The 115,343-nt window shown below is 33.2% G+C and carries 83 protein-coding genes, 6 tRNA genes, 6 rRNA genes, 1 pseudogene, 2 riboswitches and 1 other annotated feature (2 of these 99 cut by a window edge); of the genes and pseudogenes, 78 read left to right on the forward strand and 18 right to left on the reverse strand.

The genetic code is table 11. The features are described from left to right. The 5 genes from CLMAG_RS22640 to CLMAG_RS22660 form a co-directional block, all read left to right on the forward strand. A protein-coding gene (locus CLMAG_RS22640) for a glycosyltransferase family 4 protein (RefSeq protein WP_066627964.1) crosses the window boundary here: on the forward strand, positions 1–1,022 show its 3' portion. The gene continues 160 nt to the left of window position 1, outside the view; only the last 1,022 of its 1,182 coding nucleotides appear in the window; its start codon lies off the left edge, out of view; its stop codon occupies positions 1,020–1,022. A 40-nt stretch (positions 1,023–1,062) separates the two neighbouring features. Next, positions 1,063–2,292 (forward strand): hypothetical protein, encoded by a 1,230-nt coding sequence (locus CLMAG_RS22645; protein WP_066627966.1) that lies wholly within the window; start codon positions 1,063–1,065, stop codon positions 2,290–2,292. Positions 2,293–2,499: 207 nt separating this feature from the next. Next, a complete protein-coding gene (locus CLMAG_RS22650; protein WP_242873112.1) occupies positions 2,500–3,945 on the forward strand; it encodes a lipopolysaccharide biosynthesis protein in 1,446 nt (481 codons plus the stop codon). Between the two features lie 226 nt (positions 3,946–4,171). After that, complete coding sequence (locus CLMAG_RS22655) at positions 4,172–5,323, forward strand: ABC transporter permease (protein WP_066627967.1); 1,152 nt, start codon at positions 4,172–4,174, stop codon at positions 5,321–5,323. Next, entirely contained in the window at positions 5,316–5,990 is a 675-nt protein-coding gene (locus CLMAG_RS22660) for an ABC transporter ATP-binding protein (protein WP_066627969.1), read from the forward strand. The genes CLMAG_RS22655 and CLMAG_RS22660 overlap by 8 nt, the downstream gene beginning before the upstream one ends. 37 nt (positions 5,991–6,027) lie before the next feature. Here CLMAG_RS22660 and CLMAG_RS34475 read toward each other — a convergent pair whose 3' ends face one another. Beyond that, positions 6,028–6,150 (reverse strand): hypothetical protein, encoded by a 123-nt coding sequence (locus CLMAG_RS34475; protein WP_278331414.1) that lies wholly within the window; start codon positions 6,148–6,150, stop codon positions 6,028–6,030. Between the two features lie 439 nt (positions 6,151–6,589). On the opposite strand from CLMAG_RS34475, the gene CLMAG_RS22665 reads away from it, so the two are divergent. From CLMAG_RS22665 to CLMAG_RS22710, 10 genes are all read left to right on the forward strand, one after another. Beyond that, the gene (locus CLMAG_RS22665) at positions 6,590–7,129 is read left to right on the forward strand and encodes a VanZ family protein (RefSeq protein WP_066627973.1); all 540 of its coding nucleotides are present in this window, start codon (positions 6,590–6,592) and stop codon (positions 7,127–7,129) included. A gap of 120 nt (positions 7,130–7,249) precedes the next feature. Beyond that, positions 7,250–7,636: a hypothetical protein gene (locus tag CLMAG_RS22670; protein WP_066627976.1), complete on the forward strand. Its 387-nt coding sequence runs from the start codon at positions 7,250–7,252 to the stop codon at positions 7,634–7,636. 219 nt (positions 7,637–7,855) lie between these two features. Next, positions 7,856–10,759, forward strand: coding sequence for a YhgE/Pip domain-containing protein (locus CLMAG_RS22675; RefSeq protein ID WP_066627978.1), 2,904 nt, complete (start codon positions 7,856–7,858; stop codon positions 10,757–10,759). A gap of 88 nt (positions 10,760–10,847) precedes the next feature. After that, positions 10,848–12,926: a leucine-rich repeat domain-containing protein gene (locus CLMAG_RS22680; protein ID WP_066627980.1), complete on the forward strand. Its 2,079-nt coding sequence runs from the start codon at positions 10,848–10,850 to the stop codon at positions 12,924–12,926. 60 nt (positions 12,927–12,986) lie between these two features. Then, on the forward strand, positions 12,987–15,068 hold the full coding sequence (locus CLMAG_RS22685; RefSeq protein WP_066627982.1) for a leucine-rich repeat domain-containing protein: 2,082 nt from the start codon (positions 12,987–12,989) through the stop codon (positions 15,066–15,068). Positions 15,069–15,409: 341 nt separating this feature from the next. After that, positions 15,410–16,309 (forward strand): SLAP domain-containing protein, encoded by a 900-nt coding sequence (locus tag CLMAG_RS22690; protein ID WP_066627984.1) that lies wholly within the window; start codon positions 15,410–15,412, stop codon positions 16,307–16,309. Between the two features lie 250 nt (positions 16,310–16,559). Next, positions 16,560–18,206 carry a S41 family peptidase gene (locus CLMAG_RS22695; protein ID WP_066627986.1) on the forward strand — a complete coding sequence of 549 codons (1,647 nt, stop codon included), beginning with the start codon at positions 16,560–16,562 and terminating at the stop codon, positions 18,204–18,206. A 412-nt stretch (positions 18,207–18,618) separates the two neighbouring features. Beyond that, entirely contained in the window at positions 18,619–19,416 is a 798-nt protein-coding gene (locus tag CLMAG_RS22700) for a M48 family metallopeptidase (protein ID WP_139264114.1), read from the forward strand. Between the two features lie 85 nt (positions 19,417–19,501). Then, positions 19,502–20,053: a manganese efflux pump MntP gene (locus CLMAG_RS22705; protein ID WP_066627992.1), complete on the forward strand. Its 552-nt coding sequence runs from the start codon at positions 19,502–19,504 to the stop codon at positions 20,051–20,053. 21 nt (positions 20,054–20,074) lie between these two features. Beyond that, positions 20,075–20,494, forward strand: coding sequence for a Fur family transcriptional regulator (locus CLMAG_RS22710; protein ID WP_066627995.1), 420 nt, complete (start codon positions 20,075–20,077; stop codon positions 20,492–20,494). Between the two features lie 71 nt (positions 20,495–20,565). Here the strand turns inward: CLMAG_RS22710 and CLMAG_RS22715 are convergent, their stop codons facing one another. Next, positions 20,566–20,901 carry a hypothetical protein gene (locus tag CLMAG_RS22715; protein ID WP_066627998.1) on the reverse strand — a complete coding sequence of 112 codons (336 nt, stop codon included), beginning with the start codon at positions 20,899–20,901 and terminating at the stop codon, positions 20,566–20,568. A 126-nt stretch (positions 20,902–21,027) separates the two neighbouring features. On the opposite strand from CLMAG_RS22715, the gene CLMAG_RS22720 reads away from it, so the two are divergent. The 4 genes from CLMAG_RS22720 (at position 21,028) to CLMAG_RS22730 (ending at position 24,391) form a co-directional block, all read left to right on the forward strand. Beyond that, positions 21,028–21,426 carry a DUF6762 family protein gene (locus tag CLMAG_RS22720; protein WP_066628001.1) on the forward strand — a complete coding sequence of 133 codons (399 nt, stop codon included), beginning with the start codon at positions 21,028–21,030 and terminating at the stop codon, positions 21,424–21,426. Between the two features lie 229 nt (positions 21,427–21,655). Beyond that, positions 21,656–22,714: an HD-GYP domain-containing protein gene (locus CLMAG_RS22725; protein WP_066628003.1), complete on the forward strand. Its 1,059-nt coding sequence runs from the start codon at positions 21,656–21,658 to the stop codon at positions 22,712–22,714. A 382-nt stretch (positions 22,715–23,096) separates the two neighbouring features. Then, positions 23,097–23,228, forward strand: a complete 132-nt coding sequence (locus CLMAG_RS34480; RefSeq protein ID WP_278331421.1) for a hypothetical protein — start codon at positions 23,097–23,099, stop codon at positions 23,226–23,228. A 146-nt stretch (positions 23,229–23,374) separates the two neighbouring features. Beyond that, complete coding sequence (locus CLMAG_RS22730; protein ID WP_066628005.1) at positions 23,375–24,391, forward strand: rhomboid family intramembrane serine protease; 1,017 nt, start codon at positions 23,375–23,377, stop codon at positions 24,389–24,391. A gap of 480 nt (positions 24,392–24,871) precedes the next feature. Here the strand turns inward: CLMAG_RS22730 and CLMAG_RS22735 are convergent, their stop codons facing one another. Further along, a complete protein-coding gene (locus CLMAG_RS22735) occupies positions 24,872–26,623 on the reverse strand; it encodes an ATP-dependent metallopeptidase FtsH/Yme1/Tma family protein (protein ID WP_066628008.1) in 1,752 nt (583 codons plus the stop codon). A gap of 549 nt (positions 26,624–27,172) precedes the next feature. Between CLMAG_RS22735 and CLMAG_RS22740 the strand changes: the two genes are divergently transcribed. From CLMAG_RS22740 to galE, 8 genes are all read left to right on the forward strand, one after another. Then, positions 27,173–28,165, forward strand: coding sequence for a YkvA family protein (locus tag CLMAG_RS22740; RefSeq protein ID WP_066628010.1), 993 nt, complete (start codon positions 27,173–27,175; stop codon positions 28,163–28,165). 41 nt (positions 28,166–28,206) lie between these two features. Then, a complete protein-coding gene (locus CLMAG_RS22745) occupies positions 28,207–29,124 on the forward strand; it encodes a ribonuclease H1 domain-containing protein (RefSeq protein ID WP_066628013.1) in 918 nt (305 codons plus the stop codon). Between the two features lie 176 nt (positions 29,125–29,300). Beyond that, on the forward strand, positions 29,301–29,465 hold the full coding sequence (locus CLMAG_RS31110) for a YtxH domain-containing protein (protein WP_073393005.1): 165 nt from the start codon (positions 29,301–29,303) through the stop codon (positions 29,463–29,465). A 359-nt stretch (positions 29,466–29,824) separates the two neighbouring features. Beyond that, complete coding sequence (locus tag CLMAG_RS22750) at positions 29,825–31,129, forward strand: helix-turn-helix domain-containing protein (RefSeq protein WP_066628016.1); 1,305 nt, start codon at positions 29,825–29,827, stop codon at positions 31,127–31,129. Positions 31,130–31,147: 18 nt separating this feature from the next. Then, entirely contained in the window at positions 31,148–31,618 is a 471-nt protein-coding gene (locus CLMAG_RS33950; RefSeq protein ID WP_242873113.1) for a helix-turn-helix domain-containing protein, read from the forward strand. Positions 31,619–31,744: 126 nt separating this feature from the next. Then, entirely contained in the window at positions 31,745–32,401 is a 657-nt protein-coding gene (locus CLMAG_RS33955; protein ID WP_242873114.1) for a tetratricopeptide repeat protein, read from the forward strand. A gap of 694 nt (positions 32,402–33,095) precedes the next feature. Then, complete coding sequence (gene clpB, locus CLMAG_RS22760) at positions 33,096–35,696, forward strand: ATP-dependent chaperone ClpB (protein ID WP_066628019.1); 2,601 nt, start codon at positions 33,096–33,098, stop codon at positions 35,694–35,696. 205 nt (positions 35,697–35,901) lie between these two features. Next, the gene (gene galE, locus CLMAG_RS22765) at positions 35,902–36,891 is read left to right on the forward strand and encodes a UDP-glucose 4-epimerase GalE (protein WP_066628022.1); all 990 of its coding nucleotides are present in this window, start codon (positions 35,902–35,904) and stop codon (positions 36,889–36,891) included. 472 nt (positions 36,892–37,363) lie between these two features. Here the strand turns inward: galE and CLMAG_RS22770 are convergent, their stop codons facing one another. Beyond that, positions 37,364–37,948 carry a LysE family transporter gene (locus tag CLMAG_RS22770; RefSeq protein WP_066628025.1) on the reverse strand — a complete coding sequence of 195 codons (585 nt, stop codon included), beginning with the start codon at positions 37,946–37,948 and terminating at the stop codon, positions 37,364–37,366. A 117-nt stretch (positions 37,949–38,065) separates the two neighbouring features. On the opposite strand from CLMAG_RS22770, the gene CLMAG_RS22775 reads away from it, so the two are divergent. Continuing rightward, complete coding sequence (locus CLMAG_RS22775) at positions 38,066–38,620, forward strand: helix-turn-helix domain-containing protein (RefSeq protein ID WP_066628028.1); 555 nt, start codon at positions 38,066–38,068, stop codon at positions 38,618–38,620. Positions 38,621–38,797: 177 nt separating this feature from the next. Here the strand turns inward: CLMAG_RS22775 and CLMAG_RS22780 are convergent, their stop codons facing one another. Both CLMAG_RS22780 and CLMAG_RS22785 read right to left on the reverse strand, forming a co-directional pair. After that, a complete protein-coding gene (locus tag CLMAG_RS22780) occupies positions 38,798–39,529 on the reverse strand; it encodes a type 1 glutamine amidotransferase (RefSeq protein WP_066628031.1) in 732 nt (243 codons plus the stop codon). 16 nt (positions 39,530–39,545) lie between these two features. After that, complete coding sequence (locus CLMAG_RS22785) at positions 39,546–40,904, reverse strand: Mur ligase family protein (protein ID WP_066628034.1); 1,359 nt, start codon at positions 40,902–40,904, stop codon at positions 39,546–39,548. A 116-nt stretch (positions 40,905–41,020) separates the two neighbouring features. Here CLMAG_RS22785 and CLMAG_RS22790 point away from each other — a divergent pair, with 116 nt between their 5' ends. The 18 genes from CLMAG_RS22790 (at position 41,021) to CLMAG_RS22875 (ending at position 59,610) form a co-directional block, all read left to right on the forward strand. Next, positions 41,021–41,908, forward strand: a complete 888-nt coding sequence (locus CLMAG_RS22790; protein WP_073393010.1) for a DMT family transporter — start codon at positions 41,021–41,023, stop codon at positions 41,906–41,908. Positions 41,909–42,262: 354 nt separating this feature from the next. After that, the gene (gene pckA / locus CLMAG_RS22795) at positions 42,263–43,849 is read left to right on the forward strand and encodes a phosphoenolpyruvate carboxykinase (ATP) (protein ID WP_066628044.1); all 1,587 of its coding nucleotides are present in this window, start codon (positions 42,263–42,265) and stop codon (positions 43,847–43,849) included. 417 nt (positions 43,850–44,266) lie between these two features. Beyond that, a complete protein-coding gene (locus tag CLMAG_RS22800) occupies positions 44,267–45,100 on the forward strand; it encodes an undecaprenyl-diphosphate phosphatase (RefSeq protein ID WP_066628045.1) in 834 nt (277 codons plus the stop codon). 207 nt (positions 45,101–45,307) lie between these two features. After that, positions 45,308–45,396, forward strand: a tRNA-Leu gene (locus CLMAG_RS22805). A gap of 837 nt (positions 45,397–46,233) precedes the next feature. Then, positions 46,234–47,745 (forward strand): 16S ribosomal RNA (locus CLMAG_RS22810). A 94-nt stretch (positions 47,746–47,839) separates the two neighbouring features. Next, positions 47,840–47,915, forward strand: a tRNA-Ala gene (locus CLMAG_RS22815). 3 nt (positions 47,916–47,918) lie between these two features. After that, positions 47,919–47,995 (forward strand) — tRNA-Ile (locus CLMAG_RS22820). A gap of 260 nt (positions 47,996–48,255) precedes the next feature. Further along, positions 48,256–51,157 (forward strand): 23S ribosomal RNA (locus CLMAG_RS22825). 40 nt (positions 51,158–51,197) lie between these two features. Next, positions 51,198–51,314, forward strand: a 5S ribosomal RNA gene (gene rrf, locus CLMAG_RS22830). The 16S, 23S and 5S rRNA genes sit together here with 3 tRNA genes alongside, the layout of an rRNA operon. 6 nt (positions 51,315–51,320) lie before the next feature. Next, positions 51,321–51,396: transfer RNA gene (locus CLMAG_RS22835), tRNA-Phe, on the forward strand. 480 nt (positions 51,397–51,876) lie between these two features. Then, positions 51,877–52,431, forward strand: coding sequence for a GTP cyclohydrolase I FolE (folE, locus tag CLMAG_RS22840; protein WP_175562244.1), 555 nt, complete (start codon positions 51,877–51,879; stop codon positions 52,429–52,431). 18 nt (positions 52,432–52,449) lie between these two features. Then, positions 52,450–52,929, forward strand: coding sequence for an HD domain-containing protein (locus tag CLMAG_RS22845; RefSeq protein WP_066628049.1), 480 nt, complete (start codon positions 52,450–52,452; stop codon positions 52,927–52,929). Between the two features lie 35 nt (positions 52,930–52,964). Further along, positions 52,965–53,792, forward strand: coding sequence for a 2-amino-4-hydroxy-6-hydroxymethyldihydropteridine diphosphokinase (folK, locus tag CLMAG_RS22850; RefSeq protein ID WP_066628052.1), 828 nt, complete (start codon positions 52,965–52,967; stop codon positions 53,790–53,792). Positions 53,793–54,505: 713 nt separating this feature from the next. After that, positions 54,506–56,017, forward strand: a 16S ribosomal RNA gene (locus tag CLMAG_RS22855). Between the two features lie 115 nt (positions 56,018–56,132). After that, positions 56,133–56,208: transfer RNA gene (locus tag CLMAG_RS22860), tRNA-Ala, on the forward strand. Positions 56,209–56,470: 262 nt separating this feature from the next. Further along, a 23S ribosomal RNA gene (locus CLMAG_RS22865) occupies positions 56,471–59,372 on the forward strand. Between the two features lie 40 nt (positions 59,373–59,412). Continuing rightward, positions 59,413–59,529 (forward strand): 5S ribosomal RNA (gene rrf, locus CLMAG_RS22870). 6 nt (positions 59,530–59,535) lie between these two features. After that, positions 59,536–59,610 (forward strand) — tRNA-Asn (locus CLMAG_RS22875). Positions 59,611–60,019: 409 nt separating this feature from the next. Here CLMAG_RS22875 and CLMAG_RS22880 read toward each other — a convergent pair. Continuing rightward, positions 60,020–60,886, reverse strand: a complete 867-nt coding sequence (locus CLMAG_RS22880) for a ComEC/Rec2 family competence protein (RefSeq protein WP_066628055.1) — start codon at positions 60,884–60,886, stop codon at positions 60,020–60,022. Between the two features lie 105 nt (positions 60,887–60,991). On the opposite strand from CLMAG_RS22880, the gene CLMAG_RS22885 reads away from it, so the two are divergent. The 5 genes from CLMAG_RS22885 to CLMAG_RS22905 all read left to right on the forward strand — a co-directional run bounded on the left by CLMAG_RS22885 (position 60,992) and on the right by CLMAG_RS22905 (position 69,926). Further along, entirely contained in the window at positions 60,992–61,711 is a 720-nt protein-coding gene (locus tag CLMAG_RS22885) for a lysophospholipid acyltransferase family protein (RefSeq protein WP_139264266.1), read from the forward strand. Between the two features lie 1,023 nt (positions 61,712–62,734). Continuing rightward, positions 62,735–64,108 (forward strand): beta/alpha barrel domain-containing protein, encoded by a 1,374-nt coding sequence (locus CLMAG_RS22890; RefSeq protein ID WP_066628060.1) that lies wholly within the window; start codon positions 62,735–62,737, stop codon positions 64,106–64,108. A gap of 130 nt (positions 64,109–64,238) precedes the next feature. Then, complete coding sequence (locus tag CLMAG_RS22895) at positions 64,239–66,158, forward strand: aconitate hydratase (RefSeq protein WP_066628063.1); 1,920 nt, start codon at positions 64,239–64,241, stop codon at positions 66,156–66,158. A gap of 68 nt (positions 66,159–66,226) precedes the next feature. After that, positions 66,227–67,234, forward strand: a complete 1,008-nt coding sequence (locus tag CLMAG_RS22900; protein ID WP_066628065.1) for an isocitrate dehydrogenase (NAD(+)) — start codon at positions 66,227–66,229, stop codon at positions 67,232–67,234. 178 nt (positions 67,235–67,412) lie between these two features. Continuing rightward, positions 67,413–69,926, forward strand: a complete 2,514-nt coding sequence (locus tag CLMAG_RS22905; protein ID WP_082832053.1) for an HD domain-containing phosphohydrolase — start codon at positions 67,413–67,415, stop codon at positions 69,924–69,926. A 283-nt stretch (positions 69,927–70,209) separates the two neighbouring features. Here CLMAG_RS22905 and CLMAG_RS22910 read toward each other — a convergent pair whose 3' ends face one another. From CLMAG_RS22910 to CLMAG_RS22915, 3 genes and pseudogenes are all read right to left on the reverse strand, one after another. Next, the gene (locus CLMAG_RS22910) at positions 70,210–71,142 is read right to left on the reverse strand and encodes a homoserine dehydrogenase (protein ID WP_423231094.1); all 933 of its coding nucleotides are present in this window, start codon (positions 71,140–71,142) and stop codon (positions 70,210–70,212) included. Continuing rightward, positions 71,137–71,450 (reverse strand): annotated as a pseudogene (locus tag CLMAG_RS33960) (homoserine dehydrogenase); the annotation flags it as partial. The pseudogene CLMAG_RS33960 and the gene CLMAG_RS22910, both read right to left, overlap by 6 nt. 123 nt (positions 71,451–71,573) lie before the next feature. Further along, a complete protein-coding gene (locus CLMAG_RS22915; RefSeq protein ID WP_066628069.1) occupies positions 71,574–72,854 on the reverse strand; it encodes an O-acetylhomoserine aminocarboxypropyltransferase/cysteine synthase family protein in 1,281 nt (426 codons plus the stop codon). A gap of 167 nt (positions 72,855–73,021) precedes the next feature. Then, a riboswitch (SAM riboswitch) is annotated at positions 73,022–73,134 on the reverse strand. 286 nt (positions 73,135–73,420) lie between these two features. Continuing rightward, positions 73,421–73,534: riboswitch (SAM riboswitch) on the forward strand. Between the two features lie 95 nt (positions 73,535–73,629). On the opposite strand from CLMAG_RS22915, the gene metF reads away from it, so the two are divergent. The 5 genes from metF to argH all read left to right on the forward strand — a co-directional run bounded on the left by metF (position 73,630) and on the right by argH (position 81,104). Next, positions 73,630–74,508, forward strand: a complete 879-nt coding sequence (metF, locus tag CLMAG_RS22920; RefSeq protein ID WP_066628071.1) for a methylenetetrahydrofolate reductase [NAD(P)H] — start codon at positions 73,630–73,632, stop codon at positions 74,506–74,508. 368 nt (positions 74,509–74,876) lie between these two features. Then, positions 74,877–77,276, forward strand: a complete 2,400-nt coding sequence (locus CLMAG_RS22925) for a homocysteine S-methyltransferase family protein (RefSeq protein WP_066628073.1) — start codon at positions 74,877–74,879, stop codon at positions 77,274–77,276. Positions 77,277–77,370: 94 nt separating this feature from the next. Next, complete coding sequence (locus CLMAG_RS22930) at positions 77,371–78,078, forward strand: beta/alpha barrel domain-containing protein (RefSeq protein ID WP_066628075.1); 708 nt, start codon at positions 77,371–77,373, stop codon at positions 78,076–78,078. Between the two features lie 504 nt (positions 78,079–78,582). Continuing rightward, complete coding sequence (locus CLMAG_RS22935) at positions 78,583–79,785, forward strand: argininosuccinate synthase (RefSeq protein ID WP_066628077.1); 1,203 nt, start codon at positions 78,583–78,585, stop codon at positions 79,783–79,785. Between the two features lie 2 nt (positions 79,786–79,787). Beyond that, complete coding sequence (argH, locus tag CLMAG_RS22940; RefSeq protein WP_066628079.1) at positions 79,788–81,104, forward strand: argininosuccinate lyase; 1,317 nt, start codon at positions 79,788–79,790, stop codon at positions 81,102–81,104. A gap of 74 nt (positions 81,105–81,178) precedes the next feature. Here argH and CLMAG_RS22945 read toward each other — a convergent pair whose 3' ends face one another. Continuing rightward, complete coding sequence (locus CLMAG_RS22945) at positions 81,179–81,400, reverse strand: DUF378 domain-containing protein (protein WP_066628080.1); 222 nt, start codon at positions 81,398–81,400, stop codon at positions 81,179–81,181. A 158-nt stretch (positions 81,401–81,558) separates the two neighbouring features. Continuing rightward, the gene (locus tag CLMAG_RS22950; RefSeq protein ID WP_066628082.1) at positions 81,559–82,050 is read right to left on the reverse strand and encodes an Lrp/AsnC ligand binding domain-containing protein; all 492 of its coding nucleotides are present in this window, start codon (positions 82,048–82,050) and stop codon (positions 81,559–81,561) included. A gap of 231 nt (positions 82,051–82,281) precedes the next feature. Here CLMAG_RS22950 and CLMAG_RS22955 point away from each other — a divergent pair, with 231 nt between their 5' ends. Next, positions 82,282–82,653 carry a hypothetical protein gene (locus CLMAG_RS22955; RefSeq protein ID WP_066628084.1) on the forward strand — a complete coding sequence of 124 codons (372 nt, stop codon included), beginning with the start codon at positions 82,282–82,284 and terminating at the stop codon, positions 82,651–82,653. 819 nt (positions 82,654–83,472) lie between these two features. Then, on the forward strand, positions 83,473–84,651 hold the full coding sequence (locus tag CLMAG_RS22960) for an NAD(P)-dependent malic enzyme (RefSeq protein WP_073393349.1): 1,179 nt from the start codon (positions 83,473–83,475) through the stop codon (positions 84,649–84,651). Positions 84,652–84,705: 54 nt separating this feature from the next. On the opposite strand, the gene CLMAG_RS22965 is transcribed toward CLMAG_RS22960, so the two are convergent. Beyond that, positions 84,706–84,942 carry a LysR family transcriptional regulator gene (locus tag CLMAG_RS22965; RefSeq protein WP_066628086.1) on the reverse strand — a complete coding sequence of 79 codons (237 nt, stop codon included), beginning with the start codon at positions 84,940–84,942 and terminating at the stop codon, positions 84,706–84,708. Positions 84,943–85,149: 207 nt separating this feature from the next. Between CLMAG_RS22965 and CLMAG_RS22970 the strand changes: the two genes are divergently transcribed. Further along, the gene (locus tag CLMAG_RS22970; RefSeq protein WP_066628089.1) at positions 85,150–85,554 is read left to right on the forward strand and encodes a DUF6282 family protein; all 405 of its coding nucleotides are present in this window, start codon (positions 85,150–85,152) and stop codon (positions 85,552–85,554) included. An 85-nt stretch (positions 85,555–85,639) separates the two neighbouring features. On the opposite strand, the gene CLMAG_RS22975 is transcribed toward CLMAG_RS22970, so the two are convergent. Then, on the reverse strand, positions 85,640–88,678 hold the full coding sequence (locus CLMAG_RS22975) for a vitamin B12-dependent ribonucleotide reductase (protein ID WP_066628092.1): 3,039 nt from the start codon (positions 88,676–88,678) through the stop codon (positions 85,640–85,642). 535 nt (positions 88,679–89,213) lie between these two features. Here CLMAG_RS22975 and CLMAG_RS31960 point away from each other — a divergent pair. From CLMAG_RS31960 to CLMAG_RS23010, 7 genes are all read left to right on the forward strand, one after another. Next, positions 89,214–89,873 (forward strand): family 1 glycosylhydrolase, encoded by a 660-nt coding sequence (locus tag CLMAG_RS31960; RefSeq protein WP_423231095.1) that lies wholly within the window; start codon positions 89,214–89,216, stop codon positions 89,871–89,873. Between the two features lie 108 nt (positions 89,874–89,981). Beyond that, complete coding sequence (locus tag CLMAG_RS22985) at positions 89,982–90,932, forward strand: ROK family protein (protein ID WP_066628097.1); 951 nt, start codon at positions 89,982–89,984, stop codon at positions 90,930–90,932. Positions 90,933–91,226: 294 nt separating this feature from the next. Beyond that, entirely contained in the window at positions 91,227–92,207 is a 981-nt protein-coding gene (locus CLMAG_RS22990) for a type I phosphomannose isomerase catalytic subunit (protein WP_066628100.1), read from the forward strand. Positions 92,208–92,318: 111 nt separating this feature from the next. After that, positions 92,319–93,188 (forward strand): CvfB family protein, encoded by an 870-nt coding sequence (locus tag CLMAG_RS22995; protein ID WP_066628102.1) that lies wholly within the window; start codon positions 92,319–92,321, stop codon positions 93,186–93,188. A 231-nt stretch (positions 93,189–93,419) separates the two neighbouring features. Beyond that, a complete protein-coding gene (locus CLMAG_RS23000; protein ID WP_066628105.1) occupies positions 93,420–94,247 on the forward strand; it encodes a ComEC/Rec2 family competence protein in 828 nt (275 codons plus the stop codon). A 246-nt stretch (positions 94,248–94,493) separates the two neighbouring features. Then, positions 94,494–94,691: an alpha/beta-type small acid-soluble spore protein gene (locus CLMAG_RS23005; protein WP_066628108.1), complete on the forward strand. Its 198-nt coding sequence runs from the start codon at positions 94,494–94,496 to the stop codon at positions 94,689–94,691. A gap of 202 nt (positions 94,692–94,893) precedes the next feature. Continuing rightward, the gene (locus CLMAG_RS23010) at positions 94,894–95,316 is read left to right on the forward strand and encodes a YaaR family protein (protein WP_066628111.1); all 423 of its coding nucleotides are present in this window, start codon (positions 94,894–94,896) and stop codon (positions 95,314–95,316) included. A gap of 147 nt (positions 95,317–95,463) precedes the next feature. Here CLMAG_RS23010 and CLMAG_RS23015 read toward each other — a convergent pair whose 3' ends face one another. Both CLMAG_RS23015 and CLMAG_RS23020 read right to left on the reverse strand, forming a co-directional pair. Further along, entirely contained in the window at positions 95,464–96,573 is a 1,110-nt protein-coding gene (locus tag CLMAG_RS23015; RefSeq protein WP_066628113.1) for a Ger(x)C family spore germination protein, read from the reverse strand. Continuing rightward, positions 96,570–97,970, reverse strand: a complete 1,401-nt coding sequence (locus tag CLMAG_RS23020; protein ID WP_066628115.1) for a spore germination protein — start codon at positions 97,968–97,970, stop codon at positions 96,570–96,572. The genes CLMAG_RS23015 and CLMAG_RS23020 overlap by 4 nt, the downstream gene beginning before the upstream one ends. A gap of 152 nt (positions 97,971–98,122) precedes the next feature. Here CLMAG_RS23020 and CLMAG_RS23025 point away from each other — a divergent pair, with 152 nt between their 5' ends. Together CLMAG_RS23025 and lepB are read left to right on the forward strand one after the other, a co-directional pair. Next, the gene (locus CLMAG_RS23025; protein WP_066628118.1) at positions 98,123–99,214 is read left to right on the forward strand and encodes an endospore germination permease; all 1,092 of its coding nucleotides are present in this window, start codon (positions 98,123–98,125) and stop codon (positions 99,212–99,214) included. Positions 99,215–99,657: 443 nt separating this feature from the next. After that, positions 99,658–100,209, forward strand: a complete 552-nt coding sequence (gene lepB, locus CLMAG_RS23030) for a signal peptidase I (RefSeq protein WP_066628405.1) — start codon at positions 99,658–99,660, stop codon at positions 100,207–100,209. Between the two features lie 237 nt (positions 100,210–100,446). Here the strand turns inward: lepB and CLMAG_RS23035 are convergent, their stop codons facing one another. Continuing rightward, positions 100,447–102,360 (reverse strand): NAD(+) synthase, encoded by a 1,914-nt coding sequence (locus CLMAG_RS23035; RefSeq protein WP_066628121.1) that lies wholly within the window; start codon positions 102,358–102,360, stop codon positions 100,447–100,449. A 344-nt stretch (positions 102,361–102,704) separates the two neighbouring features. Here CLMAG_RS23035 and CLMAG_RS23040 point away from each other — a divergent pair, with 344 nt between their 5' ends. Further along, a complete protein-coding gene (locus CLMAG_RS23040; RefSeq protein WP_066628124.1) occupies positions 102,705–103,130 on the forward strand; it encodes an NfeD family protein in 426 nt (141 codons plus the stop codon). Between the two features lie 17 nt (positions 103,131–103,147). Next, a complete protein-coding gene (locus tag CLMAG_RS23045) occupies positions 103,148–104,086 on the forward strand; it encodes an SPFH domain-containing protein (RefSeq protein WP_066628133.1) in 939 nt (312 codons plus the stop codon). Positions 104,087–104,477: 391 nt separating this feature from the next. On the opposite strand, the gene CLMAG_RS23050 is transcribed toward CLMAG_RS23045, so the two are convergent. Continuing rightward, positions 104,478–105,758 carry an ArsB/NhaD family transporter gene (locus CLMAG_RS23050; protein WP_066628135.1) on the reverse strand — a complete coding sequence of 427 codons (1,281 nt, stop codon included), beginning with the start codon at positions 105,756–105,758 and terminating at the stop codon, positions 104,478–104,480. 772 nt (positions 105,759–106,530) lie between these two features. Here CLMAG_RS23050 and CLMAG_RS23055 point away from each other — a divergent pair. From CLMAG_RS23055 to nhaA, 8 genes are all read left to right on the forward strand, one after another. Further along, positions 106,531–107,601 carry an NAD/NADP-dependent octopine/nopaline dehydrogenase family protein gene (locus tag CLMAG_RS23055; RefSeq protein ID WP_066628137.1) on the forward strand — a complete coding sequence of 357 codons (1,071 nt, stop codon included), beginning with the start codon at positions 106,531–106,533 and terminating at the stop codon, positions 107,599–107,601. A gap of 45 nt (positions 107,602–107,646) precedes the next feature. Next, positions 107,647–108,675 (forward strand): TRAP transporter substrate-binding protein DctP, encoded by a 1,029-nt coding sequence (gene dctP / locus CLMAG_RS23060; protein ID WP_175562213.1) that lies wholly within the window; start codon positions 107,647–107,649, stop codon positions 108,673–108,675. A 48-nt stretch (positions 108,676–108,723) separates the two neighbouring features. Beyond that, positions 108,724–109,029, forward strand: a complete 306-nt coding sequence (locus CLMAG_RS23065) for a UxaA family hydrolase (protein ID WP_066628141.1) — start codon at positions 108,724–108,726, stop codon at positions 109,027–109,029. A 2-nt stretch (positions 109,030–109,031) separates the two neighbouring features. Continuing rightward, positions 109,032–110,201, forward strand: a complete 1,170-nt coding sequence (locus CLMAG_RS23070) for a UxaA family hydrolase (protein WP_066628143.1) — start codon at positions 109,032–109,034, stop codon at positions 110,199–110,201. A 167-nt stretch (positions 110,202–110,368) separates the two neighbouring features. Continuing rightward, a complete protein-coding gene (locus tag CLMAG_RS23075) occupies positions 110,369–110,893 on the forward strand; it encodes a TRAP transporter small permease (RefSeq protein ID WP_066628146.1) in 525 nt (174 codons plus the stop codon). Then, entirely contained in the window at positions 110,890–112,224 is a 1,335-nt protein-coding gene (locus tag CLMAG_RS23080) for a TRAP transporter large permease (protein WP_066628148.1), read from the forward strand. The genes CLMAG_RS23075 and CLMAG_RS23080 overlap by 4 nt, the downstream gene beginning before the upstream one ends. Before the next feature lie 535 nt (positions 112,225–112,759). Then, the gene (locus CLMAG_RS23085) at positions 112,760–113,467 is read left to right on the forward strand and encodes a FadR/GntR family transcriptional regulator (RefSeq protein WP_066628151.1); all 708 of its coding nucleotides are present in this window, start codon (positions 112,760–112,762) and stop codon (positions 113,465–113,467) included. 516 nt (positions 113,468–113,983) lie between these two features. Then, positions 113,984–114,044 (forward strand) — a sequence feature (sodium ion sensor (DUF1646 type); this cis-regulatory element may regulate processes involved in with the transportation of sodium ions). A 154-nt stretch (positions 114,045–114,198) separates the two neighbouring features. Next, positions 114,199–115,343 carry the 5' portion of a Na+/H+ antiporter NhaA gene (gene nhaA / locus CLMAG_RS23090; protein WP_066628154.1) on the forward strand. It continues 55 nt past the right edge of the window, so only the first 1,145 of its 1,200 coding nucleotides appear in the window; the start codon lies at positions 114,199–114,201; the stop codon falls past the right edge of the window.

The raw sequence follows: 115,343 nt of genomic DNA on the forward strand, positions 1-115,343 counted from the left end.
AGGTAAAGGTAGCAATAAGAGAAGATCTAGTCTACAAGGGTTTGATAAAAAAAGTATTTCTAAAATCAATAAAGGTTTTAAATAGTAAGGTAGGATTTTTAAATAAAGATAATTATACTGATTTTTTAACTAAGGTATATTATCCTAAAGAAATACAAGAAAGATTTATTCAATATCTAAATAATAAAGACTATGATGTAGTTATAGGGGTTGCTGGGTATTATAGTTTGCTTGCGGCAATCATCTCAGATAAAATAGGCGCAAAAACAATAGGATGGCAGCATAATTCTTATAAAGCCTATTTTAGAACTCCTAATAAATATCAATGGGGAGAGGATAGTCTGTTCAGAGAACACATAGGTAAGTTAGATAAGTATATTGTGTTAACGGATGCAGATAAGAAGGATATGGAGGAAAACTTTAAGATAAAGTGTAGTAGAATATACAACCCTCTTAGTTTTACTTCTAATGAAAAGTCAAGCTGTGAAGAAAAGAAAGTTATATTTGTAGGAAGATTAATAGAAGGACAAAAAGGACTTGATTTGCTTATAAAAGCCTTTAATAAGGTTTGTCTGAAGCATAAAGACTGGACTTTGCATATTGTGGGAGATGGACCGGATAAAGAAAAAATTAATAAGTTGATTAATCAGCTAAAACTAAGTAAACAAGTAAAAATAGAACCTTTTACTAATGATGTTAAGCGGTATTATTTAAATTCATCTATATTTGTATCTTCTTCAAGGTGGGAAGGTTTTGGATTAGTAATAACAGAGGCTATGGAGTGCGGATTGCCAGTTATAGCATTCGCCAATTCAGGTCCAAAGGAAATAATAAATAGAGACAACGTAAATGGAATCCTAGTAAAGTGTGGAGATATTGATAAACTATCAGAAGCAATTATTAGTTTAATGGAAAATGAAGAGAAAAGAAAATCAATAGCTAAAGAGTCAGTAAAAAGAGCTGGAGATTTTAGCATGGACAATATTATAAAACAATGGAATGAAGTTATAGGTAATGTATAATTTAGAAAATAAATATTTTAAAAAATATATTAAATAAGGAATGAAGATAATGCATATAAGTACTATAAAAACACAAGAGAGTAATAAGAAGATATTCATTGTACTACTTATATCACTTTTTATCTTTCCGCAGGAATTAAGAAGTGTCTTTGGTGAAAAAATATATACTATTAATATATTAGGAATGGTTAGCTTACTTTTATTAGTATTAAATAATTTTAGAGAAATTGATAAAAAGAAGCTTATCCTTTTATATACCACTGTATTAATTTATATGTGCTCAGCTATTTTTTATGAGAATAAAATCACCACTGTAATTACTACAATGACATTGTTTATTATTCCACTATCATTAACAATTATAAAGGTTGATAAGCATACGTTAAGAGATATACTAAAGTGGATTATATGGATTTTAAATTCAATAATTATTGTTATAACTGCTATCGGAATATTAGAAATGACATTTCATCTTAATATAAATATCGCTATTAGTAAGTTTATGAGTCAGAGAACCCAAGAACTAATGCTTTTAAATAGTTTTATGGGAGATAATAAAAGACTATATTCCTTCATGGGACATCCGTTATTTAATACACAGTTATATTTAATGTTCTTTACCTTGAATACTGTGTATAGTAAGTATTTTAAAGGGGAAAGTTTACCTACATGGGTATTAATAGTATCTGTTATCGGTATAGCCTTTACTGGAAGTAAAGCAGGGTTTGTAATTTTATGCTTAGCTATTGCTGCATTATTTAAAAGTAATAGCAGAATGAAAAAAATCCTTGTAGTTGCATGTGGAATGATTATTGCCTTTAAACTAGGACTTTTTGATAACTTAATTTCTAGATTTACTGCAGGAAGTTTAACTACTGGAAGAAACGAGAAATGGCTTGAGATTCAGTCTATGGATTTATTCCCTATAAAGTTTTTTACGGGATATGGAAGAGGATTCACATTCCAATTTAATTCATATGTAGATTGGGCATCAGCAGCATTTGAATACCCTGCAAGAATGTTTTCATTAGAATTTGGAGTTATGGTTACTGCTTTAATCTATACCTTTATTATGGTTATACCTACTATAATATTGTTAGCCAGAAGGCATTATTATCTGTTCATCAGCTATTTAATTGTTTTTTTAGATGTTAATACTTTTAATGGTTTATCTACAACGGGAGATAAGATGTTGATATTCTGCTTATTTGTATTTTTAATATTAAATTTGTCTAACTCAATGCAGGAGAGAGAATTAGTCTCAGATTAGATATTTATCCGATGACTAACCACTCTAATACTCCCATGCTTTATATGAAACTCCTCTTCCTACGTCAGAGGAGTAAGCGATTCGCACCAAATCATAGATTTGGGCTCTCTGCTTAACTGTACGTTGCGAGCGGCTACGTCCATGGATTCGTTCAACTAAGAATCAGATGGAGTTGAACTCCATCTGATTTATTAAAATATAAAAAGATTGAGAGGAATAAAGCCTTTGGACAGCAATTTAAAACTAAAGAGTGGAATAATAATAACCTTTATAGCTAAGTACAGTAATATAATTGCTCAATTAATAATAAATTCAGTGTTAGCTAGATTATTGATGCCAGAGGAGTTTGGAGTAATTGCAATAATAACAGTTTTCATATCCTTTTTTAATATTTTAGGGGATATGGGCCTTGGGCCAGCAATAATACAAAATAAATCCTTGGAGGATAAAGAAGTATCTGATATATTTAAGTTTTCAATAATTGCGGCAGTTTTAGCAGCAGTTTTATTTTATTTCTTTTCATATTTTATCGCATTTTTTTATGACAATAGCATCTACATAAAATTAGGAAAACTATTATCCTTTTCTGTATTTTTTTCAATATGTAATATAGTTCCTAGCGCATTGATATACAAAAAACATAACTTTAAACTAATAGGAATAATTAATATTAGTATTAATATAATTGTTGGCATAGTTACTATAATACTTGCATTAAAGGGATGGTCCTATTACTCTTTGATAGTTGATTCAATTTTGAAAAGTATATTTATTTTTATCTTATCATTTATTTTTTGTGGAATTAGAATAAAAAAAGGATATAGCTATAGTTCAATCAAAAAGATAAGAACTTATTCTAGTTATCAATTCTCCTTTAACTTTATAAATTATTTTACCAGAAACTTAGATAATATAATGATAGGAAAATTTTTAGGTTCAGCTACATTAGGATATTATGATAAAGCCTATAAGCTTATGTTATATCCAGTGCAGAATTTAACCAATGTAATAACTCCAGTGCTGCACCCTGTATTATCAGAATATCAAGATAAGAGAGAAATGATTTATAATACATATATGAAGGTTATTAGGATTCTTGCTTATATGGGGATTTTTGTGACAGTTTATTGCTTCTTTACATCAACTGAAATTATATATATTATGTACGGTAAAAATTGGGAGCAGGCTATACCAATTTTTAGAGTATTGTCCTTGTCCATAGTAATACAAATGGTTTTATCTAGTATTGGAGCTATATTTCAGTCAACAGGATATGTAAATAAACTATTTTCTACAGGTGTTGTATCAGCAGGTTTTACTATTACCGCAATAATAATTGGAATTTTAAGTGAGAGAATAATTATATTAGCAGCAGGAATAGTAATCTCTTTTGCTTTAAATTTTATCCAATGCTTCTATGTGTTAGTAACTGAAGTATTTAATAAAAGCTTTAGTAAGTTCCTAATGGAGCTAAAAAATGTAGTAGTAGTGGGCTTTATTATGGTAGTTGGTTATTTACTAATATGGAACATAAGCATATCAAATATATTTATTAGTGCATTAGTAAAATTAATAGTAGGGGTTATAAGTTATTTAATTGGACTAATTATTACTAAGGAGTATAAAGCATTAAAAAGTTTAATTTTAAAATAATATAACTTAAATGCAGTTATAAATATTAAAGACATATTAATAGTTACAGCTGCATTAAATAAATATAGTGAATGAACTGAATAGTTTTTTTTAGAGGTTAAGGGTTTTAAAATAATGATGCCTTCGAACTAAAAATTGCCAAAACATGATAAGTTTTGTAGTTAAATAAAACTATGATATACTTAGGTTATTGTTATGAGTTCTATAACCTACGGAGGAGTAAAACATGTTCACATCTTTCAGAATAGCTTCCCGATTTTTGAGAAGCAGTAAAATTCAAACCCTTATTATAATTATAGGCATAGCTATAGGAGTATCTGTTCAAGTATTCATAGGTCTCTTAAGCAAAGGACTTGAAGGAACCCTTTTGAATAAAATGGCAGGTAATGCTGCTAATATTACTGTATATTCCCATAATGGTGGAATAGAAAATTGGGGAGATAGGATTAATAAAATTAAAGGAACTAGTGGAATAACATCAGTATTTCCAGTAGTAGATCATCAAGCCTTTGTAAAACTTAATGATATGACAGAGCCAGCACTTGTAAGAGGCTTTGGCCTTAAAGAAGGAAACTCCTTTTATAATATTAAAAATAGAATTTACAATGGGAAAATGCCTGAAGGTGAAAATGAAGTGATTATAGGGAAAGATCTAGTGGAGAGACTTGGGCTAAAAGTTGGAGATACCATAAATATAATTACCATATCACGAAAACAGGTGGATTTTAAGGTTGTAGGTTTTTATGACTTTGAGGTTGCTAAAATAAATAAAACCTGGCTTATTACAAATTTAAAAACTGCTCAGGATTTAATTGGCTTTGGAGACAAAGTTACATCTATAGAGGTTGGCGTAAGTGATCCCTATAATGCAGATACTATAGGAAAAAAAGTAGAAGACACATTAGGAGATAAGAACCTAAAGGTAGAAAATTGGAAAAGCCAGAATAAGCTACTAGTCAGTGGAATAGTAGGGCAAAGAATATGTACTGTTATAATACAGTTTTTTGTACTATTAGCGGCAGTTTTAAGTACTGTGAGTATATTGAGCATTAGTGTAGTTCAAAAATATAGACAAATAGGAATTCTAAAAGCAATGGGTATAAGAGATTCTTCTGCAGGATTGGTATTTTTGTTTCAGGCTTTAATACTTGGTGTTTTAGGTACAAGCCTTGGATTAGGACTATCATTGTTTTTTGTACAAGAATTTAACAGATACATAATTACACCTCAGGGTGAGCCAGTGGTAAATATAGTTATTAGTAAAAGGTTCTTAATTATGTCAGCTTTAATTGATATAACAGCATCTACCTTTGCAGCACTTTTACCTGCTTTAAAATCCTTTAGATTAAGTCCTGTGGAGGTAATAAAGAATGGCTAGTATTATAGAGCTTAAAGATATAAATAAAATATATGGAAGAAGAGTAAAAACACAAGTATTGCATAATGTGAATTTAGCTATTGAAGAAGGGTCCTTTAATTCTATTATAGGAGCTTCTGGCAGCGGCAAAACTACATTATTAAATATAATAGGTATACTTGATAAGCCTAGTAATGGACAAGTATTTATAGAAGGTAATAGAACAGACAAAATGAGCAGGAGAGCTTTAGCTTCTATAAGAAATAAAAAAATAGGTTTTGTATTTCAATTTCATTATCTGCTGCCTGAATTTAATGCACTTGAAAATGTACTTATGCCCTATACTATAAAAAGATTTTTTCATGGCAGAAAAACTAGGCAAAAGGCAGAGGATCTTCTGGATTTAGTTGGACTATCTAAGGTTAAGAAGAATAAAATCTATGATCTTTCCGGAGGACAGCAGCAGAGAGTTGCCATTGCTAGAGCACTTATGAACAATCCTAAAATCATATTGGCGGATGAACCTACAGGCAATTTGGATTCTAATTCTTCTGAGGAAATATATAAGATATTTAGAGATATAAATAAAGAATTTAGAACTACATTTGTGGTTATTACTCATGACGAAAGAATAGCAAATAAGACAGATAGGATAATAGAAATAAAAGATGGTGTGGTTAGTGGCTAAAAAGCTATCAGTAAAAGGTTTACTGATAGCTCTATTTTTACATTGAAGACATTGCAAAAACTACTGCAGATACTAAAGCGACTATAGCTATAGAACAAGTCCAAATTGTTATTTTTGTGTTTCTCTTACGTGCCTCAATAGGTGTTAGTTGATTTTTCATTGCCGTAAACTCCTTATTGATTAAATTTGATTTTAAATTGAATTTTGAATTAAATTTTAATTTTTGTTTTACTACATGTAAAATTATACAATATGCTGAAATATATTTCAATATGGTTTTTAGTATATAATTAGTCTAAATGATTTTGTAATAGAATTAGTCATATTGCATAGGAATTAAACTAATGAAATGTTATAATTTAACCTGACTAACTTGGTGTAAGTCTCCCACTTTACATGAAACTCCTCTTCCTAACGTCAGAGGAGTAAGCGATTCACACAAAATCATAGATTTTGGTTCTCTGCTTAACTGGGAGTTCAACGCCAAGTAAGCCATGCATTCGCAGCTCTAAAATTCAGATGGGGTAGAAAAATACCCATCTGAATTAAGAGCTTGCTTCAGTTTTATGTGATATTAGGTTAAATAGAAGGTGAATAAATTGAAAAAAGTACTAAGTATAGTTTTATGTGTATTGTGGATGGGATTTATATTTTATAACTCATCTAATAATGGAGAAATATCTGAAGACAGAAGTCATGCACTTTTAAATAGTATAAAAAACCAATATCATAAATTAAAAAGTTTTCAGCCAGCGGCAGAAAAGCCTCAGAATAATGATATGAGTTTAAAAGAAAGCAGTAAAGGAACTAAAGCAAAGACATCTAAAGCTGTAAACTCAAAGAAAGAGGAAGAATTTAATAAGATTCTGAGAAAGAATGCCCATGCATTTGAGTATTTTATTTTAGCTATAGTAGTAGGTGCTTTATTATTTTCTTTTAATATGAAGGGAAAATCCGCTTTAATCTATATAATGTTTATATGCTTATTTTATGCAGTTATGGACGAATTCCATCAGATTTTTGTATCCGGCAGAAGCTCTTTAGTCAGTGATGTTCTTATAGATTTTTTAGGCAGTGTTATAGGGATATTTGTTTTTTATCTTTTCTATTACAAGGTATATAGGATGAAGTTTAAATGAAGCGGGGGCTAGTATGAATTCTTAAAGTTTACTATAGGATGTAGCAAATTTTGAGCTTTGACCTTATAATTTCATTGTGTTAAAATAACTTACAGTAAAAGCAAAAGGAGATGGTGGAATATGAAAAAACATTGTAAAAAGTTGATTGTGTTTTCATTATTTATGACTATATTTTTATCATTAACAGGTTGCTCATGGTTTTCAAAGAATAATACTGCAAACCAGAACACGAAAAGTGTAAAGACAGAGGAACCAAAGGTTAATCAGGATGTTAAGAAGACTGAGCAGCTTAGGAAGGAAAAAGAAATATCTAACGGACAAGTATATATAGAAAAAGATGTGGTAGTTGCAACAATGCTTATAAAGGATGATATAAGTGAAGCAGATGGAAAGGCATTAGCAGAAAAGTATGCTAAACAATTAAAAGAAGAACATAAGGATATGAAAATAAATGTTCAGGCTGTTCAAAAGGGAAAAAACATAGCTAATATAACTATAGAAAAATAGAATTAAAGAAGGATTCATAATATCCATGGTAGAAATATATGGTAACCATATTTCTATCATGGATATTTTTTTCATCATGTTCACTAGATTGTTGACATAAGCATGAAAAAGTTGTTTAATATAACTGACTGGTCAGTTTAATGTTTAGATATAACCGACTGGTCAGTTGAAAAAATAATAATTTAGCAACATATAATATTAACGAAGAAGGGAGATACCATGAATTTTTTAAAAGTATTATGGAGCGATATATCCAATATATTTCGAAACAGATTTATTAGGATTTCTGTTGCAGCTGTTATAATGATACCTCTTATATATGGAGGACTTTATCTTGCAGCCTTTTGGGACCCTTATGGAAAAACGGAAAATCTTCCTGTGGCAGTTGTCAACTTAGATAATGGAGCTATGGATGAAGATAAAAAGGTTAACTATGGTAATGACATGGTGGACAATCTTAAAAATAATGATGACTTAGCTTGGAAATTTGTAAAGACCCAAAAAGAAGCAGAGGATGGTTTAAAGGGTGACAAATATTATGCAATGGTAGTTGTACCAAAGGATTTTTCTCAAAAGCTTATGAATGTAGATAAGGGTAAATTGGAAAAACCTCAACTTCTATTTGTAGCTAATAAAAAGAAAAACTATGTGGTAGGTTTAATAAGTGACAAAGCAGCAAAGGCATTAAAGGAAGAACTGGGAAAAGGAGTAATGGACAACTTTACTATGAAGATTATTGATAATCTTTATGAGGTAAGAGATGGCATGGAAGCTGCGGCAGATGGCACAGCCCAGCTTAAAGATGGTGTTACTGATTTAAAAGATAAGGTTCCGGTAATGTCAGATGGTATAAATAAGCTTTATGATGGTTCTGCTACATTAAGTGATAAATTAAAGGATGCTAGTGATGGAAGTAATAAGCTTAGAGATGGAGTTGGAACTTTAAAGGACAAGATGCCGGATTTAGTAGATGGGGTAAATAAGCTTTATAAAGGGACATCCTCTATAGATGAAAAGATAAAGGATGCTTTAGATGGAAGCAACAAACTTAGAGATGGAGCGGTGTCTTTAAATGACAAGCTTCCAGATTTGTCAGAGGGAATAGATAAGCTTAATGATGGTTCTAATAGTATAAAGGATGGATTAGGAGAGGTAAATGATAACATGCCAAAGTTTTTGGATGGTATCAGTGATTTAAAAGATGGGGCTTTGGAGTTAAGAGGTGGATTAAGAACTGCAAGAGATGGAGCAGCACTTCTTTATGAAAAAGATGAAAATGGCAATGTTAAGCAGGATGCAGGGCTTCCGGCACTAAAAAACGGAGCTGATAGCATGAAATCTGCTCTTTCAGGAGCTATTGTAACTCAGCTAAAGCCAGATACAGCTAGCAAACCTATTGATCAAATATTAGGAGCCGTTAGTGGATCTGATCAATCAATATTAAAAGGAATGCTTGCATTAGACCCAAGTATACAAAGTGGTGCATTACCTTTATCCCAGGACTTAAAGAAAGCTTGGGATAATGACTTAAGTGTTATAAGTAATCTAAATAGTGCTTTAGTAGATTTAAAAGGTACTGACAGCACAGACAAGATAAATAGTGATTTATTAACTATTGGCAGTATTCTAAATGGAGATTCTCCTGCCTTTAGTAATGCTAAATTAGGAAGTATTAGCTCAGACTTAGCCAGTATAGCAGAAGTAATTAACAGTTATCCTGGATCTTCCCAATCAGTACAACTTCAAACTGCCTATAGTACCATGGATGCTCTATCTAAGGGAGTTGCCACTCTGGATGGATCACTATCCAGTTTAAAGCAATCATTAAAGTTATTTCAGGGGTCCACGGCTCTTTCTACAAATTTAGGGTATGCTTCTGATGGTGTAGGGTCTTTAGTTAGTGGATTAAATCAATTATATGATGGTTCAGATAAGCTATATAATGGCTTAGACACACTATATGACAAAACTAAAGATTTACAAAACGGAACAGAGGATTTGTATAATGGATCAAAAAACTTAAAGGATGGACTGTACAAGTTTAAGGGAACTGTCCCTGATCTGATCAATGGTGTTGGTCAGTTAACTGATGGTACCAGAGACTTATCTGATGGTTTATTTAAAATAAAAGGTGGTACTGAGACATTAAATGAAAAAGTAGGGGAGCTAAATCAAAAGGTTCCAGATCTGGAGCAAGGGGTTTATGATCTTTATGATGGTACAACAGACCTATCCGATGGACTTTTCAAGCTGTATGATGGCTCAGGAAAATTAAAAGACGGATTAAGTTCCTTAAAGGATAAGATGCCGGATTTAGAAGATGGTGCTAATAAACTTTATGAAGGTATAGCTCAGTTAAATGATAAACTTACTGAAGGAGCAGAAAAGCTTTCGGATAAGTTGATTCAAAGTGGTAAAGCAATGGGCAATTTTATGTCTGAACCAGTAAAGCTTCAGGATAAGCCTTTATTTGAGGTTAGCAAATATGGTGAAGGACTGGCCCCATACTTTATATCTTTGGCTTTATGGGTAGGGTCAATTATGATGTTCTTTGTAATTACAGAAAAGGTAGAGTCAGATGTAAAGGTTGGACCTGTTTCAATAGTGTTAGGTAAGTATTTATCCTATGCTTCTGTTGGACTGCTGCAAGCACTTCTTATAAGCTTTGTAGTTACAAAGATTGGATTAAGGCCATCCAATTTATTAGCCTATTATTGTTTTAATGTATTTTTATCCTTTGTATTTGTGGCTATAATTCAAAATTTTATATTCCTATTAGGGGATCCAGGAAGATTACTTGCAATAATTGTGCTTGTACTTCAGTTGACATCTTCAAATGGTACCTTCCCGGGAGAATTATTACCTAAGTTCTTTAAAACTATAGGACCATTCTTACCATTTACCTATTCTATATCTGCTCTAAGAGAGATAAATTCTGGTATAGATAGAGCGGTGCTCATGAAGGATGTCACTATACTGGCAGGATATTTAATAGTGTTCTTGTTTTTCTCAGTGTTATTAAAGCGTCATGCGGATAACATAAAGAAGAAATTTAAAGCTAAAAATGAACAAGGTTTAGCACCTAAAGAAGTAGCGGTAGAAGAAAACTTAGTTCATCATTAATGAAGTGGAAACTTGAGTTAGAGTGGGAAGTCATTGAAAGAAGATTATAAGGAGGTGAAAGCTGGCAACTTAAAGCCAGCATAGGGTTATGGATAGAAAAAGAATTTGTGCAGTAATTGCTTTAACTATGATGTGTTCATCTACTTTTCCTATTTTTGTACAAAGTGTACATGCAAAAGAGGGAGAGGTTAGTATAAATAAAACCTTTGCCGCAGCTAGTAGTGAACAGGCTGAAGGTATAACATTTGATGATAAAAATTTAGAAGCGGCTGTAAGAGATAAAATAGGTAAGCCTACAGCACCGATTACTCAAAGTGATTTAAATAGTATAGTTAATTTAGACATTAGAAATAAAAGTATAACTAATCTTGAAGGTATAGGAAAGATTAGATACTTACAAACCTTAGATGCTAGTAATAATAAAATAGATGATTTATCTCCTTTAGAGGATTGTACCAGCTTAAGAAAAATATATTTTAGCGGAAATAAGATATCAGACATCTCAGCACTTAAAAAGCTAACTATTTTAGAAAAAATAAACTTTATGGATAACGAAATAGAGGATATTACTCCACTATCTAATTTGACTCATCTAATGGATGTTGATTTGAGTAAAAATAAGATAAAAAATCTGGAGCCTCTTACTCATTTAAGAGAATTAAAAATCTTGATGCTGGGAGAAAATGATATAGATGATATGAGGCATATAGCCTCTATAGAGAATCTAGAGTCCTTAACCTTGAGTAAAAATAAGATATCGGACATAAGATGGCTGCCCTTTTTATCAAATTTAACGAAGGTTTATTTAGATAGTAATAGAATTACCGATGTAACTCCTCTTGTACATATGGGTAATTTGAAACGTGTGAATTTAGATAAGAACAAGATAAAAAATATAAAGAAATTATGCGATATGGATAATCTACAGTGGATAAAATACAATGGCAAGGAATATTCAGACCCTAAAGCCTTAAAATTTGTTGTAGAGCAGGCTAATACTGTAGTTATCTTTAAAGATAAAAAGTTAGAGTCAGAGATAAGAAAGAAAATTGAAAAGCCATCAGGGGAGCTAACTAAGTCTGATGTAGAATATATTGATGATTTAAATCTATTCAATAAAAATATAACGGATCTATCAGGCATGGAAAACTTAATAGGGTTAAAATCATTAAATTTAGGCAGAAATAGTGTAACGGATTTAAGTCCCTTAAAATACTTAACAGATTTAGAAAATTTATATTTATATAAAACTAAAGTAACTAACGTGGAAGATTTAGCTGAGTTAACTAATTTAAAAAGTCTTCAAGTATCAGGTGCTAAGCTATCAGAGATTTCCCCTCTTAAGAACTTAACAAATCTTGAGAGTTTAACCCTTGATGACAATAACATACTTGATGTAGAAGATATTGGAACTTTAACTAATCTGGAAACTTTAGATTTAAGCAAAAATCATATAAAAGATATCAGTGCTCTAGCAAGTCTAACTAAAATTAAGAGTCTATCTTTAAATGATAATAATATTTCAGATATAAGTTCTGTAGCTAAGATGGCTGATCTTGAAAGACTTTCTATAAATAAAAATTCTATAACTACACTTGAGCCTCTTAAAGAACTAACAGAGCTTGTGTGGCTTACAGCTAATGAAAATAAGCTGACAAGCCTAAGTGGAATAGAAAAAAGTGAAGGACTTAAGGAAATTCATGCTGATAAAAACAAAATAAATAACGTCTATTCAGTTCAAGGACTAACAGATTTAGAGACACTGAGTTTGATGAGCAATGAGATAAGTGACATAAATCCATTAAGGGATTTAACTTTTATGAAAAACCTATATTTATATGAAAACAAGATAAGCAGCTTAGCATCTATAAAGGAAATGAAAGATATGCTCAGATTATATCTTGATAAAAATAGTATTAGTGATATAAGCCCCCTAAGTGATATGGCAGATTTGCAGACTCTTTCTCTAGGAAAAAATAATATTTCCGATATATCAGCTATTAAAGGAATGAATAATTTGGACACTTTGGACATAGGTGATAATAGTGTTTCAGATATAACCGTAGTGAAGGATTTATCTAATCTTAAAAATCTAGTGCTTACAAATAATAATATACCAAAATATATTATAAATTCATTACCTGAGGAAATAGACGTAACAGAATAGAGGATTAGGGGGCAGACCCCGAGGGTCGGGGTCTGCCCCTGATGAAAAGGAGCGATAAGTATGAATAAAAATAGAATAAAAAGTTCTCTATGCCTGGCGGGAATAATGGTTTGTGTTTATACAACTTCAGCTATGGCAAAACCTATAGAGCCGGTAAACAGTAATAAAATTTTTAACGAAGTCTTTGCTGTCACTATAATGGACGGCAATAATATACAATTTCCAGATAAAAATTTAGAGACTGCTGTAAGGGAAGCGGTAAATGTTCTTAGTGGAACACTTACAAAGGATGATTTACAGTATGTAACAAAGCTAGATTTAAGAAGTAGAAATATATCAGACATTTCTGGTTTGCAGTTTTTTATAAACCTGCAAACCCTGGATTTAAGTAACAATAATGTAATTGATTTAAGTCCATTAAAGGATTTGTCAGGGTTAAAGAAACTGAATCTATATAAAAATAAAGTATATGATGTAACTCCTCTTGAAAAAATGATCAATTTAGAAAAGCTAAATCTAAAGGATAATAAAGTGGGAAACATAGATTCTTTAGGCAAGTTAAAGGCCTTAGTTGAGTTGGATTTAACTAAAAATGAGGTTAGTAATCCTAAGGCTTTAAGTGAGTTGAAAAAATTAAAGACATTAAATTTAGAAGATAATAAAATAGATGATGCAGAGAAGTTAGAGAATATAAAGACTTTAGACACATTAATTTTAAGTAAAAATAGCATAGAGGATGGGGAACCTTTAAGTAAGCTTAAGGATCTAACTAAATTATATCTAGATGAGAACCCTATAACAGAAATAGCAGTGTTAAAGGATTTACCTAAGTTAAAGAGATTAAACTTAGATAAGGACAAGATAAGTGATATAAAGGAAATAAAAAACTTCAAAAGCTTACAGTGGCTTAGATATAAGAATAGAGAAATAATTGAGATGGCTCAATTAAATGATCTAATAGAGGATCCTAATAAGGTTGTAGTTTTTAAGGACAAGAACCTGGAGCGAGAGGTAAGGGATAAAATAGAAAAACCTACAGGAGATATAATAAAATCTGAACTAGAAGGAGTTGTAGAGTTAAATCTATGGAATAAAAATATTTCTGACCTCAGTGGTATAGAAAATCTAACAGATTTAAAGATACTTAATATCGGAAGAAATAATGTAGAAGATTTAACGGCGCTAAAGGATTTAATAAGCTTAGAGAATTTGTATATTGAAAAGACAAAGGTTACTACTTTAGACCCTATCAAAGGCTTAAGTAATTTGACTAGCATTACAGCTAGCAATACTAGCATTTCAGATCTTTCACCTCTTAAGGATTTAATTAATTTGAAAAATTTATCTTTAGGGGAAGCTGGTATAACGTCATTATCTGGAATAGAGAATTTAGTAAACTTGGAGTCTTTAGATGTAAATAAGAATAGCTTAACAAGCATAAATGAAGTGGCGGCACTAACAAATTTAACTACATTAAATATAAACGAAAATAGTATTAGTGATATAAGCCCTGTTTCTAACCTTGTAAAGCTGGAAAGAATATCTCTAAATAAAAATGGTGCTAGCAGTTTAGAGGCACTTAAAGGCTTATCAGAATTAAAGTGGATTACTGCCTGTGAAAATAGTTTGTCAAATTTAAGTGGAATTGAAAGTTCCCTAAAGCTAAAAGAACTACGACTAGACAAGAATCATATAAGTGATATAGGTGCTTTAGCTAATCTGAAAGATCTAGAAACCCTCAGTATGAGAACTAATAATATAAGCGATATTAGTTCCTTAAGTGAATTAACAGTTATGAAAAATTTATACTTATCAGAGAATAGTATAAGTGGCATAACTAGCTTAGGAGAAATGAAGGATTTAGTTAGACTATATATAGATAATAACAGTATTGGGGATATAAGTGTAGTAAGCGGCATGACCAATTTACAGACCTTATCCTTTAATAAAAATAATGTTTCAAATCTATCACCGGTTAGCGGTTTAAGTAATTTAGAAACCTTAGATGTTAGTGATAACTTTGTGACGGATATTGGACCAGCAGCTGGATTACCTAAATTAAAGGATTTAATGATTACTAATGATAAAGTTTCCGAAGATCAGATAAGCAATTTTCCTGCTAACGTTACAGTTACTAAATAGAAATGATGTAAATTCAATCAGGATGACATTTTATTTTAGTTATTTTATGCATATATATGGTTGGATTAACAAATATTAATAGTGAAAATATTAGGTTTGCTTTTATGTAAGTAATATGTTATATTAACTTAGATAAAGTGCTCTAAATTAGAGACATTAGGGTTGCTGTTTTAAATTGATGACAGTAAGAGCATTAAATATAACTATTCATATGAGAAAAAGTATAAAGGGTATATAATTTTTCAAGATATTACAAAAATTTTGATTAAATAATTGATTTTATGATATGTAATAACTATAATAGTTAATATGTGTTAGTACATAAAACTTGGAGGTATACAATGGTAAAGAAAGTACAAAACAAGGAATTAGATAAAGTTGAAAAGATAGAAGATGATAGATTAGAAGTATCTACAGTGCTTTCACTTTTAGAGCATGATGATAACGTAATGTCAGATGTTCAGAAAGAGATTTTAGAAGAAGAAATAGCAGAGCTTGAGCCTATAAAAGAGGATCAAGTAAATGTATCTGGTATTTATGCTTATAATTCAGGAGATAAAGTTGAAGTTAAGGTTTATATAAGAAATGGACTTTCAAAGGGTGTTAAACTTGAGTATGTACCTTTTGTTATAACAAATTCAAAGGGTGACACTTTAGCTTATCAGATCTTTAATTTGGAATCACTAGGTGAAATACCAGCAAGATCTGCAAGACCAGTAAAACTTTACTTTGAAAAGAAAAACGTTTATGTAGATAATATTCCAATGGATGATTGGAATGTAGGTTTTGATACAAGAATTAATGTTAAAAGAAGAGTTAGAGCAGAGTATGAGAACTTGCCTAAAGATATTGAAGTAGAAGAAAAAATTATTTTCGACAATTTCTTAAAAGAACTTCCAGAACTTAATGAAGGAGAGTTCACTGTTTCTACTTTTAGTATAGGAGTTCAAAAAAATGGAAACATACTAATTACATTAGTTATGAGAAATGGTACAAATAAACCAATTAAATTAGATAAAATACCTATGTCTGTAAAGGATGCGAACGGAACTGTAGTAAAATCAAATTTATTTGAATTAAAGGATTTTTCAGTAAGTCCATTTAGAGCTAGAGTATGTAATTTTGCATTCCCTACTGGGTTAACCTTAGAGCAAGATGTTGCTTTAGATAATTGGTCAGTTGAATTTAAGTTACAAGAAGTAGCAAAGGGACCTGAAAACACAGAGACAAGTGCTGATTAAAATAACTTAATTAATATAGAAGTAATTATTATAGAATTAAAGTAATATTTTAAATAGAAAGCATTTTAAAAAACCATGTTTTTTAAAATGCTTTTTTATTTACAATATTGTTAATTTTCTTTCCCTTAGATTTTAATGCAGTGAAAAATAAGGTATAATTCTTGTAATGAGAAATTTACGTTAGACCTTTTTTTAATGGTCCAACACTAAGTTATCAGATAATATAATATTTCTGGAGGAATAAAAGAATATGAAAAGTAAAATTCATATCACAAAAAATGAACTAAGAATAGACAGAACTTATCCTAAAAGTTATAAATCATTTAGTATATTCACTGTATTATTCTTTCTAGCATTTTTTATTAGCAGCTTTTCTTTAAATGTACAAGCGGCTGAAAGTAGTGCGCTGCTAAATGAGGCTAGAAGCATAATTAAAGAGAATTATGTGACTCCTGTTTCAGATAGTGTATTAAATGTATCTAGCATAGCAGATATGGTAAAGGGATTAAATGATCCCTATTCACAGTATTTTTCCCAAAAGGAAGGGAAAGATTTTATTAACTCTATAGATAATAAAATGTATGGAATAGGAATATACATGGAAATGGTGGAAGAGGGAGTTAAGGTTACAGAAGTAATAGAAGGCTCTCCAGCAGAGAATATAGGTATATTAAAAGGGGATATCGTAGTCTCAGCTGATGGACAATCCCTAGCTGGACTAGATTCAACAAAGGCAGCTTCCTATATCAAGGGAGAAGAAGGGACAAGTGTCACTTTAAAGGTCAAAAGAGGAGATTCCTTCCTTAATTTTAGTGTTAGAAGAAGGGCAATAAACATCCCTACAGTAACAGCAAAAATGCTAAATGGCAATACTGCATATATCGATATAACTTCCTTTGGTGAAGATACTGGAGAGTTATTTACACAAAAGCTGGAAGAGCTTAGAATGAAAAATCCTGACAACTACATCATTGATCTAAGGAATAATGGTGGAGGATACATGCTTACAGCTATGGATATAGCAGGAAACTTCATAGGAGAAAATCCTGCAATAACTATAGAAGATAGAGATGGACAAAAGACTAGGTATTTAGCTGCAGATAAAGGAAGTACCATTGATAAACCTATAATATTTTTAATTAATCAGTATACTGCAAGTGCTTCAGAAATACTATCTGCTGCAGTTAAAGATTATAAAAAGGCAATTTTCGTTGGCACAACTACTTATGGAAAAGGTGTTGCACAACAAATGTTTCCACTGTCTGATGGAAGTATTCTAAAACTAACTGTGGAAAACTTTTACTCACCTATGGGGAATACAATACAGAAAGTCGGAGTGTCTCCTGATTTTGAAGTAAAAGAGGAGAATAATGTAGATTCCTTGGCTGTTGCAGAATTATTTTCCGGGAAATCTAGGAATAATGTAGATAAAAGAGGATTTGTAAAAGTAAATGTAGGCGGCAGTGATTACGAAATAGACTTAAATTTAGCTAAAGACGAAAATCATTGGGCTGCATTTAAATATATTATAAGTAAGGCATCAAAGGATAGTGTCTATATAGGCACAGAAAATAGCTGGGTAAAGGCACCAGCAGATTATTTTGATAATACCTATAAATTCTTATATGGTAAGTATAAAAGTCTTGATACTTTAAAGGATGTGCCTGAAAATAAGATGTTTACTATAACTCTCAATAAATCTGTAAATGTAGATACTATAAAGGATAATGCAGGGATAGAAATTATAAATGCAGAAACAGGAGAGCGTGCAGCTTTTGAAGTTAAAGCGGTAGATGACAAAAAAATAAGTTTAACACCAAAAGAAAACTTAACAAAAGGACAAACTTATTATATAAAGATAAAGGATACGATTAAGCCTTTTACAGTTAAGAATTAAAGCATGATTGCAGAACTAGACTTAGTACCGGTATTTATGCACTCATATCTTATGTATTGTTAATTATTTTTTATAATTCTACAGCTCCTTATGTGTATAAAACTAAGAACTTATGCGCAGTTGCTAGCAGTTCATAAATAATCTTTTTTAGTTATTTATGAACTGCTAGCATGCACTTGAATTGCAAAGCAATTCAGCGTAACTCGCTATCGCTCAGACAATCAAAAGTTCTAAGTTTTATGCATATAATTCGCTAAGAATTATAAAAAATAATTAAATATACTGTCAGATATGAGTACATAAATACCTATAAATAAGTCCAGTTATGCAATTGCATATCTATATAGATACACAACTTTAAAAGTTGGCATGTACAGTAGCTGGAACTGAGGAAATTCAATATCTCAGTTAAGTGGATGAGTCAAATTATGAAATTGGTTATCTATATAATCTGAAAGGAGAAACTATGGACGTAGTGCACAGATATTCATCCTTCGAATATAAGATAATTAGGAAAAAAAGAAAAACTATAGGCATAAAGATAACACAGGATGGAGAAGTAATAGTAACTTCTCCTTTTAATATAAGTGAAGAAACTATACTGAATATAATTAAAAAGAAAGAAAAGTGGATAAAGAGTAAACTGCAGTTGTTTTCTGAGAAGGGAAGTTATAAAGATAGAAGTTTTAAAAGTGGCGAAAAACTTTTATATATAGGAAAAGAGTTAGAACTAGAAATCCATAATTTAAATAGTAATAAAATTGGTCTTTTAACGGATTATAGTTTGAATAATAATTTAGTTGGAATTTCAGATGAAAAAGTTCTAGTTTATGTGGATAATAATAAACTTAATAAAGAAGATATTATAAGAGAGCTTATTATAAAATTTTACAAAGTAGAAGCAGAAAAACTGCTAAGGGAGAGAACAAGTTACTATAGTAAAATAATTGGGGTAAGCCTAAATAAAGTAACTATAAAGGACCAAAAAACAATTTGGGGAAGTTGTTCATCTAAAAAGAATATTAATTACAGTTATAGGCTCATAATGGCTCCAATTGATATTATAGACTATGTAGTGGTACATGAGTTATGTCATTTAATACATATGGATCATTCTAAAGAATATTGGAGAAATGTAGAGCTAGTATTACCTGACTATAAAAAAAGAAAATTATGGCTTAAAAACTATGGCAATACCCTAAGATTATAGATTAATTCATCCATATAGACAAGGTTATGGATATAAAGTAAAATAGTATTGTTATAGTAAAAATCGATAGTAAGGAGAAGGGCGTATGAGTTTTTATTCATTATTCTTGATTGCTATAGCACTTTCTTTAGATGCTTTTGGAGTGGCTCTATGTATAGGTTTGAATAGAGCAGTGACTAGAAGTAATAAGGTGCTATGTGTGACATCCTTTGGATTTTTTCAATTTTTGTTTTCAATAATAGGAGCATATGCAGGTTTTTTATTTAATACATATATAGCTTCAGTTCCTAAGCTAATTGGGGGCGCATTGATAACAATAGTTGGAGTAATGATGTTAAAAGAAGGATTTGAAAGTAAGGATGAATGCCCGTTGATAAGGCCAGGAATGTTTATAGTTCTTGGAATTTCAGTGAGTATAGATGCTATGGTTATAGGATTTACAGCTCTTAATAATATTTCTAGTAATTTAGTTATATTAAAGAATACGATTTTTATAGGTATTATAACATTAATAATGTGTACAATAGCCTTTATGCTTGCAAAATATTTAAAGAGAATATCATTAGTAGGCAAGTATGCAGATTATATAGGAGGGGTTATATTAATTATTTTCGGTATTAAAATGATGTTTTTCTAAGAAAAATTCGGGGTGAATGTTTTGGAAATAGAACAATATTTGAGAAAGTGTGGTATAAAAGTTACCAAGGGAAGGGTTAATATATTAGATATATTATATAAAGGAAATACATCCGTAAGTGCAGAATCCATTTTTGAGGAATGCAGAAAAAGAGGAATAAATATTGATTTATCAACAGTTTATAGATCACTTGAATTGTTTGAAGGTAAGAATATTGTAAGTAAATTTGATTTAGGTCAGGGAAAATATAATTATACAATAAAAGAAGAAGATCATAAGCATGTGCTTCAATGTAAGTTATGTCATAAAGAGGTAGAAATAGATTGTCCAATGCAGCAAGTGAGGGAATTAATAAAAAACAAGACTGGTTTTGTTTTTGTAGATGAAGAATTAGATATTAAGCTAGAAGGAATTTGTGAAGACTGTGGAAAAAAAGAATAAGATCAAATTGAAAATGAAGTGAGGTTTGAACCATATGGGGTCTGAAGACACATATGATTCAAGTTCCCACTTCATTGGTATTGATTTTTCGGTGATGTTTGATCAGTATATACTTTTTTTACTTTCCATGTGCCTGCACTATTTTTTTCTAGAAATGCATTATAGGATACTTTTTTATTAGGAAGTTTTTTTTCTATTCCTTCAACTTTTACAACAGCAATGCTCCCATTTGAAAAAGATAGATTAATAGTTTCTATGTTATACATTTTATAATTATTAAATATTCCAGTTGTAAAGTATCTTTTTACAGCGTAATCCATGTTTTTGGATTTATTTGTTATATAAGTATATTTTATCAATCCACCTACTAGAATAACAGATAAAAGAATAATAAAAAATTTCTTCATAGTTTACCTCCTAAAAAATGGAAACTAACTAATAATATAATAACTAAATTTTAAAAATAAGTAAATACTAAATGTTATAAAAGCACTTAGGCTAAAGGAAATATATTAAAAGGGACGGTGTTAAATATGGATTTTTCTTCATTAGTATTAATGGAAAAAGATAAAGAGACTAATTTTATAGTGAAAGAGTTAGGAAGTTATGAAGTAGGAGAAGGCGCAGAGTACATAACTAAAATGTTTTTTGATGGCGACAAAGTAAATATATATTTTGATACAAAACAAGATGTAGAAGATTGGGAATACTCGGCTATATTTGATTTATTTAACGAGGAACAATTTATAGAGCTTGGCTATATTATAGAACAAGTAGATGATGAGTTTAATCCTACTTGGTTAGTTAAGTTTGATTTTATTGAGAAACATTCAGATATGGCGGATAAATTAAATGGATTATGTCTATTAATAAAGTCAGCTATTACTAAGGTCTTCGATGATATAAAAGGAAAACAAAAAGAATACGAATAAGGGGAAAATTGTAATTTTTGCGTTCATATTTTTAGCTCATAAAGAAGGTATTTGTCAAATATAATAGAACTTAAAGGTAAATTAAAAAAGATAATAAAATTTTCTAATAATACAGTGCTCCTCTATTTAATTCTTTTGCATAATATGGTATTATTCAAAGGTAACAATTTATTATTTAAAATATTGAAGAACAAAAGGGAAATATAGCAAACTTTATTGAGGTGGAAAGATGAGGTTAGAATTTATAAATAGGGTTCGAGAAAATGAAGTTCTCGGAAAAAGTATATTAACAAATGAAGGACATGTATTATTAAGAGCTGGGGTAAAATTAAATAATGTTTATATAAATAAGCTTAAAGATCTTGGGGTTTTATATATTTATGTAGAAGATGACCGATTAGATGATGTTCAAGTAGAGGATGAAAGACTTGCGGAGCTTAAACAGACAACTATAAAGAGTATATCTCATGTTATGAGAAATGTTCATAACTGTAATGGAAAGAAGCTTTCCGAATCTCTCGGTAGTGTAAAGGAAATGATTGACTATATAATTGACGTTGGAGACGTTAATAAAAGTCTTTATGATATAAAAACTTACGATAATTACACTTTTATTCACTCTTTAGACACATGTATTATGGCTACTTTTCTAGGTATTAATTCAAGGATAGATGAATGGGGAGTAAAAGATCTTGGTATAGGAGCTATACTTCATGATATAGGAAAAACAGATATTCCTATCACCTTATTGAATAAAGAAGGAAAACTAACTGATGAAGAATTTAATGAACTAAGAAAGCATCCAGTCTATGGTGTCAACATGCTTAAAAACAATCTTACAATACCAAGCTCCGTAATTAAAGTAGTTGAGCAGCATCATGAAAGAGTTGATGGAAGGGGATATCCTTATGGATTAACTGGAAATCAAATATCTAAACATGCTAAAATTGTTTGTATATGTGATGTGTATGATGCTGTTAGTAATGATAGGTGCTATAGAAAGAAGTTTAGTCCAAATGATGCATATGAATTAATTCTTGCAGGAAGTGGCACGTCTTTTGATGAGCAAATTGTTAAAAATTTTAAGAATACCTTTTCAATATATCCTCTAGGATGCTGTGTTAGACTTTCAAATGGAGAAGAAGGTTATGTTATAAATCAAAATGTAGGATTTCCAGATAGACCTGTTATTAGAGTGTTATATGATAAAGATACTAAAAATCCTATATCCTTTTATGAAATAGATTTGTTAAAAATCCCTAATGTTGTTATAGTCAGTGTTGTATAATATTAATAGAATGGATCACAATACTGAAGTGGTATATGAATCAGGTTGTATGCACAGCATATAATAGACTAGCTAACTAGTTTATTGCTATGGTGTGCATTTATGTTTTTAAATAAGATTTCGGACAGAAATTTAACTTATACTCCGATGTATGTTACCAAACACCAGCACTGTTAAAAACTTTTAATCAGTCTAAAGCTCAAGATTTGTGAAAAATTAAGAACCTTCGATAACTCGCTATGCTCAAACAATCTAAGGTTCTAAATTTTCCACAAATCCTTCACTAAGACTGATAAAAAAGTTTTTAAATGTGCTTCAGTTTTGGTAACATACACCTGCATATAAGTTAAATTTCAAGTCAGAAACTCTATGCAAATAAACAATGAAAAGTTCTAAGTTTTCCGCAGATAGTTCAAGAAGAATCAAAGGAAAGCAATTAAATATACTGCCAGGTATAGGTATATTAATGCTTATAATAAGCCAAGTATCCAAGTTAGAAACTATGTGTAAATAAACAATGACGCATGTAGTTCACCATCAATCAAAAAAACAGCAATTAAATATGCTATTAGATATGAGTGTATAAATATCTATAATGAGTCAAGTATTTAAGTTAGAAACTATATGTAAATAACTTATGTATATAAGGGGGAGAGGCTTATGGATACATATATTAAAACCTTAATAGAAAAATTATGTGATATGTATAGATATAGAATTATAGAACTTAAAGATATTCCTGGACTTAGTAGTAGTTGGGGAGTTGTGAAGGAAGAGGGTGACAGGGCAGAGGTTGTTTTTTTCTCTAGTTTAAATACAATGCGGGATTTGGAGATAAATAGTTTTGTAGGTTATTTACGAAATGCTTTACGGTGTGAGGATATACGTCCAGTTCAGGTTTTGATAGATGGGGATTTGAAAACTTATACTGATGAACAGGGAGGTTTACATTTAAACCACGAAATTTATCCACAGTGTGGACTAATTTTAATTAACAATGTGGATAATAAAATACTTTATTATAGTTTAGGCTTAGAGGATAAAGCTAATGAACTAGCCAATTGCATTAATCATATGAGGCACATAGAGAACCAAAGGGGAAAGACAGAGAAGGCTATTATAACATACATTTTAATTGCTGTAAATCTGGTGATATATGGACTTACTGCATATCTATCAGGCAATATAGTTGATAGTAATACAAGAGTTTTAATATTCTTAGGAGCTAAGGTAAATGAATTAATAAATGCTGGAGAGTACTATAGATTAGTTAGCTGTATGTTTTTACATGGAGGAGCAGTACATGTTGGCGTAAATATGTATTCCCTTTATGCTTTAGGTCCTTTTGTTGAAGGGATATATGGTAAGCTTAAATTCACTATTATATACTTTTTTGCGGGTATAGTTTCTTCTTTTTTTAGCTATAAGTTTTCAGCAGATATTTCTGTGGGAGCTTCGGGAGCAATATTTGGACTTCTTGGTGCAGCTTTAGTTTTTGCTATGAAGATGAAAGATAGGGTTAGAAAAGATTTTATCAGGAACATTTTATCTGTTATAGTTGTAAACTTAGTTATAGGATTTTCTATCCCCAATGTGGATAACTTTGGGCACCTTGGTGGACTTGTAGGAGGAATGATTTCTTCCTTCGTGTTGTTTAAAAAAGATCAGCAGTTTTAGGTAGGTTTTTGCATATGTTATTATGTTTGGAGTATGCTATTATAAAAAATATTAGATTTAGATGAAGTGAAAACTTGAATCAGATGGAGTTTCAAACTCCACCTGATTCTTAGTTGAACGAATCCAGGGACGTAGCCGCTCGCAACGTACACTTTGAAGAAAAGCAGAGAGCCCAAATCTCTGATTTGGTACGAATCGCTTTCACAGAGTGCGTATGGGAGTATTAGAGCGGGTAGTCATCGGATAAAAAACTAACCTGCGTGGTGGGAAGCGGCGTAGTGTGGCAGTCAGCTTTGAACAAGAGATTACAACCTCTTATACTGACGATTTTAAAAAGGCTTCATTTTTTTCAGCTTTCTAAGAAAGCATTGAAAAAAATGACGTTTTTAAAGTTGAGTCAGTATTAGAGGTTGTTCTCGAAGTGAAGGCTGACAGAACACTGCGCCGCTGCACGCCATACAGGTTTGCTTTAGCTAAGCTTTAGTTTAATAATAAATCTTCTGCATATAGTGTTTCTTTTTCTATAAGCATATTTGTTATTCTGTCTAGATTATTTTTTTCATTTAAAAGTAATTCTTTAACTTCTTCATATAAAGAGTCAATTAGAAGCTTAGATTCCTTAATAACATCATCTTGATTTACGTTTAATTGTGAAAGCTCTTCCATATTCAATAAACCTAAAGTTTCTCCCATTCCGTACTGGGTTATCATATTAAATACCATGCCTGTGATGTGTTTCAAGTCGTTATGAGCACCTGTAGTTATGCTGTTCTCACCAAATATAATTTCTTCAGCAGCTCTTCCGCCGAGAAGCACCATGATTCTTCGTCTTAAATAATCCTTTGTTTTATATAGTGTATCTTCAGGAATACTTAAAGTATATCCACCAGCACCTTTAGTAGTTGGTATAATTGTTACTTTAGATACTTTCTCATTAGGTAGAACATTTAAAGAAACAAGAGCATGTCCAGCTTCGTGATAAGCTGTTATCTTTTTATCGATACCTTTTATATGACCTCTCTCTTTCTTTTCATGGCCTGCTAAAACTATTGAGTAAGCTTTATCTAAATGAATATCATCTATAGCTTCGCTATTTTCTTTACATGCAAGTATTGCCGCTTCGTTTATTAAGCTTTCAAGTTTAGCACCTGAGAAATAAGATGTCTTTTGAGCCCATTCTTTTATATCTACAATACCCACTGGCTTATTTTTTAAGTGAAGGTTAATAATTTTTTCTCTTGCACTTACATCAGGGAGACTTACTTCTATGTGTCTATCAAATCTGCCCGGTCTTAAAAGAGCTTCATCAAGTATGTCCAGTCTATTAGTAGCTGCCATTACAACGATACCCTCTTTATCATTAAATCCTGACATTTCTGTAAGTAGTGCATTTAGAGTTTGATCTCTTTCATCTGAACCACCAGAACTTCTAGAACCATCTCTCTTTTTACCAATAGCATCAATTTCATCTATAAATATAACAGCTTTACCAGATGGATTATTTTTTGCTTTTTTAAACAATTGTCTTATACGGCTAGCACCAACCCCTACATATACCTGTATAAAATCTGAACCTGATACAGCATAGAATGGAACGCCAGCCTCACCAGCTACAGCTTTTGCAAGAAGAGTTTTTCCTGTTCCAGGATCTCCGTAAAGGATAACACCCTTAGGCATTCTTGCACCATATTGAGCATATTTTTCTGGGTTCTTTAAGAAATCAACTACGTCCTTCATGCTTTCTTTTGCTTCTTCATTTCCTGCAACATCTTTAAATTTATACTTTGAAGTTTCTACAGCAGTGGCATCCAGTGCATCTACTGAAAGCATTCTTTTAGAGGTAATATTAGAAGCTTTTATAGCTATAGCTATTAAGGTTGCAAGGGAAGCAGCTAAAACAGCTATTGCAATAATTTGATTAACATCAGAAGGCATTTCTTCAGATACAGAAACTCCATTTTTTAATAGAACTTCTTTAAAATCTGTTGTTCTAGGGTTATCTGTATCATACATAGTTCCATTAGTTAGCTTAACCCTCACTTTAGATGAAGGAGTTACATATACAGTAGACACACTTTTACTAGAAACATCATTTAAAAACAATACATAAGATTTATATCCAACAGAATTAGAACCGAAATTCAAAAATATAAGCGCCGCTATAGATAACACTGCAGTAATTATTGGTATAAGTATATATTTATTTTTTATCTTATTCTTCAAGTTTTTCATCCTCCCACTAAATTTATATTATTTTTAGGTTTTATATTTACTAATCTGTTTTCGTAAGTGTAAGTACAAGCAATACTAAGTTTTTGTATTTATCCGATGACTACCCGCTCTAATACTCCCATACGCACTCTGTGAAAGCGATTCACACAAAATCATAGATTTTGGTTCTCTGCTTTTCTTCAAGGTGTACGTTGCGAGCGGCTACGTCCCTGGATTCGTTCAACTAAGAATCAGGTGGGGTCTGAAACCCCATCTGATTCAAGTTTACACTTCATCCAGCTGAAAATTTTTCGGTCATACATATAGAATTATTGTAGATTGTCATAGAGTGATGGGTTTAATCCATATTAAGAAAAATCATGAGTTGTCTCTAAAACTTCTTTTAGACTACGATATTGATATTATAATATTTTAATCTTTAAGTCTAATGAAAATCATAAAATTTGCTAAAGTAATTTATGGCACAATTGGCTAGGAAACTAAGTGCTTATTGCAGAAATTATAATTTGTTGTATACTTTTACTATATATAGAATAAGGGGGATTTTATATGAGGGTTTCAGCGGTAAAAGCGGTTTTCACTGAAGAGGATATATTAAGCATCATACATGACTATATCCAAATAGAAGGGCTTAAGATAGATAGTATTGAAATAAGAGAGTGTATAGTGTTAAGGGGAAGTTATAAAAAGAAGATAACTATTCCTTTTGTGGTCAAAATGGGGCTCGGAAATATACATGGAAATATAGTTAATATAAAGGTATTTAGTGTAAAGGTATCTAAGATAGGAATACTTAGTGGTATTAAAAATATTACTTTGAAGAAATTACTTAGTGATTTTTCAGAATACGGGATAAAGGTAAATAAGGATACTGTGACAGTAGATCTGGAACTAGCATCTAAGCTTGTGCCATACTTTTATTTTAGATTGAGTACCATAAATATGATAGATGGTGCATTGGAAGTAGAGGCTGAGGAAATAGTTTATTCTGAAAGAAAACCGGTAGCTAATATACATAATAGAGAGAAATCATCAATGAACTTGAAAGTCGAAGATGAATATTCTAAGCTTAGGGATAAGGTTATAGATAAGGTACCAGATAAATATGATAAAGCTATTTTATATGCAATGATTTTACCTGATATAATGGCCCTTCTATGGAGATTATTTAAAGATAAAAGGGTAAAAATAAAGGTTAAAATGATGGTAGGAGGGGTAATAGCTTATCTAGCAAGCCCACTGGATTTTATTCCGGATTTTGTGCCTCTTGTTGGAAAAATTGATGATGTAGCCATAGCTTTCTTTGCACTGAATGCTATACTTAATGAAGTACCAGAAGAAATTATTTTACAAAATTGGCAAGGCAGAGAAGATATTATTTTATTGACAAGAGAAGCGGTGGGGTATATATCCCAAATGGTTGGAAGTCGAAATGTTGGTAAACTTATTTTTATTGTAAAGGATATTTTTGAAAAGCATGGGCAAAAAAGAAAGTGTGAAAGTTACGCCCAATTAGAAAAGGAAAAAGAGAAGCATATATAAATATGCATTAAGAAGGGGCTTAATAGTAAGGAGTGACAAAGATGGCAAAGAAGGTTTATGCAATAAAAGAAGGTTTTGATTCCGCAAATAATTGTAAAGTTGAAAATAAAATAGTTAACACTTGGGCAGAATGTTTAAAGTACGTAAAAGGTGTTAAGGGAGCCAAATATAAAAGTTTTGAAGATATTAATGATGCTAATAAGTACCTAAGTGAAGGTAGTAAGCTTTTGAAAAAGGGTGAAGATAGCTATCCAGAGGATTGTTTACATATTTATGTTGATGGAAGTTACAACATTAGTACTGAAAAGTATTCTTATGGAGTAGTAGCAGTGAGAAATAATGTAGTTGAGTATATTGAAAGTACTTCAGCAAAAGATAATTCTCAAAAAAATATTAGACAGATAGCAGGAGAGTTAGAGGGAGCTGTAAAAGGAGTACAATATGCTCTAAGTAAAGGGGATAAGAAAGTAGTTATATTTCACGATTATGAAGGGATTTGTCATCATGCTACAGGCTTTTGGGAACGAAGAGAAGAATCCTCAGTAGAATATTATAACAAGATGAATAAGCTCATCAATGGTGGTATTGAAGTTATTTTTGTAAAGGTGGATAGTCATACCGGTGACTTATTTAATGAACTTGTTGATGAAAAGTGTAAAGAGAAATTATCTGTTTCCTCAGAAAAGGTGGTAGAAAAATGGCTTGCCACAAATACTTTAAATGTAGCAAGTGAAGATGTAAAACAAGAAATTTTGAAAATAGCTCCTAAAGGAGAAAAGAATATAGTTGTTACTAATGCTAATAGCAAAAAAGATAAAGAAGAAATTAAAAGACATGAGTTTAAGGATATTATAAGTAGCTATAAAAAAGATCCAAAGGCAGCGATGAGTTTAATAGATAGTTTAAGTAACGAAGAAAAAACAAAATTTATTACTTATTTATTGGAAAATAGCAAATAAAGTGTAGTTTGAATCAGATGAGAGTGTTAAAGTAGGCAGTTATTAGTTACACATACCTGCAAATGGTAATATGTTATAATTTGCATTGTTTAATAAATACAAAATTACATATTCTATATATGAACCTTAAAACGAGAACCAAAAGCTTTTTATTAAATAAAAGGAGTGAATAGAATATGCGTGGAAAATTTATAACAGGTGCAGTAATAGGTGCAGCAGTTGGAATGATGCTAATGCCAGAACTTGATAGATCAACACGAAGAAGAATAAAAAGAACAGCGAAAATGATTAAGGATGTAGCTGAAGATGCCTTTGATGGTATGAAAGGCGGAATGATGTAGAGTATTAGATTCCATGACTATCCGATCTAATACTCCCATCTTTTAAGAATCAGGTGGGGCTTCAAACCCCACCTGATTTAAGTTTTACTTCATTATTTAACTTAAGAGGCTGATAACAGAAAAAGTCTATTTTGTGTGTATATTAATATATATCAATAAATATTGTTGTCATATAATAATTTAAAATATCAAAACCTTCGATAAAATGGTAATATAATGAAAAATATAATCCTCTTCTTAAAAAATTTTATATTATTATTAAAAAATATGATATAATGATATAAGTACTTTACAAAATTTTTAACAAAGCTAAATTGGGAATTTATACAATAATGTGCGTAGTAAAGGAAGAGTGAATTATGGAAATACTGTCTTTAGGAGAAAAGATAAAAAGAAGAAGAAAAGAACTTAATATGACGTTAAAAGATTTAGCGGGAGATAGAATTACTCCGGGACAAATAAGTCTTGTAGAATCAGGAAAATCAAACCCAAGTATGGACCTGTTAGAATACCTTGCGGGAGCCCTAAATACTTCCATTGAATATCTTATGGAATCAGAAGAAACTCAGGCAGAAAAAATTTGTACTTATTTTGAAAATATAGCGGAGTCTTATATAATTAATGAAGACTTAAATCAGGGAGAGCAATTTATTGAAAAAGCTTTGTATTATGCAGAAAAATATAATCTTGAGTATAGAAAAGCGAAAAATCTATATCTTAGAGGTACTATATACACTGCAAAAGGTGAACATGCTCTAGCACAGCAATTTTTTCTATCAGCAAATGTTATTTTTATAAAAAATAATAACTATGAAGAAACTATAAAAACTTTTGTGAATCTAGGAAAAATAACAATGGAACTAAAGGCATATCATTCTTCCTGTAGTTATTTTCAGCAAGCAGAAAGCGTATATAATGACAATAACATAGGAAATGATTTTTTACTGGGACAGATATATTACTATATAGCTTCCATATATTTTAAGCTAGAAAACGTGGACAAGGCTATAAATTACTCCTATTTGGCAAAAGAGAAATTTAGGCAAATGGATAACAAAAGAGAATATGCAAAAACACTTCTACTTTTATCAGAGGAATATAATAAAAAAGGAGACGTGGATAGCGCAATAAAGTATTCTAAAAGAACTTTAGACGTATACAAAGAAATAGATGATGTAACACATATTGCGAAAATAGAAAATAACCTTGGTAAATTATTCTGTGAATTTGACAACATAGAAGAGTCCTTTGTACATTTAAACAAGGCTAAAGAACTACGAATGAGAATAAAAGATGAAAAAGTAGTAGAAACTCTTGTAAGTATATGTGAAAATTATATAAAGTTAAAGAATATTTCAAGTGCAAAAGAAGTTCTTGCAGAAATAATGGAAAATATTAATGATGGTAGTGAAAAGACATTAATTCAATATTATTTGCTTAAATACAGAATAGATATGCTTGAAGCAAATATTGGTGAAGCAGAAAATACTTTGATAATGGCATTAAACTTTGTTAGAAATATGGATTACACTAAGGAAATTGCAGAAATAGCTATTATGCTCGGAAAGTTTTATATAGATAATGGCAAGGATAAAGAGGCTGCGCAATATTTAAATGAGGGCGTAGAAACATTTAAAAAGATTGGCTTATTAAAAGAGTCTTAGTGTGGATAGGTGAGGGATATGGAGATACTTTCTACAGGGGAAAAGATTAAAAGAGCTAGAATATATAAAGGTTATACTTTGAAAGATTTATGTGAGGAAAAAATATCTGTTTCCAAAATGAGCTGCATAGAAAACGATAAGATTAAGCCAGAAGAATGGATACTTGATTTTATTGCAGAAAAGCTTCAAATTGATTCACGTTATTTAAAACAGGATATAAGAGATCAGGTAATTAAAAATGTTAAGGATATAGAGAAACACAGAAATTCAAATAAATATGAAGACTCATTAGAATACAATTTAGCCTTTATAGAGGAATATTCTTATTATGATATATCCTTTGATATAATGCATTTACTTTTTAATTATTATCTTGATGAAAATAAAATTGAAAAGATACAGCTTGTTATGTCAAAATATTACGATTACCTGCAAAAATGCTTTTCAGAAGAACGAGCTGCAACATATTATATGGATATAGCTAGATAATTCTTTAGCACTAAAGAATTTACTCAAGCTGCTAATTACTATAATAATGTTAGAAAAGTTTCTAAAGATAATGGAGACTATACACTGCTTTCAAGAGCAACCTATAATGAAGCTGCTTGTCATCTAATGTTGCAAAGTTATGAAAAGGCTTATGAAATAGCATCAAAATTAATAGATCTTATGGATTATATAGAAAGTGATATAAAAAAAGCAGAAGCTTACCATATGATGGCTATACTTTGTTTAAGAAGAAATATGGATGACTTTGGAGTATATGAACAAAAGGCTTATGAACTATATGAAAACGACTTAGTGCATAAGTCACAGGCAATATATAATTACGCTGTGGTAATGTTTAGTCTTGGAATAAGGGATAAAGCCATAAGTTATGTAAGTAAAGCCCTTGAATGTTATCCAAAGGATAATAAGGAATTGCTTGTTAACTTTATGCTTATGAATATAAGCAAACTAATAGAAAATGGAGTTTTAGATAAGGCGCAAAGTATTTGTGATGAAACTTTAGATTTTGCAATAAATCTAGATAATATAGTTTTTATTGAAAAGGCTTATTATTATAAGGCTCTAATTTTAGAAAAGGAAGGCAACCTTTATTCTGCTGAGATGTATATGAATTTATCATTAGATGCGATGCTTAAGTTTGCTAATAATAGTCAGATATATAGAAGATACATGGAGATGGGTGATATGTATCACAGAATGGGAAATGTACCTGAAGCCATAAAATACTTAAATTTTGCAATACAGTTAGAAAAGAAAATGTAGCTTACAGATGCACTCGATGAAACTTGAACTTATACCCGGTATTTCTAGGGTGCAGCTCTTATGCACTGTTAAGTATTTTAAGTTATCCCTAAAGCTCGCTGCCTAAGAAAATTAGTTAACTTAAATAAACTCGCTTTGCTCAGACAGTATTTAAGTTAACTAATTTTCTAAGACCGCTTCGCTAAGGGCTAATTTAAAATACCTAAATGTGCTTTCAGAGCTACAACCTAGAATACCTAATATAAGTTCAAGTTTTATTCGCAGCGATATTTATGCTATCATATTTTCTGTACTGTTAATAAATTCAAGTTAAGTTAGGTTTTGTCCATATAACAAAAGATTAAAAAAAATATATAAGCAAACAGCAGAGACTAAAGGGTGATTTAGTTTCTTTTTTTGTGTTCAAAATTAATAGTTTTGTAATGAAGTGGAAACTTGAATCAGATGGGGTTTCAAATCCCACCTGATTCTTAGTTGAACGAATCCAGGGACGTAGCCGCTCGCAACGTACTCTTTGATAAAAGCAGAGAGCCCAAATCTCTGATTTGGTGTGAATCGCTTTCACACCATGCGTAGGGGGTATTAGAGCGGGTAGTCATCGGATAAAAGTTATTAAGTAATATATTGAAAGAATTATAAAGATGATTATAATATATAATTAAGATTGGTATTGAAGTAAAGGAGGAGTTTTGATATGGATATAGATAAGTTAACTATAAAAGTTCAGCAATCTTTAAATGAGGCACAGCTTATAGCTGTGAGGCATAATCATCAGCAGATAGATGTTATTCACTTGTTTTCGGCTTTGATATCACAGGATGATGGGCTTATTCCTAATTTGTTTAGTAAAATGGGAGTTAATACAAGGCAGCTTAATAGTGAGACAGAAAGTGTTTTGAATAGAATGCCTAAGGTTATGGGGGAAGGTGCGCAGACAGCGTCACTTTATGCCACAAGAAGATTTGAAGATGTATTTGTAAAGGCAGAGAGTGTAGTTAAGAAGTTTAAAGACTCATATATAAGTGTAGAACATGTGATGCTTGGTATTATGGAAGTTAGATCTAGTGATGTTGAGGGTATTTTAAAGAAGGTTAATATTACTAGAGATGCTTTCTTAAGTGTATTGTCACAGGTTAGAGGAAATCAAAGGGTTGATACTCAGGACCCGGAAGGTACCTATGAGGTATTAGTTAAGTATGGTAGAAATCTTGTGGAGGAAGCTAAGAAGCACAAATTAGATCCTGTTATAGGAAGGGATGAAGAAATAAGGAGAGTTGTTAGAATTCTTTCAAGGAGAACAAAAAATAATCCGGTGCTTATAGGAGAACCTGGGGTTGGTAAAACTGCCATAATAGAGGGTTTAGCCGAAAGAATTGTAAGAGGAGATGTTCCCGAAGGCTTAAAGAATAAAGTAATATTCTCTCTTGATCTGGGAGCCCTTATTGCTGGTGCTAAGTTTAGAGGGGAATTTGAGGAAAGACTTAAGGCAGTTCTAAAGGAAGTTGAAAATAGTGATGGAAGAATAGTTTTATTTATAGATGAACTTCATACAATAGTTGGAGCTGGAAAAACAGAAGGTTCTATGGATGCAGGAAATTTAATAAAGCCAATGCTTGCAAGAGGAGAACTTCACTGTATAGGTGCTACAACCTTTGATGAATATAGAAAATATATAGAAAAGGATAAAGCCCTTGAAAGAAGATTCCAACCAGTACAGGTAGATGAACCTACGGTGGAAGATTCTATATCAATTTTAAGAGGTCTTAAGGAAAGATTTGAAATATATCATGGAATAAGAATTCATGACTCAGCTATAGTAGCAGCGGCTAAACTTTCTGATAGATATATAACAGAAAGATATCTTCCAGATAAGGCAATAGATTTGATAGATGAAGCTTGCGCTATGATAAGAACTGAAATAGATAGCATGCCAACAGAAATGGATATGGTTAAGCGAAAGATATTCCAGCTAGAAATTGAGAAGGAAGCTTTATCTAAAGAAAAGGATACTGCTTCCCAGGAAAGACTTAATGCTCTTCAAAAGGAATTAAGCAACTTAAAGGATAAGGATAATGAAATGACAGCTAAGTATGAGAAGGAAAAATCTCATATAACTGAGGTCAGAAATTTAAAAGAACAGTTGGATACTGCTAGAGGACAGCTAGAAAAGGCAGAAAGAGAATATGACTTAAATAAGGTTGCAGAGATAAAATACGGAGTTATTCCAAATTTAGAGCAAAAAATTAAAGAAAAAGAAGAGACTCTAAAAGAAAATAATGAAAATGCAATGCTTAAAGAAGAAGTAACTGAACAGGAAATTTCACAGATAATATCAAAATGGACTGGTATACCTGTGGCAAGACTTGTAGAAGGGGAAAGAGAAAAACTTCTAAGACTTGAAGATGAACTAGAAAAGAGAGTAATTGGTCAGAAAGAGGCGGTGACTGCGGTATCTAATGCAGTTATAAGAGCAAGAGCTGGAATGAAAGACCCGAGAAGACCAATTGGTTCCTTTATATTCCTAGGACCTACTGGTGTTGGTAAAACTGAACTTGCCAAAACTTTAGCTAGGACTTTATTTGATAGTGAAGAAAATATAGTAAGAATAGATATGTCTGAGTATATGGAAAAGTATTCTGTTTCGAGACTAATAGGGGCACCTCCAGGATATGTAGGCTATGAAGAAGGTGGTCAGTTAACAGAAGCAGTAAGAAGAAAACCATATAGTGTTATACTATTCGATGAAATAGAAAAAGCACACGAAGATGTTTTTAATGTATTTCTTCAAATATTGGATGATGGAAGACTTACAGACAATCAAGGTAAAACTGTAGATTTCAAAAACTGTATTATAATTATGACTTCTAATATAGGCAGCAGCTATCTTTTAGAAAATCAGGATAGCAGCAGTGTAGACCCTGCCATAAGGGATAGAGTAATGGGTGAAATGAAGCGTAGATTTAAGCCTGAGTTTTTGAATAGATTAGATGACATTATACTATTTAAGCCTTTAAGTACAGGGGAAATAAAATATATTATAGATATATTCCTTGAGGACATAAGAAAGAGACTTAGAGATAGAAATATTTCTTTAAATATTACCGAAGTGGCTAAAGAGCTTATGGCAAGGGAAGGATACGATCCTGTCTATGGTGCAAGACCACTTAAGAGATATATTGAAAATACTCTAGAAACTTCTATTGCGAAGAAGATAATTAAGGGTGACATTTATGAAGGCTGCACTATAGAGGTGGATGCTAGAGGTGATGAAATTATAATAGAAGGTACAAAATAAGTTTCAACTGACTTTATTTCAAAAATGACACTAAGGTTATTGTTTACCTGGTGTCATTTTTATATTTTAAGGACAATATAAAGAAGAATTGTTATATATTATTGTTTTTTTTACACTTAATACAACCTTTGTTAAACAATTGTATTTTCAATTATGCTATAATTGTAGGAAAGTTGAAACTAGAAGTATGTTAGGAGGAATAAAAATGGCGATTTTAGTTTGTGGTGGGGCAGGGTATATAGGAAGCCATATGGCAGCTTACTTGAAAGAGCAAGGTGAAGAGGTAGTTATTTTAGATAATCTACAAAAGGGTCATAAAGCGGCAGTTGAAGCTTTGGACGGAAAATTATATATAGGTGATTTAAGAAATAGATCAATCTTGGATAAAGTTTTTACTGAAAATAAGATAGATTCCGTAATAGATTTTGCAGCAGATTCTTTGGTTGGAGAAAGTATGACTGATCCATTAAAGTATTTTGAAAATAATGTAGGTTCTACTATAAGTCTTTTAAGTGCTATGAAGGATCATAATGTAAAATACATAGTATTTTCATCTACAGCAGCAACCTATGGAGAACCTGAAAGTATACCTATAGTTGAAAGTGATAAGACTGTTCCAACTAATCCATATGGAGAGTCTAAGCTGTCAGTTGAGAAAGTTTTAAAGTGGTGCGATACTGCTTATGGTATAAAGTATACTGCCTTAAGATATTTTAATGCAGCAGGGGCTCATATAAGTGGAAAAATCGGAGAGGATCACAATCCAGAAAGTCATTTAATTCCTATAATACTTCAAGTAGCATTAGGCAAGAGAGAAAAAATAATGATATTTGGCGATGATTATAATACTGAAGATGGAAGCTGTGTAAGAGATTATGTTCATGTTACAGACTTAGCTTCAGCCCATCTATTTGCTCTACAGAGGTTAAAAAATGGTGGAGAAAGTGCAATCTATAATTTAGGAAACGGAAAAGGATTTTCTGTAAAGGAAGTTGTAGAGGTTACAAGAAAGGTTACAGGAAGGGAAATAAAAGCTGAAGTTGCGGAAAGAAGAGCAGGAGATCCGGCGATTTTAATAGCTTCTTCAGAAAGGGCGAAAAAAGAGTTGGGATGGAAGCCCCAGTATGATTCACTAGAAACCATAATAGAAACCGCATGGAACTGGCACAAAAATCATCCTGATGGATATCAATAAGACATAGAGCGTAGGTATTGTTTGGCATGTCTCTTAGGCACCGTTAGCCATTTAAATCTATCTCTAAGGCTCGCCCCTAAGAAAATTAAAAAAATTAAATAAACTCGCTTACGCTCAGACAGTATTTAATTTTTATAATTTTCTAAGGAGCTTCACCAAGAGCTAGCTATAAATGGCTAAATGTGCTGTCAGAGACACACCAAACAATACCTAACGTAAATTTATGTTCTTTATTTGTATTTTCACTAGTGCTTAATTAATGGATTCAAAATCCTGTTGACAACAATCTTATGTAATAAGTTGCTATTTAAACTATGAATATATAAATGAAAATAGCCAGCAACCTTGCTTTAATATAATTACCTAATACGAACTAATCTATATTTTGAATAATATGAATCCGCTTTCATATATTGGGAAATGTAAGCGGATTTACTTTTATTGTTTTTTTAATTTTCAAAATAGTTATTGATTAACGAAACAGTGAAACTGCACAATAGACAAGTAGAAGCGCCATAACAATATTAAAGACTTTATAATGTTTTGCAAGAACTTTCTGAAATACAGAGCCAAACAACGACCAGCAGCAGGTTCCTACAAAGCCAAGGAAAGCAAGAATTACAGAAAAACTTGTAAGTATGAACACAGATTTGTAATATGGTACGATGAATGTTGAAACGGTTGCAAGGCCATAAATAATAACGTTTGGATTGACGAACTGCAAAAGTAAGCCGGATAAAAATGTATTTGTACGCTTTTTAGGTTTGTCCTCACTGTTAGGTTTGCTCTTGTAGGTCTGCCATGCAAGCCATATCATATACGTTGCACCAACACAGGACATAATTGATTTGATTGATGGGATAAAACTGTAGAGTGCCATACTAAAAATACTGCTTAAGGCAAATAGAATAAAGACGCCAAAGAATATGCCTACATTAAACATTATGCTCTTCTTAAATCCGTATCGGCTTGCATTTGACATTGACATAATAGTATTCGGTCCTGGAGCAAAGTTTGCAATAAGGACATAGGATAAAAATGCTGTAAAATTTGGCATGGATATTTACCTCCTAACCATTGTGTGATATAATGCACAAAAAGGATAATATATTATATCGTGCAGTATAATCATACTATTTGTGCGTTATATTGTCAACAGGTTGGAGGGGATTTTTTGGAAAAACTTAATTTTATTATTGCTGAAAACTTAAAAAAGCTTCGTGCGGAAAAGATGCTTAGCCTTGACAATGTCTCAAAGCTGACCGGCGTAAGCAAAAGTATGCTAGGACAAATTGAACGTTGTGAAGTAAACCCTACTGTGTCAACGGTATGGAAGATTGCAAATGGGCTTAAAATATCATGTACCCAACTTATGAGCATGCCAGAGGCTGACTTTGAAATCGTAGATAAGTATCAAGTGCAACCACTTGTTGAGGATAACGGCAGGATTAAGATATTTCCTGTGTTCACCTTTGATAGCGCAAGGCGGTTTGAAATGTATTCTATTGAGATTGACACTAATGGCTATTTATCTTCAGAAATTCACCAACAAGGTACACAGGAATTCATTACTGTATTTTCTGGCAATCTTACTATGAGTATAAATGGTGAAGATTTTGTTGTAACAACAGGTAATTCCATACGATTTAAGGCAGACTGCCCTCATGCTTATCAAAATACCGATGATACAATTTGCTCATTAAGTATGGTTATTTACTATCCAATGTAAAAATTAATAAGGTTAGGATAATGTAGCTTTAGAGGTTATTTGGAACAAACATCCCCCTCTAGTATACTGATTCTAGAGGGGGGTGTTTTAGCTTATATTAATTAAGATCTTGCATATAGTTTTTTTACTTGAACTTATCCCGGAGTATAAGTTCAAGTTTTACCTAGAAATCCCATATTAGCTTTTCTTACTCTCTCTTTTTATAATAAATTCCTTTGCTTTAAGTTCAAAGCTGTCGTTTAGGGAATCTAGTTGCACTTCCCCATATTTTTTTGATAAAGCTGAGGATATTAATCTGTCTGCCAGCTCTGGGTTTTTGGAGAGTAGTGATCCGTGAAAGTATGTACAATAACAGTTTTTGTATATACAACCTTCATATCCATCTTCACCATTGTTTCCGTAACCAGCGATTACTTTTCCAAGAGGCTTTAGGTTATCTCCTATATAGGTTCTTCCTGAGTGGTTTTCAAAACCCACATAGGTCTCATTAAATTCTTCATTGTGGATTACAGTGTTTCCTATAAATCTAGTATCTCCACCTTCAGTATATATATCTAGTATTCCAAGGCCTTCAAGTTTTTCGCCATCAGGTGTAGTATAATATTTGCCAAGCAACTGATATCCACCACATATACATAGAAATACCTTTTCATCCTCAATGTATTCTGTTAAACCGGTTTTTTTAGCCAAGTTTATATCATCAGAAACAATAGATTGTTCGTAGTCCTGACCGCCTCCAAAGAAGGTTATATCGTATTTAGATGGGTCAAAAGGATCACCTAGAGATAGATTTGTTACATTAACTTGTATACCTCTTTGTTCCGCTCTATATTTTAAAATAAGAATATTTCCAAGGTCTCCATATACATTTAGCAGGTCAGGATATAAGTGACATATATTAAGTTCCATTAAATTAATTCTCCTTTTACCACAATTTTTTTATGTATCCCTTGCTATTAAGGAACTTTCTGAAGTTTATCATAGCGGTATATGTAGCAAGGATATATACTGTATTATTGTTGCAGCCTTTAATTTCTTTCAGGAGCTTTTCATAAGCTTCACAGATGACAAATTTATCAGGAGATAGACCAGCGATTTTAAGTCTTGCAGCCATGTCATAGAGTCTAATTCCTGAAACCATAGTTTTATCTATTTGGAGTGATGCAAGTTTTTCAAAGTTAACATCCCATATCCAGGATACATCTCTACCATCTGCATAGTTGTCATTTAAAAGTACTGCAAGATCGAAAGTTCTTCTATCAAGGCTTATAGTATTTATTGCTTGGTCGTAACCTGCAGGATTTTTAACTAACACTATTTTTACTTCTTTGCCCTCAATATTTATATTTTCTTGTCTGCCAAAGCTGCTTTGTTGCTTTCTTAAAGAATTAAATATTACTGAGTTTTCAAGTCCGCAAACTTTTGATACTGAGTAGGCACATAAAGCATTATATATATTATAGGTTCCAGGTTGGCTTATGTAACATTCCTTACCGTTTATTGTAACAAGAGAACCTTCTGGAGTTTGTTCTTTAATTTCATCTATAGTATAATCAAGTTCAGGTCTTTTATATCCACAATCTTCACAATAGAAATCTCCTAAATGATTATATGTAATATAATTATACTTGTAAGGGCTTTTACACTTTTTGCAGAATTTTGCATCAGCGTTTATGTCTATAGTTTTATTGTTATCTAAGGCATAATTAAATCCGTAGTATATAGTTCTATTTGGAAGACCTAAATCGCCAAGAAGTGATTCGTCACCATTTAGTACTAAATTTGTAAGAGGGACCTTTTCAACACCTTGAAGAATTTTCTTTAAGGTAGTATATACTTCGCCATATCTATCTAGTTGATCTCTAAATAAATTTGTTATAGTTAGTACCTCGGGAGTTACGTATTCAGTAAAAAGAGGCACATTTGCTTCATCACATTCGATAACTGCGTATTTTGTTTCTGAACATTTGGAGAAGGTATAATGTTCTACGAAGGATGAAACTATACCAGGAAGCATGTTAGCTCCAGTGTTGTTTGTTATAACACATTTTCCACTATCCTTTAGCATATTGTATATCATGCTTGTTGTGGTGGTTTTTCCGTTAGTTCCTGTTACTAGTATAACTTTATAATCCATACAAACAGTTTTTAAAATATTTTCATCGAATTTTAAGGCAACTCTTCCAGGAAAATTGCTTCCGCCCTTGAACAGAGTCCTAGATAGTTTTATTATTACTTTGGAGACTATAATACTAAAAAATGATTTTATATTAATTTTTGACACCACCTTTTGTTAATTAAAGAAGGAGTTGCAGCAAATTACTTTTAACTCTTAAATATTATAATACATTATAACTTTTTTTGCACCAACAACATGAAGTTAAGCTAGGGAGGTAGAAAATGAGAAAAGGATATATGTATGCGATTGTATCTGCTATCTTGTTTGGAACAGCAGGTATATTTGTAAAATTAGCACAAAATACAGGTTTAGATTCGGTGAGTTTGCTTACTATTCAATACATTATTGCAGTGACTTTGATGTTTTTAGTTGCTTTTTTAAAAGATAGTAAAAAACTATATGTCAGTAAAAAACAGCTATTTAATATGGCTATATTAGGTTCTGTAGGAAATACACTGATGACTATTTTTTACTATATGGCATTTGAGTATCTACCTGTAGCTATGGTTACTATGCTCTTGTTTACATATCCAATAATGGTTTTTGTGTATTCTTTATTTGTTGAAAGACAAAAGGTTGATATGAGAAAAATTGGAGCAATAACTGCGGCGTTTTTAGGATGTATTTTAACTTTAAATGTTTTTTCAGGAGGGTTAAAATATTCTTCCAAGGGAATAATATTCGGGCTTTTAGCGGCAGTGTTCTATGCTTTTATGAACCTGTATTCAGAAAAAAGACTTGAAAATGTAGATGCCCTATCAATAAATGCCTACTCCACTTTATTTTCACTAATAACCCTAACCGTATACAAATGGCCTGTTTTTTTATTTAATGGTCAGATTAGATTGGAAAGTTTAAAATACATAATTATATTGGCACTGTTCTGTGAGATAATTCCATTGACGCTTCTATATGCTGCTATAAAGTATATAGGCTCTTTAAAGGTTTCTATAATAAGTAACATGGAATTACCTACTGCTATTATAGTTTCTTTTGTTATTTTAAAAGAATCGGTATCTATTGTACAAATTATAGGTGCCATCCTTATATTTTATGCTGTGCATCTCACTAGAATTGAAGAAAGAATAGAAGCAAAAAAGGCGTCATAGAATTTTCTGTGATGCCTTTTCTATAATTATGAAATTATACAAAATGGAACCTAAATGATATAAGAAGAATATATTATATAAATAAAAAGTGTAGCATTTATATAGTAAATGTGTTATACTTATCGAAGAAAGCAATTAAATAATGAGGTGTAATTAAAAATAAAGCTTTATTTATCCGATGACTATCCGCTCTAATACTCCCTCTCGAAGAGGGAGTAAAGAGCGGCTACGTCCCTGGATTCGTACGACTAAGAATCAGATGGGGGTTGAAACCCCACCTGATTCAAGTCTTAACTTCATGATTTTAAAATGTAATGTGATATACAATTATAGGTTATATAGGGGGGTTGAGCAATGAATATAAATCTTGAGTATCTAAATATTAGTGAGTACAAAAATTTGTATAGAAATTTATCAGTGGCGGAACTAACAGAATTTGCTGTTAGAAGAGGAGAAGCTGTTTTATCGGATAAAGGAGCTTTAGTTGTGAATACAGGTAAATATACTGGAAGATCACCTAAAGATAGATTTATAGTAAAACAAAAGAGTATTGAAGATAAGATAAATTGGGGAGATGTAAATTTATCTATAGATGAAGAGGTTTTTGATAAACTTTATTACAAAGTTGTTGAATATTTAAAGGAAAAAGATATATTTATGTTTGACGGATTTGTAGGTGCTATGAAGGAATACACTCTCCCTATTAGGGTTGTATGTGAGTATGCTTCACAGGCAATGTTTGCAAATCAATTATTTATAAGACCTAGCATAGCAGATCTTATAAATTTTGTTCCTGAGTTTAACGTGATTGCTGTACCAGGATTTAAAGCCAATGGAGCTGAAGATGGAATAAATTCTGAAGCATTTATCTTAGTTAACTTTGATAAAAAAGTTATATTAATAGGCGGAACTCAATATTCAGGAGAAATAAAGAAAGCAATATTTTCTATAATGAACTTTTTATTACCTCAAAGAAGTGTAATGCCAATGCATTGTTCAGCAAATATAGGTAAGGATAGTAAAACTACTGTATTTTTTGGACTATCAGGTACAGGGAAAACTACATTGTCTGCAGACCCTGAAAGAAGATTAATTGGTGATGATGAACATGGTTGGAGTGATAATGGGGTATTTAATTTTGAAGGTGGATGTTATGCAAAAACCATTAAATTAGATAGAGAAAAAGAAAAAGAAATATATGATGCAATAAAGTTTGGTACAATACTAGAAAATGTTGTTCTTCGTAATAATAGAACACCGGATTATGATAGCAGTATGTATACAGAAAATACAAGGGCTGCATATCCCCTTGAATATATAGATAACATTGAAAAGAGTGGAATAGGAGGCAATCCTAATACTATAATATTTTTAACAGCAGATGCCTTCGGTGTAATGCCACCAATAGCTAAGCTTTCAAAAGAAACTGCTATGTATCACTTTATGTCTGGCTATACAAGTAAAGTTGCGGGAACGGAAAGAGGAATAATTGAACCTAAAGCTACTTTCTCTGCATGTTTTGGAGAGCCTTTTATGCTCATGAATCCTGTTGTTTATGCAGAACTGTTAGGTAAAAAAATAGACAAGTATAAAACAGAAGTTTATCTTGTAAATACAGGGTGGCTAAGTGGAGGCTATGGAAAAGGTGAAAGAATAAAACTTTCATATACAAGGGCTATGGTTAAAGCAGCTTTAGATGGTGAGTTAACAAATGCTAAGTTTGAAGAACATCCTATATTCAAGATTTTAATACCTAAAGAGTGTCCAGGTGTTCCATCGGGAATGCTAGATCCTAAGAATACTTGGGAAGATAAAGAAGCTTATGATGTTAAGGCATTAGAACTTGCAGAAAAGTTTAATGAAAATTTCAAGAAGTTTAAAAATGTTTCAGATAGTATAGCTAAAGCTGGTCCAAGAATAAAAGAAATTCAATATGTATAATTTAACATGACTAACTTGGCGTAAGTCTCCCACTTAATATGAAACTCCGCTTCCTAGCGTCAGAGGAGTACTCACAGAGTAAGCGACCATCACCAAATCATAGATTTGGGATGTCTGCTTGACCGATTCACACAAAATCGTAGATTTTGGTTCTCTGCTTAACTGGGAGTTCAACGCCAAGTAAGCCATGCATTCGCAGATCTAAAATTCAGATGGGGTAAAAGAATCCCCATCTGAATTAAGATCTTGCTTCAATATTGTAATAAGTGTAAAAAACTTTGCTTCTATAAATATTGTTTTGTAGAAGTAAAGTTTTTCTTTTTACTTCACTATAAGTTAAATGTTGTGTTGATATAAATAAAAATAGTATAATAAAAATTGTTGTTATAAAATTAAATAAGAGAGTGAGTGTGAATAATGGAAATAGTACTTATGCTTAAAGCTGTTATCATTGGAATAGTAGAAGGAATTACTGAGTTTTTGCCTATATCCTCTACAGGACATATGATAATAGTAGGTAATTTGATTAACTTTCAAGAACCTGCTTATCCGAAACAATATGTATATATGTTTGAAGTAGTGATTCAGCTGGGAGCTATATTAGCTATAGTAGTTTTATATTGGGAAAAAATAAAAACATCTTTAATAAATATTAAACCGGGACAATGGGGATTTAAGTTATGGTTTAATATATTTGTAGCATTCTTACCATCAGCAGTTATAGGAATCTTTCTACATAAAGCGATACAAGCAAAGCTATTCAATGCAGTTACTGTATCACTAGCATTAATAATAGGTGGATTTTTGATGATATTCATGGAGAATAAGTATAGAAGAGGCAATAAAACTAAAAGCATTGATGATGTGAATGTTGTACAAGCATTTAAAATAGGATGTTTTCAATGCCTTGCTTTATGGCCAGGTATGTCAAGATCAGCTTCTACTATAATAGGAGCATGGATAAGTGGATTAAATACTGTGGCTGCTGCAGAATTTTCATTCTTTCTAGCTATACCTACAATGGTAGGGGCTTCGGTGTTATCATTAAAAGATGGATTTGGATCCATGAGTGGTTCACAAATCATAGCACTTGCAGTTGGCTTTGTGGTATCTTTTGTAGTAGCGCTAGTAGTGGTTGAAAAGTTTATGAAATTCTTACAGAGGAAGCCTATGAGGGTTTTTGCTATATATAGAATATTTATTGGAGTAATAATACTTGTTTTAGCTTTTACAAAGGTAATAACGGTATAGATAAGTAAATTTCACCTTAGCTTAGTCCTGATATTCTTAGGAATATTTGTTCCGTGGTGAAAAAAGTTAGTCATGCATTCGCAGCTCTAAAATTCAGATGGGGTAAAAGAATCCCCATCTCAATTAAGATCTTACTTTAAAAAAGTTTAAAAAAAGTGTTGACACTTTAGTGATTTTGAAATATAATAATTTTTGTAGTCAGGACGCGCTGGAGTGGCGGAACTGGCAGACGCACAGGACTTAAAATCCTGCGGGCTTTAAAACCCGTACCGGTTCGATTCCGGTCTTCAGCACCAAAGACGAGATGTTTATCTCGTCTTTTTTTATGTTAGTAGAAAAATTGCTCAATATTAAATCGATTAAATTTTATTCGATAACTACGGGATTGAATACTCTCATCTGATTGGAGTTTACATTTTATCCGATTACTACCCGCTCTAATACTCCCATACGCACTCTGTGAAAGCGATTCGTACCAAATCAGAGATTTGGGCTCTCTGCTTTTCTTCAAAGTGTACGTTGCGAGCGGCTATGTCCCTGGATTCGTTCAACTAAGAATCAGGTGGGGGTTAAATGCCTAAATGGCATTTAACGGGCAAATCCCCGGGTCGTAGACGAAACCCCATCTGATTCAAGTTTACACTTCATCTAGGAAATAATAAATATATTAATCATAAGTACGAGAAAAGACTACTGATGATTAATATGTTTTTTAGTATTTAATATTATTTGAGTCATATGTTCTTATGTATTTAGGAAGTTATTATTGGGAATATAAATATACTTATCCAGGCGTATCTATATATGTAATAGCTTAAAATATTAAGAATTAATAAGTAAATTGAATATAATTAGCTCTATTTATGGGTTTTGTTCATTAGGAGTAAAAAAAATGTGATACAATAACACATGTCGTCAGGAGATGACGAAATAAATAAAAAATTAAAAGAAAATGTGTTGACAATTTGGTTTAGGTGTGATAATCTAAAACAGTCGTCAAAACACGATGATGGTCTTTGAAAATTAAACAGAGGTTGAAAGTTAAAATAACTTTTATTAAGTAAACTAAACCAGCAATTCTTTAACTACTATAATACAGTAGTGAGTAAAACAGTAATGAGCATTCAAACTTTTAAATTGAGAGTTTGATCCTGGCTCAGGACGAACGCTGGCGGCGTGCCTAACACATGCAAGTCGAGCGATGAAGCCCTTCGGGGTGGATTAGCGGCGGACGGGTGAGTAACACGTGGGTAACCTGCCTCAAAGAGGGGGATAGCCTCCCGAAAGGGAGATTAATACCGCATAACATTAGTTTTTCGCATGGAGAACTAATTAAAGGAGCAATCCGCTTTGAGATGGACCCGCGGCGCATTAGCTAGTTGGTGAGGTAAAGGCTCACCAAGGCGACGATGCGTAGCCGACCTGAGAGGGTGATCGGCCACATTGGAACTGAGACACGGTCCAGACTCCTACGGGAGGCAGCAGTGGGGAATATTGCACAATGGGCGAAAGCCTGATGCAGCAACGCCGCGTGAGTGATGAAGGCCTTCGGGTTGTAAAGCTCTGTCTTTTGGGACGATAATGACGGTACCAAAGGAGGAAGCCACGGCTAACTACGTGCCAGCAGCCGCGGTAATACGTAGGTGGCGAGCGTTGTCCGGATTTACTGGGCGTAAAGGATGCGTAGGCGGATATTTAAGTGAGATGTGAAATACCCGAGCTTAACTTGGGTGCTGCATTTCAAACTGGATATCTAGAGTGCGGGAGAGGAGAATGGAATTCCTAGTGTAGCGGTGAAATGCGTAGAGATTAGGAAGAACACCAGTGGCGAAGGCGATTCTCTGGACCGTAACTGACGCTGAGGCATGAAAGCGTGGGTAGCAAACAGGATTAGATACCCTGGTAGTCCACGCCGTAAACGATGAGTACTAGGTGTAGGAGGTATCGACCCCTTCTGTGCCGCAGTTAACACAATAAGTACTCCGCCTGGGAAGTACGATCGCAAGATTAAAACTCAAAGGAATTGACGGGGGCCCGCACAAGCAGCGGAGCATGTGGTTTAATTCGAAGCAACGCGAAGAACCTTACCTGGACTTGACATCCCCTGAATAGTGCAGAGATGCATGAAGCCCTTCGGGGCAGGGAGACAGGTGGTGCATGGTTGTCGTCAGCTCGTGTCGTGAGATGTTAGGTTAAGTCCTGCAACGAGCGCAACCCCTATCATTAGTTGCTACCATTAAGTTGAGCACTCTAGTGAGACTGCCCGGGTTAACCGGGAGGAAGGTGGGGATGACGTCAAATCATCATGCCCCTTATGTCCAGGGCTACACACGTGCTACAATGGTAGGTACAGAGAGATGCAAGACCGCGAGGTGGAGCAAAACTCAAAAACCTATCCCAGTTCGGATTGTAGGCTGCAACTCGCCTACATGAAGCCGGAGTTGCTAGTAATCGCGAATCAGAATGTCGCGGTGAATACGTTCCCGGGCCTTGTACACACCGCCCGTCACACCATGAGAGCTGGCAACACCCGAAGTCCGTGAGGTAACCTGTAAAGGGGCCAGCGGCCGAAGGTGGGGTTAGTGATTGGGGTGAAGTCGTAACAAGGTAGCCGTAGGAGAACCTGCGGCTGGATCACCTCCTTTCTAAGGAGTCGACAAAGTAGGTAATTCTACTTTGAACGGTTTGTTTACACTCTGTTTAATTTTGAGAGACTACATGTTTCTCATTAAGTAGTATGGGGGTATAGCTCAGTTGGGAGAGCACCTGCCTTGCACGCAGGGGGTCAAGGGTTCGAATCCCTTTATCTCCACCATACGGGCTTATAGCTCAGCTGGTTAGAGCGCACGCCTGATAAGCGTGAGGTCGATGGTTCGAGTCCATTTAAGCCCACCAATTGTTCTTTGAAAATTGCACAGTGAAAAATCGTTAAACAACACAATTGTTTAACAAAAGTAAAGCTAAAGGTAAATTACTTATACGAAAGTATATTTAACACCTTTGTAGATTTTATTGAACTAAAACTAGAAAATTGATAGAAGCAAGTAGTTCAAGTAAAGGCTTGAGTGAGGAGCAGAGTTTACTTATGGTAAATGAGCACCGCAGCGAGAGACTTGACGAAGAAATACGCCGCTTATAGCAATTTTCGGTTAAATGGTCAAGCTACAAAGGGCGCATGGTGAATGCCTTGGCACCAGAAGCCGAAGAAGGACGTGATAAGCTGCGATAAGCTTTGGGTAGGCGCAAATAGCCAGTGATCCAGAGATTTCCGAATGGGGCAACCCACATTACTAACGTAATGTACTGTAAACTGAATCCATAGGTTTATAGAGGTATACCCGGGGAACTGAAACATCTAAGTACCCGGAGGAAGAGAAAGAAAAATCGATTTTCTAAGTAGCGGCGAGCGAAAGGGAAAGAGCCCAAACCAGGAACTTGTTCCTGGGGTTGCGGACAGATCATAACAGAAAGTAGGAATTAATTGAAGAGAGCTGGAAGGCTCCGCCATAGAAGGTAAAAGCCCTGTAAGTGAAAATGAAAACTTCTAGATCTGCTCCAGAGTACCACGAGACACGTGAAACCTTGTGGGAAGCAGGGAGGACCACCTCCCAAGGCTAAATACTAACTGGTGACCGATAGTGAAGCAGTACCGTGAGGGAAAGGTGAAAAGAACCCCGGAAGGGGAGTGAAATAGAACCTGAAACCGTGTGTCCACAATCAGTCGAAGCACTTTTATGTGCGACGGCGTGCTTTTTGTAGAACGAGCCAGCGAGTTACGATGTGTAGCAAGGTTAAATACTTAAGGTATGGAGCCGAAGGGAAACCGAGTCTGAATAGGGCGAGAAGTTGCATGTCGTAGACCCGAAACCGGGTGACCTATCCATGGACAGGTTGAAGCGGAAGTAAAATTCCGTGGAGGACCGAACCACGTTGGTGTTGAAAAACCATGGGATGAGCTGTGGATAGCGGAGAAATTCCAATCGAACTCGGAGATAGCTGGTTCTCCTCGAAATAGCTTTAGGGCTAGCGTTTTGAATGAGTAATGGAGGTAGAGCACTGAATGGGCTAGGGGCTGACAACAGTTACTGAACCCTATCAAACTCCGAATGCCATATACTTGAATCAAAGCAGTCAGACTACGAATGATAAGATCCGTGGTCAAAAGGGAAACAGCCCAGACCATCAGCTAAGGTCCCAAAGTGTAAGTTAAGTGGAAAAGGATGTGGGATTTCTAAGACAACTAGGATGTTGGCTTAGAAGCAGCCACTCATTTAAAGAGTGCGTAATAGCTCACTAGTCAAGAGATCCTGCGCCGAAGATGTCCGGGGCTAAAACTTACCACCGAAGCTATGGATTGATACGTAAGTATCAGTGGTAGAGGAGCTTCCTGTATGGGTTGAAGTCGTACCGAAAGGAGCGGTGGACTGTACAGGAGTGAGTATGCTGGCATAAGTAGCGAGAAATAAGTGAGAATCTTATTGGTCGAAAACCTAAGGTTTCCTGAGGAAGGCTCGTCCGCTCAGGGTTAGTCGGGGCCTAAGCCGAGGCCGAAAGGCGTAGGTGATGGACAATCGGTTGATATTCCGATACCGCCAACTGACGTTATTACAAATGGGATGACGCAGGAGGATAAGATGTGCGCACTATTGGATGTGCGTCTAAGCGTTTAGGTATACAGGATAGGCAAATCCGCCTGTATTAGCTGAGACGTGATGGGGAGCCCTTATGGGCGAAGTATCTGATTCCACGCTGCCAAGAAAAGTCTCTATGGAGGATGTTGGCGCCCGTACCGCAAACCGACACAGGTAGGTGAGGAGAGAATCCTAAGACCAGCGGAAGAATTGTTGTCAAGGAACTCGGCAAATTGACCCCGTAACTTCGGGAGAAGGGGTGCCTACGCAAGTAGGTCGCAGAGAATAGGCCCAAGCAACTGTTTAGCAAAAACACAGGTCTCTGCTAAAGCGAAAGCTGAAGTATAGGGGCTGACGCCTGCCCGGTGCTGGAAGGTTAAGGGGAATACTTAGCGCAAGCGAAGGTATGAACTTAAGCCCCAGTAAACGGCGGCCGTAACTATAACGGTCCTAAGGTAGCGAAATTCCTTGTCGGGTAAGTTCCGACCCGCACGAATGGCGTAATGATTTGGGCACTGTCTCGACAACAAATCCGGCGAAATTGTATTGCGAGTGAAGATGCTCGCTACCCGCGATTGGACGGAAAGACCCCGTAGAGCTTTACTGTAGCTTAGCATTGAATTTCGGTATTGTCTGTACAGGATAGGTGGGAGACTGAGAAACAAGGGCGTCAGCCTTTGTGGAGTCAACCTTGGGATACCACCCTGACAGTACTGGGATTCTAACCGGCGGCCATGAAACTGGTCACGGGACATTGTTAGGTGGGCAGTTTGACTGGGGCGGTCGCCTCCAAAAAAGTAACGGAGGCGCCCAAAGGTTCCCTCAGAACGGTTGGAAATCGTTCGAAGAGTGCAAAGGCAGAAGGGAGCCTGACTGCGACACAAACAAGTGGAGCAGGGACGAAAGTCGGGCTTAGTGATCCGGTGGTTCCTCGTGGGAGGGCCATCGCTCAACGGATAAAAGCTACCTCGGGGATAACAGGCTGATCTCCCCCAAGAGTCCACATCGACGGGGAGGTTTGGCACCTCGATGTCGGCTCGTCGCATCCTGGGGCTGAAGTAGGTCCCAAGGGTTGGGCTGTTCGCCCATTAAAGCGGCACGCGAGCTGGGTTCAGAACGTCGTGAGACAGTTCGGTCCCTATCCGTCGCGGGCGTAGGAAATTTGAGAGGAGCTGTCCTTAGTACGAGAGGACCGGGATGGACTGACCTCTGGTGCACCAGTTGTTCCGCCAGGAGCACAGCTGGGTAGCTATGTCAGGACGGGATAAACGCTGAAAGCATCTAAGCGTGAAGCCCACCTCAAGATAAGATTTCCCATAGCATAAGCTAGTAAGACCCCTTGAAGAACACAAGGTTGATAGGTTAGAGGTGTAAGCATGGTAACATGTTCAGCTGACTAATACTAATAGGTCGAGGGCTTGACCTAATTTTCACTGTGCAATTTTGAAAGAACAATATTCTTTCAATCTGGTGATTATGACGTAAAGGTAACACCCGTTCCCATTCCGAACACGAAGGTTAAGCTTTACAGTGCTGATGGTACTGCACGGGAGACTGTGTGGAAGAGTAAGTCGTCGCCAGGTCTATATGGCTAGATAGCTCAGTCGGTAGAGCAGAGGACTGAAAATCCTCGTGTCCCTGGTTCGATTCCTGGTCTGGCCACCAAAAGCACTCCATTTAAATATGGAGTGTTTTTTTATTTGCAAAAAATTAAGAAAAAAATAGAATAAAGTTGAATGGAGTCAGGTTTAAAAGTTCACCTAATTATTTGTTAGATGACAGCATTAGAGGGGTTTGGGATTATACAAATTGTGATTTGACGTTGAATGTTAGAAAAGTGTCGAAATTGAAACGATAATAACTCGATATAAATTCGCACAATTCTTAATTTTTAAATTATATCTACAAAAAATCAATATATTTACCAAAAAATAGAACCAAATGTTGTTAATATTGTTTTATTCTAGTACTACACTTCTTGTAAACTTGTCAGTTAGATGTTATAATTTATAATAATATTGTGAAATATTTGTTTAGTTTACAATATTGGATATTTATTTAATGCTTTATAAAAAAACTTTCAATATGAGAGGGGGATTATTGAACAAACTCTTACATAGGGACAGTGTTCAATAAAAAATTATGATAGACGAAAATAAAATCAAAACAGCAGTTAGAATGATTATAGAAGCAGTGGGTGAAGATCCGGAAAGAGAAGGATTACTAGAAACACCTGATAGAATCGCAAGAATGTACAAGGAAATATTCTCAGGATTATATACAAACCCAGAAATACACTTAAAGAAAACATTTACTGTAGACAGTGATGATATAATCTTAGAAAAAGATATAAAGTTTTATTCTATGTGTGAGCACCATTTTGTTCCGTTTTACGGAAAGGCTCACGTGGCATATATATCTAATGGAAAAGTTGCAGGCTTAAGTAAGTTAGCAAGAACAGTAGAAGTTTTTGCTAAAAGACCGCAACTGCAAGAAAGAATGACATCCCAAATTGCAGATGCACTTATGGAGTACCTAGATGCTCAGGGGGTAATGGTGGTAATAGAAGCAGAACATATGTGTATGACTATGAGAGGGGTAAAAAAACCAGGTAGTAAAACTATAACTGTAGTTACTAAAGGAAAATTTAAGGAAGACTTATCACTAAAAGAAGAAGTTTATAAAATGATTAAGATGTAATAGGGGGATGTAGAATACTTGAATAAAGTAAATAGCATTCTAAATAATGAAAAGTTTAAAGAGTATTTAAATAAAAATAATCAAGCTGAAAAAGAAAGAAAATTTTGTAGACATAATTTGCAACATTTTATGGATGTTGCAAGAATATCGTATATAATGATTTTAGAAAATAAGTTAGAAATAGAGAAAGAAATAGTTTATGCAACAGCATTACTTCATGATATAGGAAGGTGGATGCAGTATAGTAAGGGAGTATCACATGAAATAGCTAGTTATGAATTAGCACAGGATATATTAGTAGAATGTGGCTTTAGTGAAAAAGAAAGAGATATAATTTCAAGTGCTATTTTAAATCATAGAAAAAAAGCTAACGACGAAGGAACTTTTGAACACATATTTTACATAAGTGATAAACTCTCACGAAATTGTTTTAATTGCCACGCTGCAGATGAATGTAATTGGTCAGAGCAAAAGAAGAATTATAAAATTAAATATTAATTTACAGTAATATACCAAGGAGAGATAAATGGCAAATGGATAAGATTTATATAAAAGATTTAGAGATTTACGGATTTCATGGAGTAAACCAGCAAGAAAAAGATATGGGACAGCGTTTCCTAGTATCATTAGAACTTTTTCTTTCATTACAGGATGCTGGAGAAAGTGATGATTTAGATAAAACTGTTAGTTATGCTCAAGTTTGTATTGATATAGAGGAAGAATTTAAGAAAGAAAAATATGACTTAATTGAAAAAGCAGCAGAAAAGTTAGCTGAATTTGTACTAATAAACTATGAGTTAGTGGATAGGGTAAAGATTAAGATAAAAAAACCTTGGGCTCCAATAGGTAAACCCTTAGATCATGTATCCGTAGAAATTGATAGAAAATGGCACACGGCATATATTGCTATTGGTTCAAATATGGGGGATAAGGAAAAAAACCTAAATTCAGCAATAGAATTAATAAATAATCCAGATTTTAATAGAGTTATAAAGGTATCTAACTTTTATGAAACGAAGCCAGTTGGATACCTTGAACAGGAAGAGTTCTTAAATGGTGCATTAGAAATAAAAACACTATTATCTCCTAAAAGACTAATGAGATTTTTACTAGAGAAAGAAGAAGAGTTAAAGCGTGAAAGAATAATTAAATGGGGACCAAGGACTATAGATTTAGATATATTACTTTATGACAATTTAATAACTTCTGAGGAGGAAATTATAATTCCTCATCCGAGAATGCATGAAAGATTATTTGTTCTTATACCTTTATTAGACATCGCACCATATGTTATACATCCAATATTAAATAAAAGAGTTATAGAATTGGCAAATATGAATTCTGAGGACGGAGAACTATAGTAAAAGAATTTATCCGATGACTACCCGCCCCAATACTCCTATCTTTATACGAAATTCCTCTTTCTAATCTCAGAGGAATACTCATAGATTAAGCGACTACTAACTAATCATAGATTTGTTGGTAGTCGCTTTACCTATTTTTACGATGGCTACCCGATCTAATACTCCCTCTTCTTAAAGAGGGAGTAAAGAGCGGCTACGCCCCTGGATTCGTTCAACTAAGAATCAGGTGGAGTTTGAAACCCCATCTGATTCAAGTTTCCGCTTCATCCGATAACTAGCCACTCTAATACTTCCTACCCACGGTGTAAAAGAGATTCGCTTATATGACTTTCACTTCATTTAAAGACATTTCAAGGTAAACTTATCCTAGAGTGTCTTAAATAAAAAAATGTAGAAATAAGTAGAAATAATTAGTTATAGTAAGATATTTTGACAAAATCGATAATTGGAATATACACTGATTTTAAGAAGATGATATTATATTACATGTCGGTGAGACAAACAACAAATTAATTCAATAGACATCAAAAAATGTTGACAGGAATTAATGAGTGTGCTAATATGTAAAAGTCGCTAAATGAGCGATATGATCTTTGAAAATTAAACAGAGGTTGAAAGTTGAAATAACTTTTATTAAGTAAACTAAACCAGCAATTCTTTAACTACTATAATATAGTAGTGAGTAAAACAGTAATGAGCATTCAAACTTTTAAATTGAGAGTTTGATCCTGGCTCAGGACGAACGCTGGCGGCGTGCCTAACACATGCAAGTCGAGCGATGAAGCCCTTCGGGGTGGATTAGCGGCGGACGGGTGAGTAACACGTGGGTAACCTGCCTCAAAGAGGGGGATAGCCTCCCGAAAGGGAGATTAATACCGCATAACATTAGTTTTTCGCATGAAGAACTAATTAAAGGAGTAATCCGCTTTGAGATGGACCCGCGGCGCATTAGCTAGTTGGTGAGGTAAAGGCTCACCAAGGCGACGATGCGTAGCCGACCTGAGAGGGTGATCGGCCACATTGGAACTGAGACACGGTCCAGACTCCTACGGGAGGCAGCAGTGGGGAATATTGCACAATGGGCGAAAGCCTGATGCAGCAACGCCGCGTGAGTGATGAAGGCCTTCGGGTTGTAAAGCTCTGTCTTTTGGGACGATAATGACGGTACCAAAGGAGGAAGCCACGGCTAACTACGTGCCAGCAGCCGCGGTAATACGTAGGTGGCGAGCGTTGTCCGGATTTACTGGGCGTAAAGGATGCGTAGGCGGATATTTAAGTGAGATGTGAAATACCCGAGCTTAACTTGGGTGCTGCATTTCAAACTGGATATCTAGAGTGCGGGAGAGGAGAATGGAATTCCTAGTGTAGCGGTGAAATGCGTAGAGATTAGGAAGAACACCAGTGGCGAAGGCGATTCTCTGGACCGTAACTGACGCTGAGGCATGAAAGCGTGGGTAGCAAACAGGATTAGATACCCTGGTAGTCCACGCCGTAAACGATGAGTACTAGGTGTAGGAGGTATCGACCCCTTCTGTGCCGCAGTTAACACAATAAGTACTCCGCCTGGGAAGTACGATCGCAAGATTAAAACTCAAAGGAATTGACGGGGGCCCGCACAAGCAGCGGAGCATGTGGTTTAATTCGAAGCAACGCGAAGAACCTTACCTGGACTTGACATCCCCTGAATAGTGCAGAGATGCATGAAGCCCTTCGGGGCAGGGAGACAGGTGGTGCATGGTTGTCGTCAGCTCGTGTCGTGAGATGTTAGGTTAAGTCCTGCAACGAGCGCAACCCCTATCATTAGTTGCTACCATTAAGTTGAGCACTCTAGTGAGACTGCCCGGGTTAACCGGGAGGAAGGTGGGGATGACGTCAAATCATCATGCCCCTTATGTCCAGGGCTACACACGTGCTACAATGGTAGGTACAGAGAGATGCAAGACCGCGAGGTGGAGCAAAACTCAAAAACCTATCCCAGTTCGGATTGTAGGCTGCAACTCGCCTACATGAAGCCGGAGTTGCTAGTAATCGCGAATCAGAATGTCGCGGTGAATACGTTCCCGGGCCTTGTACACACCGCCCGTCACACCATGAGAGCTGGCAACACCCGAAGTCCGTGAGGTAACCTGTAAAGGGGCCAGCGGCCGAAGGTGGGGTTAGTGATTGGGGTGAAGTCGTAACAAGGTAGCCGTAGGAGAACCTGCGGCTGGATCACCTCCTTTCTAAGGAGTCGACAAAGTAGGTAATTCTACTTTGAACGGTTTGTTTACACTCTGTTTAATTTTGAGAGATCATCATATCAACATTTTGTTGGTATGTTAATGAACTTTCAAAAATGGGGGTATAGCTCAGCTGGGAGAGCACCTGCCTTGCACGCAGGGGGTCAAGGGTTCGAATCCCTTTATCTCCACCATTTGTTCTTTGAAAATTGCACAGTGAAGAATCGTTAAACAATCGCAATTGTTTAACAAATAAAAGTAAAGCTAAAGGTAAATTACTTATACGAAAGTATATTTAACACCTTTGTAACTTTAAAGATTGAAACTAGAAAATTGATAGAAGCAAGCAGTTCAAGGAAAGGCTTGAGCGAAGAGCAGAGTTTACTGACTGGTAAATGAGCACCGCAGCGAGAGACTTGACGCAGAAATGCGCAGCTTATAGCAATTTTCGGTATAGGTCAAGCTACAAAGGGCGCATGGTGAATGCCTTGGCACCAGAAGCCGAAGAAGGACGCGATAAGCTGCGATAAGCTTTGGGTAGGCGCAAATAGCCAGTGATCCAGAGATTTCCGAATGGGGCAACCCACATTACTAACGTAATGTACTATAAACTGAATTCATAGGTTTATAGAGGTATACCCGGGGAACTGAAACATCTAAGTACCCGGAGGAAGAGAAAGAAAAATCGATTTTCTGAGTAGCGGCGAGCGAAAGGGAAAGAGCCCAAACCAGGAACTTGTTCCTGGGGTTGAGGATAGACCGCAAGTGAGAGCTGGAATTAATTGAAGAGAGCTGGAAGGCTCCGCCATAGAAGGTAATAGCCCTGTAAATGAAAATGGAAGCTCCTAGGTCTAATCCAGAGTACCACGAGACACGTGAAACCTTGTGGGAAGCAGGGAGGACCACCTCCCAAGGCTAAATACTAACTGGTGACCGATAGTGAAGCAGTACCGTGAGGGAAAGGTGAAAAGAACCCCGGAAGGGGAGTGAAATAGAACCTGAAACCGTGTGTCCACAATCAGTCGAAGCACTTTTATGTGCGACGGCGTGCTTTTTGTAGAACGAGCCAGCGAGTTACGATGTGTAGCAAGGTTAAATACTTAAGGTATGGAGCCGAAGGGAAACCGAGTCTGAATAGGGCGAGAAGTTGCATGTCGTAGACCCGAAACCGGGTGACCTATCCATGGACAGGTTGAAGCGGAAGTAAAATTCCGTGGAGGACCGAACCACGTTGGTGTTGAAAAACCATGGGATGAGCTGTGGATAGCGGAGAAATTCCAATCGAACTCGGAGATAGCTGGTTCTCCTCGAAATAGCTTTAGGGCTAGCGTTTTGAATGAGTAATGGAGGTAGAGCACTGAATGGGCTAGGGGCTGACAACAGTTACTGAACCCTATCAAACTCCGAATGCCATATACTTGAATCAAAGCAGTCAGACTACGAATGATAAGATCCGTGGTCAAAAGGGAAACAGCCCAGACCATCAGCTAAGGTCCCAAAGTGTAAGTTAAGTGGAAAAGGATGTGGGATTTCTAAGACAACTAGGATGTTGGCTTAGAAGCAGCCACTCATTTAAAGAGTGCGTAATAGCTCACTAGTCGAGAGATCCTGCGCCGAAGATGTCCGGGGCTAAAACTTACCACCGAAGCTATGGATTGATACGTAAGTATCAGTGGTAGAGGAGCTTCCTGTATGGGTTGAAGTCGTACCGAAAGGAGCGGTGGACTGTACAGGAGTGAGTATGCTGGCATAAGTAGCGAGAAATAAGTGAGAATCTTATTGGTCGAAAACCTAAGGTTTCCTGAGGAAGGCTCGTCCGCTCAGGGTTAGTCGGGGCCTAAGCCGAGGCCGAAAGGCGTAGGTGATGGACAATCGGTTGATATTCCGATACCGCCAACTGACGTTATTACAAATGGGATGACGCAGGAGGATAAGATGTGCGCACTATTGGATGTGCGTCTAAGCGTTTAGGTATACAGGATAGGCAAATCCGCCTGTATTAGCTGAGACGTGATGGGGAGCCCTTATGGGCGAAGTATCTGATTCCACGCTGCCAAGAAAAGTCTCTATGGAGGATGTTGGCGCCCGTACCGCAAACCGACACAGGTAGGTGAGGAGAGAATCCTAAGACCAGCGGAAGAATTGTTGTCAAGGAACTCGGCAAATTGACCCCGTAACTTCGGGAGAAGGGGTGCCTACGCAAGTAGGTCGCAGAGAATAGGCCCAAGCAACTGTTTAGCAAAAACACAGGTCTCTGCTAAAGCGAAAGCTGAAGTATAGGGGCTGACGCCTGCCCGGTGCTGGAAGGTTAAGGGGAATACTTAGCGCAAGCGAAGGTATGAACTTAAGCCCCAGTAAACGGCGGCCGTAACTATAACGGTCCTAAGGTAGCGAAATTCCTTGTCGGGTAAGTTCCGACCCGCACGAATGGCGTAATGATTTGGGCACTGTCTCGACAACAAATCCGGCGAAATTGTATTGCGAGTGAAGATGCTCGCTACCCGCGATTGGACGGAAAGACCCCGTAGAGCTTTACTGTAGCTTAGCATTGAATTTCGGTATTGTCTGTACAGGATAGGTGGGAGACTGAGAAACAAGGGCGTCAGCCTTTGTGGAGTCAACCTTGGGATACCACCCTGACAGTACTGGGATTCTAACCGGCGGCCATGAAACTGGTCACGGGACATTGTTAGGTGGGCAGTTTGACTGGGGCGGTCGCCTCCAAAAAAGTAACGGAGGCGCCCAAAGGTTCCCTCAGAACGGTTGGAAATCGTTCGAAGAGTGCAAAGGCAGAAGGGAGCCTGACTGCGACACAAACAAGTGGAGCAGGGACGAAAGTCGGGCTTAGTGATCCGGTGGTTCCTCGTGGGAGGGCCATCGCTCAACGGATAAAAGCTACCTCGGGGATAACAGGCTGATCTCCCCCAAGAGTCCACATCGACGGGGAGGTTTGGCACCTCGATGTCGGCTCGTCGCATCCTGGGGCTGAAGTAGGTCCCAAGGGTTGGGCTGTTCGCCCATTAAAGCGGCACGCGAGCTGGGTTCAGAACGTCGTGAGACAGTTCGGTCCCTATCCGTCGCGGGCGTAGGAAATTTGAGAGGAGCTGTCCTTAGTACGAGAGGACCGGGATGGACTGACCTCTGGTGCACCAGTTGTTCCGCCAGGAGCACAGCTGGGTAGCTATGTCAGGACGGGATAAACGCTGAAAGCATCTAAGCGTGAAGCCCACCTCAAGATAAGATTTCCCATAGCATAAGCTAGTAAGACCCCTTGAAGAACACAAGGTTGATAGGTTAGAGGTGTAAGCATGGTAACATGTTCAGCTGACTAATACTAATAGGTCGAGGGCTTGACCTAATTTTCACTGTGCAATTTTGAAAGAACAATATTCTTTCAATCTGGTGATTATGACGTAAAGGTAACACCCGTTCCCATTCCGAACACGAAGGTTAAGCTTTACAGTGCTGATGGTACTGCACGGGAGACTGTGTGGAAGAGTAAGTCGTCGCCAGGTAAATGTTCCGTGGTAGCTCAATGGTGGAGCATTCGGCTGTTAACCGAAGGGTTGGAGGTTCGAATCCTCTCCACGGAGCCATTTTTTATTTTTTTGTACATAAGACTGCTTGGCAGTCTTTTTTGTTTAGTAGGAATATAGAAAAGGTAGAAAGTATTTTAACCTGACTAACTTGGCGGAAGTTTCCCACTTCTTCAAGTGGGAGTCCAACGCCAAGTAAGCGATGCATTCGCAGCTCTAAAATTTAGATGGGGTAAAAGAATCTCCATCTGAATTAAGATCTTGCTTCAATATACTCTCTACCTTTTGTTATCCGATGACTACCCGCTCTAATATTCCCTATGCACGGTGTGAAAGCGACTCACACAAAATCAGAGATTTTGGTTCGCTGCTTTTCCCAAAGAGGGAATATTAGGGCGGGTATGTCCCTGGATTCGTTCAACTAAGAATCAGGTGGGTTTTCAAATCCCACCTGATTCAAGTTTCCACTTCATTCTTTTGATATTTTCTTACCATCTGATATTAGAACGATAGATCCATCTATATCAGTTCTATAAACTTGTATGTTTCTTTTTTTCATTTCTGTTGAGGTTTCTTTATGAGGATGACCATAATCATTATTTTTGCCACAACTTATGATTGCAATTTTAGGAGAAACTTTATCTAAAAATGCTTTTGAAGAAGATGATGAACTTCCGTGATGACCTAATTTTAATACATCAGAAGATATATCATGGTTTTTATTTAAGATCTCTTTTTCGCTTAAACTTTCTGCGTCTCCCATAAATAAGAATTTAGAGTTACCATAGGTTATTTTTATAACAGCTGAGTAATTATTTAGATCTTCATAATTTGGAGCATTAGGTGCTATCATCTCGCATTTTACATTTTTGCCTAAATCTAAGCTTACACCTGCAGTAGCTGCGTTTATTTTAATGTTTTTAGACTTTAAAGCATTGACCATGCTTTCAAAGGTTTTAGTTGTAGTTGTTTTTTTAGGTGCATAAAATTCGCCTATATTATATTTATTTATTATAGTATCCATTGCACCAATATGATCTTCATGAGGATGAGTTGCAACTACAAAATCAAGTTTTTTTATATTTTGTTTATTTAAATAAGAAATTAATTTATCAGTACTACTATTTGGACCTGCATCTATAAGTAGGTTTTTCCCATTCACCTGTACTAATATACTATCACCTTGTCCAACATCAATATAGTTTACTTTCATCACATGTTGGTTATTTGCATCTTTACTACTGTCTATTGTTTTTGAACTAGAGCATCCAACGAAAGAAGATATGATAAGGAAAAATGCAGCAAATATTGCTAGGTACTTCTTATAAAACTTCAATATAAATCTCTCCCTTTTAAAAAGATAATAAAATGTGCTATAATATAATATTGTAGCACTAGTAAATATAATAGTAAATGTTATTATAAAGGAGAGAAATACATTATGAAATCTTTGCTGTTTTATTTAGATTTCTTTAAATATGTTATAGTAGCTAATTGTAAAAAAAGTAAATTTGAGAAACTGAAACAGACTGCTTCAAAGGAAGATATACAAAGGTATATGGATAAGGTTGTTACAGAATGGGCATCTCATGTATTAAATTATGTAGGTGCAAAGATTGATGTAGTAGGAAAAGAAAATATTCCTGAAGGTGCTTGCCTATATGTAGCAAATCATCAAGGGTTTTTCGATATACCAATAATTGTTGAGAGTGTAGGTAGTTCCCTTGGATTTATAGCTAAAAAGGAATTGTTAAAGTTTAAAGTTTTGACATACTGGATGAATCAAATGCACTGTATACTTATGGATAGAAGCAATATAAGAGAATCAATGAAAGCTATTAATGAAGGTGTAGAAAATCTTAAAAATGGCTATAGTATGGTTATTTTTCCTGAAGGAACAAGAAGTAAGGGACCAAGCATTGGAGAGTTTAAAAAAGGGAGTCTTAAACTGGCTTTAAAATCAGGAGTTCCAATAGTACCTGTTGCTATAGATGGGAGCTATAAACTTAGAGAAGGAAATGAAAAATCTAAAATAAAGCCTGGTGAAGTTAAGGTTACAATATGCAAGCCTATATACACGGAGAATCTTTCAAGGGAAGAACAGACCAAACTAACGGACATTGTAAGAGACGTTATTGCAAAGAATATTACTATTGAATAGAAAAAAGACGGCATAGAAGATGTCGTCTTTTTTCTATTATCCAATTTATCCGATGACTACCCGCTCTAATACCCCCATCTTCTTCAAAGTGTACGTTGCGAGCGGCTACGTCACTGGATTCGTTCAACTATGAATCAGGTGGGGGTTAAATGCCTAAATGGCATTTAACGGGCAAAGCCCCGGGTCGTAGACGAAACCCCATCTGATTCGAGTTTACACTTCATCAAAAGCAGCACTATAATCAGCTAAAAAAACATTGCACATTTATGCAATATTTATTAGTTTGATTTATAGGAAATTATCTTCATGTTCTTATATTATTTTAGTATTTTATTATGTATCACTTTAAAAATGGATTATATTTTTAAAAATAAATTTATAATTACTGGTAAATTTTTATTTATAGATTAAAATTTTTAGATTTTATTCGACATGGTTGAAAAGGTTTTCTCGAACTGTAACAGGTTTCAAATTTTAATGAATGAAACCTATTTTAATATCTAAAGTAAAAAAGAATCACAGATTTTAATTTTCTCCTAATTATAAAAATATTACACTAAAAAACTATTGGTAGTTAAATTATTTAATTTAGTTTAAGGTAATTCTCTATAATGACTTAAAAATATTTAGATAATGTTGAAGAGAATTTTATTCTGTTTATAATAAATTATAACTAATTTATGGTAAATTATGTAATAAAAATAAGGGTTCCAATTCGCAATATATAAGAGCCTATTTTTGATGAAAAAATCTCTAAATGAAAAATGACGAATAAAAATTGCAAAATAAACAAAAAAAGTATTTGCCAAGATAAAATAGAAATGTTAGAATATAAGCATAAATATACTAAAAGATTTGAATAAACCTTGTAAATACTAATATGTATGCAAAATGAATGCATAAATATAAAAAATAAAAGAAAATTACATATGAGATGAAAATGAAATAAATGAGTCTCTAACATGCAAAACCAATTTGTTTTTAATAAGGCCAATAAATCATATCTGATGGGAGGAAGGTAAAATGAGTATTATTAAAGAATCTTCACATAAATACAACTTGCAAAATGTTGAAAAAGCAAATTTGTATAAGGATATATTTCCTTATTCAGAAGTCCCTAAGGTGACTTTTAATCATGTACAGGTTCCAATGGATTTACCTGAAAATATATGGATTACTGATACTACTTTTAGAGATGGTCAGCAATCAATGCCACCGTATACAGCAGAACAAATAATTAAGATTTTTGATTACCTTCACCAGTTAGATAATAATTCAGGGGTAATTAAACAAACTGAGTTCTTCTTATACACTGAAAAAGATAGAAAAGCAGCTCAAGTTTGCATGGAAAGAGGATATCAGTTTCCAGAGGTCACATCGTGGATAAGGGCAAATAAAGAAGATTTTAAGTTAGTAAGAGAAATAGGTATTAAGGAAACGGGAATGCTTATGTCTTGTTCCGATTACCACATATTTAAAAAATTAAATAAAACAAGACAGCAAACTATGGATATGTACTTATCTGTAGTAGAAGAGGCTTTAAGTCATGGTATTCGTCCAAGATGTCATCTTGAGGATATAACAAGAGCTGATTTTTATGGATTTGTAGTACCACTTGTAAACAAATTAATGGAACTTTCAAAGGAAGCTAATGTACCTATAAAAGTAAGAGTTTGTGATACTTTAGGACTAGGAGTTCCGTATACTGGTGCAGCTTTACCAAGAAGTGTACAGGGTCTCATTCATGGTCTTAGAAATGCTTGTGGTGTACCTTCAGAATTAATAGAATGGCATGGACATAATGATTTTTACTCAGTAGTTAGTAATTCAACTACAGCATGGCTTTATGGAGCATCTTCTATAAACACTTCACTATTAGGTATAGGTGAGAGAACAGGAAACTGTCCATTAGAGGCTATGTTAATTGAATATGCTCAGTTAAAGGGCACTACTAAAAATATGAAAATGGAAGTTATAACAGAGCTTGCTGAGTATTTTCAAAGGGCAATGAATTATAATGTACCTGAGAGAACGCCTTTTGTAGGAAGTCAATTTAACGTAACAAGAGCGGGTATACATGCTGACGGAATACTAAAGGATGAAGAAATATATAATATTTTTGATACAGATAAAATATTAGGCAGACCAGTAGTTGTAGCTGTTAATGAATATTCAGGCCTTGCAGGTGTTGCAGCATGGATCAATATGTACTATAGACTTAAAGATAATGAAAAAGTAGATAAGCATGATCCGAGAGTTGCCATAATAAAGGAATGGGTTGACGAACAGTATGCAGATGGAGTAAGAACTACGATTATTGGAAATAATGAACTAGAATTACTTGTAGAAGAATTATTACCAGAGATTACTGAAAAAAGACAAGTGATAGCTAGTTAACAGGATTACAGAATAATAGAGGTAAGGGATCCATTCTTCCTCATTGAAATATTGAAATAAGTTATATGCAAAGTTCATTTATACAGTTAATAATAATTATATTAAGAAAGCAACGTATGGAGGATTAGAGATGGGATTAAACATTACACAAAAAATAATAAAGAACCACTTAGTAAAAGGAGAAATGGTAGCAGGACAAGAAATTGCTATTAAAATAGATCAAACTTTAACACAAGACTCTACAGGAACTATGGCATACCTTCAATTTGAAGCTTTAGGAATAGATAAAGTTAAAACAAAAAGATCTGTAGCATATATCGATCACAATGTACTACAGTCAGGTCCAGAAAATGCAGATGATCATTTATATATTCAAACTGTAGCTAAAAAGCACGGAATATATTTTTCTAAGCCTGGTAATGGGATATGTCATCAAGTAAACTTAGAGAGATTTGGTGTTCCAGGAGACACTCTTTTAGGATCGGATAGCCATACACCTACAGGTGGTGGAATAGGAATGCTTGCTATGGGAGCAGGCGGACTTGATGTTGCTGTAGCTATGGGCGGTGGAGAATATTATATTAGCATGCCTAAAGTAGTTAAGGTAAATTTAACAGGTAAGTTAAGAGACTGGGTTTCAGCTAAAGATGTTATATTAGAACTTTTAAAAAGACTTACTGTTAAAGGTGGAGTAGGAAAAGTATTTGAATACTGTGGAGATGGTATCAAAACTTTATCTGTACCACAAAGGGCTACTATAACAAATATGGGGGCTGAGCTTGGAGCAACAACATCATTATTCCCAAGTGATGACGTAACACTTGAATTTTTAAAAGCACAGGGAAGAGAGAAAGATTTTATAGAATTAAAGGCTGATGAAGATGCAGTTTATGATGAAGAAGTAACAATAGATTTATCAGAATTAGAACCACTAGTAGCATGTCCTCACAGTCCGGATAATATTGCTTCTGCAGCTTCATTAAAAGATATAAAGGTAGATCAAGTGTGTATAGGAAGTTGTACAAATTCCTCCTATGCAGATATGATGAGAGTAGCTAAAATATTAGAAGGAAAAACTGTAAATGAAAAAGTATCATTAATTATTGCGCCAGGATCAAAACAGGTTTTAAATATGCTCGCTAAAAATGGTGCGTTAGCTACAATGATTGATGCAGGAGCGAGAATCCTAGAGTCAGCTTGTGGTTTCTGTATAGGAATGGGACAGTCACCTGCCACAGATGCAGTATCTCTTAGAACTTCTAACAGAAACTTCGAAGGAAGATCTGGTACAACATCTGCTAATGTTTATCTAGTTAGTCCTGAAATTGCAGCGGCTTCTGCGTTAAAGGGTTATATAGCAGATCCAAGAGAATTAGGAGAAGCTTTTGATATAGAAATGCCAAAAGAATTCCTTATAAATGATAACTTAATAGTTCCTCCAGCAGTAGAGGGTAAGGATGTAGAAGTAGTTAGAGGCCCTAATATAAAGCCATTCCCTAAGGCAAAAGCTTTAGAAGCTACAGTAGAAGGCAAGGTATTAACTAAAGTAGGAGATAATATAACTACAGATCATATTATGCCTTCAAATGCTAAGCTTTTACCTTACAGATCAAACGTTCCTTATCTTTCAGAATATTGTTTAACACCATGTGATAAAGATTTCCCTAGCAAGGCTAAGGAATATAACGGTGGCTTTATAGTTGGAGGAAGTAATTATGGACAGGGATCAAGTAGAGAGCATGCAGCGTTAGCACCACTTTACTTAGGAGTAAAGGCAGTTTTAGCTAAGTCCTTTGCTAGAATCCATATGGCCAATTTAATAAATAATGGAATAATGCCTCTTATATTTAAAAATGTAGAGGACTATGACAAGATAGGTGAGTTAGACGAACTTTTAATAGAAAATGCAGCAGTACAAGTAGAGTCAGGAGTTATCGTAGTTAAAAATAAGAGCAAAAATGAGGAGTACGAAATGCTTCTAAACATTGCTGATAGACAAAAAGAAATGATAAAGTTAGGTGGATTACTTAACCTAATAAGTGCTAAATAAAAGAAAGAAATTCATTAGAATAGATACCTGGTAATTAAGAATTAAAATATTTGGAGGCGATGATTATTATGACACATAAAGTTACTCTTATTCCTGGGGATGGAATAGGTCCAGAAGTTGCAGAGGCAGCTAGAAAAGTTGTAGACGCTTCAGGCGTAAAAATAGAATGGGATGTAGTAGAAGCAGGAGCAGCAGTTATAGAGGAATACGGAACTCCTCTTCCTGAATATGTATTAGAAAGCATAAAGAAAAATAAGATTGCTTTAAAAGGGCCAGTAACTACGCCAGTAGGAAAGGGTTTTAAAAGTGTAAATGTTACACTTAGACAAACTTTAAATCTTTATGCAAATATAAGACCTACAAAAACCTTTGAAGGGGTAAAGTCTAGATATGATAATATAGATCTTGTTATTTTCAGAGAAAATACAGAGGATTTATATGCTGGAGTAGAGCATATGGTAAGTGAAGATATTGCAGAAAGCATAAAGATCATATCTAAAAAGGCAAGTGATAGAATAGTAAGAGCTGCCTTTGAATATGCTAGAGAACACAACAGAAAGAAAGTTACTGCAGTTCATAAAGCTAATATAATGAAACTGTCAGATGGACTTTTCTTAAAATGTGCAAGAAGCATAGCTGAAGAATATAAAGATATAGAATTTGAAGATGTAATAGTAGATGCTATGAGCATGAAGCTTGTGATAGAGCCAGAAAAATATGATGTACTTGTAATGCCTAATTTATATGGAGATATACTTTCTGATATGGCAGCTGGACTTGTAGGGGGACTTGGAATGCTTCCTGGTGCAAATATAGGAGAAGATGGTGCAGTATTTGAATCTGCTCATGGTTCAGCACCGGATATAGCAGGACAGAATAAAGCTAATCCATCAGCAATCATTTTATCAGCAGTAATGATGCTTCAGCATATAGGAGAGTCTGATGCAGCAGAAAAAATTGAAAAAGCATTAGCGAAGGTTATAAAGGAAGGTAAACACGTAACTGTTGACTTAGGTGGAACTGCTGGAACAAGTGAGTTTACTGAAGCTATAATTAATGAAATAAAGAACAGTTAACTGTAAAAGTAACTGAAAAATAAGTTAGCGTAAAGCTAGCTTATTTTATTTTTTATAATACTTTAGACACTTAAAAATATAAAATTTTGGATTACCTTGGTAAATTTGCATTAAATATAATAAATATCAAATGTTCTACATATTCCGTGATAATAAAAACTAATATATAATTATATATATGAAGGTAAAACTTGAATTAGATGGAGTGTTTAATTTGCAAATTAGAAAAAAGGTATCTACTATAACATTATTTCTATTAATGATAGCAATTATAGGGATTTGCAGCATAGCTAAAATACATGTTTTGGGAAATATAAAATCTCAAGAAAAAAGTGTTATTACTAATAATATGAATAAGAGTAAGTATCTCATTGATAATAGTTTAGATAATTTAAATATCATTTGTGGAGATTGGGCTCCATGGGATAACACCTTGGAATTTATCAATACAAATAATTCAAAGTATATTAAATCAAACTTAAATGATGATACTTTTGTTAGTTTAAAAATCAATACGTTAATTATTTTAGATATAAATAACAAAATAAGGTATGCAAATTTTTATGATCTGGAGAATAAAAACAGCATTGAAATGCCTCAAGAGTTATTAAATTATATTAATAGTAGTGAAGAAACAGTATTTAAAAATAAAAACGTATTTAGCAGTGTATCAGGTATAATATCCGTAAATGGGCGGGCTATGATGCTTTCAGCAAGACCAATAACGGATTCTGAATTTAGATCACCAGCTTCAGGAACCGTATTGATTGGAAAATACATAGATAGTAAGCTCATAAAGGAAATTGAAAACATATCAGATTCAAAGATGAAAATAGAAAAAGCGGATGCAGCTAGGGTTTTAGATGGTAAAATCATTGTAAATAATGGAGAGCTTGAATTTTTAAATGAAGATAGTGTAGTATTGAAACCTATAGGAAAGGATAAGATGGCAGCACATTCTATTGTTAAAGGAATAGATAATAAATTATCATTTATTTTAACCTTAGAAAGTGAAAGGACAATCTATAATAAGGGAGTTAAGTCTATAGGATTTTTAATACTGCTGCTTATATTTTCTTCAATTGTAATTGTAATACTATGCAACATATTACTTGAAATAATTGTTATACGTCCTATTGAAGAAATAAGTGGTGAAGTGAGTAAAATAGATTTAAATGATAGCAATATCTCTAGAATAACAGTTAAAGGTAATGACGAGCTATCTATCTTAGGAATTGAAATAAATAATATGTTGGATAATATTGAGGCATATAATAAAAAAGTTGTGGATAGTGAAAGACAACTTAAACTGGTACTAGAAGGTGCTGGTGCAGGTTTTTGGGATTGGAATTTTGAAGAGGACAGCATAGATGTTAATGAAAAGTTCTTATCTATCCTAGGATATTCAAGAGAAGATTTACCGTATAATAATGAGCTTTGGCAGAAGCTAATTCATAAAGAGGACTTCGAGCATTATAGTAACATTTTTTATAATAATATGTGGAACACCTTAGAAATAAGCATTATTGAACAAAGAATGTTATCTAAGTGTGGTGAATACAAGTGGATTCTAAATCAGTTTAAAGTTGTTGAACATAATAAGGATGGCAAACCTAAAAGAGTTGCTGGAATAGTAACGGATATAGGTGATAAAAAGAGATACGAAGAAGAATTACAATATCTAACCTATTATGATAAACTAACGGGAATTTTTAATAGAGGATACTATGAATATATCTTAGACAGGCTAGATAAAGAAGAAAATCTTCCGATCGCAGTTATAATGGGAGATCTGAATGGTTTAAAGATAACAAATGATACATTTGGTCATGGAGAAGGAGATAAGTTATTAAAAGGGGCAGCAGAGGTTTTAAAGAAAGTTTGTGGTTCAAGTGCAATAGTTTCACGTTATGGTGGAGATGAATTTATAGTAGTCCTTGAACACATGGGGGTTGCAGAAGTAGAAAAGATCTGCAAAGAAATAAAGAGGGAATGCGAAAAGAAAAAGGTGGGACCGATTTATCTTAATATCGCATTAGGCTATTCAATTAAAGCTAATAGAAATCAGAATATAAATGAAGTTATTAAAGAAGCGGAAGAAATGATGTATAGGAACAAATTATTAGAAGACAGAAGTGCGAGAAATAGTATAACTTCTTCTTTAAGACAAACTTTATTAGAAAAAAATAATGAAACTAAAGAGCATGTTGAACGAATGTATAATTTATGTGTAAAGATATCAGATATCTTAAACTTAAGTACTAGTGATACTAATGAGTTATACTTGTTAGCTAAGCTACACGACATAGGTAAGATTGGAATAGATGATAAAATACTAAATAAACCTGGCAAACTAACTGAAGAAGAGTGGAATATTATGAAAACACACTCGGAAATAGGATATAGAATAGCATCATCAACTCCAGATTTAATGCATATCGCTTATAAGATACTAACTCATCATGAGAGATATGATGGGACAGGATATCCAAAGGGTCTTAAAGGTGAGGAAATTCCCCTACTATCCAGGATTTTAGCAATAGTTGATGCATTTGATGTTATGACTAATGAAAGGCCCTATAAAAAAGCAATGACTGTTGAAGAAGCTATAGAAGAGTTGAAAAAATTCTCAGGGACTCAATTTGACCCTGATTTAGTTGAAATCTTTATACAAGCTATTAAAAATCATTAGTGAACCCTATATAGATAAACACGGACGAAAGTCGACTTATTCTGCGGGATATAATATCAATCTTCAGCACGTTAAATATTTTTAAGTAGGTCTAAAACTTAGAATTTGTGAAAAACTAAGAACCTTAGATAACTCGCTTTGCTCAGACAATCTAAGGTTCTAATTTTTTCACCAATTCTTCGTTAAGACTACTAAAAAATATTTAAATCTGTCTTCAGATTGATATTACATTCCTTCGAATAAGTCGACTTTCTGTTGTGGATATCTATATAGATCATTTAAATTAATTATTTAGTATAGCAAGTTTTTTTATTTCATCTATGTAATTAAGTGATGAAAGCTCTTCTAGCTTTAAATTTAAAAAATCTTCACTTGGAGTTTCTATTATAGCGGCTACTTCTTCTGAGGTAGACGAAGTATTAGCGAATATATAGCAATTTTTAAAATAGCCTGTAAGACTAGACATAACATTTATTCTATCTGCTGTTTTTATTCTAAGGAACCAACTAGAATTATGATTCCAGTTCTTTTCTAAAACAGCTTCTTTTTCGTTGAATTTTAGTGCTTTTTTGTTTTTATTTTGAATTATATCAGTTATATCACCAAAGACTGAACTGGCAGTAGGAAGCATTCCAGCACCTTTACCGGAGAAAACAACTTTTCCAACTGCATCTCCCTCTATTATAATAGCATTAATTTCGTTATCTATCTTAGCAAGCTCTGAACTAGCTTTCACCATTACAGGTCGAACTGAAGCATATATCTTATCATTTTCTTTTTTACTAATACCTAAAAGTTTGATAATATAGCCTTTTGTCTTAGCGTATTTAAAATCTTCTGTATCTATATTTGTAATGCCTTCAGCATTTATATTCTTCCAATTAACCTTTTCGTTAAAAGCAATAGTTGAGAGTATAGAGAGTTTTCTAGCAGCATCATATCCTAAGACGTCAGAGTCAGGATTAGCCTCTGCAAAGCCAAGGTTCTGAGCAAGTTTAAGAGCTTCTTCATAGCTCATATTTTCTTGATACATTTTTGTAAGTATGAAATTGGTGGTACCATTTAAAATTGCGTTAATACTGATAATTTCATTACCTAAAAGGCACTCCATTAAAGGCTTTAGGATAGGAATTCCACCTCCAACGCTAGCTTCGAAGTTTAAGGTAACCCCATTTTTATCAGCCAAGTCTAACAGTTCTTTTCCGTGTTCAGCGATTAAGTCTTTATTTGCTGTTACCACATGTTTTTTTAATTTCAAAGACTTTTTACATATTCATAGGCAGGATTAATGCCACCCATTACTTCTACTACTATATCTACTGATTCCTCAAATATGTGATTAATGTCATCAGTTAAAAGCTCATAATCTTTTTTATCTTTATGTTTTTCTAAATCTCTTACCAAAATATTTGATATTTTAAGATCTTCTCCAGTAAACTTTTTAAATCTTTCTTTATTTTTATTTATTAGCTCAGCTATTCCTGTACCTACTGTACCATAGCCAAGGACTGCTATTGATGCCATAAAAAGTACCCCCTAGTCTTTCGATAATTCTGTGGAAGTTCATTATTTTTTTGTACAATAATCAAGTGTATGCCATTTGTACTAGCATACACTTGAAGTAAATCAATTTAACATAGGAATTATCTAAATTTGATCTAATGCAGTAGAAAGGTCTGCAATTAGGTCATCAGCATCTTCAATACCTACAGAGATTCTTATAAGCTCAGGTCTAACTCCTGCTTGAACTAATTGTTCTTCATCAAGCTGAGAGTGAGTTGTAGAAGCAGGGTGTATTATTAAGGATTTAGCGTCTCCAACGTTAGCAAGATGTGAGAAGATCTCTACTTTACTTATTAAGTTTTTACCAGCTTCAGCTCCACCTTTTACTCCGAAAGTGAATATTGAACCAGGTCCTTTTGGAAGATATTTTTTAGCTAAGTCATAGTATTTGTTTCCTTCTAATCCAGGATAGTTTACCCACTCAACTTTAGGATGATTGCTTAAGAATTCAGCTACTTTTTTAGCATTGTCTACGTGTTTTTGAACTCTTAATGATAGAGTTTCAAGTCCAAGTGTTAGAATGAAGGAGTTAAATGGAGATATAGCTGCTCCTAAGTCTCTTAAAAGAGCTGTTCTAACCTTTAGTATGTATGCTAGGTTTCCGAATGATTCAGTATACTTAAGTCCGTGGTAGCTTTCATCTGGTTCTGTTAGGCCAGGGAATTTTCCGTTATTCCAGTCAAACTTACCTGAATCAACTATTACTCCACCGATTGATGTACCATGTCCACCAATGAATTTAGTTGCAGAGTGTACTACTATGTCAGCACCAAATTCGATTGGTTTTAAAAGGTATGGTGATGCAAAAGTGTTGTCAACAATTAGAGGAACACCATTTTTATGAGCAACATCAGCAACTGCTTGGATATCGATTATGTTAATTCCAGGGTTTCCTATACTTTCTATATAAACAGCTTTTGTCTTTTCAGTTATAGCTTTTTCGAATTCTTCAATATCATCAGGATTAGTTACAAGGTTAACTTTAATTCCAAAATTCTTTAAAGTGTGTACAAATAAAGAATAAGTACCGCCATAAAGTGTTGCAGCAGCAACTATTTCATCTCCAGCGCCAGCTATATTTAATATTGAATAAGTAATTGCAGCCATTCCTGAAGCAGTAGCTACACCAGCAGCTCCACCTTCAAGTAAAGCAACTCTAGTTTCAAAAGCTGCGTTTGTTGGGTTTGTTAAACGTGTATATATATTTCCGAATTTCTTTAAACCAAATAGATCAGCAGCATCTTGGGCATCATCAAAAACGTAAGAAGTTGTTTGATATATTGGTAATGCTCTTGATTTTGTAGCTGCGTCTACCTCCTGTCCTCCGTGTACTTGAATAGTATCAAATCCTAATTGTTTTGTCATTTTAAATTCCTCCTAATTTTTGCGATTTTAAAGTATTTTAAGGGTTTAGGAACTTCTGGGTTTATAACTTTTCTATAAATATTGTGAAGATCTAGCATGTGTATTATTCTAATTAAAACAAAAAATCTTCTTGTGTATGAGACACAAGAAGATAATAATCTTCATGCTTCTCATCTGTCAGGTTTTCACCTGCTGGAATTAGCACCGTTAAATATACAAATGGGTATATTTAGGTTGCCGGGCGTCATAGGGCCAGTCCCTCAGCCTCTCTGGATAAGAAGTTCCGTATTCGATTGAGATTATGATAGCAGATACTAGCATAGAATGTCAACAGATAAAAATTTTTTTTTGAATGACTTTTTTATTAAACTTGCATAGAACCCTTGATATACCTAGATTAAACAAAGGAAAATTTTTTAAAAATTTAATCAACTTAATCGATATGAATTATAGGATTAGGCATATTGTGGTAAAAAATTATAATATAAACGAGAAATGAAAGAAATTCATTGACAAGGATATAGAAAAGTATTATTATTAGAATTAAATTTAAATTTAATAGAATTTTCTTATCATGAGTGGTGGAGGGACTGGCCCTGTGAAGCCCGACAACCGGCATTTTCGTTTGAATGTATCGGTGTCAATTCCTGCAGAATACAATTTATTCTGATAGATGAGGAAAATAGCCTAAGAATATAAAATGAATCTTTAGAGCTGCTTTTCTTATTGAAAAGTAGCTTTTTTTACACTAAAGATAAATAATGGAGGTATACACATGTTTATAAAAGATATAATTTCAAGTAAAAAGTTATCCATCTCTTTTGAAGTATTTCCACCTAAAAATGACATGCCATTAGATGGGGTATATAAAACCATAGGAGAACTAGCGGAATTAAATCCAGATTTTATTAGTGTTACATATGGGGCTGGTGGCAGTAGCAAAGGTAGAACAATAGAAATAGCTTCCACAATAAAAAATAAGTATGGTATAGAGGCTGTAGCCCATCTAACTTGTGCAACTTCTACAAAAGAAGAGATTAACAATATTTTGAGTGAGTTAAAGGATAACGGTATTGAGAATATACTTGCGCTAAGAGGTGATATACCTGATGGATTTAAAATAAGTGATAATCTAAATTACAAGTATGCCAAGGACTTAATTGGGGAGATTTCAGAAAGAAAAAAATTTAGTATATCTGCAGCTGCTTATCCTGAAGGGCATACTGAGTGTAGTAGTTTAGAAGATGATATAAGACATCTTAAGGAAAAAGTAGACTGTGGTGCAGAGGTTTTAATTACTCAGCTTTTCTTTGACAATAATAAATTCTACGAGTTCAAGGAAAAACTATATAAACATAATATCAATGTTCCAGTTATTACAGGGATTATGCCAGTAGTGAATAGAAACATAATAGAACGTATTGGGGTGCTTTCAGGAGCATTTATTCCTCAAAAGTTGAAAAATATTATAGATAAATATGAAAATTCACCGGAAGCTTTGGTAGATGCGGTTATTGCTTATTCAACAGAGCAGATATCAGATTTGATAGTTAACGGAGTAGATGGAGTGCATATATATGCAATGAATAAGTCTGCTGTAGCAAAGAGAATTATGAAAAATATAAAGGAAATTCGTAAAGCGATAAATTCATAGGATATAGATAAGCAAGCCCGAACTTAGGCCTATTCTCTAATATTTCTATGGATATCTCTTCGGCACGGTTAACTATTTTAAGTTATCTCTAAGCCTTGCTACCTAAGAAAATTAAATAAATCAAATAAACTCGCTAACGCTCAGACAATATTTAATTTATTTAATTTTCTAAGATAGCTTCGGCAAGAGCTAACATAAAACAGTTAAATGTGCTTTCAGAGACACCCATAGAAATACCGAGAATAAGCCTAAGTTCTCAATTGTTTGTCTATATAAACAATATTTTATTAAAGAATGTGATAAGGATTTATTAGTATAAAGAGTTAATAATCACATGAAAAACTTTGAATAAGGAAAGGTCGGTGCATATGTCAGTTAAAGAGATATTTGATAATAAATTTTTATTTTTCGATGGAGCTATGGGAACAATGCTTCAGAAGGAGGGTCTTCAGGTAGGAGAATTACCTGAAACCTTAAATATAACTAATCCAGATATTATTAAGAAAATACACCAGCAGTATATAGAGGCAGGTGCAGATGTAGTAACTACAAACACTTTTGGAGCAAATGAACTAAAATATAGTAGTTCAAAATATTCTGTAGAAGAAGTAATTACAGCAGGTGTTAAGATAGCAAAAGAAGCTGCAGGAGATAAATTTGTAGCATTAGATTTAGGACCAACAGGTCAGGTTATGGAGCCAACAGGTACATTAAGTTTTGAAGCTGCTTATGAACTGTTTAAAAAACAAGTTATAATAGGGGAAAAAGCAGGAGCAGATTTGATCCTAATAGAGACTATGACAGATTTATATGAAGCTAAAGCAGCAATACTTGCGGCTAAAGAAAATAGCTCTCTACCAGTATTTTGTACTATGACCTTCCAGCAGAATGGCAGAACTTTAATGGGTACAGATCCTAAAACTATGGTGTTTGTATTAGAGGGACTTGGAGTAGATGCTCTTGGAATTAACTGTTCACTGGGACCAAAAGAACTTTTGCCTATAGTGGAGGAGATTCTTAAATATGCATCCATTCCAGTAATGGTGCAGCCTAATGCGGGACTTCCAAGATATGATGGTGAAAAAACAGTTTATGATATAACTAAAGAAGATTTCTCAAAGTTTATAAAAATTATGGCTGAAAAAGGAGGAACAATCTTTGGTGGATGTTGTGGCACAAATCCAGATTTTATAAGGGAAGTTAAAGAAGTTTTAGCTGATCTAACTCCTTTAGAAATAGAAGCTAAGAAATATGCAGCAGTTTGTTCTTCTACAGAGACTGTAATTTTAGGGGAGAAAGTAAATATTATAGGGGAGAGAATTAACCCTACTGGTAAGCCAAAGTACAGAGAAGAGTTAAAAGAAAACAGCGTAAATTATATTAAAACACAAGCTGTTAAACAAAAAGAAGAAGGAGCTTCTATAATAGACTTAAATGTAGGACTTCCTGAGATTAATGAAGAAGAAATGATGATTAAGGCTATAAAGACAGTGCAGAAGGTTGTTCAGCTCCCTATAGACATAGATAGTCCAAATCCGGAGGTGTTAGAGGCAGGAGCTAGAGTTTATAATGGAAAACCTATGATAAACTCTGTAAATGGAAAAGAAGAAAATATGAAAAAGATATTTCCTATAGTAAAGAAATATGGGGGCTGTGTAATAGCTCTTACTATTGATGAGGATGGAATTCCAAGCACTTGTGAAGGTAGAGTAAAAATAGCAGAAAAGATAATAGATACAGCAAGAAAATATGGAATAGATAAAAAAGATATAATTATAGATTGTCTTGCGTTAACAGTATCAGCACAGCAAAAAGAAGTTTTAGAAACTGTGAAGGCTATAAAAATTATAAAGGAAAAATTGGGAGTTAGAACTGTGCTTGGTGTAAGTAATATATCCTTTGGTATGCCTCAAAGAGGAATATTAAATAAAACTTTCCTTGCTATGGCACTTCAGGCTGGACTTGATCTTCCTATTATGAATCCTGCAGATGAAGGAATGAAAGAGATTATATATGCCTTTGAAGTTCTTTCAAATGTAGATAAAGACGGTAAAGACTACATAAATAAATATGGTGTAAAGAGTTCTGAAAAAGGAGAAGGTAAGGCAGAAAAAAACATCTCCAAGGAAGATAGTACAAAGAAAAAGGACTTAAAGCAAATAATAATTGATGGAATGGAAGAAGAGGCAATTCAGGCAACGGAAGAGCTTTTAAAAACAACAGAGCCTATGGAAGTAGTAAATTCATATGTAATTCCAGCGCTAGATACTGTTGGAGATGAATATGAAGCTGAAGAAATATTTTTACCTCAGCTTATACAATCAGCGGAAACTGTTAAGAAATCCTTTGAAGTGATAAAGAAAAGTATTTCTTCAAAAGGAGAAAAAAATATAGAAAAGGGTAGAATAGTCCTTGCAACTGTTAAGGGTGATATACACGATATTGGCAAGAATATTGTAAAGGTGCTCTTAGAAAATTACGGCTTTGATGTTATAGATTTAGGAAAAGATGTTCCTATCGAAAAAGTAGTAGAAACAGTAAAAGAAAATAATATTAAGCTTGTAGGATTAAGTGCTCTTATGACTACTACTGTAACAAATATGAAAAAGACAATAGAAGCTTTAAGAGAAAATAACTTAGATTGTAAGGTTTTTGTAGGTGGAGCGGTTTTAAATGAAAGCTATGCAGAAATGATAGGTGCAGACTTCTATGCGAGAGATGCAAGAGAGTCTGTAAAAATTGCTGAAGAAATTTTTACACAAATATAGTAATGAATATTCCACAGGTAAATAAATTTTACTGTGGAATATTTTTAATATTTAGGATAAAATAATATAATAAGTAAGTCTAATGGAGGTTAAAATGAGCGAAAAGGTAAATGAAGAGATTAAAGCAAATGAAAAATCAAATAAATTTGTACCTGAAATAAAGGGAAGCCTTAGAGATAAGATAATAGTGGTCCCTGATGGAATAAGAGATGCTAGTGGTATAAAAATATTTGGAAAGAGATTAAAATCATTTGTATTTACCACTGATATTGCAGTTATAAAAAATACCAATGCAGATGCAATTATGGCAGTATATCCATTTACTCCACAGCCAGTAATAACAGAAGCTCTCGTAGCAGCTTCAGATGTTCCGGTTTTCTGTGGTGTTGGTGGTGGACTTACTATGGGTAAAAGAGTTGTTAACTTGGCACTTGATGCGGAATTTAAAGGTGCTATGGCTGTAGTTGTAAATAGTCCAACATCTAATGAAATTATTGAAGCGGTAAGAGATACTATAGATATACCTATTGTGGTTACTGTTGTATCAGAGGATGAAGATATAGATAGAAGAATACAAGCAGGAGCAACAATACTAAATGTTTCTGCAGGGAAAAAAACTGCTGAAATAGTAAGAAGTATAAGACAGAAGCATCCTAATTTCCCTATAATGGCTACTGGGGGCAAAACAAAAGAAAGTATAAATGAGACAATATTAGCGGGTGCTAACGCTATAACATATACACCACCGACAACTGCAGAATTATTCAGACTAATAATGGATAAATATAGAGGCATTGAATAATGAGGAATTGAGAATGAAGAAGATTTTCTATACATTCTCAATTCTTCTTCTATAAATAAATAAAAATACTAATTTAAGTATTTTTATGCAATGTAAATATAGAAAAACATAAAAAGTAGTGAAAAAGTATTGCATAATTATGATAATAAATGTATAATTATAATAAATTTAAAGACTTAAAGATTTAGATATTCAAAATATTTATTTGAATGTATCTGCTGATAAGTTTACTAGCGGAAATATTTTTAATAAATATTTTTCATGAAGTGAAACTTGAGTCAGATGGGGTTTCGTCTACGACCCGGGGCTTTGCCCGTTAAATGCCATTTAGGCATTTAACCCCCACCTGATTCTTAGTTGAACGAATCCAGGGACGTAGCCGCTCTTTATTCCCGCCTTGAAGAGGATGGGAATATTAGAGCGGATAGTCATCGGATAAAATTTGACTTTAAAGCTAATTATATTTGTATAAACTATAAATGAGAGAGTAGGGGGAAATTAATTATGAAAGATAAAGTTGTTTTAGCATATTCAGGAGGATTAGATACATCCATAATAATTCCATGGTTAAAGGAAAACTATGATCTTGAAGTTATCGCAGTTTGTGTAAATGTAGGTCAAGAAGACGATATGGAAGAAGTAAAAGCAAAGGCTATAAGAACTGGGGCTTCTAAAATATACGTTGAAGATGTAAAAGAAGAATTTGTAACAGACTATATATTCAAGGGTATAAAGGCAAATGCTTTATATGAAGACAAATATATGCTAGGAACTTCCTTTGCAAGACCATTAATTGCAAAAAAATTAGTGGAAATAGCACATGCTGAAGGAGCAAAATATATATGTCATGGAGCTACAGGAAAAGGAAATGACCAAGTACGTTTTGAGCTTGGTATAGCAGCTTTTGATCCTACAATAAAGGTAATTGCACCTTGGAGAATATGGGATATTCAATCAAGAGAAGATGCTATAGATTATGCCAAAGCTAAGGGAGTAGATATACCTGTAACTAAGGCAAAGATATATTCAAGAGATCAAAATTTATGGCACTTAAGTCATGAAGGTGGAGAACTTGAAAAACCACAAAATGAGCATAATCAAGAAATGTATCTTATGACAACTCCTCCTGAGAAGGCAAAGGATGAAGTTACTTATGTAGAAGTGTACTTTGAACAAGGAATTCCTAAGAAGTTAAATGGAGAAGATATAGCTCCAGTAGCTTTAATAGAAACACTAAATAAAATTGGTGGAGAGAACGGCATAGGAATAATTGATATAACAGAAAATAGATTAGTAGGAATGAAATCAAGAGGAGTTTATGAAACTCCAGGTGGAACAATTCTTTATGAAGCACATAAAGAACTTGAAAGATTAACTCTTGATAAGAATACATTCCATTATAAGAGTTTAATTGCTCAAAAATATGGTGAACTAGTATATGATGGACTATGGTTTACACCATTAAAAGAAGCATTAGATGCTTTTGTAGATTCTACACAGAAAAATGTAACTGGTTCAGTAAGATTAAAACTATATAAAGGTAATATAATGGTAGCAGGTATAGATACACCATATGCCCTTTACGATGAAAACATATCTTCCTTTGGTGCAAGTTCATACAGTCATAAAGATGCAGAAGGTTTTATAAATCTATTTGGTCTTCCATTAAAGATTAAAGCTATGATGGAAAAGAAGAAGGAAGTTTAATCATGAAGCTTTGGGGTGGAAGATTTAAAAAGGCTGAAAATAAGCTTATGGAGGACTTTAATAGTTCTCTAAGCTTTGACAGAACTCTATACTACGAAGATATACAAGGAAGTATTGCACATGTAAAAATGCTCACTAAGTGTGGCATATTAACAGAGGAAGAATGTGAAGCTATAAAAGGTGGATTAAACTCCATACTTTCAGATATAGAAAATGAAACTCTTTTAATAGAAGGGGATTATGAAGATATTCATAGTTTCGTTGAAACGAATTTGATACAAAGAATAGGTCAGGTTGGAAAGAAGCTTCATACAGCTAGAAGTAGAAATGATCAAGTTGCAGTAGACTTAAGACTTTATGCTAAGAAAAAAGCTTTTGAGGTGGTAGAAAATATTGAAACACTTCAAAGTGTAATGAAAACTCTTGGTGAAGAAAATAATTGCCTAATGCCAGGATATACTCATCTTCAAAGAGCACAGGTAGTAACTTTCAAACATCATATAATGGCTTACTACAATATGCTTCATAGAGATAAGAAGAGAGTATTAAATGCAATCGAAATATTGAATGAAAGTCCACTAGGATGTTGTGCATTAGCAGGAACAACCTACAATACTGATAGAGCTTTCACAGCTAGTGAGTTAGGGTTTAAAAAGCCTGTAGATAACTTTTTAGATGGGGTTAGCGATAGAGATTATGTTATAGAGCTATTATCCTGTTTCTCAATAATGATGATGCACTTAAGTCGTTTAAGTGAGGAATTAATTTTATGGAGTACTAAAGAGTTTGATTTCATTCAAATAGATGATGAATTCTCAACAGGAAGCAGTATTATGCCTCAAAAGAAAAATCCTGATGCGGCAGAACTTATAAGAGGAAAAACTGGAAGAGTATACGGTGCACTTATGTCCCTGCTTACAACTATGAAAGGTATTCCTCTTGCTTATAATAAGGATATGCAAGAAGATAAAGAACAGTTCTTTAATGCGTTAGATACTGTACTAAGTTGTTTAAAAGTAATGAGTGGCATGCTGTCTACTTTAAAAATTAAAAAGGAAAATACTTTTAATGCTGTAAAGAAAGGCTTTTTAAATGCTACTGAAGCAGCAGATTATCTTGTAAATAAAGGTATGCCTTTTAGAGATGCTCATAAAGTAATAGGGGAAATAGTACTTTATTGTGAGGAAAAGGATAAAGCTATAGAGGATATTTCTTTAGGAGAATTAAAAAACTTTAGTGAATTATTTGCAGAAGATGTATATGAATTTATAGATTATAAAAATACTTTAGACAGAGGAATTAAAAAAGAATTAAAGTAATTCATAAAAATATACTGTAAATAAAAAGTGGAAAACTTTTTTATAAGTTTTCCACTTTTTATTTTGTTGGATAACTATTTAGCCTCTCTTGTATCTCTGTCTCTATCCCTGTCTCTTCCAAGGAATGAAAGGGCATATAAACCTGCAATTCCAACAATAGCAAATACTATTCTAGTAAGTGCCGAATTAACACCGAATAATGTAGAGATTAGATCAAATCTAAAAAATCCAATTAGTCCCCAGTTTATAGCACCTATAGCAACTAAAATTAGTGCAATAGCATCTAATGTTCTCATATTCACATCTCCTTTATTATTTTATACAAAAATATTATTTGCAAATTTTAAAAAATTATAAGTAAAAATAAAAAAAAACAAGGAATAATACTCCTTGTTTTAAAATATATGTATAATGTATAGAAGATTCGTCTTTAATAGATTAAAGATAGTATACTTTATTTTTCTTCTTCTTTGTCTAAAACGTTGATAGCTATGTTTCTATCAATAGGTTGAAAAAGGGAAACAAAGGTATTTGTCCTCTGAATTCCAGTTACAGCTTGAATTTTACTCATAAGTAAATTTTGAAGGTCGCCGATACTTCTGCAGATAACCTTTATAAAGATTGTGTATTCTCCTGTTGTATAATGAAGTTCAACGATTTCTTTTATTGCTTTAAGCTGATCCAGTACATCATCAAAACAACTAGCCTTATCTAGATAAATACCTATAAAACAACATACATCATATCCTAACTTGGGCATATCAATAATAAGTTTAGTTCCTTTTATTATACCCATATCTTCCATTTTTTTCATTCTTACGTGGATAGTTCCACCGCTTACATGACATTGTCTAGCTATTTCTAGAAAGGGGGTTCTTGAATCTTTAATAAGTATATCTAATATCTGAAGATCTAAGTCATCTAAACCATTAACTTTTAAATTCATGTTTATCACTCCTCGTTAACGCTGTATTATATTTTTTCGGTATAAGTGTAGAAGATATCGATTTAATAATATTATACCAAAAATTTTTAAGAAGTAAGTAAATTTTATTTTATAATAAATTAAATTTAAAATCAACATATATTGGCAAATGATTTAAAAAAGGTATTGATATAAAAGAAAAAGTATATAATAATATAAGTAACATACATGATTCAAAGGGGGAAGACAATTATGCCAATGTGGTTAACTGTAATTTTTCAGGTTTTATTTTTTGTGGTAATTTTTCTAGTGGTGTATAATCAATTAAAAATTCGTGTCTTATCAAAACTTCGTCCAAATAAATGGATTATACTATCACTAGCTATAATATCATTTTTCGTACCGGCAATGATAGCTACATATTTTAATTATAATTTAAATGGAACAGTGTGGCAGTACGTGCAATCAGCTGTATTTATAGTATTTTTCTTATGGTTTGTAGATTTAAGAAATGGATCTATATATAACTTAAATAATAAACGAAATGCTAACAGTAAAAATAATGTTGTAATAAAACCAAAAGCTAAACCAAATAGAGTAAAGGAAAAAATAGATAAAAAGTAGATATTTTTATAATTAATAAGTTTCTGATTAAATAATCAGAAACTTATTTCTATTTTTACTCACTTATTTGTAAATATGAATGTCGAAAAATAATATCTGCCATAAAAATATGTTGACTATTTAAATTGATAATGATATTATTTTATAGAAGGCAAGTTAGAGTTTATTAATAAAACTAGTAAGTTAGACTAAGTTTTATTAACAATTTCAGCTTTTCATTAAGTAAATATCCCCTATTTAAGCCACATGCTCCCCCATGTTGGCTTTTTTTATTTTTTGTAATTATACAGCACACAAATCATAGGCTTTGGTTCTCTGTTTGAGTGGGAGTGCAACGCCAAGTAAACCATACATTCGCAGCTCTAAAATTCAGATGGAGTAAAAGAATCCCCATCTGAATTAAGATCTTACTTCAATGGTAAAAGGGAATAATTACATTCTGATACAACATATTTAATTTTTTTCATATAGATAATATCTATATATATTATATAAACAATATATTTTAATTATACTTACAAGGAGACTATAATTAAAGCATAGAGATAATACTTCAACCTGACTAATTTGGCATAAGTCTCCAACTTTTTCTAGTGGGAGTTCAACGCCAAGTAAGCCATGCATTCGCAGCTCTAAAATTCAGATGGGATAAAAGAACCCCCATCTGAATTAAGATCTTGCTTCAATATAGCTATATAAATTATTAATAAGTTCATAATGAACAAATGTTCAGAATATTGGGATATATAATACTGTAAGTAATATTATAAAGGAGGAAGTTGAAATTATTAGTAAATATAATATTTCAACGAATAAAGTATGACTTTGGATGTAAAAAAAGAATCATTAAGAATCCACCAAGAGCGAAGAGGAAAAATAGAGGTATTTGGAACCATGCCTTTAAGAAACGAAGAAGATTTATCTATAGCATATACACCTGGTGTAGCAGCACCCTGTTTAGAGATAGCTAAGAATAAGGACGATGTTTATAAGTACACAATGAAAGGAAAGTCTATAGCTGTAATTACAAACGGAACTGCAGTGCTTGGACTTGGAAATATAGGGCCAGAAGCTGGTTTGCCTGTAGTTGAGGGGAAAGCAATTCTACACAAGAAATTTGCAAATATAGACGCAATACCTATAGGGATAGATTCTATTGATCCGGATGATATAATAAATACTATAAAAAATATTGCACCAGGCTTTGGCGGTATACATCTTGAGGATATAAAAGCTCCAGAGTGCTTTTACATTGAAGAGAAATTAAAAGAAAAGTTAGATATACCTATATATCATGATGATCAACATGGAACTGCTATTTCTGTTTTGGCTGGTTTATATAATGCTTTAAAAATAGTAAATAAAAGTATCAGTGAAATCAAAGTGGTTATAAATGGTGCTGGTGCATCAGGTATTGCAACGGCAAAACTATTAATAGTTGCTGGAGTAAGGCATTTAGTATTATGTGACATAAGAGGTGCTCTTATTGAAGGGGATAAAACACTAAATGAATCTCAGCAAAAAATAGCTAAGATAACAAATAGAAGTTTTGAAAAGGGCGAACTTAAAGATGTAATTAAAAATAAAGATGTTTTTATAGGTGTGTCAGATGGTAATGTACTAACGAAAGAAGATGTAGCAAGGATGAATAAAGACAGTATAGTCTTTGCGCTAGCAAATCCTACACCTGAAATCACACCTGATGAAGCAAAAGCTGGTGGCGCTAGAGTTACAGCTACGGGAAGATCAGATTTTCCAAATCAAATTAACAATGTGCTAGTTTTTCCAGGGATCTTTAAGGGAGTACTAGAAGTAAGAGCTAAAGATATATGTGATGAAATGGGTATTGCTGCTGCAAAAGGCATCGCAGATTTGATAAAAGATGACGAACTAAGTGAAGACTATATAGTTCCAAGTGTTTTTAATAAAGATGTGTGCAATGCAGTAGCTAGTGCTGTGACAATCATAGCCAGAGAACGTGGGCTGGCTAGAGCATAACTCTATGGAGCCTTTGCTTGCAAAGGCCCCAAGTTGTTGATCTAAGAATACTTTTTATTTTTTAAGAAAGTCGCTTAGATATTTTCTGACAGCATCCACACTCTGCAAGACATCTTCTTCTCTTATTTGATCTTTACGAGCTTTCTCCTGTGCCTTTATTAAAACTTCTTCTTGTATAGTAATAATATATTTACTTAAACTTGGCTGAGATACATAAAGCTTCTCAGCAGCTTTTGAAATATTTCCCTCTTCAGCTACAGCTATAATGTAGTTCAGTTTTTTTAAATCCATGAGGTTCCTCCCCTTATTTGACATAAACTATGAGTTATAGTTTTTACTACTTAAGTATTAGACTATTGTTTTTTTATATAGTATCATTAGCCTAAAGGCAAATGCAAGTCATACTAGCAGTACTAACTATTAGTGAAAGCTAGATAAAAAACTATGTAAGTGGTTTACTATGAAACATTTGATTTATTATGGAAAGAGGATTACAGTATGGAGAAAGATCAAAAAGACTATAAGTATTTATTAAAGGATGTCATTGATACACATATTCATACAGCACCGGACAACAGACCTAGAAAATTTACTGACATAGAGATTGCATCAGAAGCTGCTGCTGTTGGTGCAAAAGCAATTATAATTAAATCTCATGTTGTACCAACCATGGATAGGGCATATATTGCAGAGCAAGTGGTTAATGGCATTAAAGTTTTTGGTGGTATTGCACTTAACAATGCAGTTGGCGGATTAAATGTAGAAGCTGTGAATAATGCAATCTCTATGGGGGCAAAGATTGTATGGTTACCAACAGTTGACTTTTTATTAGAGTCAGGAATTACCAAGGAACAAATTGATGTAATGACAAAAACTAATGCCTCTAAACTTTTAGATATATAGATGAAAAGGATGCTATGGCACAAACAAAAAGGGGCTGTTGTACTAATTTCTTAGTACAACAGCCCCTTTTTGTTATAAATAAATATTAACTGCAACCAGTAGTAGACCCACAATCCAAGCAAACCATACAGGTTCCATTTCTTACCATTCTGCTGCTTGAACAGGTAGGACAGGTAGCTCCATAAACTCTCTCACCATCTACCTTTTGTGTTTTAAAACTAGTATCTCTATTATTTGTAGAATCTGATTTAATTTCAGTAGTTACAGTTACAGCGTCCTCTCCATAATTCTCAGGTTTAACCTGACATCTTGAAAAATCACCAAGTTCTATATCAATTACCTTACTTATTAGGTCAGATATTGAAGAAACATTCTTTATATAAGGATGTTTTTGAACAAAACCGTAAGGTTCATACTTTTGACCTCTTAACATTCTTGCTATATCTTGAGGTGGTACATGATATTGAAGCATTACAGAAATTGATTTTGACAATGAATTAAGAAGACCTGTAATTATAGTTCCTTCCCTATCCGTTGTTATATATATTTCAGAAATCTCTCCATTTTGCCCCCTATTAACAGTAGTATATATTTTAACATCATCTATTTGTGCAGGATGTGTTGTTCCACGACGAATTCCTATAGGTTTATCCCGTCTTGAATATTTTATACCTTTTTGCAGCTCTTTAGCCTTTGCAAGAAGTTGTTTATATGTTAAGTTCTCAAGTTTTGAATCCTTAGCATCTGATAAAGTTACATTTAAAGGTTGAGCTGCCTTTGAGGAATCTCTATATAGGGTGATTCCTTTTATTCCAAGCTTCCAGGAAGCTAGTATTACATTCTCAAAATCTTGAACTGTGGCTGTTTTAGGCAGATTTACAGTTTTTGATATAGCTCCTGATATAAGCGGTGTTATAGAAGCAACCATTAATACGTGCCCCATAGGAGATATATATCGTTCACCGCTTCCACAGCGATTTGAAGTATCAAATATAGGAAGATGTTCTTCCTTAAGGTGAGGAGCACCTTCGATTTTGCCATCTAAAATTTTCTCATAGGTAAAGCCGTTTTCTGTTACTGTTTCTTTTTCTAGAACATAATTTAAAATATCTTCTATTTCATCTTTAGTGTAGCCAAGTTTCTTTAGAGCTACTGTAATAACTGGGTTTATTATTGTTAGCATACCACCACCGGAAAGTTTTTTATAAACTATGTGGCTAAAAAATGGTTCTATAGATGTAGCTGCACAGTCCATAGCAAAGGATATTGTACCCGTTGGAGCTATAACGGAAACTTGAGCATTTCTATATCCATAATGGGAGCCAGACTCGAAGGCTTTAAGCCAGGAATTCTTTAAACTGTTGCTTATATCACTTAAACCTTCTCTCTTTAATAGGTCATGGTCTACTTTTAAAGGCTCATAGTTTAAACCTTCAAATTCTTCAGCGTAGGAATTCTCAGTTGAATTATTTAAAGCTCCTAGCTTAACGCCAGCTGCTCTAGCATGATTTCTTATGACTCTGAGCATATGAAGCTTATTTATTTCAAACTTTTCAAAGGAGCCTACTTCTTTAGCCATAAGAGAAGACACATAATAGGAATGACCACTAAGAGATCCTATTAAGGCTGATGCTAAGGCTCTAGCTTCCTCTGAGTCATAAGGATATCCCATAACCATGAAAAGTGATGCTATATTTGCTACACCAAGACCGGTAGCTCTAAATAAATAGGTTTTTCTTGCAATGTCTTCTATAGGGAATTGGCCCCAGTGTATTGAGGCTTCTAATATAAGTTGAACAAGACCTACAACATGAAGGTAGCCATTAACATCAAATTTGCCACTGTTAATGTCATAAAACTTATAAACATTTATAGAAGCTAAATTACAGGAGGAATCATCTAAAAAGGCATATTCACCGCAGGGATTTGTTGAGTTAATTCTGTTGTAAGGTGCATTGAAAACTCCATCTTCTCCAGCAGGACACGTATGCCAAGCATTAAAAGTATCATCAAATTGAGGTGCAGGGTCAGCACAACTCCAAGCTGACGAATTAAAAGCTTCCCATATGTCAGAAACTTTAGCTGTTTTATTTAATCTGGAATCAACTCTACCTTTTAGTTCTATAGTTTCATCAGGATTCTTATCTAAGTTATCAACTTTTTTCATAAAATAGTCTGAAAATCTTATTGAGTTGTTACTGTTTTGTCCTGAAACAGTTTCGTAAGCTTCACCATCAATATCCATATCATAGCCCATTTTACCAAGAGCTCTCACTTTATTTTCTTCCTTTGCCTTCCATGTTATAAAATCCATGATCTCAGGATGATCTACATCAAGACATACCATTTTAGCGGCTCTTCTTGTGGTACCACCAGACTTTATAGCACCAGCATTTCTATCAAGGCCTTTAAGGAAACTCATAAGTCCAGAAGATACACCACCACCAGAAAGTTTTTCACCTCTAGCTCTTATTGTAGAAAAATTCGTTCCAGTACCTGAACCACCTTTAAAAAGTTTTGTTTCAGTAACATATTGGTCAGATATAGAATGAGGTCCTAAAAGTTTATCCTCAATGGATAGTATAAAGCAAGCAGAGGCTTGAGTTCTAGTATAGTTATCAGGACTTTCAACTATTTTATCCTCTTTTTCATCATAGTAATAATTTGCCTGTTTAGCACCTTTTATTCCGTAAGAAAGAGAAAGGCCTGTGTTAAACCACTGGGGCGAATTAGGCGCATACATTTGGTTTAGTAGAGCATACACACATTCATCATAGAAAATAGAAGACTCTTCTTCTGTTTTGATAATTCCCTCATCTTTAAGAGCCTCACGCCAAAAGTTCACCATTCTATCAGCTACAGATTTCATACTGTCTTCATAACCAAGCTCATTAGGTATTCCAGCTCTTCTAAAGTATTTAGAGGCTATAATGTCGCAGGCGGTTTGAGAATAGTGTTCGGGAAATTCTAAGTCTTTCATATCAACCAATACTTTATCTGTTTTATGGTCTTTTAAAAATATATCAACTTTTTTCCATCTAAATAAATCAAAAACAGTCTTAGCGCTGTTTGTTTCTAACTCCTTTGTATAATATCTTTTAAATAAATCTTTTATAGAATTCAATATAACTTAACCTCCTTGTATGTAACAATAAACAATAATCACTATATATGGTGGTATAACCACTATTTATACACTACATATAGTGCTGTATTTATTATAAGGTACATTTAAAATAAATTCAATAATAATATTAATCATCTAAAATTAATTATAAAATCATAGAAAATTAAATAAATTTTTAATTTTGATTTAATTCATTTGATACAAGTAAAGTTTTTATCCGATGACTACCTGCTCTAATACTTCTATTTTATAGGAAACTACTCTTCCTAAAGTCGGAGGAGTACTCACAGAGTAAGCGACCATCACCAAATCATAGATTTTGGTTCTCTGCTTAAGTGTATAAAACCAATAGTACATATGTTATAATCCCAATATAGTATAACTAATAATATTAAATTTATAGGTGATATATATGAAAAAATCGGAAGATATAATATTTAACTACCTCAATGATAGATGTAATGAACAAAGATCAGAAGGTAAAAGTGACACTATTGGATGTACTACTAAAGAAATTGCAGATGCATTATCTATGCAAAGGACAAATGTCAGTGCTGTTTTAAATAAGCTTTGTGATGTTGGCAAGATATATAAGATAAAGGGTAAACCCATTATTTATACAGTAAATTTAACTGAGAAAAGTGAAGAAGCTATAAAGCTTCAGGGAAGTTTTGATACTCTTATTGGAAGAAACGGAAGTCTAAAGAAATGTATTCAGCAGGCTAAAGCTTCTATGCCAAATCCAGAAGGGCCTCGTATGCCTGATAATTTCTTTGATAACTATGAAATGCCAGGCAGAAAGATGAATGTCTATAGAGGATGGGAGATTTATGAAAAGGAAACATATGATATAGCAATAAACTTAAAAGAGAATTATGGAAACATTGAATGGTATATCTCAGAAAACGGTATGGGAGTACAAGACGAAGGGAGATTTATAAAGGATGGCAGAATAGAGGACAACTATAGAGTAGACTTTATAAGAGATCATTTAATATGGCTTCATAAAGCTATTGAAGAAGGTTGTAATGTAAAGGGCTATCATATGTGGACCTTTATAGATAATTGGTCCTGGAGTAATGCTTATAAGAATAGATATGGATTTATTCAGTTAGATTTAAAAACTCAAAAGAGAATTATTAAAAAGAGTGGATACTGGATAAAAGAGGTATCAGAAAATAACGGATTTTAAAATTATTTAGTTTTAAAATTAAAATGGAGTAAGACTTCCGCTTTTGTAATAAGTGGAAGTCTTATATTATACTTGTTATATGTAGATTAATAGATTGGAGTGAGATATATGGAGAAAAAGTATATAATAGCTGTAGATTTAGGGGGGACTAAAATTGGATGTGCTCTTGCTGATTTAGAAGGAAATATATTAAATGAAAACACTATTCCTACAAATGCTCATGAAGGAGAACAGGAAGTGTTAAAAAGGGTGTTTTTAGCAATAGAGAAAATCTTAGAAGAGGGTAAAAAGAATACTGAGGAAATTAAGGCAGTAGGTATTGGGTCACCTGGACCTTTAGACTCAGATAAGGGAATTATTTTAGATCCACCTAACCTACCTTTAAAAAATATTGAGATTGTTAAGCATATAGAAGATAAGTTTAAAATAAAAACATATTTAGAGAATGATGCAAATGCAGCAACTATTGGAGAGTATTTGTTTGGTTCAGGTAAAGGAACAAAGAATATGGTCTATATTACCGTTAGTACAGGTATTGGTGCAGGAGCTATTATAGATGGGAAAATATACAGAGGAACTACCTGTAATGCTTTGGAGTTAGGACATGCTACTATTCTACCGGATGGACCTAGATGTAATTGTGGCAATTTTGGATGTTTAGAAGTACTTTCATCAGGTACAGCTATTGCAAGAGAAGCTAATAAGGCCTTAGCGCAAGGTATAGAAAGTTCATTAAGTAATTATGAGAAGGTTACTTCACAGGAAGTTTTTAAGGAAGCTAGCTTAGGAGACAAGCTTGCCCTTGATATTATTGATAAAGCGTTGACTTATCTTGGAATAGGAGCTGCTAATGCCATAACTACTTTTGATCCAGAAAAGGTTGTAATTGGTGGTGGAGTAGCCATGGTTGGAGATATATTATTTGATAAGGTTAAACAGGTGGTAAAGGACAGATGCTTCAAAGTTTTAAATGAAAGCTGTGAGGTTGTTCCAGCATCACTAAAAACGAAATCAGGAATAGTTGGTGCTGCAGCTGTTGCTATTATGGAAAGCATATAAGGAATCTGAAAGAAAATAACAAGTGAAAGATGTCTAAGTGAATTTTCAATTGGATGTCAGTATTGAACCTGACTAACTTGGCGTAACTCTCCCACTTCTTCAAGTGGGAGTTCAACGCCAAGTAAGCCATGCATTCGCAGCTCTAAAATTCAGATGGGGTAAAAGAATCCCCATCTGAATTAAGATCTTGCTTCAATAATGTAGTCGTATGGTAAAAAAGTTGGATAGATTTTTAGATTAACTTATATTATGATTACATGAGAAGAATATTTTCTAGTAGAAGGAGAAGAAGTTATGTATCCTATAAAATTTAAAAATATTTACTTTGATAAAATATGGGGAGGTAGAGACTTAGAATTATTTAGAGATAATCTACCAGAAGGCGATATTGGGGAAAGCTGGGATGTGGCTTGTCATCCTCACGGTATGTCTATAGTTAAAAATGGAGAATTTAAAGGTACAAAACTAGATGAATTAATTAAGTTAAAAGGCTCAGAATTACTTGGTACAAAAATATTTAAAGAAACCTTCCCACTTTTAATAAAACTTATAAATGCTAAGGATAAGCTATCTGTACAAGTTCATCCAGAGGACAAGTACGCTATGGAAACAGAAGGTGAGATGGGAAAAACTGAGGTATGGTATGTAGTAGAAGCCCTAACCGGTGCTAATCTTGTAGTTGGAACAAAAGAAGGTTGTACTAAGGAGCAGTTTAAGAAAGCTATAGAAGAAGGTAAACTGGAAGAGTATATGAATAAAATTCCTGTTAAGAAGGGAGAAGTATACTTTGTTAAGAGTGGCCTAATACATGCTATTGGGGAAGGCGTTATAATAGCGGAAATACAGCAAAATAGTGATACTACTTATAGAGTGTATGATTATAATAGAGGAAGAGAACTTCATGTTGAAAAAGCACTAGATGTAGTTGACTTAGATTTAAGGGGAGAAAGAAGTACAGGAGTTAAAGTTGAAGGAAATGGTCACAGCAAAGTATATTACTGTGTATGTGATAAATTTTCATTAGAACTATATGATGTATATGAAGCTTTTTCAGAAAGTAGTGACGAAGAAAGATTTTATGTATTTACCTGTGTAGAGGGTAATGGGAAAATCATATATAATAATGGAAGTGAAAGCATAGAAAAGGGAGAAAGTATTTTCATTCCAGCTTCACTTGGAGATTATAGGATTGAGGGAAATTTAAAGTTGTTAAAGAGTTATGTACCAGATATAGAAAAGTTAAAAAGTGAAATACTTGAAGTTGTTATGAAATAAAAGATTTACTTCACATTTTTCTTATAAATAGTAGTAAGGCTGGCAACAATAGTATATAATAGGGTTCAGCTATGTGTTAGTAGGAAAGAAATGTGAGGAGTGAAAAATCAGATGATAAATATTGGAGAATTTAATAAATTAGAGGTAGTAAGAACAGCAGAATTTGGATACTATCTTAATGCAGGTACAGGTAATACTAGTGACGATGTTCTTCTACCTAATAAAAGTGCCCTAGGCAAAGACCTTTCTATTGGGGATGAAGTTAATGCTTTCATATATAGAGACTCAAAGGATAGAATAATAGCAACATTAAAGGAGCCGTTAGCTAAAGTTGGTGACGTTGCTTGTCTTAAAGTAGAAGGTAAAAGTAAGTTTGGAAGCTTTGTAAACTTTGGATTAGAAAGAGATATCCTTGTACCATTTAAAGAACAGGAATATACATTAGTAGAAGGAAATAAATATTTGTTTTATTTGTATCTAGATAAAACCGGCAGAATTGCAGCTACTACAGATATTGATAGATATTTGGAGAATATAGATATAGAGAATACAGAAGAGATACAGGAAAATAAATATAGAGTAGGCGATGATGTAGTCGGTATAGTCTATGGATTCCAAACTAATGGAAGTGCCATGATAGCAATTGATAATAAATATAGAGGGGTCATACTGCATAACGAATATTTCACAGAGCTTAAAGAGGGATATGAATTAAAACTTAGAATAAAGAAGATATATGAAGATGGAAAGCTTGGGCTTACTCCAAGAAAAAAACCAGTAGATGAAAGACTTGAACTTCAGGAACAAATATTACAGTATATAAAGAAGAATGATGGTTTTATGCCTTTTAATGATAAAAGTTCACCAGAAGAAATTAAAAGAGTTTTCAAGCAAAGCAAAAATTATTTTAAAAATGCTCTAGGTGGATTAATGAAAAAGGGACTTGTGGTTCAGGATGAAGAAGGAACTCGACTAAAGTAAACGGGGTAAACTGTACCCTGTAAGATATACACAGAAAATAGACTGTGTACATCTTACAGGGTACAGTTTATTTTTACGTCCGGAAATATCTATATTCACTATAACTATTTTATGGACTTGCTGACAAGTCAAGCTGGCTACCTTCTTGTACCAATCATTCACGGAGATAACTGGAATAAAACTACTATATATTACAAAAAATAAACTTAATTGATATATGGAGGTGGTTAAGTGAGAAGAAGAATAATTATAGTTTTTGTATTAATTATTATAGGTATTAGTAGTACTGTTTCTGCCAAAAATGATAAATATGAAGTGCATTTTGTAGATGCAGGGCAAAGTGATTGTGTTTTAATTAAGGGAAAAAATAAAAACTATATAATAGATACCGGTGCAGCCTATTATACTAACCGAATTTTAGAATATCTAAATTCAAATGGAATAAGCAAAATTGATGCAATCATACTGACTCATTATCATGATGATCACTATGATGGGCTTCTAAAAATAATAGAGAATAAAAAGGTTGGCTTGGTACTTCTTCCTATCCATGATAGTGATATGAAGGATGATTTACATAAAAAAATACTTAAAAATAATACAAAAGTTAAATTTATAAGTGAAGGCTGGAAAATAAAGCAGGGAAAAATTAATTTGAAAGCAATAGGTCCAATTAGAGAAGATAACAAGATAGAAAATAATAATTCAATAGTAATACAGGGAGAAATAGATGGAGTAAAATACTTATTTGCAGGAGATTGCGAAAAACAAGAAGAGGAAGATTTGATTAGTAGTGAAAAACTTGTAGAATGCGATATTTTAAAAGTGCCCCATCATTCTTTAAATACTAGTAGTTCAGAGGAGTTTCTAAAAATATTAAATCCTAAAATTGCAGTGGTTACTTGTGATGGAGTGGGAACACCTGATTTAAAAATAATAAAAAGAATTAATGAAAATGGAAGTATAGTTTTTAGATCTGATATAAATGGGCATATAGTAGTTAAAAATGGATTTATAAAAGCCTCAAGAGACGGAATAAGCATAAGAGTTCATCATTAAAGCTATTTTTATTATTTATATTTTTTATCTTTGATAATCTATTGGCTTAATAGTTATATTGTCCAGATTATATAAGAAGCATTATAGTCATTTTTGTGATATTAAAACAAACATTAACAGACTTTCATATATTTTTAAGGAGTAATAATTTTTAAACTGTACAAACTTATATCATAAGGTTAAGTTACAAAGCAACCACATAACTTAACTGGATTCAAAATAAAGAATAAGAGGAGGAATATCATTATGTCAAATAGAAGTAATAGAGTATTAGTACCTCAAGCTAAAGCTGGATTAGACCAATTTAAAATGGAGTCTGCAAGAGAAGTTGGCGTAGATTTAAAAGACGGATATAATGGAGACCTTACTTCAAGAGAAGCTGGATCAGTTGGTGGAAATATGGTTAAAAAGATGATAGAAGCTTATGAAAAAGGATTAATGTAAATATAAATAAATGATAGTAAGGCTGGATAGATATTAAAATCTATCTAGCCTTTATTTTTTAATAACCCTTTGAATGAGAAACAAATGCAGAATATTTGTTACGGTTACTTTTTTATTCTAAGTAGCTATATTTTTTATATGAATATTAGCTATAATATATATATTAATTATTAGATACATATCGTAATATGGAGGTTAAATAATGGAAATATCTAGAGTGAATAGAAGTTCTTCTGTACCTTCTGAGAAAAAAAGTGTATCACTTAAAAAGGATTTTTCTCAAAGCTTTAATTCTCAAATGGGCAAAAAATCAGAACAGCAGCTTAAGGAAATGTTTGATAATATAAAGAAAAAAGGAAACAGACTTGCCATAACCAAGTGCCATGTTGATGTAAAGGCTTATAAAAGAATGATAAAGGAATATCTAGAGTCAGTTTTAAATTATATGTATGGAGTAAAAAAGGATGTGAGTTTCTGGCAAACGCAGTATTTTATAACCGTAGATACTATTGATCAGAAGCTGGATGAGCTTACACAAATGTTACTGAATGAGCAGAAGGGAAATTTAGATGTGGCTGCCACCATTGACGATATAAGTGGATTATTAGTTGATATTTATAAATAAAAGATTAGTAATATTTATTAACAATTTAACCAAAAAAGAGAGTGCACAAAATTATTTACAGAGCCTGTTAAAATTCATTGAAGGTGATAATGAGACACAAACCTAGTATCATTATCACCTTCAAAGTATATAAAGACCTTAACTTGGTTAATTAAAATTAGTTTTATCAGAAGAACCTTCTACATGCACATGAGCTTCAACTTCTAACTGACTTTTATTAAAAACATCATCTATTTTTGCTCTGGGATATTTTCTGTAAAAATCATCAGATACATTAAATATGTCAAGGTCTTTTCCTTTATAGTAATCAAATAATCTCTCGCAGGCATCCTTTATATTGGATTCTGCATTTTTTTCTAATTGTTCTATATTTTCCTTAGTAAAATTAAGTTTTTCCTGTACATCTGCTATGCTGGTTTTGGTGTTAATTATTTTTTTTACCTTTATTGAATCTCCATCGTAATATATTTTTGTATCTGTTTTACTTTTTAGTATTTCCAGGGTTATATATTTGTCAGCAGCACTAGGATTTCCTGCCTCTAATGTGCCACGTTTTATGTTATCTATAAGAAAGTTATAACCTTCTGCTTGTGTTCGAGGTAGAGTATCTACCATTTTAAAATTTTTAATAATAGCTCCAGCACTTACCTCTATTTTTGATGAGGTTTGATCATCTTTCATAGCGATCATGGTTACCACTGATGTTTTACTCTTGGTATACCTTTGGTTTAAAAAATCGTTAAGCCTAAGTAATATACCTCTAGAGGATGCAGGAATGTTATATATAAGATCAAATATAAATAATCCAATATATTCTTGTTCTTTTAATTTAGCATTAATTAACTTTTGGGGATCTCCTTTATAGATAGCAAGATAAGATCTTACTACTAACTCTTGATCTCGGTCGAAAAAGTCAATATAATCAACTAAGCATTCTCTAGCAGCTTTCTCAGTAAAAATGATACCTCTATTTTGAGTATAATTAAGCTTATAGCTTGAAGATAGATTTAAATCTCTTACAATTTCAAATATGGTTTTTCCAGTACCTTTATATAGAACTCGTTCTCCTTTTCCAGACTCCCCTTTGCCACCTCTTGCTGGTTTAAAGGCTTCTACATAAATTACAGGACTACGGTTATTATCTATATCTACAATAACAGAGGTTACAAATAAAACCTTATCTATATCTTTGTAATTAAAGCATCCATTTAGTAAAAATGTAGTGAAAATAATGAAATATAAAAATAATTTTTTCATTTTTTATCATCCTTATATATAATGTTTTTAGATATATCCTTGACTTCTTTCCTAAAAATAAGATCCTTGTACTTGAAATCATTTGAGGTAGCAAGCGGTAGTAAATAAGGATAACCGCAACTGTCTAGAGATGCAGTATGAGCTAATAATATAAAAATTGATGCAAAAAACCCCATTAATCCTAGAAGCGACGATAATAAAACGACTACTAAAACCCATAAGTATATTGCTGAGTGAAGTTTAGGAATCAAAAAGGATGATATAGCCGAAAGAGCTACAACTATAACTGTACTTTGGGATGCAAGCCCTGAGCCTACAGCAGCATCACCAAGTATTAAGGCTCCAACAATGCTCATCGCCTGACCTATAGGCTGAGGAAGTCTTATACCAGCTTCTCTTAAAAGCTGAAAGAAAAAGGCCATTATTAATACCTCTAACACTAGGGGAAAAGGGACATCTGCTCTTGAGGCAGCTAACCTAAAAACAAATACTATTGGAATTAGAGCAAAATGATAGGTATCTATTGCTACATAAAAACCTGGTAATAATACTGCGAAAAGAAATGCAACTAAACGTATTATTCTACTAGCATTTGTATAATACCTATTTAGGTAATAATCATCTGCCATCTGAAAGTTTTCCAAGAAGAAACAAGGTGCTGTTAATACAAAAGGTGATCCATCTACTATTATGGCAATTCTACCTTCTAGCAGCTTAGAGGCTGCTATATCTGGCTTTTCTGTATACCCTATAGTGTCAAAAAGAGTTTTTTTACATTTAAGTTCTTCTTCTATGTAATTAATATCTAATATAAAATCAATATTTATTTTATTTACTTTTTCCTTTACATATCTTATAAGACTTTCAGGAGCAGAGTTTTTAATATAAGCTATTATTACAACAGTATTTGATTTTGTTCCAATATATAAACTTTCGATTGTTAAATTAGGATTTTTTATTCTTCTTCGAATCAATGAAATATTATCCACGACAGATTCAGTAAAGCCTTCTCTAGGACCTTTTAAAACCTGTTCTGTTATTGGGGTAGACACACTTCTTTTGTTAAATCCCTTAGCTTCGCAATATATTACATCATCAATAAAATCAAAAACTATAACTACATCTCCAGATAAAATGTGAATTAAAGATTCCTCTTTGGATTTTATGCTTTCCACGGAGCTATTAAATAGTACATCTTTCTTTATGCTATTTATATCTGCTTGTATATTTTCATTTGTTATAAATGGAGTAATTATAAATTGACTGATTAGCTTTGAATCGCAAAGATTGTCAATATAAAACAGATGAATGATTCCAAGATTACAGTTTATTTGACGGTCTTTTAAATCAATATTGCCTTTTAAATGGCTATTTATATAGTCAAGATATTCATTCATAAATTATCACCCATTTTAGTATCTGTATTTTTTAGGATAACATTCATTCTTTAGCAAATAATAATAAAGTGTAAATATTTCAAGTTAAGAGAAACTTGAATTAATTTAGGAAACTAAGTCCACTTAATTGAATAAAGAATGGAGAATGGTAAATGGATAAATTGAGTTTTAAACATTTCTTCTTTATAATGTGCGCTTCTGCAATAGTTTCCCTTAAAACTTATCCGGGAATATTTATGAGAGATTCAGGAAGAGATAGTTGGGTTGCTGTTATAATATCGGGAATAATTATTTCTATTGGCTTCGACTATATAATAAGAATATGGATAAATAGGAAGTGTAGTAGTATCAAGGAGGTTTTTGACCTAGGACTTGGAAGATTTTTAGGAAAGATGTTCTTGATTATTTTTGCAACTACATTATTCTTAACAATGGTGGAATGCGCTTCTGTAGAAACCAGTGTGATCCATGTTAACTTATTTATTGAAAGCCCCCAATGGTATATTTTATTTTTTATTTTACTTCCAGGATTATATACCGTAAAAAAAGGCAAAAGTTCTGTAGTAGTAGTAACTGTATTTTGCATGGTAGTATCTATATTAAATGGAATTAATTTGTATTTTCTTACTTATCCATTTAAAAAGTATTATCGTTTATTTCCTATTTTTGAACAGGGAATAAATTATAATTTTTTAATTTCAATAGCCAAATCCTTAGGTCTTTTTTCAACTTTGATTATATCTTTAGTTTATCTATCACAGGTTAACAATACTAAAAAATTGCGGATCTGTTCATTAATTGGTCTAGTTTTTATTGTACAGATGAATACTGCATCTACAACCGGAATTCTTTCAACATTTACTGTTGAAAGAGCTAATTTAATAATATATCCTAAGCTTATTCAAACTCAGCTAATATCCTATTTTGGATTTATAGCAAGTGGAGAGTTTTATGTAATATTTCAAGTTTTAGCTGGTTGGTTTGCAAAGTATGTATTAACCTTTTTTGCATTAATAAGTGTATTAAAAGAATTGAAAATAGAAAAGTTGGTTAATTTAAATGTTGTAAATTACTGTATAACAGCTCTTGTATATGTATTTTCTCTTTGGGCAAGTCGCGATTTAATTAGGTTATTTAAACTTTTAAATGCTTATAGTTATCTGTGTTTAGTAAACTTTTTAATAATACCTATAGTGGTTTTTACAGTATTTGCTATTAGGACTAGGGTTAAAAAATCAAAGTAGTATTCCTATTTTTATCCGATGATTACTCGCTTTAATATTCCCATCTTCTATGAAACCCATCTTCCTAATGTCAGAGGAGTAAGCGATTCGCACCAAATCATAGATTTGGGCTCTCTGCTTAACTGTTTACAAAATGTTTTTAAAATTTAAATATTTATGCAATAATTATAGTGTAGTATAGAATTAGCAGCATTGGAAAAACTTTATACTAGTCTCCCTTTTTACCTGACTAACTTGGCGTAAGTCTCCCACTTCTTCAAGTGGGAGACTTACGCCAAGTAAGCCATGTATTCACAGCTCTAAAATTCAGATGGGGTAAAAGAATCCCCATCTGAATTAAGATCTTGCTTCAATTATTATAGCAGTTCATCCTCCATTTGCCAATGAATGGAGGATGAACTGCTATATGAGATATAATTATGGAAAAAATTGGGGGTGTATTAATGAATAATAATGAGGAAAAGTCTCATAAGATAAATATCTTAAAAGAAATAAAAGAATATGGAATTTCAATAGTAGTAGCTTTATTCTTAGCGTTTATTTTTCATAGTTATGTGCTTGCAAGGGCAAATGTAGATGGACCATCTATGCAGCCTACCCTTCACAATAATGATGTGATTTTTCTAGAAAAACTAAGTGTAGAGACAAATCATATTAAAAGAGGAGAAATAATTGTATTTGATTCTAAAAATCAAAACAATGACTATTATATTAAGAGAGTTATTGGAGTTGAAGGAGATCAGGTTGATATAAAGGATGGAAAGGTTTATGTAAATGGTAATCAGATTGTAGAAAACTATTTAACGCCAGGTACTATAACAGAACCTATTACTCCTAAAACAGCATATAAAGTAGGCAAAGATCAGATATTTGTATTAGGAGATAATAGAAGCAATAGCACAGATAGCAGAATGTTAGGATGTATCAATGTTAAGGACGTAAAAGGCCATGCAGTACTTAGAGCATATCCTTTTAATCAGATAAGAACCTTTTAGATAATTATCCAAAATAAGGTTTAGATTAAGAATGATCTTAATCTAAACCTTATTTTTATCCGATGACTACCCGCTCTAATACTCCCATACGCACTCTGTGAAAGCGATTCGCACCAAATCAGAGATTTGGGCTCTCTGCTTTTCTTCAAAGTGGGAGTAAAGAGCGGCTACGTCCCTGGATTCGTTCAACTAAGAATCAGGTGGAGTTTGAAACTCCATCTGATTCAAGTTTCCACTTCACTGCCAAAGTCTATAGCTTGCATCTGATGGCATTCTCCAGTCACCACGAGGTGAGAGGCTTACAGTACCAACCTTAGGTCCATCAGGAATTGCAGAACGCTTAAATTGTTGAGTAAAGAACCTTCTTATAAAGGTATCTAACCATTTTTTTATTGTTTCTTCATCATAATCATCTCTAAAAGCATTCTTCGCTAGAAATAATATTTTTTCTGGAGTTTCACTTTGTCTTACAAAATGATATAGGAAGAAGTCATGAAGCTCATAAGGGCCTACAATATCCTCTGTTTTTTGAGCTATGTTTCCTTCTTCGTCCTTAGGCAGAAGCTCTGGACTTACAGGAGTGTCTAATATATCCATTAGAATATCAGAAACTTCCTCGGAAACTTCCTTTTGTGCCACATACTTAACTAAATATCTTACCAGCGTTTTAGGAATAGAGCAGTTTACACCGTACATAGACATATGGTCTCCGTTATATGTAGCCCAGCCTAATGCTAACTCTGATAAATCTCCAGTACCAATTAAAAGGCCACCTTCTTTGTTGGATATGTCCATAAGAATTTGAGTTCTTTCTCTTGCTTGAACATTTTCATAGGTTACATCGTGTTTTTCTACAGGATGATTTATATCCTTAAAATGCTGCAGGCAAGCAGGAACTATATTTATCTCTCTAAGTTCTGCGCTTAAATTTTTACATAGATTAACTGCATTGTTGTAAGTTCTATCTGTAGTTCCAAAGCCAGGCATAGTTACTGTTATTATATTTTCTCTTGGTATATCCAGCATATCAAAGGTTTTTACAATAACTAAGAGTGCTAAGGTGGAGTCGAGGCCGCCAGATATTCCAACTATCGCTTTTTTTAATCCTGTATGAGTTATTCTTTTAGCTAAAGCAGCAGTTTGGATATTAAATATTTCTTTACATCTAATTTCTCTTTGAGTTTCATCAGAAGGTACAAAAGGATGCTTATCTAAATATCTGTCAAAAGTTTTATAATCTATACTATTAAACTTAAAGCTTATTTCTAAAGCCTCGTAAGGTATTAATTTAACACTATCTCTAAAGCTAACATTCTTCAATCTTTGGCTATTTAATCTAGTTACATCAACTATTGAACTTATAACTTCATTTTCTCTTTGGAATCTATCATTATTATTAAGTAAAACTCCGTTTTCTCCTATAAGTAAGTCACCACTAAAGACTAAATCTGTTGAGGATTCGAAGACTCCAGAGGAAGCATATATGTAAGAAGAGATACATCTAGCACTTTGAGATTTAACTAAATCTTTTCTGTAGTCAGCTTTACTTACTATTTCATTTGATGCAGATAGGTTTCCAATAATATTTGCCCCCATCAAACTTAAACAGCTGCTTGGAGGAATAGTAACCCATAAATCTTCACAAACTTCAAAACCGAACCTAAAAATTCCGCTAGTAAAAATTAAATTAGTTCCAAAAGGAATATTTTCTTGGAAAAATAAATTCACCTTTTTATTTACTATTCCTATTCCTTCAGTAAACCATCTTTTCTCATAGAACTCAGTATAATTTGGTATATAGCTTTTAGGAACTATTCCAAGGATTTTTCCGTCAAAAATTATGTATGCACAATTATAAAGACAATAATTATAAATAAGAGGTGCGCCTATAGCTATCAATATGTCTTTGTCTTTTGAAAAATTACATAGGTCATGGACAGCTTCTAAAGAGTTATCTAATAGAAGCTTCTGTTCAAAAAGGTCAGCGCAGGTATAAGAAGTTATGCAGAGTTCTGGAAAAACTACAAGTTTAGATCCCTGTTCTACACACGTATCTATACATTCTTTTATGTTTTTTAAATTAAAGTCTATGTCAGCTACATTTGTTACGGGGCATGCAGCAGACACTCTTATAAAACCGTTAGTTGACATTACATCATCCCCTTTTTTATTAATAATTACCAATATAATTATCAATTAGAAATTATAAATTGTCAAATTTATTGTTACAATATAATTTCATGTATATGCATATATTATAATTAAAGAGATGTGAAATTGTTTATAAGTTGAAGCTAATATATGGAACTGTGATTAGGTTATGAAATATCATTATAAATGGTATTTAAAATCATATTTTGAAGTGAAATCAAACTTTATTAATTTGTAAAGTTACAGTATAATTATATTATGATTTTATCATATACATTTAATACTAAATCTAAGTAACTATTTTAAAATTTGTAGTTAATATTTAGTGATTGGGGGTAATATTTATGACGGGGTCTCTTATTTTATGGATTATCATTGGATTGGTAGCCTTGGGAATTGACATTGCAACAAGTGCATTTTTATTTGTATGGTTTACTTTAGGAGCAATAGCAGCAGGGGTAGCACAAATATTCGGATATTCCTTTATAGTTCAGCTTATTATTTTTATTATTGTAAGTGGACTGCTAGTAATATTAGTATATCCTATTGTAAAGAAGTCAATAAAGAACTCTGTTAAACCTACGCTGACTAGGGAGAAAACTTATATAGGAAGAGTTGTAGTTGTAGATGAAGATATTATAGAAAAAAGGTTAATTAAAGTGGATGGTGTTTACTGGAGTGTAGTGGAAAAAGGAGAAGTATTAGAAAAGGGGGACAAAGCAGAAATAGTAGGTATTGAAGGTAATAAAATAATTATTAAGAAGATATAAAGGAGATGTAAGATATTATGGATAAAATTTTAGTTTTGTTTATTCTAGTCATTATAATTGCTGGTGTTTTATCATCAATAAAAGTTGTTAACACCGGTTATGTAACCTTAGTAGAAAGGTTTGGTCAATTTCATAGAGTATTAGAACCAGGCTGGCACTTTCTAATACCCTTTGCTGATTTTGCTAGAAAGAAGGTTTCTACTAAACAGCAGATATTAGACATTGAGCCACAAAGTGTTATAACCAGTGATAATGTTAAGATATCTATTGATAATGTTATATTTTATAGAGTAATGAATGTAAAGGATGCAGTTTATAACATAGATAGCTACCAATCAGGTATAGTTTACTCTACTATAACAAATATGAGAAATATAGTAGGAAATATGGCCTTAGATGAAGTTTTATCAGGTAGAGATAGAATAAATTCAGAGCTTTTAAAAGTAGTAGACGAAATTACAGATGCTTATGGAATTAAAATTTTATCTGTTGAAATCAAAAATATAATTCCTCCAGCAGAAATTCAACAAGCTATGGAAAAACAGATGAGAGCAGAAAGAGATAAAAGAGCTGTTATACTTCAAGCAGAAGGTCAAAAACAAAGTGAAATTGCTAGGGCAGAAGGAGAAAAACAGGCGAAAATTCTTCAGGCAGAAGCAGAGAAGGAAGCTAATATAAGGCGAGCAGAAGGGTTAAAACAGTCACAGTTACTGGAAGCAGAAGGTAAGGCTAAGGCGATTGAAGCTATTGCAGTGGCTCAATCATCCGCAATAATGAAAGTAAATACTGCTATTTTACAATCAGGCACTAATGAAACAATAATAGCATTAAAACAAGTAGAAGCACTTCAAGAAATGGCTAAGAATCCTGCTAATAAGCTTATACTTCCAAATGAAACATTATCTTCCTTTGGGAATATTGCAGCTGTAGCAGAAATGCTTAAAGGAACTAAATAGTTATATATAGACAAACACGGCCGAAAGTTGACTTATCCTGCGGGATACAATGCCAATTTTTAGTACGTTAAATATTTTTAAGTAGTCTAAAACTCAGGATTTGTGAAAGACTAAGAACCTTAGATAACTCGCTATGCTCAGACAATCTAAGGTTCTAAGTTTTACACAAACCCTTCGTTAAGACTACTAGAAAATATTTAAATCTACTTTCAAATTGGTATTGTATCCCTCCGAATAAGTCAACTTTCTGTTATGTTTATAGATACACAACTTTAAAAGTTGGCATATACAGTAGCTGAAACTGAGAAAATTCAATATCTCAGTTAAGTGGATAAGTCAAATTATGAAATTGGATATCTATATAAAATAAAAGATTTAGTTCTGTATATACCTATAGAAAGAAAACTAGATACAGGTAAACTGTAGATATAATCACTGTTAAAATAGTCATTGGAAACGCAAGTTTAAAATAATTCTTAAAAGTAATTTTATGACCTCTTTCTTTAGCCATACCGACTGCAATAACATTTGCACTAGCTCCAATTATTGTTCCATTTCCTCCAAGACATGCACCAAGAGAAAGTGCCCACCATAAAGGTGCTAAGTCCATTCCAGATAGTTGTCCCATATCTTTAATCATAGGTATCATTGTTGCAACAAAAGGTATGTTATCAATAAAGGCTGAAGCAATTGCTGAAACCCATAGTACTGCCATAGTTGTTAAAAGTAAATTTCCATGTGTTATGCTTAATACCCATTCAGCCAAAAGCTTTATAGCACCAGATTCTTGAAGACCGCCTACAAGTATAAATAGTCCGCAAAAGAATATAATAGTACTCCATTCAACTTCAAGTAATATTTTCTCTGGTTTTAATTTTGATATAGTTAGAAGAACAACGGCACCTACAATTGCTATAGTTGCAGATTCATAGTGCAACATTCCATGAAGTATGAAGCCGACAAAAGTAAACCCCAGTACTACTAAGCTTTTAACAAGAAGTTTTTTATCTTTTATAGCTGCTTTTTCATCCATTTGCAGAATTTTTTTCCTTGCTTCTTCTTTTGTTGTTAATTTACGTTTGTATATCAGAGAAAAAATAAATGTTGTCAACAATAGAAGAGGTATAATGACAGGAGTATCATATTTTATAAAGTCAGTAAAGGTTAAACCTACTGAACTTCCTATCATAATATTTGGAGGATCTCCAATCAAGGTTGCTGTTCCCCCTACATTAGATGCAAAGACTTCAGCCATTATAAAAGGAATAGGTGATATATGTAAGTCTTTTACTATATCAAAAGTTATTGGAAGTATTAACAGTATGGTTGTTACATTATCAAGTATTGATGAAAGCACCCCTGTTATTGTAGCTAATAACATGAGAAGTTTTATTGGCTCACCTTTTGCTATTTTTACAACTTTAATTGCAAGGTATTGAAATAGCCCTGTTCTTTTAACAATCATAACAATAATCATCATGCTGATTAAAAGACCGATAGTATTAAAATCAATATGACCAAAGGCATGCTCTTGGCTCAATACTCGTGTAAGTATCATAAGAGAAGCTCCGATAAAAGCAACTAAGGTTCTATCAAGCTTTTCAAGCATGATAAATGCATAAACTGCAAGAAATATAGAGCAGGCTAAAATAAGTTTAAGTGAAATGTCCATGATAAATCCCCCCAGTAAGATAATAGATTAGTAATTCAGTTTGATTTTAAAATTATGCAAGGAAAAAGGTGAAAAAGTCCCAAAATGGACTTATCACCTTAAAAATAAGATGCGTGTAAACCAAGATAACTTCCCCAACCGAACTCAAATATTGTTCTAATGATAGCATAATATTTGCAGATAATCAACTAGCCTTATTTCATAAATTCTAAAATTATTAATATAAATCCTAATTTAATACCTCTAACTATTATGGAATGAAATGATACAGTGAATTAAAGAAACGCTTTTAGAAAATATTAGATAAGAAATTAAGACTATAGAGAATTGTAAAAAACACCTATGTTTAACTAATTATAATTTTTGCAATTATCAAATAATGATATTTTAATATAATTGTTTAATAATTTGACAAAATAAACCTGGCAAAAACTTATTTATGAAAAAGTGTTAAAAAATATAGCTAAACACTGATAAATAATTAAAATATACTGAAAAAAAATAATATTTTGCAAATACACACTTTACATGTAAGACAGTAATAATGTATAATGTTAATACAATATTACACATATATGATCAAGCATAAAAATTATTATAATAGTTTCAAGTATTAGTTGGCCAACATAAAAATACAAAAATTAAAATAAAGGAGGTAAGATGATATTTGGTGTTTATTACAAAAAAAGTAATATTTTAACAAAGGGGGAAGATAACTTATTAAATAGTCATATAAGAAAAATATTTTAGTATAAAAAGGTGTGTGAGTAGTATGCAAAATATTAAATATGCTGTTATTGGAGCGGGAAATGGTGGACAAAGTATGGCAGCACATCTGGCTTTAAAGGGTTATAGGGTTAGATTATATGATATCGATAAACAGAAAATTAATAATCTTAAAGAATTAGGTAGTATTAAAATTACTGGAGTTGTAGAAGGAGAAGGAAAGCCTGAGCTTATAACGGATAATATAGGTGAAGCAGTTGATGGCTGTGATGTTATAATGGTGGTTGTAACCACAAATAATCACACTGATGTTGCAACAGCTTTGACACCTTATCTAAAAAGTAATCAGATAATAGTTTTAAATCCTGGACAAACAGGAGGGGCATTAGAGTTTTACAATATTATAAAGAAAAGTGGACTTACACCTCCAGTTATTGCAGAGACACAGGATTTAATTTATTCATCGAGAAGTTCTAAAGTTGGTGAGGTTAAAATAACAGGAATAAAAAAGAGTATGGCTATTGCTGCATTACCATCAAAATATATTGATAAGGTTATTACAGTTTTAAATCCTGCTTATCCTCAATTTAAACCGGCTCCAAACGTATTATATACCAGCCTAGGTAATATAGGATCGATTATTCATCCTATTCCAACCCTTTTAAATGCTGCTAGAATAGAGCAGGAAATAGTTTTTGATTATTATATTGAAGGAATTACTCCAGCTCTAGCTGCTGTGATTGAAAAGGCAGATGCAGAACGGTTGGCTATTGGTAATGCCTTGGGAATTAAACTTTCTTCAATTAAGGACTGGCTACTTGATACATATGGTGTAAAGGAAGATAACTTGTATGAGGCTTTTAAAAATAATAAGGCTTATATCGGCATAAAGGCTCCTAATAAATTGGATCACAGATTTGTATTTGAAGATGTTGCCTGCGGATTGGTCCCGCTTTCCTTATTAGGAACTTTATTAGGAATTGAAACGCCAACGATGAAAGCATTTATTGAGATAAGTAATACAGTTCTTCGATGTAATTATTGGGAAAAAGGTAGAACACTTGAAAAAATTGGTTTAGGTCAGAAAGGTATTAAGGAAATACTTGCAGCAATATAAATTTGAATATATTGCTAGCAAGTTATAGATGGGGAGGAAATAATGGTGAAAAATTTTAAAAAAACAGGTTTATTAATGCTTGTAATTATTTTAACGACTTCACTTTTTTTTGGATGCGGCAGTAAGAAGAAATCTAAGGACAATGTAACATGGAAATTAGGTTATATAAGACCTGAAGGAACTCGTACTGATACAAGTGCAAAGAATTTTGCAGCAGATGTTGAAAAACAAACTGAAGGTCGTGTAAAAATTGAGTTATATCCTAATTCAGAACTGGGTGACTATTCTCTTGTTCAGGAAAGAGTAGGTATGGGTGATGTGCAAATGCAGCTTGCGTCGGTAGGTCAGACTGTTGACAAAACTTTAGGGATTCAGACTGCTCCATATATAGTTTCTAATTGGAAAGAAGCGAGAAAGTTGTATAATTCAAAGACTGGAGTCATTGCAAATTATGTTGCTGAAAGACTTGATAAGCAAAACATTAAGCTTTTAGCAGTTTATCCACAATACTTTGGAAGTGTTGCATTATCTAAAGAACCTAAGAATCCAAAGGATCCTAGCTCATCAAAGAATTTAAAGATTCGTGTTCCATCTACAAAGGCATGGGAGGAACTTGGAAAGGGGCTTGGATTTATGACTACACCTCTTCCAGCATCTGAAATATTTACTTCATTACAGACTGGTATTGTTGATGGTGCCATTGGCGCAGGAAGTGAATCTTATTATACACAGTATAAAGAATTAGTTAAATATGTTATGCCTATTAAGTATCATTTTGAATGTCATTGGCTTTATATAAATAAAGATACGTGGAATGAACTATCTGAAGATGATCAAAAGTCCATACAAGCAATTGCGGAAAAAATTGAAAAGGATGCATTTGATCAAGCGGAAAAAGAAGAAAAGAAGTATGATGATCTATTTAAGAAAGAAGGAACTACTGTTTACGACTTCACAGATGATGAAATAAAAGCCTATGCTGACAAGATAAGAAAAGATGTTTGGCCAAAACTTGAAAGTGAGTATGGAAAAGATATATTTGACAAAGTTAAAAAAGAAGTAGGAAGTAACTAGAATTTAAGTTGTTAAACATAAAAAAATTTAAGAAAGGTGTGAATTATTATGAAAAGAGCAATAATTGTCGATTCTAATGACAATACTGCGGTGGTAGTTCAAAATACTTATCGTGAAGAGTTATTAAAAATTGGTGATAAAACTTTGATTGCAGCTGAAGATATACCTTTAGGACATAAGATTGCAATGGATAGGATAGCTAAGGGAGAATTTATAATAAAATATGGAGTGCCTATAGGAAAGGCATTAGTTGATATTGAACCTGGAAGGCATGTGCATACTCAAAATGTTGAAGATATAACTGAGGAACTGTGTAGACATTATGAGAAAAAATATCGTGAAATTGGAGAGTGAAGATGAAGATGGTATTAGGTTATAAAAGAGCAGATGGAAGAATAGGAATACGTAATTATATACTGGTTGTATCAATGGTTCAATGTTCGAATTCTGTTGCATTAAGAATTGCTCAAAGGGCAGAAGCAATTCCAATAACTCATGAACAAGGTTGCGTTGAATTCGCAGAGGATCATAACCGTACAGAGCTGGCATTGATTGCAGCAGGTAAAAATCCAAATGTATACGGTGTTTTATTAGTTGGACTTGGGTGTGAGCAAACAAATTCAGTTAATATTGAAAATAAGATTGCCGCTATAGGCAAGCCTGTAGAACGTATTATAATTCAAGAAGAAGGTGGTTCTCCTGAGACTGTAGAAAAGGGGATCAAAATTGTTAAGAAAATGCAGGAGGAAGCTAGCAAACAAAAAAGAGTAGAATATTCAATTAAAGATTTAGTTGTTGGTGTACAATGTGGAGGCTCGGATTGGACAACTGCACTAGCAGGAAATAGTGTTATTGGTGAAATGACTGATATAATAGTAAAAAATGGTGGTTCAGTACTAATGTCAGAAGTAGCAGGATTCCCTGGAAGTGAGCATATAATAGCGCAAAGAGCTGTTAGCAAAAAGATTGGATTTGACGTATTGAATATGATTGGAGAGCTAAGACAGGAATTTACTGATAAATATGGACAAACAATTGAGGAAGTAAATCCGACTCCAGGAAACAAGGATGGCGGGATAACTACTCTTGTTGAGAAGTCTATGGGTAATATTAAAAAGATGGGTACTTCCCCTGTTCAAGGTGTTATTAAGGTTGGACAATCTATTCCTTATCCAGGACTATGGATACTTGATTGTAGAGCACAGGGACCTGATTCATTTACAACAACGGGTTTTGCTATGGCTGGCGCTCATGTAACAGTGTTTAGCACTGGTAGAGGAACACCTCTCGGATCAGCTGTTATGCCACTTTTAAAGGTTACTGGTAATCCTTTGACTTATAAATCATTGAATAGCATTATGGATTTTAATGCAGGAACTGTTATTGAAGGTAAATCAATTAAGGAAACAGGTAATGATTTGTATGAATGCTTGCTGCAAGTTGCCAGTGGTAAACTTACTAAATCAGAGATTAATGGTGACTTTCCATTTACAATACCTAGAGAAAGAGCTAGAAAAGTAATATAATTATACTTCTAATTTAAGAATATTTTTTACTGGAATTCCCCAGAATATAATTTTTAATGACTTATAGATTAAATGAAGTATTCAGGGGCATTCTGGTAATAAAAATTAATATATTAATAAACTTAGAATCTTAACTTTTTTAAATTACCTTTAAAGGGGGATTAGGTATGGATTATAGCAGTAAATTTACTGGCTTTAAAAATAGTTTAAATAAGATACAATCATGTATTAATACGTTATTACTGATTTCTTTAATTTTGCTTGTAAGTATTCAAATTATACTAAGATATGTATTTAAAAGCCCACTTCTTGGTATTGAGGAGATGATGATTTTTCCAACAATATGGCTTTATTTGCTGGGAGGGGCAAGTGCATCTTTAGAGGAAAAGCATATTGAATGCGGTATGCTGGATTCAATGATAAAAAGTCCTATAAAGCTTCAGATGACTGCTGTTATAAAAAATTTGATATCTATAATTGTATGCATAATTTTATGTTGGTTAAGTTTTGATTTTTTTTCGTATTCCCTTAAAATGTGGAAATTAAGTGGTACATTGTCTATTCCTATGTTTTTTGGAGAAAGTTCATTTTTCATTTCTATATTGCTCATGGCAATTTATTCAATATTTGAACTAATTAAAAACGTGAATAAATACTGTAATATGAAGGAAAAAGAGGTGATAGAAACATGATGACAATATTTGTGCTTGATGTGTTGTTGCTTGTTATTCTTTTAATCCTCGGTACTCCATTGCCATTTGTTTTTGGTGGCGGAATTGTCTTTATGATGATATTTGCAGATGTTCCTATAAAAAGCTTGATGTTATGGAGCTTTAATCAAATGATTAGTCCTGTACTTCTTGCTAGTCCTTTTTTCATGCTTGCCGGTTCAATTATAGCTGAGAGTGGTATTGCTAAAAGATTAATGGATTTTGCAAATTTATTTATAAATCGCCTTAAAGGGGGAGTTGGTGTATTAAGTGTTATTACTTGTGGTATTTTAGGTGCTATTTCAGGAAGCTCCTTTACAGGTATTGCTGCTGTTGGCCCGGTTTTAATTCCTGAAATGGAGAAAAAAGGATATGAAAGGGGCTTTGCTACTTCTCTTGTTACTTGTTCATCTATATTGGGAGTTCTAATTCCACCTAGTATACCGTTAATTATTTATGGATGGGTTACAGGAACCTCGGTTTTAGGGTCATTTCTTTCCACCGTAGGACCAGGAATTTTGACTATAATTACTTTTTCAATTATAAATTTAATCTATGCACGAAAGCGTCTTTCATCTTCCAACGAGTACGCAGCTACGATAGAAGAAGAGATTGTTACTAATAATGAAGTGCAGGTTAACAAGTCTAAAAATCCTTTTGGTATTTTTATAAAAGCAATACCTGGATTATGTATGCCGGTTATAATACTTGGAGGTATTTATGGGGGGGTATTTACTCCAACAGAAGCAGCAGCTGTAGCATCAGTTTTAGCTCTTTTTATTGGTTTCTTTATATATAGGGAATTAAATATGAAAAAAACTTATAATATGATGAGAAGTTCTTCAATATCAATAGGTGCTATCATGACAATGATAACCTTTTGTTTGATATTAAGTCAGATATTTGTAATGCTGAAGATTCCAGAACAACTTGTGGACATATTTATGGGAATAACAAACAGTAAGCTTTTGGTTTTGGTTATAGTTAATATATTTTTATTATTCATAGGAATGATAGTAAATGACACAACAGCCATTATATTAACAGCACCACTTCTATTACCTTTAGTTGTAAAGTTTGGAATTTCACCTATTCAATTTGCAGCGATAATGACAGTAAACTTAGCTGCTGGGGGTATTACGCCGCCATATGCAAGTGTTTTATACTATGGCATGATGGTTGGAGATTGCAAATTCAGCAAAATCTTAAAGCCAACACTAGTTTTTCTTTTATTTGGTTATTTACCAGTTATTATATTAACAACTTATTTTGAACCTGTTTCAATGTTTTTACCAAGATTATTTGGTTTTTAAAAGTATATTTATATAGAATACTTATTAGGCTTGTTATATAGTGCAAGCCTAATTTTGTGTTTACAATACTGAACTTAGACAAGAATAAAATAACTGTTTTTGAAATTTTATACAGTTTATAAGATACTAATAATAGTTGAATATTAATGGATAAATGGTAAAGTTCTCATAAAAATTTTGAAACTTACTATTGAAATGAGAGGTTAGCATTAAATATTTTAAATAAAAATACAATTGTCAATATATTTATGGAGAAAAATCTTAGGCTATAAATATTATGAAATTTAAATTTGTTTAGATTCTTTAATGCAGTACATGAAAATTTGGTATAATTAATCTATAATAAATATAGTAATTAGATTAAATTCGTAAAATCATGTGAACTGTAGTTAACATACAATAATTCATTGTATGTTAAGGTTCTTATTAGATAAGCTAAGAACAGGATTGATTATTTATATCTTTCTAATAAATTAATATAAAATATTTACCGGTTCAGCTTAGTGTAAATATTTCGAAAGTGGAGGCTTAGTAAATGAAATTACCAAAAATATCAAGAACAACTCTTGTTGATAAGGTTGTAGAGATTATAATTGAAAAAATTAAAAGTGGGGAGTTCAAGCCTGGTGAAAAATTGCCTGGAGAAATAGAGTTAAGTACACAGTTAGGGATATCAAGACCAACTATTCGCGAGGCAATATCATATCTTGTTGGGTTGGGTATAATAAAAAGAGGTGATTTGGGTATCCAAGTTGCTGGTGAACCGACCTCAATGATGGAGGCACAGCTATCTTCTCTAATACTGGTTGGATTAGAAACTAAAAAACTATATGAAGCAAGAAGAATTTTAGAGGTAGAAATAGCTGATCTTGCAGCACAAAGAGCAACTAGCGAAGATATTGAAGAATTAGTAAGGCTGAATGAACGTGTAATGGAAAAACTTTATGATAAGGAGGAGTACTGGAATGTTGAGTGTGAGTTCCACTTAGGTGTTGCTCGAATAGCAGATAATGAGGTTTTATATTTGATATACAAGGTTATTTTAGACCTGTATAAGAAAATAGAAAGAGAAATTTTTGAACAGAAAAGAATTATCGAGATAACTCCTATAAATCATGAAAAATTAATTGAAGCTATTAAAAATGGTGACTCAAGTAAAGCGAGGAATGTAGTGGATGCTTCGATTATAAATGCAGAAGAAGAAATGCTATCTATTCGCTTTAATGAAAAACTTAATAATTAAACCGCTAATGTATTTTTGTTTAAAAATGTAAAACAAAATGTGTTAACAATCGGAGAACTGAGTATCATTTTTGTCCGATGATTGGCACGTTTTTTTAAGGGAAAATACACCAAAATATTGACCAGAATATATTATAATAGACTTTTGCTTATTTTCTTTATAATTCTTAATAATTACTGGGAGGGACTTGACTAAACATTTACTTCCCTCCTCCATGTTTTTAAACAACTGAAAATACATATAGCCAATAAGTGTAATAACTATATGAAAAGCTATAAAATTATATCTTGTACTTTTGTCATTTTTACTTAACTGTAACATATAAACTATCTAATTTAATTATCATTAGTCTATATGTATAATTGTAAAAAGTCATTAAAATTAATTTTTAACAAATCATTATATCAATTATTTTTAGATATTTTCATATTACTTATTGAAGGTTTGTTATTAAAAACTTGCATATATTCTCTTATTATTATATAATGTTATATATAATTGAATAGAAGCATATACGGTTGGGTAAATAGTTTTATTGTTTACTTTCAAGCAATTTTGGTTTCTGGGGTGGGAAGCTCGTTTAGAGTTTTTCACCTTTTTTGTCGTTCGATATTTTAAAATCAAGGAAAAAATTACAAAAATTGAGATTGTGATTTTTCATTTAAACTCAGTATTTACACTATAAATAATAAAAGTTTTAATGCATACAATAAATAAAAAGGAGAGTAAACATGAAAATTAAAACTTATAAGAAAATTTTTAATCCATTTTTATACTTTTTCAAAAGCGAAGCTTCTAGTGGTGTAATACTATTAATTTGTGCTATCGCTGCAATGGTAATTGCAAACTCTGATCTTGCTTCAAGCTATGACCATATACTGCATAGGTATATAACCATTGGGTATAGAGAATTGTCTTTATCGATGTCAGTTCTTCATTGGATTAATGATGGATTAATGGCTATATTTTTCTTTGTAGTTGGCATGGAAATTAAGAGAGAAGTGGCAATTGGGGAGCTTAAATCTATTAAAAAAACCATATTACCCGTTGCTGCCGCTGTAGGAGGTATGATTGTACCTGCAATTATTTATATGGTATTTAACTATAATGAAGCAACTATTACAGGGTGGGGAATTCCTATGGCGACGGACATTGCATTTGCATTAGGTGTACTTTCCCTAGTAGGTAAAAATGCACCTAAGGGAATCTTGATTTTTCTTACAGCTTTAGCTATAGTTGATGATTTAGGAGCTATTATTGTGATTGCGGTGTTTTATACTAGTCAAATTTCCAAGGTTGCTCTTATTGCTGCTTTAATTGTTCTTGGTCTTCTTATATTGGCTAATAAGCTCAAAGTTAAATCTACAGCTGTCTTTGTCATTGGTGGTATTATATTGTGGATTGCTGTTTTAAAATCCGGTATACATGCAACAATTGCTGGTGTGCTGCTTGGAATGGTAATACCTGCTGGGAAGAATATTAACGAATTTAAGAATTCAATGTTATACAAGCTTGAGCATACTTTAACACCATATTCTGCATTTGTAATTATGCCAATATTTGCTCTAGCAAATTCAGGTGTAGCTATTGATATTAAAAGTTTTTTAACAGTTATATCAGCACCAGTTAGTTTAGGAATTATATTTGGACTCTTTATTGGTAAGCAAGTGGGAGTATTTGGAGTTTCGTATCTATTAGTAAAGTTTAAAATTGCTAAGCTTCCTAGTCAAGTAACAAAAAAACACTTATATGGTGCTAGTGTGCTTGCCGGTATTGGATTTACGATGTCACTATTTGTTGCATCTTTATCCTTTGTGGATGAAACTATATTATCCACGGCTAAAATCAGCATAATATTAGCGTCACTTTTATCGGC

Origin of the sequence: Clostridium magnum DSM 2767, from assembly GCF_001623875.1 — a bacterium.
GTDB classification, from domain to species: Bacteria; Bacillota; Clostridia; order Clostridiales; family Clostridiaceae; genus Clostridium_AM; species Clostridium_AM magnum.

What these genes read in the sequence shown, in the direction of transcription:
- CLMAG_RS22645 (WP_066627966.1), top strand. Translation starts at nt 1,063, where the DNA reads ATGAAGATAATGCATATAAGTACTATAAAAACACAAGAGAGTAATAAG.
- CLMAG_RS22655 (WP_066627967.1), top strand. Translation starts at nt 4,172, where the DNA reads ATGTTCACATCTTTCAGAATAGCTTCCCGATTTTTGAGAAGCAGTAAA.
- CLMAG_RS22660 (WP_066627969.1), top strand. Translation starts at nt 5,316, where the DNA reads ATGGCTAGTATTATAGAGCTTAAAGATATAAATAAAATATATGGAAGA.
- CLMAG_RS34475 (WP_278331414.1), bottom strand. Translation starts at nt 6,150, where the DNA reads ATGAAAAATCAACTAACACCTATTGAGGCACGTAAGAGAAACACAAAA.
- CLMAG_RS22670 (WP_066627976.1), top strand. Translation starts at nt 7,250, where the DNA reads ATGAAAAAACATTGTAAAAAGTTGATTGTGTTTTCATTATTTATGACT.
- CLMAG_RS22675 (WP_066627978.1), top strand. Translation starts at nt 7,856, where the DNA reads ATGAATTTTTTAAAAGTATTATGGAGCGATATATCCAATATATTTCGA.
- CLMAG_RS22680 (WP_066627980.1), top strand. Translation starts at nt 10,848, where the DNA reads ATGGATAGAAAAAGAATTTGTGCAGTAATTGCTTTAACTATGATGTGT.
- CLMAG_RS22685 (WP_066627982.1), top strand. Translation starts at nt 12,987, where the DNA reads ATGAATAAAAATAGAATAAAAAGTTCTCTATGCCTGGCGGGAATAATG.
- CLMAG_RS22690 (WP_066627984.1), top strand. Translation starts at nt 15,410, where the DNA reads ATGGTAAAGAAAGTACAAAACAAGGAATTAGATAAAGTTGAAAAGATA.
- CLMAG_RS22695 (WP_066627986.1), top strand. Translation starts at nt 16,560, where the DNA reads ATGAAAAGTAAAATTCATATCACAAAAAATGAACTAAGAATAGACAGA.
- CLMAG_RS22705 (WP_066627992.1), top strand. Translation starts at nt 19,502, where the DNA reads ATGAGTTTTTATTCATTATTCTTGATTGCTATAGCACTTTCTTTAGAT.
- CLMAG_RS22715 (WP_066627998.1), bottom strand. Translation starts at nt 20,901, where the DNA reads ATGAAGAAATTTTTTATTATTCTTTTATCTGTTATTCTAGTAGGTGGA.
- CLMAG_RS22720 (WP_066628001.1), top strand. Translation starts at nt 21,028, where the DNA reads ATGGATTTTTCTTCATTAGTATTAATGGAAAAAGATAAAGAGACTAAT.
- CLMAG_RS22725 (WP_066628003.1), top strand. Translation starts at nt 21,656, where the DNA reads ATGAGGTTAGAATTTATAAATAGGGTTCGAGAAAATGAAGTTCTCGGA.
- CLMAG_RS34480 (WP_278331421.1), top strand. Translation starts at nt 23,097, where the DNA reads ATGAAAAGTTCTAAGTTTTCCGCAGATAGTTCAAGAAGAATCAAAGGA.
- CLMAG_RS22730 (WP_066628005.1), top strand. Translation starts at nt 23,375, where the DNA reads ATGGATACATATATTAAAACCTTAATAGAAAAATTATGTGATATGTAT.
- CLMAG_RS22735 (WP_066628008.1), bottom strand. Translation starts at nt 26,623, where the DNA reads ATGAAAAACTTGAAGAATAAGATAAAAAATAAATATATACTTATACCA.
- CLMAG_RS22740 (WP_066628010.1), top strand. Translation starts at nt 27,173, where the DNA reads ATGAGGGTTTCAGCGGTAAAAGCGGTTTTCACTGAAGAGGATATATTA.
- CLMAG_RS22745 (WP_066628013.1), top strand. Translation starts at nt 28,207, where the DNA reads ATGGCAAAGAAGGTTTATGCAATAAAAGAAGGTTTTGATTCCGCAAAT.
- CLMAG_RS31110 (WP_073393005.1), top strand. Translation starts at nt 29,301, where the DNA reads ATGCGTGGAAAATTTATAACAGGTGCAGTAATAGGTGCAGCAGTTGGA.
- CLMAG_RS22750 (WP_066628016.1), top strand. Translation starts at nt 29,825, where the DNA reads ATGGAAATACTGTCTTTAGGAGAAAAGATAAAAAGAAGAAGAAAAGAA.
- CLMAG_RS33950 (WP_242873113.1), top strand. Translation starts at nt 31,148, where the DNA reads ATGGAGATACTTTCTACAGGGGAAAAGATTAAAAGAGCTAGAATATAT.
- CLMAG_RS33955 (WP_242873114.1), top strand. Translation starts at nt 31,745, where the DNA reads ATGTTGCAAAGTTATGAAAAGGCTTATGAAATAGCATCAAAATTAATA.
- clpB (WP_066628019.1), top strand. Translation starts at nt 33,096, where the DNA reads ATGGATATAGATAAGTTAACTATAAAAGTTCAGCAATCTTTAAATGAG.
- galE (WP_066628022.1), top strand. Translation starts at nt 35,902, where the DNA reads ATGGCGATTTTAGTTTGTGGTGGGGCAGGGTATATAGGAAGCCATATG.
- CLMAG_RS22770 (WP_066628025.1), bottom strand. Translation starts at nt 37,948, where the DNA reads ATGCCAAATTTTACAGCATTTTTATCCTATGTCCTTATTGCAAACTTT.
- CLMAG_RS22780 (WP_066628031.1), bottom strand. Translation starts at nt 39,529, where the DNA reads ATGGAACTTAATATATGTCACTTATATCCTGACCTGCTAAATGTATAT.
- CLMAG_RS22790 (WP_073393010.1), top strand. Translation starts at nt 41,021, where the DNA reads ATGAGAAAAGGATATATGTATGCGATTGTATCTGCTATCTTGTTTGGA.
- pckA (WP_066628044.1), top strand. Translation starts at nt 42,263, where the DNA reads ATGAATATAAATCTTGAGTATCTAAATATTAGTGAGTACAAAAATTTG.
- CLMAG_RS22800 (WP_066628045.1), top strand. Translation starts at nt 44,267, where the DNA reads ATGGAAATAGTACTTATGCTTAAAGCTGTTATCATTGGAATAGTAGAA.
- folK (WP_066628052.1), top strand. Translation starts at nt 52,965, where the DNA reads ATGGATAAGATTTATATAAAAGATTTAGAGATTTACGGATTTCATGGA.
- CLMAG_RS22885 (WP_139264266.1), top strand. Translation starts at nt 60,992, where the DNA reads ATGAAATCTTTGCTGTTTTATTTAGATTTCTTTAAATATGTTATAGTA.
- CLMAG_RS22890 (WP_066628060.1), top strand. Translation starts at nt 62,735, where the DNA reads ATGAGTATTATTAAAGAATCTTCACATAAATACAACTTGCAAAATGTT.
- CLMAG_RS22895 (WP_066628063.1), top strand. Translation starts at nt 64,239, where the DNA reads ATGGGATTAAACATTACACAAAAAATAATAAAGAACCACTTAGTAAAA.
- CLMAG_RS22900 (WP_066628065.1), top strand. Translation starts at nt 66,227, where the DNA reads ATGACACATAAAGTTACTCTTATTCCTGGGGATGGAATAGGTCCAGAA.
- CLMAG_RS22905 (WP_082832053.1), top strand. Translation starts at nt 67,413, where the DNA reads ATGAAGGTAAAACTTGAATTAGATGGAGTGTTTAATTTGCAAATTAGA.
- CLMAG_RS22915 (WP_066628069.1), bottom strand. Translation starts at nt 72,854, where the DNA reads ATGACAAAACAATTAGGATTTGATACTATTCAAGTACACGGAGGACAG.
- metF (WP_066628071.1), top strand. Translation starts at nt 73,630, where the DNA reads ATGTTTATAAAAGATATAATTTCAAGTAAAAAGTTATCCATCTCTTTT.
- CLMAG_RS22925 (WP_066628073.1), top strand. Translation starts at nt 74,877, where the DNA reads ATGTCAGTTAAAGAGATATTTGATAATAAATTTTTATTTTTCGATGGA.
- CLMAG_RS22930 (WP_066628075.1), top strand. Translation starts at nt 77,371, where the DNA reads ATGAGCGAAAAGGTAAATGAAGAGATTAAAGCAAATGAAAAATCAAAT.
- CLMAG_RS22935 (WP_066628077.1), top strand. Translation starts at nt 78,583, where the DNA reads ATGAAAGATAAAGTTGTTTTAGCATATTCAGGAGGATTAGATACATCC.
- argH (WP_066628079.1), top strand. Translation starts at nt 79,788, where the DNA reads ATGAAGCTTTGGGGTGGAAGATTTAAAAAGGCTGAAAATAAGCTTATG.
- CLMAG_RS22945 (WP_066628080.1), bottom strand. Translation starts at nt 81,400, where the DNA reads ATGAGAACATTAGATGCTATTGCACTAATTTTAGTTGCTATAGGTGCT.
- CLMAG_RS22950 (WP_066628082.1), bottom strand. Translation starts at nt 82,050, where the DNA reads ATGAATTTAAAAGTTAATGGTTTAGATGACTTAGATCTTCAGATATTA.
- CLMAG_RS22955 (WP_066628084.1), top strand. Translation starts at nt 82,282, where the DNA reads ATGCCAATGTGGTTAACTGTAATTTTTCAGGTTTTATTTTTTGTGGTA.
- CLMAG_RS22960 (WP_073393349.1), top strand. Translation starts at nt 83,473, where the DNA reads ATGACTTTGGATGTAAAAAAAGAATCATTAAGAATCCACCAAGAGCGA.
- CLMAG_RS22965 (WP_066628086.1), bottom strand. Translation starts at nt 84,942, where the DNA reads ATGGATTTAAAAAAACTGAACTACATTATAGCTGTAGCTGAAGAGGGA.
- CLMAG_RS22970 (WP_066628089.1), top strand. Translation starts at nt 85,150, where the DNA reads ATGGAGAAAGATCAAAAAGACTATAAGTATTTATTAAAGGATGTCATT.
- CLMAG_RS31960 (WP_423231095.1), top strand. Translation starts at nt 89,214, where the DNA reads ATGCAAAGGACAAATGTCAGTGCTGTTTTAAATAAGCTTTGTGATGTT.
- CLMAG_RS22985 (WP_066628097.1), top strand. Translation starts at nt 89,982, where the DNA reads ATGGAGAAAAAGTATATAATAGCTGTAGATTTAGGGGGGACTAAAATT.
- CLMAG_RS22990 (WP_066628100.1), top strand. Translation starts at nt 91,227, where the DNA reads ATGTATCCTATAAAATTTAAAAATATTTACTTTGATAAAATATGGGGA.
- CLMAG_RS22995 (WP_066628102.1), top strand. Translation starts at nt 92,319, where the DNA reads ATGATAAATATTGGAGAATTTAATAAATTAGAGGTAGTAAGAACAGCA.
- CLMAG_RS23005 (WP_066628108.1), top strand. Translation starts at nt 94,494, where the DNA reads ATGTCAAATAGAAGTAATAGAGTATTAGTACCTCAAGCTAAAGCTGGA.
- CLMAG_RS23010 (WP_066628111.1), top strand. Translation starts at nt 94,894, where the DNA reads ATGGAAATATCTAGAGTGAATAGAAGTTCTTCTGTACCTTCTGAGAAA.
- CLMAG_RS23015 (WP_066628113.1), bottom strand. Translation starts at nt 96,573, where the DNA reads ATGAAAAAATTATTTTTATATTTCATTATTTTCACTACATTTTTACTA.
- CLMAG_RS23020 (WP_066628115.1), bottom strand. Translation starts at nt 97,970, where the DNA reads ATGAATGAATATCTTGACTATATAAATAGCCATTTAAAAGGCAATATT.
- CLMAG_RS23025 (WP_066628118.1), top strand. Translation starts at nt 98,123, where the DNA reads ATGGATAAATTGAGTTTTAAACATTTCTTCTTTATAATGTGCGCTTCT.
- lepB (WP_066628405.1), top strand. Translation starts at nt 99,658, where the DNA reads ATGAATAATAATGAGGAAAAGTCTCATAAGATAAATATCTTAAAAGAA.
- CLMAG_RS23035 (WP_066628121.1), bottom strand. Translation starts at nt 102,360, where the DNA reads ATGTCAACTAACGGTTTTATAAGAGTGTCTGCTGCATGCCCCGTAACA.
- CLMAG_RS23040 (WP_066628124.1), top strand. Translation starts at nt 102,705, where the DNA reads ATGACGGGGTCTCTTATTTTATGGATTATCATTGGATTGGTAGCCTTG.
- CLMAG_RS23045 (WP_066628133.1), top strand. Translation starts at nt 103,148, where the DNA reads ATGGATAAAATTTTAGTTTTGTTTATTCTAGTCATTATAATTGCTGGT.
- CLMAG_RS23050 (WP_066628135.1), bottom strand. Translation starts at nt 105,758, where the DNA reads ATGGACATTTCACTTAAACTTATTTTAGCCTGCTCTATATTTCTTGCA.
- CLMAG_RS23055 (WP_066628137.1), top strand. Translation starts at nt 106,531, where the DNA reads ATGCAAAATATTAAATATGCTGTTATTGGAGCGGGAAATGGTGGACAA.
- CLMAG_RS23065 (WP_066628141.1), top strand. Translation starts at nt 108,724, where the DNA reads ATGAAAAGAGCAATAATTGTCGATTCTAATGACAATACTGCGGTGGTA.
- CLMAG_RS23070 (WP_066628143.1), top strand. Translation starts at nt 109,032, where the DNA reads ATGAAGATGGTATTAGGTTATAAAAGAGCAGATGGAAGAATAGGAATA.
- CLMAG_RS23075 (WP_066628146.1), top strand. Translation starts at nt 110,369, where the DNA reads ATGGATTATAGCAGTAAATTTACTGGCTTTAAAAATAGTTTAAATAAG.
- CLMAG_RS23080 (WP_066628148.1), top strand. Translation starts at nt 110,890, where the DNA reads ATGATGACAATATTTGTGCTTGATGTGTTGTTGCTTGTTATTCTTTTA.
- CLMAG_RS23085 (WP_066628151.1), top strand. Translation starts at nt 112,760, where the DNA reads ATGAAATTACCAAAAATATCAAGAACAACTCTTGTTGATAAGGTTGTA.